The sequence below is a fragment of the Terriglobales bacterium genome (assembly GCA_035651655.1).
In the GTDB taxonomy this organism is placed as follows: domain Bacteria; phylum Acidobacteriota; class Terriglobia; order Terriglobales; family Acidobacteriaceae; genus DASRFG01.
On the sequence record DASRFG010000033.1, the window covers coordinates 1 to 90184 of the forward strand.

88 protein-coding genes and 1 tRNA gene are annotated in these 90184 nt (G+C 57.4%); 47 read left to right on the forward strand and 42 right to left on the reverse strand.

The window, feature by feature from the left end; translation table 11 throughout:
• From hutH to VFA76_16020, 9 genes are all read right to left on the reverse strand, one after another.
• A partial coding sequence (gene hutH / locus VFA76_15980) for a histidine ammonia-lyase (GenBank protein ID HZR33345.1) occupies positions 1-1589 on the reverse strand: 1589 nt, incomplete at its 3' end.
• Positions 1590-1622: 33 nt separating this feature from the next.
• Positions 1623-2051, reverse strand: a complete 429-nt coding sequence (locus VFA76_15985; GenBank protein ID HZR33346.1) for a thioesterase family protein — start codon at positions 2049-2051, stop codon at positions 1623-1625.
• A complete protein-coding gene (locus tag VFA76_15990; protein ID HZR33347.1) occupies positions 2048-2830 on the reverse strand; it encodes an enoyl-CoA hydratase-related protein in 783 nt (260 codons plus the stop codon). The genes VFA76_15985 and VFA76_15990 overlap by 4 nt, the downstream gene beginning before the upstream one ends.
• 14 nt (positions 2831-2844) lie before the next feature.
• Positions 2845-3705: a hydroxymethylglutaryl-CoA lyase gene (locus VFA76_15995; protein HZR33348.1), complete on the reverse strand. Its 861-nt coding sequence runs from the start codon at positions 3703-3705 to the stop codon at positions 2845-2847.
• A gap of 44 nt (positions 3706-3749) precedes the next feature.
• Positions 3750-5453: an acyl-CoA carboxylase subunit beta gene (locus VFA76_16000; protein ID HZR33349.1), complete on the reverse strand. Its 1704-nt coding sequence runs from the start codon at positions 5451-5453 to the stop codon at positions 3750-3752.
• Positions 5454-5511: 58 nt separating this feature from the next.
• A complete protein-coding gene (locus tag VFA76_16005) occupies positions 5512-6180 on the reverse strand; it encodes an enoyl-CoA hydratase/isomerase family protein (GenBank protein HZR33350.1) in 669 nt (222 codons plus the stop codon).
• Positions 6181-6217: 37 nt separating this feature from the next.
• Complete coding sequence (locus VFA76_16010) at positions 6218-6946, reverse strand: hypothetical protein (GenBank protein HZR33351.1); 729 nt, start codon at positions 6944-6946, stop codon at positions 6218-6220.
• On the reverse strand, positions 6947-7369 hold the full coding sequence (locus tag VFA76_16015; GenBank protein ID HZR33352.1) for a cobalamin B12-binding domain-containing protein: 423 nt from the start codon (positions 7367-7369) through the stop codon (positions 6947-6949).
• An 88-nt stretch (positions 7370-7457) separates the two neighbouring features.
• The gene (locus VFA76_16020; GenBank protein HZR33353.1) at positions 7458-8072 is read right to left on the reverse strand and encodes a DNA-3-methyladenine glycosylase; all 615 of its coding nucleotides are present in this window, start codon (positions 8070-8072) and stop codon (positions 7458-7460) included.
• A 134-nt stretch (positions 8073-8206) separates the two neighbouring features.
• On the opposite strand from VFA76_16020, the gene VFA76_16025 reads away from it, so the two are divergent.
• Complete coding sequence (locus VFA76_16025; protein HZR33354.1) at positions 8207-8452, forward strand: hypothetical protein; 246 nt, start codon at positions 8207-8209, stop codon at positions 8450-8452.
• Here VFA76_16025 and VFA76_16030 read toward each other — a convergent pair.
• The 3 genes from VFA76_16030 to VFA76_16040 form a co-directional block, all read right to left on the reverse strand.
• A complete protein-coding gene (locus VFA76_16030) occupies positions 8445-10244 on the reverse strand; it encodes a methylmalonyl-CoA mutase family protein (protein HZR33355.1) in 1800 nt (599 codons plus the stop codon). The two genes, VFA76_16025 and VFA76_16030, sit on opposite strands and share 8 nt — an antisense overlap.
• A gap of 56 nt (positions 10245-10300) precedes the next feature.
• Positions 10301-11164: a glycosyltransferase family 2 protein gene (locus tag VFA76_16035; GenBank protein HZR33356.1), complete on the reverse strand. Its 864-nt coding sequence runs from the start codon at positions 11162-11164 to the stop codon at positions 10301-10303.
• 123 nt (positions 11165-11287) lie between these two features.
• Positions 11288-13333: a TolC family protein gene (locus VFA76_16040; protein ID HZR33357.1), complete on the reverse strand. Its 2046-nt coding sequence runs from the start codon at positions 13331-13333 to the stop codon at positions 11288-11290.
• Between the two features lie 264 nt (positions 13334-13597).
• On the opposite strand from VFA76_16040, the gene truA reads away from it, so the two are divergent.
• From truA to VFA76_16080, 8 genes are all read left to right on the forward strand, one after another.
• Positions 13598-14347, forward strand: a complete 750-nt coding sequence (gene truA, locus VFA76_16045; GenBank protein HZR33358.1) for a tRNA pseudouridine(38-40) synthase TruA — start codon at positions 13598-13600, stop codon at positions 14345-14347.
• 51 nt (positions 14348-14398) lie between these two features.
• Positions 14399-15970, forward strand: coding sequence for an aldehyde dehydrogenase family protein (locus tag VFA76_16050; protein ID HZR33359.1), 1572 nt, complete (start codon positions 14399-14401; stop codon positions 15968-15970).
• Positions 15971-16084: 114 nt separating this feature from the next.
• Positions 16085-16363, forward strand: a complete 279-nt coding sequence (locus tag VFA76_16055) for a hypothetical protein (GenBank protein HZR33360.1) — start codon at positions 16085-16087, stop codon at positions 16361-16363.
• Between the two features lie 20 nt (positions 16364-16383).
• On the forward strand, positions 16384-17634 hold the full coding sequence (locus tag VFA76_16060) for a LeuA family protein (protein ID HZR33361.1): 1251 nt from the start codon (positions 16384-16386) through the stop codon (positions 17632-17634).
• 49 nt (positions 17635-17683) lie between these two features.
• The gene (locus VFA76_16065) at positions 17684-18958 is read left to right on the forward strand and encodes a M20/M25/M40 family metallo-hydrolase (GenBank protein HZR33362.1); all 1275 of its coding nucleotides are present in this window, start codon (positions 17684-17686) and stop codon (positions 18956-18958) included.
• Positions 18955-20694 carry an amidohydrolase gene (locus VFA76_16070; GenBank protein ID HZR33363.1) on the forward strand — a complete coding sequence of 580 codons (1740 nt, stop codon included), beginning with the start codon at positions 18955-18957 and terminating at the stop codon, positions 20692-20694. Before VFA76_16065 ends, VFA76_16070 begins: the two co-directional genes overlap by 4 nt.
• 192 nt (positions 20695-20886) lie before the next feature.
• Entirely contained in the window at positions 20887-22542 is a 1656-nt protein-coding gene (locus VFA76_16075; protein ID HZR33364.1) for a Do family serine endopeptidase, read from the forward strand.
• A gap of 137 nt (positions 22543-22679) precedes the next feature.
• Positions 22680-23183, forward strand: coding sequence for a peptidoglycan-binding domain-containing protein (locus VFA76_16080; GenBank protein HZR33365.1), 504 nt, complete (start codon positions 22680-22682; stop codon positions 23181-23183).
• A 24-nt stretch (positions 23184-23207) separates the two neighbouring features.
• Here VFA76_16080 and VFA76_16085 read toward each other — a convergent pair whose 3' ends face one another.
• A complete protein-coding gene (locus VFA76_16085; protein ID HZR33366.1) occupies positions 23208-23645 on the reverse strand; it encodes a hypothetical protein in 438 nt (145 codons plus the stop codon).
• A gap of 31 nt (positions 23646-23676) precedes the next feature.
• Positions 23677-24402 carry a PilZ domain-containing protein gene (locus tag VFA76_16090; GenBank protein ID HZR33367.1) on the reverse strand — a complete coding sequence of 242 codons (726 nt, stop codon included), beginning with the start codon at positions 24400-24402 and terminating at the stop codon, positions 23677-23679.
• Between the two features lie 501 nt (positions 24403-24903).
• On the opposite strand from VFA76_16090, the gene VFA76_16095 reads away from it, so the two are divergent.
• Positions 24904-25566 (forward strand): response regulator transcription factor, encoded by a 663-nt coding sequence (locus tag VFA76_16095; GenBank protein ID HZR33368.1) that lies wholly within the window; start codon positions 24904-24906, stop codon positions 25564-25566.
• Positions 25567-25748: 182 nt separating this feature from the next.
• On the forward strand, positions 25749-26603 hold the full coding sequence (locus VFA76_16100; protein ID HZR33369.1) for a GGDEF domain-containing protein: 855 nt from the start codon (positions 25749-25751) through the stop codon (positions 26601-26603).
• Between the two features lie 28 nt (positions 26604-26631).
• Here VFA76_16100 and ald read toward each other — a convergent pair whose 3' ends face one another.
• Both ald and VFA76_16110 read right to left on the reverse strand, forming a co-directional pair.
• A complete protein-coding gene (gene ald, locus VFA76_16105) occupies positions 26632-27744 on the reverse strand; it encodes an alanine dehydrogenase (GenBank protein ID HZR33370.1) in 1113 nt (370 codons plus the stop codon).
• Between the two features lie 24 nt (positions 27745-27768).
• Positions 27769-29307 carry an aldehyde dehydrogenase family protein gene (locus VFA76_16110; protein HZR33371.1) on the reverse strand — a complete coding sequence of 513 codons (1539 nt, stop codon included), beginning with the start codon at positions 29305-29307 and terminating at the stop codon, positions 27769-27771.
• Between the two features lie 262 nt (positions 29308-29569).
• On the opposite strand from VFA76_16110, the gene VFA76_16115 reads away from it, so the two are divergent.
• The 7 genes from VFA76_16115 (at position 29570) to VFA76_16145 (ending at position 40132) form a co-directional block, all read left to right on the forward strand.
• Positions 29570-30838, forward strand: a complete 1269-nt coding sequence (locus VFA76_16115) for a hypothetical protein (GenBank protein ID HZR33372.1) — start codon at positions 29570-29572, stop codon at positions 30836-30838.
• Between the two features lie 168 nt (positions 30839-31006).
• Complete coding sequence (locus tag VFA76_16120) at positions 31007-32077, forward strand: rod shape-determining protein (protein ID HZR33373.1); 1071 nt, start codon at positions 31007-31009, stop codon at positions 32075-32077.
• Positions 32078-32183: 106 nt separating this feature from the next.
• On the forward strand, positions 32184-33482 hold the full coding sequence (mreC, locus tag VFA76_16125; GenBank protein ID HZR33374.1) for a rod shape-determining protein MreC: 1299 nt from the start codon (positions 32184-32186) through the stop codon (positions 33480-33482).
• Positions 33483-33484: 2 nt separating this feature from the next.
• A complete protein-coding gene (mreD, locus tag VFA76_16130; GenBank protein HZR33375.1) occupies positions 33485-34003 on the forward strand; it encodes a rod shape-determining protein MreD in 519 nt (172 codons plus the stop codon).
• Between the two features lie 18 nt (positions 34004-34021).
• Positions 34022-36013, forward strand: a complete 1992-nt coding sequence (gene mrdA / locus VFA76_16135; GenBank protein ID HZR33376.1) for a penicillin-binding protein 2 — start codon at positions 34022-34024, stop codon at positions 36011-36013.
• A complete protein-coding gene (gene rodA / locus VFA76_16140; GenBank protein HZR33377.1) occupies positions 36014-37096 on the forward strand; it encodes a rod shape-determining protein RodA in 1083 nt (360 codons plus the stop codon).
• Positions 37097-37495: 399 nt separating this feature from the next.
• Positions 37496-40132 (forward strand): Rne/Rng family ribonuclease, encoded by a 2637-nt coding sequence (locus tag VFA76_16145; GenBank protein ID HZR33378.1) that lies wholly within the window; start codon positions 37496-37498, stop codon positions 40130-40132.
• 319 nt (positions 40133-40451) lie between these two features.
• On the opposite strand, the gene VFA76_16150 is transcribed toward VFA76_16145, so the two are convergent.
• The gene (locus VFA76_16150; GenBank protein HZR33379.1) at positions 40452-41036 is read right to left on the reverse strand and encodes a GNAT family N-acetyltransferase; all 585 of its coding nucleotides are present in this window, start codon (positions 41034-41036) and stop codon (positions 40452-40454) included.
• 423 nt (positions 41037-41459) lie between these two features.
• On the opposite strand from VFA76_16150, the gene VFA76_16155 reads away from it, so the two are divergent.
• From VFA76_16155 to tsaE, 15 genes are all read left to right on the forward strand, one after another.
• Positions 41460-41693, forward strand: a complete 234-nt coding sequence (locus tag VFA76_16155; protein ID HZR33380.1) for a helix-turn-helix domain-containing protein — start codon at positions 41460-41462, stop codon at positions 41691-41693.
• A gap of 9 nt (positions 41694-41702) precedes the next feature.
• On the forward strand, positions 41703-42758 hold the full coding sequence (pilM, locus tag VFA76_16160; GenBank protein HZR33381.1) for a type IV pilus assembly protein PilM: 1056 nt from the start codon (positions 41703-41705) through the stop codon (positions 42756-42758).
• The gene (locus tag VFA76_16165) at positions 42755-43330 is read left to right on the forward strand and encodes a PilN domain-containing protein (protein ID HZR33382.1); all 576 of its coding nucleotides are present in this window, start codon (positions 42755-42757) and stop codon (positions 43328-43330) included. Before pilM ends, VFA76_16165 begins: the two co-directional genes overlap by 4 nt.
• Before the next feature lie 15 nt (positions 43331-43345).
• On the forward strand, positions 43346-44002 hold the full coding sequence (gene pilO, locus VFA76_16170) for a type 4a pilus biogenesis protein PilO (GenBank protein HZR33383.1): 657 nt from the start codon (positions 43346-43348) through the stop codon (positions 44000-44002).
• Between the two features lie 8 nt (positions 44003-44010).
• Positions 44011-44646, forward strand: coding sequence for a hypothetical protein (locus tag VFA76_16175; protein ID HZR33384.1), 636 nt, complete (start codon positions 44011-44013; stop codon positions 44644-44646).
• A 112-nt stretch (positions 44647-44758) separates the two neighbouring features.
• On the forward strand, positions 44759-47434 hold the full coding sequence (pilQ, locus tag VFA76_16180; protein ID HZR33385.1) for a type IV pilus secretin PilQ: 2676 nt from the start codon (positions 44759-44761) through the stop codon (positions 47432-47434).
• Between the two features lie 119 nt (positions 47435-47553).
• Positions 47554-48642, forward strand: a complete 1089-nt coding sequence (locus tag VFA76_16185; GenBank protein ID HZR33386.1) for a Xaa-Pro peptidase family protein — start codon at positions 47554-47556, stop codon at positions 48640-48642.
• Positions 48643-48777: 135 nt separating this feature from the next.
• Positions 48778-49254 carry an acetyl-CoA carboxylase biotin carboxyl carrier protein gene (gene accB / locus VFA76_16190; protein ID HZR33387.1) on the forward strand — a complete coding sequence of 159 codons (477 nt, stop codon included), beginning with the start codon at positions 48778-48780 and terminating at the stop codon, positions 49252-49254.
• Between the two features lie 60 nt (positions 49255-49314).
• A complete protein-coding gene (accC, locus tag VFA76_16195; protein HZR33388.1) occupies positions 49315-50673 on the forward strand; it encodes an acetyl-CoA carboxylase biotin carboxylase subunit in 1359 nt (452 codons plus the stop codon).
• Positions 50670-51281, forward strand: coding sequence for a thiamine phosphate synthase (gene thiE / locus VFA76_16200; protein ID HZR33389.1), 612 nt, complete (start codon positions 50670-50672; stop codon positions 51279-51281). The genes accC and thiE overlap by 4 nt, the downstream gene beginning before the upstream one ends.
• Before the next feature lie 192 nt (positions 51282-51473).
• Positions 51474-52958, forward strand: coding sequence for an amino acid permease (locus VFA76_16205; GenBank protein ID HZR33390.1), 1485 nt, complete (start codon positions 51474-51476; stop codon positions 52956-52958).
• Between the two features lie 22 nt (positions 52959-52980).
• Entirely contained in the window at positions 52981-54603 is a 1623-nt protein-coding gene (locus tag VFA76_16210) for an amino acid permease (protein HZR33391.1), read from the forward strand.
• 111 nt (positions 54604-54714) lie between these two features.
• Positions 54715-55719, forward strand: a complete 1005-nt coding sequence (locus VFA76_16215) for a potassium channel protein (GenBank protein ID HZR33392.1) — start codon at positions 54715-54717, stop codon at positions 55717-55719.
• The gene (locus VFA76_16220; GenBank protein ID HZR33393.1) at positions 55716-57305 is read left to right on the forward strand and encodes an NAD(P)H-hydrate dehydratase; all 1590 of its coding nucleotides are present in this window, start codon (positions 55716-55718) and stop codon (positions 57303-57305) included. Before VFA76_16215 ends, VFA76_16220 begins: the two co-directional genes overlap by 4 nt.
• Positions 57306-57320: 15 nt before the next feature.
• Positions 57321-57764, forward strand: a complete 444-nt coding sequence (tsaE, locus tag VFA76_16225; protein HZR33394.1) for a tRNA (adenosine(37)-N6)-threonylcarbamoyltransferase complex ATPase subunit type 1 TsaE — start codon at positions 57321-57323, stop codon at positions 57762-57764.
• 41 nt (positions 57765-57805) lie between these two features.
• On the opposite strand, the gene VFA76_16230 is transcribed toward tsaE, so the two are convergent.
• From VFA76_16230 to VFA76_16250, 5 genes are all read right to left on the reverse strand, one after another.
• A complete protein-coding gene (locus VFA76_16230) occupies positions 57806-58186 on the reverse strand; it encodes a hypothetical protein (protein HZR33395.1) in 381 nt (126 codons plus the stop codon).
• Between the two features lie 45 nt (positions 58187-58231).
• Entirely contained in the window at positions 58232-59011 is a 780-nt protein-coding gene (locus tag VFA76_16235) for a hypothetical protein (protein HZR33396.1), read from the reverse strand.
• A gap of 15 nt (positions 59012-59026) precedes the next feature.
• Positions 59027-59353: a hypothetical protein gene (locus VFA76_16240; protein ID HZR33397.1), complete on the reverse strand. Its 327-nt coding sequence runs from the start codon at positions 59351-59353 to the stop codon at positions 59027-59029.
• Positions 59350-60396: a hypothetical protein gene (locus tag VFA76_16245; protein HZR33398.1), complete on the reverse strand. Its 1047-nt coding sequence runs from the start codon at positions 60394-60396 to the stop codon at positions 59350-59352. The genes VFA76_16240 and VFA76_16245 overlap by 4 nt, the downstream gene beginning before the upstream one ends.
• A gap of 137 nt (positions 60397-60533) precedes the next feature.
• Positions 60534-61517 (reverse strand): hypothetical protein, encoded by a 984-nt coding sequence (locus VFA76_16250; GenBank protein HZR33399.1) that lies wholly within the window; start codon positions 61515-61517, stop codon positions 60534-60536.
• Positions 61518-61945: 428 nt separating this feature from the next.
• Between VFA76_16250 and VFA76_16255 the strand changes: the two genes are divergently transcribed.
• From VFA76_16255 to VFA76_16270, 4 genes are all read left to right on the forward strand, one after another.
• A complete protein-coding gene (locus VFA76_16255; protein ID HZR33400.1) occupies positions 61946-62185 on the forward strand; it encodes a helix-turn-helix transcriptional regulator in 240 nt (79 codons plus the stop codon).
• On the forward strand, positions 62164-62451 hold the full coding sequence (locus tag VFA76_16260) for a LuxR C-terminal-related transcriptional regulator (GenBank protein HZR33401.1): 288 nt from the start codon (positions 62164-62166) through the stop codon (positions 62449-62451). The genes VFA76_16255 and VFA76_16260 overlap by 22 nt, the downstream gene beginning before the upstream one ends.
• Positions 62452-62860: 409 nt before the next feature.
• Positions 62861-63301 carry a response regulator gene (locus VFA76_16265; GenBank protein HZR33402.1) on the forward strand — a complete coding sequence of 147 codons (441 nt, stop codon included), beginning with the start codon at positions 62861-62863 and terminating at the stop codon, positions 63299-63301.
• 314 nt (positions 63302-63615) lie between these two features.
• The gene (locus VFA76_16270; GenBank protein HZR33403.1) at positions 63616-64038 is read left to right on the forward strand and encodes a hypothetical protein; all 423 of its coding nucleotides are present in this window, start codon (positions 63616-63618) and stop codon (positions 64036-64038) included.
• A gap of 18 nt (positions 64039-64056) precedes the next feature.
• Here VFA76_16270 and VFA76_16275 read toward each other — a convergent pair whose 3' ends face one another.
• Together VFA76_16275 and VFA76_16280 are read right to left on the reverse strand one after the other, a co-directional pair.
• Positions 64057-65430, reverse strand: a complete 1374-nt coding sequence (locus tag VFA76_16275) for a glycosyltransferase family 39 protein (protein HZR33404.1) — start codon at positions 65428-65430, stop codon at positions 64057-64059.
• A gap of 107 nt (positions 65431-65537) precedes the next feature.
• Positions 65538-66068, reverse strand: a complete 531-nt coding sequence (locus tag VFA76_16280) for a type II secretion system protein (GenBank protein HZR33405.1) — start codon at positions 66066-66068, stop codon at positions 65538-65540.
• Positions 66069-66173: 105 nt separating this feature from the next.
• On the opposite strand from VFA76_16280, the gene VFA76_16285 reads away from it, so the two are divergent.
• Together VFA76_16285 and VFA76_16290 are read left to right on the forward strand one after the other, a co-directional pair.
• A complete protein-coding gene (locus VFA76_16285; GenBank protein ID HZR33406.1) occupies positions 66174-66617 on the forward strand; it encodes a hypothetical protein in 444 nt (147 codons plus the stop codon).
• 134 nt (positions 66618-66751) lie between these two features.
• On the forward strand, positions 66752-67396 hold the full coding sequence (locus VFA76_16290) for a hypothetical protein (GenBank protein ID HZR33407.1): 645 nt from the start codon (positions 66752-66754) through the stop codon (positions 67394-67396).
• Positions 67397-67399: 3 nt separating this feature from the next.
• Here the strand turns inward: VFA76_16290 and VFA76_16295 are convergent, their stop codons facing one another.
• Positions 67400-67741 (reverse strand): 4a-hydroxytetrahydrobiopterin dehydratase, encoded by a 342-nt coding sequence (locus tag VFA76_16295; GenBank protein HZR33408.1) that lies wholly within the window; start codon positions 67739-67741, stop codon positions 67400-67402.
• Between the two features lie 184 nt (positions 67742-67925).
• Here VFA76_16295 and VFA76_16300 point away from each other — a divergent pair, with 184 nt between their 5' ends.
• Entirely contained in the window at positions 67926-69248 is a 1323-nt protein-coding gene (locus VFA76_16300) for a cation:proton antiporter (protein HZR33409.1), read from the forward strand.
• Positions 69249-69269: 21 nt separating this feature from the next.
• Here the strand turns inward: VFA76_16300 and VFA76_16305 are convergent, their stop codons facing one another.
• On the reverse strand, positions 69270-69572 hold the full coding sequence (locus VFA76_16305; GenBank protein HZR33410.1) for a hypothetical protein: 303 nt from the start codon (positions 69570-69572) through the stop codon (positions 69270-69272).
• 634 nt (positions 69573-70206) lie between these two features.
• On the opposite strand from VFA76_16305, the gene VFA76_16310 reads away from it, so the two are divergent.
• A complete protein-coding gene (locus VFA76_16310; GenBank protein HZR33411.1) occupies positions 70207-70476 on the forward strand; it encodes a hypothetical protein in 270 nt (89 codons plus the stop codon).
• A 6-nt stretch (positions 70477-70482) separates the two neighbouring features.
• Here the strand turns inward: VFA76_16310 and VFA76_16315 are convergent, their stop codons facing one another.
• Both VFA76_16315 and purU read right to left on the reverse strand, forming a co-directional pair.
• Positions 70483-71598 (reverse strand): aromatic ring-hydroxylating dioxygenase subunit alpha, encoded by a 1116-nt coding sequence (locus VFA76_16315; GenBank protein ID HZR33412.1) that lies wholly within the window; start codon positions 71596-71598, stop codon positions 70483-70485.
• A gap of 106 nt (positions 71599-71704) precedes the next feature.
• Positions 71705-72577 (reverse strand): formyltetrahydrofolate deformylase, encoded by an 873-nt coding sequence (gene purU, locus VFA76_16320; protein ID HZR33413.1) that lies wholly within the window; start codon positions 72575-72577, stop codon positions 71705-71707.
• A gap of 285 nt (positions 72578-72862) precedes the next feature.
• On the opposite strand from purU, the gene VFA76_16325 reads away from it, so the two are divergent.
• Positions 72863-73891, forward strand: coding sequence for an alpha/beta fold hydrolase (locus VFA76_16325; protein ID HZR33414.1), 1029 nt, complete (start codon positions 72863-72865; stop codon positions 73889-73891).
• Between the two features lie 32 nt (positions 73892-73923).
• The gene (locus VFA76_16330; protein ID HZR33415.1) at positions 73924-74511 is read left to right on the forward strand and encodes a hypothetical protein; all 588 of its coding nucleotides are present in this window, start codon (positions 73924-73926) and stop codon (positions 74509-74511) included.
• Here the strand turns inward: VFA76_16330 and VFA76_16335 are convergent.
• Both VFA76_16335 and VFA76_16340 read right to left on the reverse strand, forming a co-directional pair.
• Positions 74508-74708: a hypothetical protein gene (locus VFA76_16335; GenBank protein HZR33416.1), complete on the reverse strand. Its 201-nt coding sequence runs from the start codon at positions 74706-74708 to the stop codon at positions 74508-74510. The genes VFA76_16330 and VFA76_16335 overlap by 4 nt on opposite strands.
• Positions 74709-74872: 164 nt before the next feature.
• A complete protein-coding gene (locus VFA76_16340; GenBank protein ID HZR33417.1) occupies positions 74873-75964 on the reverse strand; it encodes a M14 family metallopeptidase in 1092 nt (363 codons plus the stop codon).
• Positions 75965-76421: 457 nt separating this feature from the next.
• Here VFA76_16340 and VFA76_16345 point away from each other — a divergent pair, with 457 nt between their 5' ends.
• Both VFA76_16345 and VFA76_16350 read left to right on the forward strand, forming a co-directional pair.
• Entirely contained in the window at positions 76422-77891 is a 1470-nt protein-coding gene (locus VFA76_16345; GenBank protein ID HZR33418.1) for a hypothetical protein, read from the forward strand.
• Between the two features lie 385 nt (positions 77892-78276).
• A tRNA-Arg gene (locus VFA76_16350) sits at positions 78277-78353 on the forward strand.
• Between the two features lie 53 nt (positions 78354-78406).
• Here VFA76_16350 and VFA76_16355 read toward each other — a convergent pair.
• The 7 genes from VFA76_16355 to VFA76_16385 form a co-directional block, all read right to left on the reverse strand.
• Positions 78407-78952 carry a hypothetical protein gene (locus VFA76_16355; protein HZR33419.1) on the reverse strand — a complete coding sequence of 182 codons (546 nt, stop codon included), beginning with the start codon at positions 78950-78952 and terminating at the stop codon, positions 78407-78409.
• Positions 78953-79021: 69 nt separating this feature from the next.
• Entirely contained in the window at positions 79022-79228 is a 207-nt protein-coding gene (locus VFA76_16360) for a hypothetical protein (GenBank protein HZR33420.1), read from the reverse strand.
• A gap of 77 nt (positions 79229-79305) precedes the next feature.
• The gene (locus tag VFA76_16365; GenBank protein ID HZR33421.1) at positions 79306-79473 is read right to left on the reverse strand and encodes a hypothetical protein; all 168 of its coding nucleotides are present in this window, start codon (positions 79471-79473) and stop codon (positions 79306-79308) included.
• Between the two features lie 427 nt (positions 79474-79900).
• Positions 79901-80284, reverse strand: a complete 384-nt coding sequence (locus tag VFA76_16370; protein HZR33422.1) for a response regulator — start codon at positions 80282-80284, stop codon at positions 79901-79903.
• Positions 80285-80386: 102 nt separating this feature from the next.
• Positions 80387-80749, reverse strand: a complete 363-nt coding sequence (locus VFA76_16375) for a hypothetical protein (protein HZR33423.1) — start codon at positions 80747-80749, stop codon at positions 80387-80389.
• Between the two features lie 195 nt (positions 80750-80944).
• Entirely contained in the window at positions 80945-82369 is a 1425-nt protein-coding gene (locus VFA76_16380) for an ATP-binding protein (GenBank protein ID HZR33424.1), read from the reverse strand.
• A 53-nt stretch (positions 82370-82422) separates the two neighbouring features.
• Positions 82423-83604 (reverse strand): acyl-CoA dehydrogenase, encoded by a 1182-nt coding sequence (locus VFA76_16385; protein ID HZR33425.1) that lies wholly within the window; start codon positions 83602-83604, stop codon positions 82423-82425.
• 236 nt (positions 83605-83840) lie between these two features.
• On the opposite strand from VFA76_16385, the gene VFA76_16390 reads away from it, so the two are divergent.
• On the forward strand, positions 83841-84818 hold the full coding sequence (locus VFA76_16390; GenBank protein ID HZR33426.1) for a hypothetical protein: 978 nt from the start codon (positions 83841-83843) through the stop codon (positions 84816-84818).
• 115 nt (positions 84819-84933) lie between these two features.
• The gene (locus VFA76_16395; GenBank protein HZR33427.1) at positions 84934-85662 is read left to right on the forward strand and encodes an MIP/aquaporin family protein; all 729 of its coding nucleotides are present in this window, start codon (positions 84934-84936) and stop codon (positions 85660-85662) included.
• Between the two features lie 12 nt (positions 85663-85674).
• Here VFA76_16395 and VFA76_16400 read toward each other — a convergent pair whose 3' ends face one another.
• From VFA76_16400 to VFA76_16420, 5 genes are all read right to left on the reverse strand, one after another.
• The gene (locus VFA76_16400) at positions 85675-86583 is read right to left on the reverse strand and encodes a tetratricopeptide repeat protein (GenBank protein HZR33428.1); all 909 of its coding nucleotides are present in this window, start codon (positions 86581-86583) and stop codon (positions 85675-85677) included.
• Positions 86584-87100: 517 nt separating this feature from the next.
• Positions 87101-87784, reverse strand: a complete 684-nt coding sequence (locus VFA76_16405) for an HAD family phosphatase (GenBank protein HZR33429.1) — start codon at positions 87782-87784, stop codon at positions 87101-87103.
• A 70-nt stretch (positions 87785-87854) separates the two neighbouring features.
• On the reverse strand, positions 87855-88334 hold the full coding sequence (locus tag VFA76_16410) for a response regulator (protein ID HZR33430.1): 480 nt from the start codon (positions 88332-88334) through the stop codon (positions 87855-87857).
• Positions 88335-88728: 394 nt separating this feature from the next.
• A complete protein-coding gene (locus VFA76_16415) occupies positions 88729-88863 on the reverse strand; it encodes a hypothetical protein (protein HZR33431.1) in 135 nt (44 codons plus the stop codon).
• Positions 88864-89057: 194 nt separating this feature from the next.
• Positions 89058-89498, reverse strand: coding sequence for a hypothetical protein (locus tag VFA76_16420; GenBank protein HZR33432.1), 441 nt, complete (start codon positions 89496-89498; stop codon positions 89058-89060).
• Positions 89499-90184 lie beyond the last annotated feature (686 nt).

Consider the following 90184-nt stretch of genomic DNA (forward strand, 5'->3'; position numbering starts at 1 on the left):
CGCAACGCTTCGGCCACTTTTCCGCTGGCGATCAGCTTGGAGAGACGTTCGAAATCGCCTGACATCGCGCGGTCTTTGTCCACGCTGGGGCAGACGGAGCGGATGGCGGTGTGAGCGGCCAGTCCGCGCTTGCTGGTCTTGAGCGGCGCCAGAAAATCGAGCGCCTGCGCGGCGGCCATGGCCTCGATGGCGAGCACGTGGCGCGTGTTGGCGACGATCTGCTTGAGCTTGATGGCGGCGGTCATGCCCATGGAGACGTAGTCCTCTTTGTTGCCGGAGGTGGTGATGGAATCCACCGAGGCGGGATGGGCCAGCACCTTGTTCTCGCTGGCCAGCGCCGCGGCCGTGACCTGCGCCATCATGAAGCCGGAGTTGAGGCCGGCGCCGGCGGCGAGAAACGGCGGCAGTCCTTCATTGAGCGCGGGATTGACCATGCGCTCCAGGCGGCGCTCGGAAATTCCCGCCAGCGAGGCCAGCGCTATGCCGAGGAAGTCGAGCGCGAAGGCCACTGGTTCGCCGTGAAAATTTCCGCCGGAGAGAATTTCGCTGTGGCTGTCGGATTTGGCGCCTGCATCTTCATGGCGAAGCCCTTCGTTTCGAGGCCCCGGTTTCCGCACAAACACCAACGGGTTGTCCACCGCGGAGTTGACCTCGGTTTCAATCACGCGACGGCAATGGGCCAGTGAGTCGCGCACCGCGCCGTGGACCTGCGGAATGCAGCGCAGAGAATAGGCGTCCTGCACCCGGGCACAATCGCGGTGCGACTCGCGAATGCCGCTGCCTTCGAGCATGCGCCGCAGGTTCTCCGCGGTGCGCACCTGGCCGGGATGCGGGCGGACGGTATGAATGCGGGCATCGAAGGCGACGTCGGTGCCGCGCAGCGCGTCGAGGGTGAGGGCGCCGATCACGTCGGCGGAATCCACCAGAGTCTCCGCCGCGAGCAGCGCCAGGGCGCCGACCGAGAGCATGCCCTGGGTGCCGTTGATGAGCGAGACGGCCTCTTTGGCTTCGAGCACAATGGGCTTAATGCCGGCTTCTTTGAGTGCGTCGCGCGCGGGGATGCGGCCGCCGTGGTAGCCGCCATCTTCGGCCGCGATCATGACTTCGCCTTCGCCGATAAGCGCGATGGCAAGATGCGCGAGGGGAGCGAGATCGCCGCTGGCGCCGACGCTGCCGCGCGCCGGGACCACGGGGTGGACGCGGCGGTTCAGCATTTCGCAGAAGGTATCAATGAGCACGGCGCGCACGCCGGAGAAACCCTTGGCCAGCGAGTTGGCGCGCAGCAGCATCATGGCGCGGACTTCAGGGGCGGAGAGCGGCTCGCCCACCCCGGCGCAATGCGAGCGAATCAGGTTGACCTGCATTTCGCGGATCTGGTCCGGCGGGATGCGCACGTCGGCGAGCTTGCCGACGCCAGTGGTGATGGCGTAGGCGACCTGGTTGCCGGCAACGATAGCGTCAACCACGCCGCGGGCGCGGTCCACGGCTTCGCGGGCGTCGGGCGCGAGCAGGACAGGGCGGTGCTCGTGGACGACTTCGTCCACGTCGGCGAGGGTGAGGTCGTTACCGTTGATGTGAAGAGCTTTCATAAGGGGCAGTTGTCAGGGGTCAGTGCCCAGTACTCAGCCGTGTACTGCTTTTTTCATCGCCTCTCGAAATACATCTGTGTACTTTTGTGGCAGCTCGCGTTTTTTCATTTGCGCGTCAGTCACAATGTGCGTGGTTTCACCTTCCGCCAGTATGGTGTTGTCACTTGGCCGCAGCACTTCGTATCCAAAATGGATCAGCGACTCGCGGACGTTTTTCAAGTGCGTGCGCACAACGATTTCATCATCGTAGCGCGCCGGCGACTTGTAACGGCAGCGCGCATCTACCACGGCGATGAAGCAGCCGTCTTCGGTTTCCATGTCGCGATAAGTGAAGCCCATGGAGCGCAACAGGTCAACCCGGCCAATTTCAAACCAGATGAAGTAATTGGAATGATAGACCACGCCCATCTGGTCGGTCTCGGCGTAGCGCACGCGCAAACGGGATTCGGAGTGATGGCTCATTTGCCGGTCCAGCGCGGCTTGCGCTTCTCGAGAAATGCGGTGACGCCCTCGCGGAAGTCGGCGGTTGTCCGAATGCGGGCATTGTCTTCCACCGCGGCCGCGATCTGCGAGTCCAGCGATTCAGATATAAAACTGTTCACCAGCTTCTTGGTAGCGCGCACGGATGACGGACTGTTCTCGAGCAATTGGTCGGCGAGTTCGCGAGCGCGGGCCATCAGCCGCTCCGGCTCGACTACCTCGTTGACCAGTCCGTAGCGATGGGCTTCAGCGGCGTCGAAGAGGCGCCCGGTCATCAGCAGGTCGCGCGCGATCTTGTGTCCGACCTGCCAGACCAGAATGGAAGAGACGATCGCGGGGACGAAGCCGATGCGTACTTCGGTGTAGCCGAACTTGGCTTCCGGGATGGCGAGCGTGAAGTCGCACATGGTAGCGATGCCCGTGCCGCCGGCGATGGCGGCGCCGTTCACCGCGGCGATGGTGGACTTGGGAAATTCGTAAATGCGGCGGAAGATGCGCGCCATCTTGGCTGAATCCTGAACGTTCTGATCGTGGGTCTTGCCCAGCAGCGACTTTAATTCTTCGAGGTCGAGGCCGGCGCAGAAGGCTTTGCCCGCTCCGGTGACCATCAGCACCTGCGCGGGTGAGCGCTCGACGTCGTCGAGCGCCGACATGAATTCATCAAGCAGTTCGAAGCTGAGAGCGTTCCGCTTCTCGGGACGGTTCAGCGTGACGGTGGCGATGGGGCCGTCGTGCGCGAGTTGGAGGTTCCGGAAAGACATTGGGAATTCGCCGACTACGAATACTTGGCCGCGATTTCTGCCGAGATCTTCAGCAGCGGATCCAGTGACCTGACGATTGGCGGAGGAACTTTACGCTGCTTCAATGCTTCGAGCACGCGCTCGGTGGGAATATTTCCCACCAGCTCGTCCTGTGCGAAAGGACAACCGCCAAGACCCCCGAGCGCGGAATCGAAGCGTCGGCAACCGGCATCATACGCGGCCAGAATTTTGTCCGTCGCCTGCTCGGGCCGGCTGTGCAGGTGAACGCCAACTTCCAGGTAATCGTATTTCGCCAGCACCGCCCCGACCAGCTCGCGGATTTGTTCGGGCGTCGCCACGCCCACGGTATCAGCCAGGGAAATCATTTTTATGTCGGAGGATTCAAGAAGCGCGACTGCCTCGACCACCTCGCCGATGTTCCAGTCATCGCCATAGGGATTGCCGAATGCCATGGAAATATAAACTACCGTGTTGAGCCCGGCTTCGTCAGCTTTCTTCTCGATCTTCTCTAACTCGTCAATGGCGTCTTCCAGAGTCTGATTTTGATTCTTCTGCAGGAATGTAGGCGAGACGGAATAGGGGAAGCCGACAGTGCGGACCGCGTTGGTCGCGATAGCGCGTTCCACGCCTTTTTCATTGACTACGATGGCAATGATTTCAACGTCGTCCGGCGGATCGAGCTCCTCGAGCACTTTTTCCGAATCTGCCATCTGCGGCACGGCTTTTGGCGAGACAAACGAGACAGCATCAATGTGCTTGAATCCGGCGCTCACAAGCGCGTTCAGATAGGCGGCCTTAGTCTCGGTGGGGACCTGTTTCTTCAGGCCCTGCCAGGCGTCGCGCGGGCACTCGATGATCTTGACGGACTCAGCCACTGTTCACCACAGAGACACGGAGGCACGAAGAGATTGGCGAACACTCATGTTTGTAAAACTCCCACTTTGAACTCTGGCACGTCGGGATTGAGCGATGCTGCTTCCAGGGCTTCAATCAACGCCGCACGCGTATCAAGCGGGTCAATGATCTTGTCGATCCAGAGCCGCGCCGCGCCATAGCGCGGATCAGTCTGTTCGTCGTAAGTTTGTTTTACGGAGGCGTAAAGCTCGCCTTTCTCTTCGTCGCTGAGTTTTTTGCCGCCACGCTCGAGTTGCTTGATTTTGATCTCAACCAGCGTGCCCGCGGCGGAATCGCCACTCATCACAGCGTAGCGGGCGGTCGGCCAGGCGAAGACAAATCGCGGATCGTATGCCTTACCGCACATGGCGTAATGTCCGGCGCCGAACGAGCCGCCGATGATCACGGTAATTTTTGGCACTACGGAGTTTGAGACCGCATTCACCATTTTTGCCCCGGCCTTGATGATGCCGCTCCACTCGGCGTCGCGGCCGACCATGAATCCGTTGACGTCGTGCAGAAAGATCAGGGGCACCAGGTTCTGATTGCAGTCCATGATGAAGCGGGCGGCTTTTTCGGCGGACTCGGTGTAAATCACGCCGCCGAATTCCATGCGCTTGTGCCCGGCCTCGTCTATCTGTTGGACGTGCGTTTTCTGATTGGCAACGATGCCGACCGCAAAGCCGCCAATGCGGGCGAAGCCGCAGATCACGGTCTGGCCATACTCAGCTTTGTATTCGTCAAAGCGGCTGCCATCCACGACGCGGGCGATGATTTCTTTCATATCGTAAGGGCGAGCCGGATTGGCTTCGTAGATGCCGTACAGCTCCTCAGCGGCAAAGCGCGGCGCCTCCGGCTTCTTGCGGTCGTAGGGCGATTGGCGACGGTAGCCCATTTTTTCGACGAGAGAGCGGATGCGCGCCAGGCAAGCTTCGTCGTTCAATTCGCGATAGTCAACCGTGCCACTGATTGCGGCATGCATTTTGGCCCCGCCGAGTTCTTCAGCCGAGACCTTCTGGCCGATTGCGGCCTGCACCAGCGCCGGGCCTGCCAGAAAAAGGCCGCTGCCTTCAGTCATGAGCACGTGGTCGCACATCACCGGGAGGTAGCCGCCGCCGGCCACGCACATGCCCATGATGGCGGCGATCTGCGGGATGCCTTTAGCGGACATCACGGCATTGTTGCGGAAGACGCGGCCAAAGTCGTCGGTGTCTGGGAAAACGTCTTCTTGAAGCGGCAGAAACACGCCGGCGGAGTCAACCAGGTAAATGGTGGGGATGCGATTATCAATGGCGATGTTTTGGGCGCGAATCACCTTCTTCGCGGTCATGGGAAAGAAAGCCCCGGCCTTCACCGTGGCATCGTTCACGATCAGCATAAAAAGGCGATCGTGAATGCGGCCCAGACCGGTAACCACGCCCGCGGCGGGCGCGCCCCCCCATTCTTCGTACATGCCCCAGGCAGCATAAGGTCCCAGTTCGAATAGCTCGGTGCCCGGATCAAGCAGCCGCGCGATGCGCTCACGCGCGGTCAACCGGCCTTTACTGTGCTGGTTGTCAATAGACTTTTTGCCGCCGCCCTCACGGATGTTCTCTTCTTGGTTGCGCATGCGGGTGACCAGTTCCGCCATGGCGCGCATGTTGGTTTCAAAGCGCTTTGAGGTAGGGTCCACGGTGGACAAGAGGGTATTCGAGGGCGCATCCGAAGTGGGCTTGGTACGGTCTGCCATGAGGCCAGTTGGGGAAACTATTTACGGTATAACAGCGGAGCGGAAGGGCGCAAACGCTTCACCACAGAGACACAGAGGCACGGAGGAATTCAAAATTAGAGTGCCGGGACTTGAGCAGCCGGATAGCTTTATCCAGCGGATCTTCGGCGATGGTGTTCACCAAACCCATCCTGAGTGCCTGACGAGCGTCCAGCTTTTCGGCGGTGACGAAAATCTGCAGGGCTCGTGCCTTGCTGATCAAGCGGGGCAATCGCTGGGTGCCACCCCACCCGGTGATCAGTCCTAGAGCAGCTCCACGATGTCCGAAAATCGCGTTGCGCGCTGCCACCCGGTAGCGACAAGCGAGCGCGAGGTCCAACCCACCGCCCATGCAGTAACCCTCGACGACAGCGCAGACCGGAGCCGGGAAGGTCTCGACCAGATTCATCAGCTCCTGTCCATCGCGGGAAAATTCCAGCGCCTGAGGCGCGGTGAGGGCGGAAATCTCGACGAGGTCAGCGCCCGCAGAAAAGAATTTTTCGTTGCCGGTGATGATCAGCGGCTTGGGCGCTTCGCGGGCCAAGTCCCGGATCGCCTCGGTCAACGCAAGCAGGCAGGCATGGGTAAGGCGATTGGTCCCATCCTCGGAGCACAGACGCAGTACATGCACACCGTCAAGAATCTGTAATTGGTGATGGGTAATTTGCAATGGAAAATCGTGTTGAACGGAATAATCGCCTGAAGTCAATTACAGATTAGAAGTTGACCAAATTACATAGGGCAGCTCATTCGGCGGTACTTATCCAGCGCTCCACGTTGCGCCCGTCTTCCGTCAGCTCGAAGTTGCCAACGCGCACTCCCTCGCCAATGATGCGTTGCGTTGCAGGGTCGCGCACGACGCGAGCGATCCACTGCCGGCCAACTTCGTACTTATTGGGCGTGAACCATTGTTGCGGCAGCACTTCCACCAACCCGGCGGCCGCATATAGAACATAAATGGCAATGGCGGGGTCGTCCTTGGTGCGAGCAGGAGTGGTGTTGATCAGCAGCAGCTCGTCTATCCCGCGAAACTCGGCCGGGACCTCGATCTTGTGAGTGCCTTCCGGCAGCGAGGAACTCAATTCCAATTCAGCGAGGGGTTCTGTAGCAGAGTACACACGTTCAGTGGAAGGCTTGAACCAGCCCACCACGTCAGTGAAGGAAAACGCCTTGAGCTGGTCGGGATCGAAGCACAAGAGGCGAAGCGCGCCCGGCTCGGGACACCAGACGCCGAGCAGATTTGATCCAATAGGGAAGGCGCGACTGTAGGTGTTCAGCGCCAGGCGTGGCTTGTCGCGTTCCTGCGGCAGCGCCAAGGTGACCAGATACGCAAGCTCGCCGTCGTTGCCGTGATAGGACCATAAGAATTTCTGGCCCGAGGCGCCAACAATTGTAGGAAAGGTATTCCAGTACCAGGGACTGGGGCCGATGGCACTTTCGATCAGCCCGCGTTGACGGGTGGGGTTCTCGGCCATTTATCTGGCTGCCGGCAAGCTGCGAGGTTTTACGTTTTTGCGGATGAATTCGACGATCTCGTCCATTGGGGTGCCGGGCTGGAAAATTCCGGCCACCCCCGCCTGCTTGAGCGCGGTCACGTCCTGATCAGGGATGATGCCGCCCACCAGGACGAGCACGTCATCCATTTTGTTCTGCTGCAGGAGTCTCATGACGTGAGGCACGATGGCGTTGTGGGCGCCAGAAAGAATGGAGAGGCCGATGACGTCAACATCTTCTTGAAGCGCCGCGTTGACGACCATATCGGGTGTCTGGCGCAGGCCCGTGTAGATGACTTCCATGCCGGCATCGCGCAGTGCTCGGGCGATAACTTTGGCGCCGCGGTCATGACCATCAAGGCCGGGTTTGGCCACCAGGACACGGATTTTGCGCTCCTCGGGCATTGAGCTTCATTTAACCACAAAGGACACGAAGGGTCACAGAGGGTGGTATTCAAGCTTTGATTTGCCTCGATTCCCGAGGAAACGCTCCTTAGGCCTTCACGTCCAGGCTGCGCCACAGATACCAGCACGCCACCGAACAGTAGGGCTGCCACGGTTTCGCGATTTTCATGAGCTGCTTGTGATTGGGCAGCTTGCGTTTGCGGTAGAACTTTTTTATGGCAGCGCGAATACCGTAATCAAGGGTGGGCATGATGTTGGGCCGGCGCAACGCAAAGATCAGGAACATATGCGCCGACCAGACACCGATGCCTTTGACGCGGGTGAGGTGCTCAATGACATCTTCGTCTGACATTTCGGGTAGGCGAGCAAAGTCTATTTCTCCGGCTGCGGTCCGCTGGGCGAGGTCGCGAATATAGCTCAGCTTCTGGCGGGAGAGGCCGCACGCCCGCATCTGTTTTTCGCTCAGAGCCAGGATGGATTCCGGGGTGAGCGGCGAATCGTCGGCGGAACTGTTCAGGCAGGCACAGCGCAGGCGACCGAAAATTGTGGCCGCAGCCTTACCGTTCAACTGTTGAAAGGCGATAGACCGAACCAAGGTCTCAAAGACGGGCTCGCGGTATTGCATGCGAAGCGGCCCGACACGCTCGATGATACCGGCCAAGACGGGGTCGGCAGATTTCAGATGGTCAACCGCTTGCTGCACGGGAGTTGGATTCTTCACCAAGGTGAAAAGACACAGAGAATATCAGACGCGTTTCGGGAAAGAAGGTACCTTGGTGTGGGATGAAACATCATGCTCAAGGTCTCAGCCGCCATACCATCGTTGTGGAGGAGACCATGGCGACACGAAAACCGAAGGAAAGTGCGACCGTGCTGGAGTTGAGAAACATCAGCGAGCAACTGGCTCTCATAGCTACTCAATTACATCTTCTGCTGATTTACAAAGTGGACCCCGGGGCAGCCGAACTCGCAGGCGAGGGCGCTGAAAGCAGGGGACGTTTGTCTGCGGACCACGCGTTTGTTACCCGGCAGCGGGAGCGCTTCTCAGGAACAAGATTGGCGGCCACGAAGCGGCTTACGTGATGCTCATTTCCGTGTACGTTCCGTAAACCTGGCGCAGCGCCTCGCAGATTTCGCCCACCGTGGCATAGGCGCGAACTGCCTCCACAATGTAAGGCATGGTATTGGCATTGGAGATTTTATCGTTGCTGCCGATCTTGGGCTCCTGGGCGGCTGCGCGCTTCAGGGCTTCGAGGCGGCGCTCTACTTCCTCATTGGACCGGCGCTGGCGCAGGTTTTTCAGCTTGGCCGACTGCTGCCGCGCAACCGTCTCGTCAATGTAGAGAATCTTCGGAGATTCCTCTTCAATCACAAAGTCGTTTACGCCGACAATGACTTTCTCTTTGGCCTCAACCGCGCGTTGGTATTGATACGAGGCTTCGGCAATCTCTTTCTGCGGATAACCGCGCTCGATGGCCTTGACCATGCCACCCATAGCATCCAGCTTGTCGAAGTAGTCGAAAGCACCTTTTTCCATATCGAGCGTGAGCCGCTCGAGGAAATAGGATCCGCCCAGCGGATCTACCGTCTGCGGCACACCGGACTCGTAGGCAATGATCTGTTGGGTGCGTAAAGCAATACGCGCCGCGGCTTCTGTGGGCAGGGCGAGGGCTTCGTCGTAAGAATCGGTATGCAGTGATTGAGTGCCGCCGAGCACCGCTGCTAACGCTTGGAGCGCCACGCGCGCGATGTTGTTCATGGGCTGCTGCGCCGGGAGCGAAACGCCAGCCGTTTGGGTGTGAAAGCGCATCAGCCAGGTGCGCTGCTTTTTGGCGTGAAAGCGGTCCTTCATCACCTGATACCAGATCTTGCGGGCCGCGCGGTACTTGGCAATCTCTTCAAAGAAATCGTTATGGGCGTTGAAGAAGAAGCTCAGGCGCTGGCCAAAATCGTCAACGTCAAGCCCGCGGCGGAGCGCCCACTCCACGTACTCCACGCCGTCGTAGAGGGTGAAGGCCAATTCCTGCAACGCCGTCGAGCCGGCCTCGCGGATGTGGTATCCGCTGATCGAAATGGTGTTGAACTTGGGAGTGAATCGGGAACCGAACTCGAAGGTGTCCACCACCAGCCGCATGGAGGGCGCGGGCGGATAAATGTATTCTTTCTGCGCGATGTATTCCTTAAGGATGTCGTTCTGGAGGGTGCCGGAGATTTTCTTCCAGTCGGCGCCCTGCTTCTCCGCCACCACCAGGTACATCGCCCACAACACCGAAGCCGGAGAGTTGATGGTCATGGAGACCGTGGTCTTCTCCAGATCAATGCCGTTGAAGAGGATCTCCATGTCCTCGAGTGAGTCAATGGCGACGCCACATTTGCCCACTTCCCCTTCACTGGCGGGGTGATCGGAGTCGTAGCCCATCAGCGTGGGCAGGTCGAAGGCCACCGAGAGTCCGCTTCCGCCGTGTTCGAGCAGGTACTTGTAGCGCTGGTTAGTCTCCTCCGGAGAAGCGAAGCCGGAGAACTGGCGCATGGTCCAAAGCTTCCCGCGGTAGCCGCTGGCGTGAATGCCACGGGTGAACGGCGGCTGTCCGGGATGATTCAGGTGCGTGTCGTAATCCCAATCCTCCGGCAAGTCGGCAGGCGTGTACAGGCGACGCACCGGCACACCGGAGATGGTGGTGAAGCGGGCGTTTCCGTGCTCATCAAGGTTGACGCCGCTGGGTGCGCCGATTGGCTTTTCCGGCGCTTTCTCTAAAGCGGGAGCGAGGACTTCTTCCGCCCACTTTTTCTCGCCGGGAGAGGGATGTCGACCCTCGAACACATCCTGAATTGGGCTTTCGGCTACGGTCTTCGGAGTCTTGTTTTTGCCTGCCATTTTCACCACGTGAGAACTATCAATAATAGAGATGCACCGCAGCGGTTACAAGGCACTCAAGTCTGCTGCTTTCGTGTCAATTCCCAGGCTTTGGCGTACTTCCAGGAGACGTAAACCGAATGATAAAGGTGCAAGAGCAGGCCTTCGCGGCCATCCATAAAGCCGAGCCGGATGAAATAGTTGTAAATGAACCTGGCGGCCGGCCGCAGGACAATGTTGAAGACGCTGAAGCTCCGCGGGGCGGAGGTTTGAGTGGCCATCTCCGCGCCGAGGGATGAGTAATGGTTCATGTGGTCAATGTAGTCGGAGAGAGTGGGATAGGAGTGGTGGATGAGGGAGTGCTTGAGTTTGCCGGCCGGCCCGTTGAGCTTGACATCTTCGTGGACCAGGCGGTCCTCGAAGCGGGCAGCGCCGCGGCGGAACAGGCGTAGCTTTGGATCGGGCCAAAAACCTCCGTATTTAATCCAGCGGCCGAGAAAAAAGTTCTTGCGTGGAATCCAGTAGCCAGCCGGTTCCTTTTCCAGGTTGCGTAATTTTTCCGGAGCCGACCGATTCGCCTCCACCGATGTGAGGCACCAGTTATCGGAAGGTTTTATAGGAACACTTTCGCGAATTGGGGACTGCTGTGCAATCTCACCGATGAGCTCTGGTTCGAGCGTTTCGTCTGCGTCCAGGGAGAGAATCCAGTCGCCGCTAGCTCTGTCGAGTGCTGAATTTTTTTGGGTTGCGTAGCCTTTCCAGGATTCGACAAAGGTTTTTGCGCCGAAGCTGCGGGCGATCTCAAGCGTACCGTCGGTCGAGCCGGAATCAACCACGATGATCTCCCCACCGACCTCGCGGACAAGGCCCGCAACGCTTTGCAGCGTGCGGCCGATGTTGGCTTCTTCGTTGTAAGTGATGATGACGACCGAAAGCGTCACGGAGTGAATTTAACCACAGAGGACACGGAGGGCACAGAGGAAAGCGATGGTTTGAAGGTGGGCGCGGATTGAAGCCGCGCCCTTTCAAGATGCTGCCGATAGCTATCGCGGTAAAGCCGAGGATCAGTTCTGCGGCTGGTTTTGCGGTACCGGCTGTGACGGTGCTGGAGTTGGGCTTGGATTCTGCGGGTTCTGTTCGGTCCGCGGACCCACTCCCGGCACGTGCGGCATGCTGACAACCTTGCCGCTCTCCGCCTGGGCCAAGTCTATGTTGTTGTGCGTCAGGGTCAAACCGGTCACTCGATCCAGTTCGACGCGGGACTTCTCGTAGGAGGAAAGCGCGGCCACGGTGTTGGATTGCGCTTGTGCCAGGTCGCGCTGTGCAGTCAAAACCAGAGTGGTCGTGGAAGCGCCGAGAGCGTACTTTTTCTGTTCGGCTTCCAGCGACTGCTGGGCAAACCTCTGAGCTTCACGGGCTGCTTCCACCTGGGCCCGGTTCTGCTGCACCGCAAATTGCGCGTTGCGCACTTGGATGATGATCTGGTTCTGGAGTTCTTGCAGCAGCAATTGCGCCTGCCGATATTCGAACTCTGAGCGCACTTGTGTGGCTTGCGCGGTGCGGTTGCGGATGGGGATATTGACGTTGAATCCGATGGCATAGTCTGGGTTGTTGTAGCCGAAAAGGGTGGAATAAGAGTGGCCCAACCCGGTCGGCGGCTGTACCTGGCTTGCGGGCGTGCAGAAGCTGCTTTTGTTGGGTCCAGCTGGTGCGCAGATGGTGAGCGGGTTGGTCTCGCCCGCTATAGCACTGGCTCCGTACCAGCCGACCAAGTCCAGGCTGGGCAGCAGTTCGTTTCGGGTAGCTTTCTTTGTAATGTCACGGTTCACCAAATCAATGCGCGACTGGGCCATTTCGGGGCGGTGCGAGAGCGCATCATTGATAAGATCCTGGACGGGAACCACCGGCTCGGCGGAAGGAACCGCCATGGTATCTGTCGGGATCACGTGGGCGCCTGCCAGCACGGGATCAGAAAGGTTCCGCGTGATGGCGTTCTTCATGAGCAGTTCCTGCAGTTGGAGATTGGTTTGGGCGACAATCAAGGTCTGATTGGCTGCGGCAACGCCGCTGCTGGCGCGCACGATCTCGATAGGAGCAAGGGTGCCGATCTCTACCTGCTTCTGATTGTCTGCAAGCGTTTTCTTGGCCAATGCCAGTGAGCTTTCCTGCACGTTTACATTTTCGTAGGCGCTGACCAGGTCCCAGTAGATGTTCTGAATTTGTGACACAGTATTGATCGCCTGGTTACGGAAAGCGACGTCAGAGATTTCGCGATTATTTTTAGCAATGGTAATAAAGCGCTTGTTGGCGGCGAGGCTGAGGCCTTGCAGCAGATGCTGAGTGAGGGCGAGGCGGAAGCCATTGTTAAGAATTGGGTTGAGACCGTTAAACAAGCTATTTGTGGTCTGGCGTTGATTGTTGAACCCGAGGTTGATGGCAGTCCCGGAGGCGAAGGCTTGCTGGTAAGCGAAATTCGCGGTCGCGGTGTTCGTCAGCAGGTTCCTGGCTCCGGCAAACGGGCTGGAGGTGGGCTGTGCAAGGTGTTCAATACTCAGTCCGGAAGTGAAGACCGGGTCATAATTGCCAATGGGCGGGCCCGCGCCGATGGTTGATTGAACCAGTCCCGAAGCGCCGGTACCAGCTCCACCAGTCGCAGCCGTAGTTCCGCCCGCGCCCGTCCCGCTGGCTCCCGTAGTGCTACTGCCCACGCCGCCTGCGCCGATGCTGCCGACGCCCCCTCCCGGTGTACCTTGCACCAAGCCGGTGTTCACGCCTAAGGTCGACTGGCCAGCCTTGGCGCGCCAAATATCCGTATCTGCAATGGGCAAGTTGTAGCGTGCGATGGCTATGTCGAGATTGTTCTCGAGCGCCAGAGCGATGGCATCATTCAGCGAGAGGGTCAAGGTGCCATCGTGCATCAGTTGGTCAATGCGAGTGGTGTTGCCGAAATTAGGGGGTGGCACCTTGCGAGGCGTGTACGGCGCCCACAGCAAAGGCAGATGGCTCTGCGGCTTCAAGTAATCTTGTTGCGCCCAGAATGCAGGCGGCATAACCAGGGCGGCAGATAACAAAATCAGGCACTTGGCGATACTCAGACGGCTAAAACGCATGCGATTATCTCCATCAATTAGTGCTTAACATCTGTGAATGCACGACACGGAACAGACTCTAAAACGCGGCAAATGTCATCACCGTATACGTGAGCGGGAGCGGATCGGTTTCATATTTCCGGCGTCCAGCCGCACCCAACCGGCTTCGACCTGCGGCGTGAAGTCCAACAGTATAGTCAAACAGACGCTGCTATCCGGTTTGGCAACAAACATTTGTAAGTGTCTTCGATTGCCACAGCGGGGGTTTAGATTCGCTGAATTCCAATGCGCAACCTGAAAATTACGCTGGCTTATGACGGCTTCGACTTCCACGGCTGGCAGGTGCAACCCGGACTCCCGACCATACAGGGCTTGCTGCAAGCAGCGCTTGAACGCATCACCGGCGAAAAGGTGTTGCCGCAAGGTTCTGGGCGCACTGATGCCGGTGTGCACGCGCTTGCACAAGTGGCTAGTTGCGCCATTGAATCGCCTATTCCCGCCGACAATCTGGTGGTCGCGCTTAACGATAGTTTGCCCCCAGCGATACGCGTGCTGCGGGTGGAAGAGGCTGCGCCGGATTTTCATGCCCGGGGTGCAGCACGTGCCAAGACGTACCGCTACCGTATGCATAGGGCAGCCATTTGCCCGCCATTTAGCGCCCGCTACGTTTACCACTATCCCTACCCCTTGGACGAAGCTGCCATGAGCGCCGCCGCCCACCAAGTCGTTGGCGAGCACGATTTCACCTCTTTTGCGGCCGTCGATCCGGAGCGTGGAGGGGATGAGACAACGTCGAATGTGCGCACTATTTTTACGTCCTCCTGGGAACGCCAAGGCGACGAGTTGGTTTACACCGTACGTGGCAATGGATTCCTGCACCACATGGTGCGCAATCTGGTCGGCACGTTTTTGCTAATAGGAAAGGGGACGCTGGGCGAGTCAGACCTGGGGCGCATCTTATCTGCGTGTGACCGGTCGGCTGCCGGGCCCACTGCCCCGGCGCACGGGCTGTATCTGGTGAACGTGGAATATTAATCGCGAGATCAGCCCCCGCGAATAGACTGGAAATTCTCGACCGTGAGCGGCATGGCGACAGAAGCCAAAATCACGACTGCGCGAATAGTCTCCGTGAATCCTGCGACCGGAGAAGTGTTGCGGGAGTTCGCCTGCTGGGGCGAAGCTGAAGTGGTGTCTGCGGCCGCGCGTGCCCGAGCAGCGCAACCGGCGTGGGACGCGCTGGGCGTCCGGCGACGGGCGGACATCCTGCGGCGATTCCAGCGACTGCTGCATGACCGGAAATCAGATGTTGCGCGATTGATTACCCGCGAGGCTGGTAAACCTTACGTCGAAGCGCTGCTAACGGAAGTTCTGGTGGCGCTCGACGCTGCCCGCTTTTGCGCTGACAATGCATACTCGGTCATGCGCGACCAGGCGGTCCCGCATGCCAACCTGGTCATGAAGGCGAAACGCGGACGCATCCTGCGCGAGCCCTGGGGCGTGGTGGGCATCATCTCGCCGTGGAATTATCCATTCTCTATCCCCGCGACTGAAAGTCTGGCAGCGCTGGTGTGCGGTAATGCAGTAGTGCTGAAGCCGTCAGAGCTAACCTCACTGGCTGCACTCGAACTGCAATCGCTGCTGCACGCGGCGGGCGTCCCGGGGGATGTTTTTCAGGTGGTGGTCGGCGACGGTGCTACGGGAGCGGCGTTGCTCGGCAGCGATATAGATAAGCTGATCTTTACTGGCAGCGTGGCCAGTGGAAAGCGAGTGGCGGAGGCTGCGGCAGCGCGGCTGTTACCAGTGGTGCTCGAGTTAGGCGGCAAAGACCCCATGCTGGTGCTCGACGATGCCGACATGCAAGTCGCGTCCAGCGCGGCGGTTTGGGGCGCGTTTGTGAATGCCGGCCAGGCGTGCCTTTCGGTGGAGCGCTGCTATGTGCATCGCAGCCTGTATGAACGCTTTTTGAACGCCTGCGTAGAAAAAACCAAGCAGCTCTGGGTGGGCAACGGCCTGGATCCGGAGACTGATGTGGGCCCGATGATTCACCAACGCCAGCTGCAGATTGTCGAGGCACATGTGGAAGATGCGAGGTCGCGGGGCGCACGCGTGCTGGCGGGAGGTATGCGGCTACCTCAGACCGGGCCGAACTTTTATGCGCCCACTGTGATCGCCGACGTCAATCACCAAATGGCAGTGATGCGGGAAGAAACTTTTGGTCCGGTGCTGCCGGTAATGCCGTTCCATTCCGACGAGGAAGCTGTCAGCCTGGCAAATGACTCGGAATTTGGTCTCGCGGCCAGCATCTGGACGCGCGACCGCGCTCGCGGTGAACGTCTAGCCAAGCGAATTCACACCGGGACAGTAATGGTGAACGATGTGCTCTCCTGTTTTGGTATCAGCGAGTCGCCGCACGGGGGGATGAAGGCAAGCGGACTTGGGCACACACATGGAAGACTGGGAATGGAAGAGATGGTGCGGACAAAGTATGTGGATTCGGACATGCTGCCGAGATTGCGTAAAGTATGGTGGTACGGCTACGGGCCGAAGTTTAATCGGCAGATGGAAGGCTTTTTGGACTTTCTGTTCGCACGCGGAGCTCGCCGAATCGCGGGCGGCATGCGCTCAGCAGGAGCCTACCTGCGCAAGCGATGGCTGTGAGAGTTCGGTTAGAATGGGCGCGAGCGGCGCTTGCCGCAACTTAACCCGAGGTCCAGGCCCTTGGCGACACAGGCGCAGTCGGCGCAGGCACCACAGCAACTTCCTCATCATAAAGTGAAAATCAAGAAACCGGGTCAGCGCGCCTGCAACGAAAAAGATGCGAAGGGAAAGCTCTGCGGTGGCCATTTAAAGCGCTGGTACTACGTGGACGACATCATGGAGCGGGAGCACGACGGCGACGTGGAGAAGGCGTTTGGGCGTGACGCGGAGATTTATCGCTGCGAGCACTGCAAAACCTTGTATCTGCCGAGCCCCGTGGACCCACAGGGCACGAATGTTGCCGGGCAAGGGCAAATCTCCACTCCCGGTCTGACTTTGCCGCCAAAGGCATAGCACCGCATCGAAATGATTTAGTGAAGGCCTCCGAGCTTATCTACGATTGGAACCAGGCCGACGGCGCGGCGCAGCGACCAGTTGGGCCGGTGTTGCTCAATGATGAATCGCTGCGCGATGGGCTGCAGTCGCCCTCGGTGCGCGATCCTGCCATTCCCGAAAAAATCCGCATTATGCATTTAATGGAAACCCTGGGCATCAACTCCCTCGACCTCGGCCTGCCCGGTGCCGGCGCGCGTGCTTGCGAGCATGTGGAAGCCCTGGCGAAGGAGATCGTGCAATCGCGCTTAAAGATCAAGGCCAACTGTGCCGCGCGCACTCACCAAAACGATATTCGTCCGATTGCGGAGATCTCGCAAAAAGTGGGACTGCCGATTGAGGCGGCAACGTTTATTGGTTCCAGTCCCATTCGGCGTTACACCGAGGATTGGACGGAGGACTTCCTGCTCCGCACAACCGAGGAGGCGGTGAAGTACGCCGTCTCGCTCGGGCTGGCGGTCATGTATGTCACCGAGGACACCACCCGCTGCGATCCGAAAATGGTGAAGCGGCTCTATGTAACCGCAATCAACTGCGGCGCGCGCGCCATCGTGATCTGCGATACCTGCGGCCATGCGACGCCCGCGGGAGTGAGCGCGCTGGTGAAGTTCGTCATTGAGGAAGTAGTCAAACCCTCAGGAGAAAAGATCCGAGTGGACTGGCATGGCCATTGCGATCGCGGCCTGGGGGTGGCTAACTCGCTGGCCGCCTTCATGGCCGGCGCAAATTGTGTGCACGCCACCGCGGTTGGCATTGGGGAGCGAGTGGGCAACACCCAGATGGACCAGATGCTGGTCAATCTTAAGCTGATGGGGGTGCCGCCGTGGGACCGTCAGGATCTGACACGGCTGAAGGAATATTGCTACGCGGTTTCGGAAGCGACCGGAGCGCCAATTCCCGCGAATTATCCGGTGCTGGGCGAAGATGCCTTCCGCACCGCAACGGGTGTGCACGCCGCGGCGGTGATCAAGGCTTACAAGAAGCACGATACCGAGCTCGCGAATGCCATCTACTCCGGTGTTCCGGCGCACTACTTTGGAATGGAGCAGCTGATTGATATCGGCCCGATGAGCGGAAAGTCGAATATTCTTTTCTGGTTGGAGAAGCATGAGATTCCAGCGAGGGATGAATTAGTGGAACGTATCTATCAACGGGCGAAGGCCTCCGACCGCCTGCTCACAGAGTCAGAAATCATGGAGTGTTGCGGAAATACCAAGGCAAGCAAACCCTAGTCCGGCTCCCCCGACCTGCTTTTCCTTCCCCGCAACCCGGCGTTGTAAGATGGCAGCTTCGCCCATGGCTGCGACCTCACGCATGGAAACCACGGAGACGGCGCCATCCATCCAGGAGATTGCCCGTCTGGCAGCGCAGAGCCGTGTACAGTCGGCGTTCACCTGGTTTGCCGCGAACGAGCCGCGCATTGCTGCCTGGCAAATGCAGTTGGCGGCGATTCCTGGCCCACCGTTTGGGGAATCGCAGCGGGCGGCCTGGGTGGCCGAGCGCTTTCGCGAACTGGGACTGGCTGAGGTCCATACCGATGAAGTCGGGAATGTGATCGGTACTCGCCGCGGCACTGACCCGACGGCAAAATTCATTGCCGTCAGCGCCCACATAGACACGGTTTTTCCCGCAGGCACATCCGTCCAGCCGAGGCGCGAGGGCAATCGGCTATTTGGTCCCGGAATCTCCGACAATGGCGCAGGGGTATCGGCTCTGCTGGCAATCAGCGCCGCGCTGCAATCGGCCAAAATCAAACATGATGCGCCGGTGGTGTTTATTGGGAATGTAGGCGAAGAGGGCGAGGGTGATCTGCGCGGTATGCGGCACATTTTTTCCGATCCGCACTGGTCGGAGGAGATTGCCGCCACCTTGGTGCTCGACGGCGCAGGGACTGACACCATTGTTGCGGAAGCTCTCGGCAGTCGCCGGTTCGAGATCGTGGTGCGCGGGCCGGGAGGACATTCCTGGAGCGACTTCGGGATTCCCAATCCTATTATCCTGCTGGCGCGCGCGATTGAGAGGTTCAGCCAGGTGCGTGTTTCCGCAGTGCCGAAAACCACGTTTAACATCGGCGTGATTCGCGGCGGAACATCGGTGAATTCGATTCCGGAATCTGCCAGCATGCGGGTGGACATTCGCTCCACGTCAAGCACTGAGATTGATCGTCTTGAGGCCGCGCTGCGCGCCGCTCTCGATCAGGCGTTAGGGGCGGAGCGGCAGACCAGGCCGGGAAATTCCACGCCTAAGACGTCACCGATTACCTATGAGGCGGTGGTGATCGGCAGCCGCCCGGCTGGCGAACTGGATGGCAACGCCCGCATTCTGCGTGTCATCCGCGCCGTGGATTCGCACCTGCAGAATTCGTCGCAGGTGCAGCGCGCATCTACCGACGCGAATATTCCGCTTTCATTGGGACGAGAGGCAGCAGCCATTGGAGGCGGCGGCGCCGGGGGTGGAGCTCACACCCTGCAAGAGTGGTTCGATTGCAGCGGCCGTGAGCTGGCCCTGCAACGAATTCTGCTCTCATTGCTGGCTCTGGCGGGAGCAAATAGATGAAGCGTCTTGCGATCTGGAGTGTCGTCGCTTTACTGTCGGCGAGCGCCGCGCAGGCGCAAACCAGCGCCGGTTCGCCGGACACGATCTATATTCACGGGAACATCTACACCGGGGCAACGTTGGCTCCGGCCGCAGGCGGCGCTTCGCCGGGGTTAAAGGCCGCCATACTGCCACGCACGCAGGCACTCGCAGTCCGCGGTGATCGTTTGGTCGCAGTCGGCACCGACGCTGAAATCAGCAAGCTCAAGGGCAAACACACTCAGGTGATTGACCTGGGCGGGCACTTCGTAATGCCCGGCTTCAACGACGCGCATACCCATCTCGCCTCCGGCGGATTTGTGAAGCTCAACGTGGACCTTACCGGCGCAAACTCGCTGGACGAGATGAAATCCAGAATCGCAGCTCGCGCCAAGGCCGCAGCCCCCGGAGAATGGATTCAGGGCGGTGGTTGGGACCACACGTTGTGGCCGGGACAGAAGTTACCCACGCGGCAGGACGTAGATGTTGTCACGGGAGATCATCCGGCGCTGTTCGAGCGTGTAGACGGACATATATCGCTGGCAAACACGGCCGCGTTGCGGGCTGCAGAAATAACGCGCGAAACGCCCGATCCGCCGGGCGGAAAGATAGATCGCGAGGCTTCGGGAGAGGCGGCTGGCATCCTGCGCGAGAGTAGCGCGGTGAATTTGGTGGCCTCAAAAATTCCCAAGCCTGGTCCTTCGCAGCGGCGGCAAGCGATCCTGCTGGCGCTGCAGGACGCGGCACGCTGGGGGATAACCTCGGCGCAGGATTATTCCGATTGGGAAGATTTCCTGGTGTATGAAGACCTGGAGCGGGAAGGGCAACTGACGCTACGGATCTCCGAGTGGCCGCCATTTCCTACCGCTTTGAACGTGCTGGAACAGCATCGCGCCCATCACCCGGAATCCGACACGATGCTGCATACCGGCATGCTCAAGGGTTTTATGGATGGCTCCCTCGGGTCGCGCACTGCGACGCTGATTAAACCGTACAGTGATGACCCACAAAACACCGGGCTTGCGCAATACACGCAAACCCAGCTCAATTCGTTGATAGATGATCGGGCGGCCGCCGGGTTCCAGGTGGGGTTCCATGCCATCGGCGACCGTGGTATCGAGATGGCCTTGCAGGCTTTTGCGGAAGCGGAACGCTATCTTCGCGAGCACCAAACGGGAATGCCCAATCCGCGACGCGAAGATCATCGCTGGCGGATCGAACATGCGCAGGTCGTAGCGACGGACCAATTCACGCGTTTCCGCCAACTGGGAGTGATCGCCTCCATGCAGCCCAACCATCTGCTCACGGATATGAAGTGGGCTGTAGATCGTATTGGCGAAGAGCGGGCGCGGCATTCGTATCCGTGGGCGGAATTTCTGCGCAATGGCGTTTATCTGGCTTTTGGGACTGACTATCCGGTTGAACCGATCGCGCCTTTTCGGGGCCTCTACGCGGCCGTGACCCGCAAAAACGAAGCCGGTACAAAGGAATACTTCCCCGAACAGAAGTTGACTATGGATGAGGCGCTTGCGGCCTATACCAGCGGGGCCGCTTATGCGGAATTTGCCGAAAATGACAAGGGAACGCTGAACCCCGGCAAACTAGCCGATTTTGTAGTTCTTGACCGCGATCTCACTGGCGTTGCTCCCGCCGAGGTACTGACGACGCGCGTACTGCGCACCGTGATCGGGGGCAAGACCGTCTTCGAGGCCAAATAACGCCGGGCCATAGCCAAGGGCCTGAAAACATCAATTTTGCCAGAATTAAGCTCACTTGATTACCCTTTTGATAACGGTTACCAGGTTTTCTGCGTCTAAGAGAGTAGGGTTGATCCCAAATACCGCAATGTATTCCAGTTTCTGCACCCACAGGTATAATCTCGAAGTTTGCACTAATTCCGGAGGAAGTTTATGAATCCCCGCAATTTATGGGCAGGTTGGAAGGCCCATCGTTTCGCCCACGGCTTCACGATTCTGGTGACGCTGGCGATCGGTATCTTGATAGGAACGGTTGTTTCATACGGCGTCAGAGGACAGGAAAAGAGCAAGTCATCGTCGGCCAGCGCCACTCCCTTGACAGTGCCGTCGCCGCGGCAGATGTCCAACACCTTCTCACAGATTGCGAAGACCATGGAGCCGAGCGTGGTCAACATTAATACTGAGTCCACGGTAAAGAATGTGCGTCGCCGGCGAGGACCTGGAGGTGGTGGGGGCAACCAAGCTCCTTTTGAGGACTTTTTCGACCGGTTCTTCGGAGGACCGGGTGGTGGCCAGGGTGCTCCAGGCGGGCGAGGTGGGCAGCAAGGCGACCAGGGACAAGGAGATGACCAGGGTCCTGATATTTTCGGCGGACCAGACGGGGGCGGTATTCGCGAGCGCTCGTTGGGGTCAGGCGTCATCGTTGATCCTAAGGGTTACATCGTCACCAACCGCCACGTGGTGGAGAAAGCCGACCGGATTCGCGTCAAGTTGATGGACGATCCTCCGGGCGTGACCCACGATGCGAAAGTGATTGGAACCGACCAGGAGACTGATCTGGCAGTGATCAAGATTGATCTTGAGCGCTCCTTGCCGGCCTCGAAACTGGGTAATTCCGACAGCATGGTTCCCGGCGATTGGGTCCTGGCGATCGGTAGCCCGTTTGGTCTGCAGGAGACGGTGACTGCAGGTATCGTCTCAGCGGTAGGACGGAACATCGTGCCCGGCCGTAGTTTTCAATCTTTCATTCAAACCGATGCTGCCATTAATCCTGGCAACTCTGGCGGGCCACTCGTTGACTTAAATGGCGATGTTATCGGTATCAACACCGCGATCCTCACGGAAACCAACGCCTACGCGGGTGTCGGGTTCGCGTTGCCTTCCAATACCGTAATTCAGGTATATAACGCCTTGATCGGTCCCGATCACCGGGTGGTGCGAGGCTCGATTGGGGTGCAGTTTAATGCCCAGGCCATCCCCGCCATTGCACGGGTTTATGGAGTCAACAATGGAGTCACGGTTTCGGACGTAGTGGCCAACGGACCGGCCGCCAAAGCGGGTATTCAAGTGGGCGACACCATCACTACGGTGAACGGCAAGCCGGTGAAAAACGGTGATGAGTTGGTGGCAGAAATCGCCAGCCTCAAGCCTGGCACCAAGGCCAATCTAGGACTTGTTCGCAACGGCAAGAAGCAAGACGTTAGTATCGTAATCGCCGATCGTCAGAAGCTCTTTGCATCCCGCTTGGGTGACGAAAGCGAAGAAGGCGGCGGCGACACTGAGCCCACATCGAGCAAAGTAGGCATTGCGGTGCGCAACCTGACGGCGGACATGGCGCAGCGGCTTAACTTACCCGCTGACAAAGGTGTCGTGGTGAGCGACGTGAAACCAAATTCATTCGCTGACGATATCGGGCTCAGCCGCGGTGATGTGATTTTGGAAATTAACAAACAGCCGGTAAACAACGAAGAGAGCTTCAACCGCATCATCTCTGGATTGAAGAGCAAGCAGGACGTGGTCTTCTTGGTGAGGCCACGGGGCGTCGGTTCACAGGGGGGTACCATCTTCATGGGCGGTACACTTCCGTAACCTATTACCGGAACTAATGGGGGCTGGCGCGCAGGCCGTATTCAGGCCAACATAGTTAACGGCCAGCCCCCGTAAGGTCTGGCAATTCCGGGACTGTATGCTCTGGAGCGGTTGAAAACACTCACTTTTGAGGTGTTTTGTTGACTCTTAACCGGTCGGAATTGGTAAAGGCGCTAGGCGTTAGTTGGCTGGTGTTCTTGCTTGCAGCCAGTTCTTCTGCAGGCAGCAACAAATCAGCTAACGGGAGCTCTTCGCCCGCAACCCGAGTAAGTGCCCGCGGGACACACTCCACAGCTGGCCGCAAGGGACGGCATCACAGAACCGCCAACTGGCGCCGGCGCGGCCAACAGAAGATAGACTCCGAGCGCACCCGAGAAATTCAGGCCGCTCTGATCCGGGAGAATTATCTGAAGGGCGATATGACCGGAAAGTGGGACGAGCGCACCAAGGCTGCAATGACCCGCTTCCAGAAGGACCATGGCTGGCAGACCAAAATGTTGCCCGATTCACGGGCCCTCATTCAGCTCGGCCTCGGCCCCAGCACCGATCACTTGCTGAATCCAGAGAGCGCGATGACTACTCGGCCTTCGGCCGGCGGAGGTCCTGAGCGCGGCGCCGCACCTGCATCGCTCCCGCGTTAGTTTGTTAAAAGGTCTGAACTAAAGTTATTTAATGTCCACCGGCACTTGCTTGGTATTCACGCCGCCGTCTTCATTCTGAGCCGTCAGCGTGATGACGGTAGGGCCTTCGGTGAAGGGTCCAACGAAGTGTTTGAAGGTAGTGCCATCCCAGATTAGTCCCACCTTTTCCCCATTGATCATAACTGTAGCTCCGGGCTCACTCCTGCCCTGAATCTCGATAATGCTGCCGTACTCGTGCACCGCCAAGATTTCCAAAACAGGGGTCCGCGGAGCGCCATGCGCAGTCTGTGTGGGCTGACGTTGCGATACCCCGGCGATGATCCTGTTGTGGGAGAACGAGCGGTGCAGCACCAGCGCCAGTATTACAAGCAGTACGAGGCCAAAAGCCAAGCTGCGGTGCGCCACCAAAGAAAGTTTTCCGGCGCGCGTTCCCCCAGGATTTACGGACAGCAGTTTTGGCAAACGTAACCGCCAGGCGCTCACAGCAGGCATTTCAAGATTTTGGAGCAGCAGGCTGGGTTTGCGCAATATCGAATTGGGTATAGAAGCGGTCGTGTAGCCAAGCCGTCAACCGGCTCTCGACTTCAGGATTGGTGCATTGGAAGGAGATGCCTACCTTACTCAGCGTATCCGCCCACACTACCGTCCCACGGGCACTTACGGAAAGAGCGGCATCAGGGACAGAAAACACCAATCCCAGGACTTCACCTTGGCTGAGCGGTGAAGGGACGCTGAGCGCCATACCATTCTGGCTGAGATTGATCGTTTTGCAGGAGAGTTCCTCACCCGAGTCCCTCCGGGCGCGAACCGGGATTTCAATCGCATGCCGGAAATATCGTCTGCGTTCGCGGAGCATCAGCCCGTAGGCGGCATGCAATGTCTTCTTAATGTCGGGTACGACAAAGGGACGTTCAAAGGCGAAATTCGCGCCCTGATCAAACGCCTGTTGGCGGGCAGCCGAGTTGCTGGCCACCGCCACCACCACTGCATTTTTGTTGGATCGGCTCTCCCGCAGGCTTTTTATGACAGGTATGTTGCCGGGCATGTGGTCACAGTCCAAAAACACGGCTTCGAACTTGGCCATTAAGACATCGTGGGCTGCCGTGCTCTCGTCGGGGCAATATTGCACCATAATGCGCATCTCCTGGAGCAACGGGGAGAAAACATTCACCATGCCAGGATCAGACGTCACCAACAGTGCTTTTATGTCCGTACCCACACTACCTCCAGATTGGTTCTAGTCGTACGACCACGATTTACGGGGCACCAGTTTCGGCACAGAACTGCCTTCAGCAGTTTGCTCGCGAGCCGCAGACTCGGCCAAGGTTACGAAAGGGGCTCTTTCGAGCACGCGCTCAAATCCCGTTTGGGTAGCAGGCAGTCTCACTCCTCAGAGCGAATCATTAATTAGCGGTCATAAATTATGGGATTGCTTGCCAGCGAGAATGCGCCGCTTGCGGGCATCTGTAAATCGGGGTTGCGACTGACAGCAGCGATGAAGCAAAGGGCTGAGTACACCTGACAAATCAAGCACTACGTAGGGTTAGCTCCTTACAAATTGGCGCATTCCAAGAACCGGTAGACGAGCGGCCAACCAGTTGGATGGCGTTGGGGCGTCCATCCGGCTCATCCGTTAGCACATTAAAATTCCGTCTTTTGTAACAACATGGGCTTTGCTGCTTAACCTCCTCACTTTGTGCCCTAAACTGTTGGCGCTCGCATGAAGAGAATCCGTGTCCTTTTGTTCTCAAAGTACGCCATGGTGCGGTCCGGAATGCAGCGCCTGTTTTCTTCCGTGCAGGACATTGAAGTGGTTGCGGAGGTTGACAACCTGCGCAAAGCCGAGCTGGCGCTACCCAAAAGCAAGCCCGACGTAATCTTGCTGGAAACCATTGAGCCGCCTCGTTCCGCGCTAGCCATGGTTGCGGAAATGATAAGAATCTCCCGCAAGCTCCCGGTAGTAGTTGTGACGGTGCATGATGATGGTCGAGTGGCGCGAGCCATGCTGCAGGCCGGAGTGATGGGATTTGTGATCAAACAGTCGAGCGATGCCGAATTACTCCTGGCATTGCGTTACGCTGCACGCCGGCAAAAGTTTTTGGATCCGAGTCTGGTCGATGCAGTCACTCTGGAGGTAAGCAATTCCTCGGCAAACGATGGCAGAAGAGAAGGACTGAGCAAACGCGAATTTGAAGTCTTACAAGGATTGGTTCGAGGATTCACTAACCCGCAAATCGCGCGCGACCTCGATCTAAGCGTGAAAACGATCGAAACTTACCGCTCTCGCATTTATCAAAAACTCGAGTTGCACAATCGCGCCGATTTGATGCGCTACGCGGTCTCCACCGGCCTGATTTCTGTGAACGATCCGCTGGCTTCCTGACCTTTTTCGCAGAAACCCCGACTTACGTGGTCTGCACCCCCATGGGTGCCACCCGTTGCACACCCCGCACGAATGTACAGGAAAATACCTGTTATTTACTCTGGTGCCAAGCTTGAGCGGCCTATTGTCGCAAAGCTGTAACTAGGCTTTACTTGCAATCTGATCTCCGCTGGAGCGTGTAGATGGAAACAGAGGTTGTCGAGCAGCCTGAAGAGCAACAGGTCAGGCGTGAGCCGGAGCAAATTGAACAAGAAATCCGCGCGCTTGACTGGCGTGATCTGCAGCTGTGGCTGATCGCTGCGATTGTCCTTTTAGTCGTGGCCGCTGGTTTTCTCGCGCTGCTCATGCCGCAGTTCCTATGGCACGTGAGTGCTGTATTGGCACGGCAGGACAGTTTCCCGCAGCTGCTGTTTGGCCTGATGGCACTGCTGGTTTTGCTCAACGCCTATCTTTTTCAGCAGCGCTTGCTGTTATTACGGGCGCGCCGTCAACTGATCCACCAATTGCAAATCGCGGAGCGAACGGCACGGACTGATGCCTTGACGGGAGTTTTCAACCGGCGCTTCATGGAAGAAGCGTTGACCAGAGAAATGGCACGTGCCGAGAGAAATCACAGCATACTTTCTGTAATGCTGGCCGACATAGATGGCTTCAAGGGTTTTAATACGCGCTTTGGCCACCTGGTCGGGGACCGCATCCTGGTTGAAGCCGCTTTGCTTCTCCAGAAAAACTTTCGCAACGCTGATCTTGTGACCCGCTATGGCGGTGATGAGTTTTTGGTGATCATGCCGGAGACCGATCTGGTGCAGGCAGGAGTGGCGATTGAGCGTCTCAATCAATTGGTGGAGAGGTGGAACGGTAAACAACAACGCGATTACACTTTGAGTCTTAGCTGCGGTGTCTCCAGCTACACCGGCCAATTGACCATGGAAGAACTCCTCACCTCGGCGGACGCCGATCTGTACGTCCAAAAAGCCAACCGCGAGGGCGGCGCCAGCACGCCCAAAACTGGGCAGCTGCGTACACCCAGGCTATAACCAGCAGACGGTTGAATTGTCAGTGTCGTTAGATCAGCTCCGCGACGTTCTTGGCGGGGCGCCCCTGCGATTGGGCCACTGCGGCGTAGGTCACATGGCCGCGGAAGGTATTGACGCCCTCACAAATGGCTTTGTCGGCCTTGACTGCCTTGCTGACCCCCATCTGTGCCAGCTTCATCACGTATGGAAAGGTCGCATTGGTGAGCGCCAGAGTTGAGGTATGGGGAACAGCCGCTGGCATATTAGTCACGCAATAATGCACGACGCCGTCAACTACGTAGGAAGGATCACTGTGCGTGGTGGGGTGCGCGGTCTCGATGCACCCTCCCTGGTCAATGGCAACGTCAACGATCACCGCTCCCGGTTTCATGTTAGTCACCATTTCTTTCCTCACCAGCTTGGGTGCAGCGGCACCCGGGATCAGCACCGCCCCGATCACCAGGTCAGCGTGCTTGGTGGCTTTAGCAATGGCGTAGTAGTTGGAAGCCAGGGTGTAGAGACGGCCGTTGAAAATGTCATCCAGTTCGCGCAGGCGGTTGAGATTGATATCAATCAGGGTCACAATCGCTCCCATGCCGAGCGCAATTTTTGCGGCGTTGGTACCGACAATTCCGCCACCGATGACACATACCTGGGCGGGAGGGACCCCAGGTACGCCGCCCAGCAGAACGCCGCGTCCGCCGCGTTCCTTTTCAAGGTACGATGCGCCCACCTGCACTGACATACGCCCAGCGACTTCCGACATGGGAGTGAGCAACGGCAACGTGCCGTGACCGTCGCGAATGGTTTCATAAGCTATGCCGGTGACGGTGTTCTTCAGCAACTCTTCTGTAAGCTCGGGAAGCGGCGCCAGGTGAAGATAGGTGAAGAGGACAAGGTCTTTGCGCAGGTACTTGAACTCGCTGGCAATGGGTTCCTTTACCTTGACCACCATGTCCGCCTGCTTCCAAACCTGGTCAGCAGAAGCGGCGATCTGGGCGCCGGCTTGTTTATAGTCGGCGTCGGACATGGACGAGAGCTCACCGGCGGCAGTTTCGACCAGCACACTGTGACCAGCGTCCACCAGGGCCTTAACGCCAGATGGCACTATGCCGACCCGCGACTCGTGGTCCTTACGCTCTTTAGGGACGCCGATAATCATATGCGGATGGGCGCACAATAATAATTATTCGGGACGATCAATCTGCGCTCGCTGCAGCTTGTCAGAGTAATCAACGTAAACTGATTTCCACTCGCTATAGAAATCGATGGCGCCAATTCCACCCTCACGATGTCCATTACCTGTGGCCTTGACTCCACCAAAAGGCAAATGGACCTCGGCGCCGATGGTCGGGGCATTCACGTAAGTGATGCCGGCTTCAAGATCGCGCACCGATACGAATGCCTTGTTCACGTCGCGAGTGTAGATGGAGGAGGAGAGGCCGTACTGCACGCTGTTGGCAATTTCGATGGCGTCCTCCATCCCGTCACACGGAATCAAGCTCACGACCGGGCCGAAGATCTCTTCCTGGGCGATGCGCATTTTAGGATCAACATCGCCAAAAACGGTGGGTTCCATAAACCAACCGTGCTGATATTCTCCGGAAGTAAGGCGGTTACCGCCACAGAGCAGCCGCGCCCCTTCATTCTTTCCAATTTCCACGTATTTCAAATCGGTCTTGAGCTGGCCCTCGTTGATCGCCGGACCCATGTCGGTGGTTTCATCCAGGCCATTGCCGATTTTCAGCTTGCGCGCGCGCTCTACCAGGCGATTCGTGAATTCTCCGTAGATTCCCTTCTGCAGGATGATGCGACTGGTGGCAGTGCAACGTTGTCCGGTGGTGCCGAATGCACCCCACAGGCCACCCTCGATCGCCAGATCCAGATTGGCATCGTCGAGCACGATCATCGGATTTTTGCCGCCGAGCTCTAATGAGCAACGCTTAAAAGTTTTGGCTGCAGTTTCGCCGACAATACGGCCGACCTCGGTAGAGCCGGTGAGCGAAACGGCACGCACATCAGGATGCTCGAGCATAGGAGCGCCGATCTTCGATCCGAATCCGGTGATGACATTCACTACCCCCCGGGGCACTCCAGCGTCGCTAAGGGCTCGCACCAGATTGAAGGTGGAGAGTGGGGTATCCTGCGCCGGCTTAATCACGCAAGTGTTACCTGCGACCAGGGCGGGAAAAAGCTTCCATGAGGGGATTGCCATGGGGAAGTTCCAGGGCGTGATCATGGCACAAACTCCCAAGGGTTGGCGCACTGCCATAGCGAACTTATTGGGAAGTTCCGAAGGAGTGGTGGGACCAAACATTCGCCGTCCTTCACCCGCCATGTAGTAACCGGTGTCAATCGCTTCCTGAACGTCACCGCGTGTTTCTTTCAGGATTTTCCCCATCTCGCGGGTCATGTCGCGAGCGCATTCTTCTTTGCGCTCCATGAGGATTTCGGAGGCGCGATAGATGATTTCGGCTCGCCGAGGCGCGGGCACCAGCCGCCACTTCTTGAAGGCGCGATTAGCGGCATCTATGGCTGCATCTACGTCTTCCTTTCCCGACTTTTGGAAGATTGCGACTACATCGCGGGTGTCGGCGGGGTTGCGGTCCTCGAAGAGTTCGCCGGTGCGCGATTCCACCCACTCCCCATCAATGAAGTTCCTGTAAACGCGGGAGCTTGCCGTCACCCCCATGCCGATCGCGCCGCCAATGGTCTCCGTGGCCATCACTCGCCTCCGTGAAGATTACGCAAACTATTCATCCTACAAGCCTGTGGGATGGGTCGCAAGTGTAGGGGACAGAGCGGAAGCACGGGAGCTCTGGTTGGCAGCGTGAGGAGGTTTCGACAGTTCGGGAACTGAGCATTCAGAGGCGTTAGAAGTAGTAGTCCTCCCGTGCGAAACGAAGGTAATTAGCTATTGGGAGTCCTCAGAAGCTTGTGGTACTCTCGCTGAAAATCCAGATTTCATTGGAGTAAGCGGCCGATTCGTGTCTTTGGATCGCAATTCCGGAATCCACATTGCGTGGAAGACGATCACCTATCGTAGTGTGATCGTAGGGATTATTGTCATTCTTCTCTTCACCGGAGCGGTGATCAACCTGCTGTTTCCACAAGCTACCCACGCCGGAATGACAGCGGTGAGCACCTTGCTGGAGAAAGTGGCGGGGAATGCCGGTCAGGGAACTGACAATGGCGGCAGCGTGGCGCAGCAAGCCCACTTCACCAATGTTGATGGGACCGTGCGGGTCAAGAAAACCAACAGCAACACTTGGGTGGCGGCCGACTACAGCCTGCCGCTGGAGAAGGGCGACGTGGTGCAGACCGGTTCCGAGGGGATGGCGCGGGTGGTCTTCAACGACGGCACCAGCTACACCGTTAAACAGGACTCGCTGATCGTTATCGAAGAGAACTCGTCCAACGCACAACAGACCCAGGTCGCTGTGAACGTGACTACAGGAACTGTGGATTTGGCGACCGCGACCTACAGTCAGGGATCCACTTCAAAGGTAATTGTTGCCGGGGCCACTGCGTCACTGGCGCCGGAAAGCTCGGCCATGGTGCACAATGACCCGAGCGCGGACAAGCATGAAATCTTGCTGAAAAAAGGTTCGGGCGATGTCGTCCGCGGCGGTCAGGTGGTTCACCTGGCGGACGACGAACGAGTTACCTTCCGCAGTGCCTCTGGGCAGATGGAAAAGCAGAAGGAGATAGGTCCTCCGACCCTGATCGCGCCCCCGAATATGATGCCCATTTTCTTCTCTGCCGAGCCCAAGCCGGTGGAATTTTCCTGGAGCCCGATAGCCAACAATGCTGGGTACAGGCTGCGAATCTCCAAGAATCCCTTCTTTTCTTCAACTATTTTCGATCACCGGGTGCCGGGCACCGATGTCCAAGTACCAAACCTGGGCGAGGGGGCTTATTACTGGGTAGTGCAGACGGTTGATGCCCAAGGCAAGGAATCCATTGAGAGCGAGAAGAACCGCTTCACCCTGATCCCCAAGGGGAAAGAGGCGATCAGTATGCGCCTGGAGCTGGAACCCTTTGTGCAGCACGGACATGTGATTGAAGTCCGGGGGAAGACCGAGCCCAGCGCCCGGGTGATGGTAAATGGGCGGGAAGTGCCCATGATAGCCAACGACGGCAGTTTCAATTACTTCACTCCGCCGCTTCCCAATGGGGAAAGCGTGATCACGATCACTGCGCAAAATGCCACCGGAGGCGTGAATACCAAGCAGAAGAAGGTGGTCATTCAATAGGCAGGAAAGTGGACGAGAGTCCCGGCACTTTGGTGCAAGGCATGCGAGGGAAACATTCGACTAGAATCAGAGTAGCGCGTTTCCCGGTGCGTCTTCTGAATATGAGCTATCGCCCGTTTGCACGAGATTTCCGCGACGACGGAATACCCGGGTCTGAAAAGAGTAATTATGTCAGCTAACGGATTTTCTAAGAACGGAACATCGACACACGCTCACAGCTTGCGGTCTTTATTCAGCATGTTCTCCAGTGATCTTGCTATAGATTTGGGGACCGCCAACACTCTGGTGTACGCGCGTGGTAAAGGGATCGTGGTGAATGAGCCATCCATCGTCGCCATCAACAAAAACAGCGGTGAAGTGGAAGCGGTCGGCAAAGAAGCCAAAGAAATGTTGGGCCGCACTCCGGGAAACATCGTCGCCATTAAGCCGATGAAAGATGGCGTGATCGCTGACTTCAAAGTCACCGAAAAAATGTTGAACTATTTCATCCAGAAGGCACACAACCGCAAAATGCTGGTGCATCCGCGGATCGTCATCGGGGTGCCTTCGGAGATCACGCAAGTTGAGAAGCGCGCGGTGATGGACTCTGCCTATCGCGCCAAAGCCAGCGAGGTCCACCTGGTGGAGCAGGCCATGGTGGCGGCGATCGGTGCCGGTCTGCCAATTACCGAGCCCAGCGGCAACATGATTGTTGATATTGGCGGCGGGACTACTGACATCGCCGTCATTTCCTTGAGCGGCATCGTTTACTCACGATCGGTGCGTATGGCCGGCAACCAGATGGATGAGGCCATCATGAATTACTTGAAGCGCAAGTACAACCTGCTGATTGGCGAGCGCACCGCCGAGCAGATCAAGATTGAGATTGGCTCTGCGTATCCGCTGGACAAGCCGCTGACCATGGAGATCAAGGGCCGCAACCTGATTGAGGGAGTGCCCAAGACCATCACGGTGGATGATAGCGAAGTCCGCGAAGCGTTGAGCGAGTGCATCTCCACGATCATGAACGCGATTCGCGTGGCCTTGGAGCGTACACCGCCAGAGCTTTCCGCCGACATCAGCGATCGCGGCATTGTGCTCACCGGTGGCGGCGCCTTGCTAAAGAACCTGGATAAACGCATTCGGGAGGAAACCGGTCTGCCGGTTTCCATCGCCGATGATCCTCTGTGCAGCGTGGTGCTGGGCACGGGAAAAATGCTCAGCGATTTCAAGCTGCTGCGGAAGATTTCGATCGAGTAGTTTGGCCGTTGATCGAGGCCATGAACACAAGAGTTTGGGCAGGCAGCTTGGTATAGCTGAAGCCAGTGATGCAAAACAAGACTTTGTACCTGACTGCTGAATTGAAGTGGAAAACCTCCTCACTCGCCACCGAAACGTCACCATACTGGTAGTCGTGCTGTTCGCCGAAGTCATCGGCCTGGCAGTCCAGGTAAAGCGCACCACAGATAGCGACTCTACCCGCCTAATTCGGGTGTGGACCGTCAGCGTTCTGACTCCGTTTGAGAAAGGCTTCGTTGAGGCGCATACCGGAGTGCGTGATTTATGGCGCAACTATTTCTATTTGCGTGGCGTTCGCAACCAGAATCGGGAGCTCCAGGAGGAGATTGCCCGCCTGCGGCTGGAACGAGTGCGCTTGAATGAGGACGCCGCCCAGGCCCGGCGCCTGCAACTTCTGCTGGGATTTAAGGAGCAGTACATCTCGCAGACCATGGCAGCACAGGTCATCGGTTCGAGTGGGAGTGACGTTTCCCGGCTGGTCTACATTGATAAAGGTTCGAGCCAGGGAATTAAACAGGACATGCCGGTGATCACGGCCGCCGGCCTGGTGGGCAGGGTGTTACAAGTCTTTCCATATTCTTCGCAGGTGCTCCTCATCAACGATGCCAGCAGCGGACTGGGAGCGATACTGGAGAAATCGCGCTCCCAGGGAGTACTCAAGGGATCTGCTGCAGGGGAAACCATCCTCGAAAAGGTCACCGGCGACGAGCAGGTAGAAGCCGGTGAAACTGTACTGACCAGCGGCGGCGATCGCATTTTTCCAAAAGGGCTGCGGATTGGAACGGTGAGCAAAGTTTCTCCTGGGCAGGATTTTTTTCTGAATATTCGGGTGAAGCCGGCAGCTGACCTCAGCAGTTTGGAAGAGGTGCTGGTAATCACGAGGGTGGAGGAAAAGGCGCCGGTGAGCGAGCCCGGACGACCGGTAAGAGCCAGCGACATTCTATCGGCGCGTCTGCCTTCCGTCCCACCGAAGGCGACAACTGCGTCGCCCAAAACTTCTAAAGTGGCGCCCTCATTGCCGGTGGGCGCACCGAAAGTACGCAAGGCAGCACTACCCGCGGACGCCGTTTCGGGAGTCCCCGCGCTGGTAAATAATTTACCTAAAGAGCCAGTGGGCTTGGTTCCACCGCGGGTGACGATTCCAAAGGATGCAACTGCCGATCGCACTTATATAGCCCCGGACACCACCGTCGTACTGGGCCGAGAAAAGCAGCCGGCCCATACTGCGAAAACGCTGCCAGACAGTGGCGCTTCGCCGGTTTCCTCATCGCCTGTAAAACCGGCGTCGAAGAACAAGCCGACTGCGGACACAACAAAGCCAAAATCGCCTTTAACCCAACCACCAGATCAGGACAAACCACAATAGCAGTGGCCATCGCATACACATCGCGCGAGCAGATCGAGGTCTACCGGTTCGGCATGCCGGTTGCGGTTGTGGTGCCGCTGCTGGCCCTGTTTCTGCAGGCATTTATTCCGTTGCGTCTTCATTTCTTTTCTATTTTTGATCTTCCGCTGCTGGTAACAATCTTTTTCGCCGTGGCACGCCGTAGCCAGGTAAGCGGGCTGCTCAATGGCGGAGTGATAGGGCTGTTGCAAGACAGCCTCACCCATCAACCCATCGGACTGTTTGGAATCGCCAAGACGGTCGTGGGGTATGGAGCGTCGTCGTTGGGAGTCAAACTGGATGTTGAGAACTCGGGCTCCCGCTTTCTAGTTACTTTTGGCTTTTATCTTGTGCATCAGCTCGTGTACTTCGCAGTGGGACGGGGTATGGTGGGCCTTACGCTGAATTGGCGATGGGGGCACATGCTGGCGGCAGCTTTCGCGAATGCCGTTCTGGCTATTCCTCTCTTCAGTTTGCTGGACCGCTTCAAGCAGCGTTCATGACCGGCAGGTAGTCACGAAATGATTTTCCGCGACGAAAAAGTCCCGCAGCTTCGCCTGAACGTCATCCAGTACCTAATTCTGGTTATTTTTTTAGTGCTGGCATACGGCTTGTGGCGGTTGCAGGTGGGAGGCAGCGATTATTATGACGCCCTCGCCGAGCGAAATCGCGTGCGCACCATTCCAATTCTCGCCCCTCGGGGCAAGATTCTGGACCGTGAAGGGCGCGTCATCGTAGATAACTATCCTTCGTTTTCAGCCCTATTGCTCCGAGACCAGGTCAAGGGACTCAATCAGGACGTAGAAAAAATTGCTCAAGGTTTGCACATGTCTGCGGCAGATGTGCGCGAGCGCGTGCGCAAATTTGCCACCATGCCGCAGTACCAGCCCATCATCCTCAAGGACGACATTACTCCCGATGAGCTGGCGTTCATTGAAGCCCACCGTCTGGAGCTGCCCGAGCTTGAAACCATCGTGGCGCATCGCCGACTGTATCCGCGCAACGGTTTCATGGCCCACCTGGTTGGCTACGTGGGTGAAGTTAGCGAAGACATGCTCAACCGCCCTGAATTCGAGCTCTACAGTCCTGGCGACGTAGTTGGCAAGTCCGGGGTGGAGCTTTATTACAACGACCTGCTGATGGGCAAGAACGGCTCTCGCCGGGTGATGGTCAACAGCCATGGCAAGGAAGTTGGCCGGCTTGATGAGACCATTGCCACTCCTGGCCAGCCCCTCAAGCTCACGATTGACGTCGACATGCAGATTGCGGCTGAGCAGGCACTGGAAGACAGGAACGGCGCCATCGTCGCCATGGATCCCAAGACTGGCGAAATTCTGGCGATGGTCAGCCGACCAACCTTTGATCCCAACGATTTCGCGGTGCGTATCTCGCGCGAGCAGTGGACCAAGCTGGTGACCGATGAGTCCCACCCCTTGCTCAACAAGGCCATTCAAGCGCAGCTGGCGCCGGGTTCGGTGTTCAAGATCATCATGTCGGTTGCCGGGTTGCAGGAGGGAATTGCCCAGGACATGCATGTGATCTGCAATGGCGGGGCGGTGTTTTACGGGCGTTACTTCAAATGCTGGGTCACGGAGGAGCATCGCGTACACGGTTTGGTAGACATAACCAAGGGGATCTACCAGTCGTGTGATGTCTTTTTTTATACGTTAGCGGAACGCTTGGGCATTGGGCGGATTGCCAAATGGGCAACGAGTCTAGGACTCGGTCAACGGACCGGGATAGACCTGCCCCAGGAAGCTTCAGGGGTGATGCCATCAGAAGAATGGAAGGCGCGTAACTTTAAACAGAAATGGTACGCGGGAGAAACCATCTCGGTGGGTATCGGCCAGGGAGCGGTTGCGGTAACTCCTATGCAACTGGCGCGCGCCATTGGGGCGATCACCAGCGATGGAGTTTTGCGGCGTCCCCATGTGGTCTTTCCGGAACAACTCCCTCCCAGCTACCGCCAGATCATGAACTATAACCGGGAAACGCAAATACCCCTTGATCCCAAGAACTGGCAGATCATCACCGATGCCATGGCGAGTGTGACCGATCCGGTGGGCACCGCTCCGAGCGCGCATCTTCAGGGGATAGATTTCGCCGGCAAGACGGGGAGCGCGCAGACGATCAGCAACGCCGCGCGGAAGATCCTGAAAGGCAGTAAGTACAACGACAATTCTTGGTTCGTGGGTGTAACACCGCGACGCAATCCTGAAATCGTAGTTGCCGTACTCTTCGAGGGCGGCGAGCACGGCAAACTGGCGGCACGTATCGCCGCGCAAGTAGTGAAAGCGTACGTCGAAAAGCAACGCAAGATTCCAGTGAAGGTTGCACAGACAAACCACAGCAATGCCGTAGAAATGGCCGGGCTGTGGAACGAGCCAGAGTCGGGGCAAGGCGACCGCTTCCAAGCAGCTCGATTCCATATAAATGTGAGCAAAGGCAATACGCCGCGAAAACAGCGACTGCTGACAGAGCGGTTACCGATAGCTGAGAGTACGAAGAACTGAATGGCGCGTTACGTCTCATTTCGCGATTTCGATTGGGTGCTCTTTACCTTTGTCCTACTTATCTGTGGGCTGGGGATTATGGAGATCTTCAGCGCAACCAATCACACCAGGTTTTCCGGGGTGCACGTCAAGCAGATTTACTGGATCGCTGCCGGGATCGTGGTGATGTTCCTGGTGAGCGCGGTCAATTACCAGATGTTGTTGGAGAACGCCCACTGGATGTACCTGGTGGGTGTGGCATCGCTGATTGGGGTTCTGGCCTTTGGCCAGAAATACCTGGGCGCGCGGCGTTGGATCAAGATGCCAGGGGGGCAGCACTTCCAGCCTTCGGAGTGGGTGAAGCTGATCCTGATTCTGGCCGTGGCGCGATATTTTGCGGAGCTGCGGAAGGACGAACTCTCCTTGCTCGACCTCATCAAGGGCGGGCTGATGGTAGGTTTTCCCATGCTGATGGTACTGGCGCAGCCCGATCTGGGCACCGCCTTGACCTACATTCCCATTGCCCTTATGGGCATTTACCTGGGCGGACTACGCACCCGGCATGGCGTCGCCATTGTTCTTGCCGGCGCACTGCTTATGCCAGTGGCCTGGCACGTACTCAAGCCTTATCAACGTCAACGTTTAACCAGCTTCATGCAGCCGGAGGCCGACCGTCAGGGCTCCGGATATCAAGTGATTCAATCCAAAATCGCGGTGGGGGCGGGCGGAATCTGGGGCAGCAAAGGCCTGCAAACCCGGCTCATGTTCCTTCCCGTTCCCCAAACCGACTTCATCTTCGCCGCCTTCTCTGAGCAGCATGGATTCGTGGGCGCGATGGGGGTCCTGCTGTTATACTTTATAGTGTTGATGCGATTGATCCAGAACGCGCAAACGGCGCCCGACCGTGCCGGCACGTTCGTGGTCATGGGGGTGGTGGCGGTACTCGCCTTCCACGTCCTCGTCAACGTGGGCATGGTGGTCGGCTTTATGCCGGTCACCGGTATACCCTTGCCGCTGATGAGTTACGGCGGTTCTTCGGTGTTGTTTACGTTTCTGGCGCTAGGCATAGTCATGAACATTCGTATGCGCCGCTTCGTGAATTAGATAGACCCGCTGAGCAAGGGAGGCCACGTTCGCCGGTGGCCAGGAATTTACCAGGATTTGACGATAACGATCGCCCCCGCGTGAAGGGGGCATATGCCGGCCAACAATGAGACGAGGCCAGGCAGGATTGGTTGCAAGTAGTGGGCGGGTAACGGCCCCTCCGGCGTTTTGAGATTAAGTTCAGAGACTCTCGCCGAAGAGAGCGGTCACAAACCCAGTGCTTGTCAGACACTATAGGTGCCAAGATTTCTAAGCTTGAACAAAGGATTTCGTCTACGGTTTTTGCCTCCAAGGCCCGTAGTCCTCTGTCCGTAGCAGCCTATACCTCCAGTCCTTCCTATCCTTCGCTATCGCGCCGCTAAAGCGCGTCCTCATGAGTGAGGCGGGTGTGGAGTCAGCATGACAAAAGAATTGTTTGTGTCTTCAACGCCACATGAAACCAAAGTGGCGTTAGTTGAGGACGACCAGTTAGCAGAAGTTTATTTTGAACGTGAGAACGAATACACCCTCGCGGGTTCTATTTACAAAGGGCGTGTAACCCGCGTCCTTCCTGGAATGCAGTCCGCATTTGTAGACATCGGACTGGAGCGCGATGCCTTCCTGTATGTTTCCGATTTTCTGGAGTTGCAGGATGAGGAAGGAGAAGTCCAGGAGATTACGGTGGGCCGCCAGCCCCAAGAAGCGTCCTCATCTGAGGCGCCTAAGGTAAATGGGGGCAACGAACCTGAGGCCGGAGTGGACCAGCCGGGCGAGGCCTCTGCACAGGCGCCCACCGAGGGGAACTCTGACGAGAAGAACGCAGCCGCCGAAAAGACCAGGAGTCCGGAAGACGAAAATGGCGAACGAGGGGGATGGCGCAATCGTCGCCGTCGCCGCGGACGTCGCGGACGGGGAATGCCTGAGTCCAAGTTCAGTCACTGGAATGAACCCAGGCCGGCGCCCGCCGCTGAAACAACTACGCGCGAGCCGGTATACCAGCCGATCATTCTGCCGGGTGAGTCAATTTCCAAATACCAGCGGCTTGGGCAAACAGCGCAGGAGCGACCGGCGGTAGAGGTTTCAGGCGAACCGTCGCGCGCAGAAGTCAGCGAGCTGACAGCAGCGTCACCTTCCGGAGATCGCGACACTTCCGATGAAATGCAGCCCGCCTCATCGGGTGAGCGCGAATCCCATGGCCGGACGTTCATTGCGGTTGACGAGCAGGCCGGAATAGACGATTCGGAAGAGCCTCGCGTCCATGAATTGCGCGACCAAGAATCGCGCGGCGAACTGACTGCGGCCCAGCGCAAAGCGTCATATGAGCAAGTGGAAGAACAGGGCGCGGAGCATGCCGACCGTGTCTACCAGTCTTCTGCAGGGACTGTGGAAGAGGAGGAGATCGAAGACGAGGAGAGTGAAGAGGCTTCCCTGGCTGAAGAACTTGACGATGTTCACTTTGAGGAACTGGAAGAAGAAACGCACGAAGCCAGTGAGCGACGTGATGGAAATGCGACTGAGCCTGAGGCCGGCAATGGCGTTGAACTCGGCGAGGCAGTGAAAGAAACCGACACCGAGCGCGCAGTTTTCGCCAATGAATTCGAGCCGGCGGAAAACGGTGACGCTAGCCCGGCGGAAGGCACCGAGGAAGAAGAAGAGGTGGATGAGGCGGAACTGCTGGCGGACGCTGCCCATGAGCAGGCTGAAGCCGGGGCTACGGAGCTGGAAGCCCAGGCTGAGGTGCGCGGTCCTGCGGCGACTGCCGGATATCAACAGCGTACTGCACGTCCGGAGTGGGAGCGGCGCGGAGGACGGCGTTTTCCGCGGAAGTTCCGTCGGCGTGAGCAGCAAAGACCGCATCCTGCCATTGCTGACTTGCTCAAAGAGGGCCAGGAGATCCTGGTGCAGATTGCCAAGGAACCGATTGGCAAGAAAGGCGCGCGCATTACCAGCCACATCGCGCTGCCCGGCCGTTTTTTGGTGTACATGCCAACCGTCAGCCACACTGGGGTCTCACGCAAGATTGCGTCGGAGGAAGAGCGCCAGCGGTTAAAGCGCATCGTGCTGAGCGAGCGCGAAAACGGCGTGGGTGGTTTCATCGTTCGCACCGCTGCGGCCAACACTTCGGAAGACGAGCTGCGGGCAGACATCCGCTTCCTGAAGAGCCTGTGGCACGAGATCAAGCATCGGGCGGAAAACAGCAAACCGCCGGCGTTGATTTACCACGATCTCAATTTGGTGGAGCGCATCCTGCGCGACCAAGTGACCCAGGACTTCGGACAGATATGGGTGGACAACGAGCAAGAATACGAGCGCGTACTGCGCTTCGTGAGCCGCTTCCAGCCGGCACTGACCAAACGCGTAAAGTTGTACACCAAGCCGACCCCGCTGTTTGAGCAGTTCAATCTACAGGAAGAGATCAACAAGGCGCTCAAGTCCAAGGTGTGGTTGAAGAGTGGCGGCTACATCGTGATCAATCAGACCGAGGCGTTGGTGGCGATTGACATCAATACCGGCAAATACGTCGGTAAGACGGCGCGCCTGGAAGACACCATCGTCAAGACCAACGTGGATGCCATCAAGGAAATCGTGCGGCAAATCCGGTTGCGCGATTTGGGCGGCATCATCGTCATTGACTTTATTGATATGGACGAGCGCCGGAACCGCCAAAAAGTGATGCAGGCGCTCGAAGAAGCGCTGCGGGCCGATCGTGCTCCATCGAAGGTGCTGCAGTTCAACGATTTCGGCTTGGTTGCGATCACTCGTAAACGGGTGAAGCAATCGCTGGAGCGCACTCTTGGCAGCTCTTGCCCTTATTGCACCGGCACCGGCTTCGTAAAATCTGTGGGCACCATCTGCAATGAGATTTACACCGAAATGCGCAAGATCGCCAAGGAATTGGAAGGGCAGGATGTGATGCTGCGCGTGAATCCTGAAGTCGGAAAGGCTCTCAAGGCCAACAACGGGCGCTTGCTACAAGAGATGGAAGAGCTCACGCGGCGCACCATCATCGTCAAGACTGATCCCGCGCTACACCAGGAGCAGTTCGACATCAACTGAATTGGGTCCAGGATCCGATGCAGGAATAGGCCGCAGCAGCTGGCCACGATAACAATGCCGATGGCGGATGGCTAGCAGCCCGACCACGCCCAGGCTTGCTCCCAGAAGTCGCGCCGCTGAGTACGAGCGACGATTTCCTCCAGAGAATTGCGGTGGTGTTCAGGAGCAGATACCAGTCAGTTTGCGTCTTAAGGTCGCCAAAAATCACGCCAACCTGTCCGCTCCATCGCCGATAATGGATTGTCACTGATGCGCCGTCTTGTCTAAGGGGCGGAGACTGCGAGCCGCGGAGGCCTCCGTTTACCACAGAATCCCGCCGCTAGACTGCTTTTGCCATGCGCACAATGGGCAGGGAGCCGCCGCCGGCAAGCGGAACCTGCAGATGCTCTAAAGCCGTGTAGCCTTTGGCTAAGTAAAAGGGCACGCCGGTCAGGGTAGCGCCCATTTCGAAGCGAGTGAAGCCAGCGGACCGCGCTGCCGTCTCGCACGCCTCCAGGATTAATCCGCCGATACCGCGGCGCGCCCACGCGGGATGGATGAAGAAGGCCCGAATCTTAGCGGCATCTTTTCGTGGATCCAGTAGTTCATCCTGCCGTCCTGTCCAGTGGTCGCCCCCATAGAGAGTTTTGCGCTTGCTCCAGCCACCGCAGCCCACAATCAGCGATCCCGATCGTGCACTTTTGGCTTGGTGTCGAAGAGGATCGGATTCGGTTTCGACCAGCAGATAAGTCCCGTCGGCGATCAGTTGGCTGTCCACACCGTAAACCGATTTGAGCGCACTCTCAATTTGAGCAGGTGAATAGTCCTGCGCCTGCAATCCTCGGACTGAGGTCTCAATCAACGACTCTAGAACGGGAATGTCACGGACCGCGGCTTGTCGTAGACGAAAATTCGGCGCACTCATTTCAATTACGTATCTTCACTGCGTATCTAACCGCGAGTTCGCGCAACCGAGTTACTCCCAGTTGGGCCTGTGCCGAGCGCACACCCGTGTCGTAGCACCAAGGTAATGGTATTTTGCGGAGCGCGCGAACCCTATGCATCAACACCCCTAGGTATTGTATTTCCAAGTAGATAAGCTACACAATATAGACAATTTGCCGAAGAGAGCTTACGCAATACCTGAAGAAACCGGTATGAAACGCGGACAAACCCAAACGGTAACCTTGACACCCGTTGCGTTAGGGTTGATATACAGTCAGCAGCACACAAACACATCTCCCCCGAAAGAAGAGTTTTGCCGAAGGGTTTTCTCCCCCTGCGGTTCAGGTTCCGGACATTTGTCCGGAGCAGGAGGGGCACCTCTGTGAATGAGGGTCATACGAGTATGGTCGAGTCCCCCGAAGTAATGAACATTCGCCAGGCCTCACAGTATCTGGGGGTCAGTGCGGACACGCTTTACAAGTATGTGTACGAGGAGAGAATCCCGGCATTCAAACTCGGCAACCGCTGGAAATTTAAAAAGACCATTCTGGATTCGTGGATGGAGCGGAAGAGCACGCAGGGAGAAGGCAAAGGCCGTAAGAAATCAAAAGCTGCCCGAGCGGCAGCCGGTTCATAAAGGGGCGCCATGTTTGGAATTGGCAAGCAGTCCATAGTTGGCTTGGATGTGGGTTCGAGCAGCATCAAGGCGGTGGAGCTGAAGCGCAGCCGCACCGGCATCGAGGCCACTCACATTGGGCTCGAGCCATTGCCCTCAGACATTGTGGTGGATTCCATGATTGTGGACAGCGGCACCGTCTCCAGCGCAATCGCCAAACTTTTCAGTGAGAACGAAATTAAGTCGCGGGCGGTGGCCACCTCGGTGAGCGGACACTCGGTGATTGTGAAGAAGCTCTCGCTGCCCACCATGAGCGACGCGGAACTGGCCGAGACCATTCAGAAAGAAGCGGCGCAGCAGATTCCGTTCGATATCGCCGACGTCAGCATTGATTACCAGGTGCTCTCCGAAGATCCGTCGAATCCGCAGATGGATGTGCTCCTGGTGGCGGTGAAGAAAGACAAGATCCTCAACTACACCAACGTCCTCTCCATGGCGGGCAAGGCCCCAGCAATCGTGGATATAGATGCCTTCGCGCTGCAGAACTGTTACGAGTACAACTACGAGCCGGCGCCGGGCTCGACCGTCGCTTTGCTCAATCTGGGCGCCAGCGTGATGAACATCAATATCGTGAAGGGCAATGTTCCCCTGTTCACGCGCGACGTCAGCGTGGGTGGCCATCAGTACACGGATTCTTTGCAGAAAGAATTGGACCTCAGTTTTGAGGATGCGGAATCGCTAAAGCTGGGCCGTAAAGTGGGCACGGTCAGCGAAGACGCCAAGTTGCCCATCCTGCAACAGGTCACCGAAATTATTGTTCTGGAAATTCAAAAGACCTTTGATTTCTTCCGCGCCACCGCTCCTGGTGAACACATTGAGAAGATATTCCTGGCTGGCGGCTCCTCCAAAGTGCCGGCGCTGCTCGAGTCCCTGCGCCAGGAGTTTTCGTTGCCGGTCGAAATCCTGAACCCTTTTCAAAAGATCTCTGCTCCGGTGGAGGGGATGGGGGCGGAATTGATCTCGCAGAACGCTGGTCAGCTTGCCGTGGCCGTGGGATTGGCCCTGAGGAGTTTTGAAGACTTATGATCCGAATAAACCTGCTGGCTGTTTCGAAAGCAAAAAACAAGCGAGCTGCCATCGCCGTATCGATTCCCGGCGAAGGCATGAACGTGACCGTGAAGATCCTGGTGGTGGTGCTGGTCACGGCGTCGCTGAACATGGGCTATTGGTACCAGCTCACTCGCGAGAAGACCCGCATCGCCGACCAGATGGGTCAGGCCGACCGGAAAAACCGTGAACTGGCGGCGGTGAAGTCCCGGTACTTAGAGCGGGAAAAGCAGATGCAGGCTTACAAACGCCGGGTGGACGTGATTGATCAGCTGCGCAGCGCGCAGTTCGGCCCGGTGAACTTGATGGCGTCGTTGGGCGACACGGTGAATCGCACCGAGGCGGTATGGCTCAGCACCATGAGGGACAATGGCACCAACATAGACATCGAGGGGATGGCGCTCAGCCAGGACGCGGTTGCCAACCTCATCTCCAACTTGCAACGCTCGGGATTTTTTAAGTCAGTAGAAATCAAAGAGAGCTACCAGGACGACCATGCGAAGGAGCTGCAATCGTTCTTCTTCACTCTGGTATGCGAGAAGAAGAGCTAAGAGGCGCATAAGAAAATGGCGAACCTAAGCGATTTACCGGAAAAAAATCAGTGGGCGGCGATCATTGGCGTCGCGCTGTTCCTTACGTTGATGAGCTATTTTGCCGTGCTGCGAGGCATGCGCACCGCAAACCAAACGGATGAGGACGCGTTAAAGGCCAAGGTGGCGGAAAACACCGAGCTGGAGCGCTATCGTCCGAAGCTGGTGCAGATTGAGCAGCAGATCGAAAATCTGAAGCAGCAGCTCGCTATCCAGCAGCGCATCGTGCCTGACGAAAAGCAAGCCGACCAGTTCATCCACATGCTGCAAGGAGAGGCAGCCAAGTCGGGAATCGAGATCCGGCGCTACACCGCCCGGCCCACCAACACGCGCGAGTTTTACACCGAGCTGCCGTTCGAAGTGGAGTTGGACGGACCCTATTTCTCGGTGCTGAATTTCTACACTCGCGTGGCCCATCTGGAGCGCATTATCGATGTCAATAATTTAGTCATGGCGGGAGTCGCCAAGCCGGGCGACGCCAAGGCCAAGCATACGTATCAGTACAACCCGGGCGAAAGCGTGGTGGTGACTTGTCTGGCGACGACGTTCTTCAGTCATGACCAGCAGCCGCAGCAGCAGCCCGGCAAAACAGCAACCCTGCGGCCAGTTTCGGCCGCCGTGCCCGGGAGATAAGGGACCCTATGAAGGCGAACACATTGATTGCCGTAGTGCTGGTCTGCGGGGGCGCTCTTTGGGCGCAGTCACCGCAGGTGGTCAGCAACACGCGGCAGAAATTGCAGTCCGCGCAAAAAACCTGGAACTCGCAGCAGGACGTGGTGGATTCTCCCGCTTCCGGCAATTCTCCTCTGCCCGTGGCCAGCAAAGAAACCTCGAATGGTACTGCTTCGAACAAAGCGGAGACGCGCTCTTCGGGCAGCGAAGAGACCCAATTGCCGGAAGATTCGGCAGGCTCGCAGCGAGGTGAGGACCGCCTTACTGCGGCTGCCCGGCGCAACGCCACCAAGCGCGATCCCTTTATCAGTCCGATCGTGAGCCGCTTGAATGGTCCAGGAGCCGGGTGCTCGGGTGGAAAGCGTTGCCTGGCGGTGGATTCGGTCAGCCTGCGAGGCATTGTTAAGTCGGAGAACGGAATGATCGCCGTGGTGGTCAACGCCGCCAATAAAGCGTACTTCTTGCGCGAAAACGATCCCGTATTCAACGGCTATGTGGTGAGGATTACCGGGGATTCGGTGGTGTTCAAAGAAACTGTGCAGGACGCGCTGGGACGTCCTTTCACCCATGATGTGGTGAAAAAGCTTTTTGTCCCGGCGGTTTGATGGTCACCCAGAAGATGGGGCTAGAACGAAATTTTAAGTCGCAACACGGGGCGCACCGACTCGGCGCCTAAATGGCGGCAAGAAGATGGCGCCCGTGCTGAGGGAGAACATAATGAGGCGAACGAAAGTGCTGGGAATCATTTCTGCCCTGCTGCTGATTTCAGTGGCGGCTACTGCCCAGGCGCAACCTGCCGACCGTGGTGCGATCTCGGTCGCGGCTGGTTGGCCGGTGATTGAAAGCCTGGACGTGGTGCGCAGTCACGATGGGATTAGCGTCGAGATCAAGGCTTCGGGCGACCTCTCTCCCACTGCGACGACGGTGGAAAATCCCGATCGCCTGGTGGTGGACTTACCCAACACGGTGGTCTCGAAGTTTCGCAACATCTCCGTAGACGCCAACGGGGTACGCTCCATAAGGCTGGCGCAGAATAGCACTCATCCGCCACTGGCACGAGTTGTCATTGATCTGGAGCAGGCGCAGCAGTACCAACTTATTCGGAACGGACACCACCTGTCGGTAAGAGTGCGCAAGCCGACCACTGCCGTGGCCGGCATCGCAACCCAAGCTCTAAGCGCCCGGCCAGTTGCTCAAAAGACAGTTGCCCCTGCTTCCTTGTCGAGGTCTGCGCTGGCGACATCTTCACCCGTGACTGCAGCCGTGGCACGGGACTACGTCATCGTCGAACCGAATTACCGGTCGACGGTCGCAGCCAGAAATATTCTTTCCACGCGAGAGCGAAATTTGAAGGCCGCTGCCGTAGTAGCCGCCAATCGCCCAGCAAATCTGGTATTGCCTCCGGCGAGCTCGGCATTACAGTCTACGGATCAGAATGGCGCCACGCCGGCAGCCAGCCCTGCCGCAGATTCCAGTGGCCCCGCGGCCGGTACTTCTGCCAGCCAGACGAGCCCAGCCGTGCAGGACGTTCCTTCGGATCCGAGTAGCACACCGAGCCCGGTTGCACCGCCGGCAGACGCGAATGGTTCAACCACTCCGCCCGCCGCCACGACAGAGCCCACGACCGCAGTTCAGTCTGTCCCAGCGACAGATCAGACGGGAGCAGCAAATCAACCCGCGCCGGCAGTGCAGGAAACCAGCCCGATGACCCAGGCCGGGGCGGCGCCCTCGGCGCCTCCGGGAACATCGACTGCGACTCCGGCGCCAGCGTCCGAGAGCTCGGCTTCGAGTGCATCCAGTGAGTCCACACCACCGGCGACGGCGGCGACTCCAGCTGCAGCGCCCGCTGCTGCGGCACCCGCACCGGCAGCCGCTTCGACCGCGGCTGCTCCTGTACAGCAGACCACCGCGCCGGCAGCACCTTCTGCCCCTGCGCCAGCTCCCGCGACGCCTGCGCCTGCCCCCGCGACGCCGGCGCCAGCCGCAAGCTCTGCGCCCGGCAGTTCTTCAGCCAGCGCCTCGAACACAGTGGCCATAAAGCCTGCGGTGAATATGGCTTTGGAGCAACGTCAGTCCGCCCTGGATAGCGGCCCAAACAAGCCGCGTTATACGGGCGAGCCAATTTCGGTGAACTTAAAGGATGTTGATCTGAAGGACTTCTTCCGCCTGATTCATGAGATCAGCGGCCTCAACATCGTGCTTGATCCCAATGTGAAAGGGTCGCTCACGATTGTGCTCGATGACGTGCCTTGGGACCAGGCCCTCGACATCGTGCTGAAGAACAACGGGCTGGATCGCCAGCTCGAAGGCAACATCCTGCGCATCGCCACTGTTGAGACGCTGCGCAAGGAAGCTGACGCGCGGCGAGCTCAGCTCGAAGCGGAGGCCCTTGCGGTTGACAAGGTCACAGTGACTCGCTTCCTTAGTTACGCCCATTCCAAAGATGTCGTCGCTACTCTCAAAAAACTACTGAGCTCGCGAGGCGATCTCATCTCGGATGACCGCACCAATGCGCTGATCATCTCGGACATCCCGGCTGTGATTCCTAATCTGGATCGCCTGATCGTGCAGCTCGATCGCAAGACGCAGGAAGTCGAAATTGAGGCCCGTGTCGTGGCCGCAACTCGCAGCTTCGCGCGTGACATTGGGACTCAGCTAGGATTTGGCTTCGGCAACAGCACTACTACCATCGGCGGCACCGGGGCGGTGGGTTCGTCACCGACCCAGATTGGCTATTTGGCGCCACCGCCGTACGTCACCATTCCCGGCGTCAAGGCTCCCACGCCAGGGACGCCGCAGACGACCTTCGCCAGTATTCCGTTGTTCTCGAATCTGGCGGCGGGAGCGCCGTCCAGCGGTTTTGGCATCACGAGTCTGACCGGTAACTATCGCCTGGATGCAGCCCTGACCATGGCAGAGTCTCGCGGCCTTCTCAAGATCCTGTCGCGCCCGCGAGTCGTCACCCAAAACAACATTCAGGCAATCGTTCGCCAAGGCGTGCGAATCCCGGTCGTGACCCAGGCCCAGTTAGGAGGGCCTCCCACGGTAAGCTATGTGGATGCATTCCTGCGGCTGACCGTGACTCCGCAAATTACGGCTGAGAACACGATCTTTCTGAACGTGGATGTGGAGAACACGACCCCTGATTTCAGTACGCAAGTGCAGGGGAACCCAACGCTACTCACCCAGCAGGCGACTACGCAGGTGTTGGTCACCGATGGCGGGACTGTAGTCATTGGCGGTGTGATCCAAACTAACAACTCAGCGAACGTGAACCAAATACCATTGCTGGGAAACATTCCCGTGCTTGGCAATTTGTTTAAGCGTCGCTCGGTCCAAACCAAGACGCAGGAATTGATCTTCTTCATCACTCCGAAGATCATTCAGACCTAAGCGGGACGAATTCCGGGGCTCTGCTGTGCGGCATGACGCACGTCAGGGCCCCGAAGTGTTATCTTCACCGGTAATCGAATCGTGGACTGTTACCCTTTGTCCACCGTCCGTCTTTGCCAATGGATTACCGCGGCCGCCAGCAACGCCTGCTTGAAACTTTGGCTTCGCAAAAGCTGGACATCTTTCTAGTCACCCATCTTCCAAATGTCCGATATCTATGCGGATTCACTGGTAGCAATGCTGTACTGGCCATCGGCTCAGCCGGCGCGGTCTTCTTTACGGATGGCCGCTACATTGAGCAAGCACACGCTGAGGTAGTGGGCGCGCGGGTAGTCATCACCAAGAAGTCAGTTTTGGGTGCTGCTGGACAATGGCTTTTCGAACGCGCAAAACGCGTAACCCGGCTGGCGGTCGCAATTGAAAGCGAATACCTGACTGTGGCCTCGCACAACGTTTTGAAGAATCTAGTGCCGAAAAAGGTCCGACTGAAACCCACCACGGGGGTGGTTGCGCGACAAAGAATGGTAAAGGACGCGGAGGAGATTGCGAAAATTCGGGACGCGGTGCTCCTGGCCGCCAGTATCTTCGATGAAATCGTAAAGGAGATTCGTCCGGGAGTGACTGAGACGCAGGTGGCGGCGAAGCTGGAATATGCAGCTCGTTGCGCTGGAGCGGAACAGATGTCATTCCCGACCATCATTGCCGCCGGACCGCGCTCCGCGCTGCCGCACGCGCGGGCGACGGCACAAGCGCTGCCGGGACGCGGATTCGTGGTCATGGATTTCGGTGTTATACTCGAAGGTTATTGTTCGGACATGACGCGCACTGTGCACGTGGGTCGTCCGAATGAAGAGGCCCGCCAGGTATACGAGGCAGTTCGGGAAGCACAACAGGCGGGCAGCGAAGCAGTCCAGCCCGGGGCAGCGGTTGGCGAGGTTGACCGGGCAGCGCGCAGCGTCCTACGGCGCGCAGGTTTGGCGAAGTATTTCACGCACTCAACGGGGCATGGCGTGGGGTTAGAAATCCATGAGCCGCCTCGTGTTGCCGCTGGCCAGCAGGAGCATCTAGTTCCCGGGATGGTAATCACCATAGAGCCGGGAGTTTACGTTGCAGGGAGCGGGGGTGTGCGGATCGAAGACATGGTCGTGGTCACTCAGCGTGGCTGCGAAGTGTTAACTCCGACCACGAAGAAGATGATCGAGGTTTAAAACGTAGCTGCAGCAGGTTGGCCAGCACCAAAAAATCCAGGTTACCGGGACAAGCGGTGGCAGACGGTCACCGGGAATCAAATTTTGTTCGTTGAGTTTAGGTCGAAGGAGGAACGCCGGTTCCTCTAACCAACGATGAATCAAAAAGAGCTGAAGGAACTCATCGAGTTCTTAATTGAGAAGGACATTGCCGAGTTCGAACTGGAACGCGGCGATGTCAAGGTACGCGTGAAACGGGGCGTCATTGCCGCTGCCAGCGCGCCGGAAACACGGTACGCCGCTGTGCCACAAGCGCCAGCGGCGGCGCCGGCCGAGGTGCATAGTTCGAACGCCGCGGGGGCTGCCGCTGTCCCTACCGCCGACGAGGGCGTGCACAATATTACTTCCCCGATTGTAGGGACGTTTTATGAGTCGCCGTCACCGGGTTCTGCGCCTTTTGTAAAACCCGGAGACAGTGTTGAGCCTGGTATGGTGCTGTGCATCATTGAGGCCATGAAGCTGATGAATGAGATTGAATCGGACGTGGCCGGAGAACTGGTCAAAATTCTCGTGCAAAATGGACAGCCGGTTGAATATGGCCAGCCGCTGTTCGCCATCCGTACGCGCAGATGAGCTGCCGGAGATTCGAATTCCAGGGTGCGGCCAAGAGCGCGTTCCGTCCGTCGTCTTAGCATGTTCAAGAAGATCCTGATAGCCAATCGCGGCGAGATTGCCCTGCGCGTCATCTGCGCTTGTAAAGAACTGGGCATTCGAACTGTTGCCGTTTATAGCCAGGCGGACCGCCACTCCCTCCCGGTTCGTTTCGCGGACGAAGCCATCTGCATTGGTCCTCCGCAACTAAGTCAGAGTTATCTCAATATTCCGGCGGTGATCAGCGCGGCAGAAATCGCCAATGTGGACGCCATCCATCCTGGGTATGGTTTGCTGGCGGAGAACGCGAACTTTGCCGAAGTGTGCGAGACCTGCGGCATCAAGTTCATCGGACCGCCACCCGAGGTCACGCGCCTGATGGGCGAAAAAGAAAAAGCTCGTGCCGCCATGAAAGATTCCGGGGTGCCAATTTTGCCGGGATCTGAAGGCATTATCGGTTCTGAGGGCGAAGCTTCGGAGTGGGCGCGCTCGGTGGGCTTCCCGGTGATCGTGAAAGCGTCGGCGGGGGGAGGCGGGCGCGGCATGAGGATCATTCGCAATGATGAGGAACTGCCCGGCCTGTTCCGCGCGGCCCAGGCAGAAGCCGCGGCCGCTTTCGGCAACGGTGATCTTTACATCGAGAAGTTCCTGGAGCGGCCACGCCATATCGAATTCCAGGTATTGGCCGATTCTTACGGCAAAGTCATTAGTCTTGGGGAACGTGAGTGCAGCATCCAACGGCGCCACCAGAAGCTGCTCGAGGAATCGCCCTCGACTCGGGTCACTCCCGAGTTGCGCGAAAAGATTGGCAAGATCCTGACCACGACGCTTTCAAAGATCGGATACGTAAATGCCGGCACCGTCGAATTCTTGATGGATGAAGATGGCAAGCTGTACTTCATAGAGATGAACACCCGCATCCAGGTAGAACATCCGGTCACGGAGATGGTGACCGATGTGGACCTGGTGAAGAGTCAGATTTTGCTGGCGGTGGGCGAGCGCATGGATGACGTGCTGCACGGTAAGGTGCTGAGCCGCGGCCACGCCATCGAATGCCGCATCAATGCCGAGCACCCCGAGAAATTCACCCCATCAGCCGGAAAGATCAGCGCCTTTCACCCGCCGGGTGGTACCGGGGTGCGAGTGGACACCGCGGCTTACGCCGAAGGCGTTATTCCTCCTTATTATGATTCGTTAATTGCCAAGCTCATCGTCCGCGGGAAAGACCGGAATGAAGCCATCTCACGCATGTCGCGCGCTCTGGAGATGTTTATCGTAGAGGGTGTTTACACCACGATTCCCCTGCACCGACGCATTCTCGCGGATGCGGATTTTCGGGCCGGCCGTATTGATACGAATTATCTGCAGCGATTTCTTAATCCTGAGAAGCGGCAAGAATGATTGAGCTTTCCCGTCTTTACGCAATTTTGGATGCGTCCTGCTTTCCTGATCCTTCAGCTTTAATGACTTTTGCGGACACTCTGCGCGCCGCGGGGGTTGAGCTTTTCCAATATCGCAACAAAAGCGGCAACTCGCGCCAAATGCTCAGCCACGCGCGCGAGTTGAGGCGGACGCTACCCAGAGCCACGCTGATCATGAACGACCGTGCTGACCTCTGCCTGGCTGCCGGTTTCAAAGGCGTCCATCTCGGCCAGAACGACCTCCCCGTGGAGCAGGGCCGGACCGTGGTTGGCAACGACCTCTGGATTGGAGTTTCAACCCATAACCCTGAGCAGGTCAGCCTGGCCGACGCCACTTCAGCGGACTACCTGGCCATAGGACCGGTGTTCGCGACCAAGTCCAAAGCCAATCCCGATCCCGTGATCGGCGTTGCCGGCATCCGTGCTGCCCGCGCCCTCACTCGTAAACCGCTGGTAGCGATCGGCGGCATCACGCGCGCGAATTGCCGCGCAGCGCTCGAAGCCGGCGCGAATTCCGTCGCAGTCATCTCCGATCTGTTAGAGTCCCCGCGCCAGGCGGCAGCAGAATTTCTGCGGGAATTGCGGTAAGGTGAATTGAGACCCCGGCGTCAGCTAGTCGGGCAGCGAAAATTTATTTTGGTTTTGAGCTAAGTAATTGATAATGTGCTGGATGATGATGGAAATCAACGCTTGAGTACCGACACCAAGACTCCCACCCCTGCCGTCGCGCGCTACTCCCCCAGCAGCCAGGACACTGAACTCGTCAAAGGACTCGGCCCCATTAGCGCTACCACGCTGGTGATGGGCTCGATGATCGGCTCTGGCATCTTTATTGTTTCAGCGGAGATCGCCCGTGAGGTCAGTTCACCAGCGCTGTTGATTCTGGCGTGGGCAGTCACTGGATTTCTGACCATAGTAGGGGCACTTTGCTACGGGGAGCTGGCGGCGATGATGCCGCAAGCCGGCGGGCAATATGTTTTTCTGCGTGAATCCCTGGGGCCACTGTGGGGATTTCTTTACGGCTGGACACTCTTCCTGGTAATCCAGACGGGCACCATTGCGGCGCTGGGCGTGGCTTTCGGCAAGTTTCTCGGGTTCTTCTTTCCCTCGGTTTCCTCAGCCAACTGGATCCTGCACATCGCCAAGGTACCCCCAATTCCGCTTGGCCCCATGGTGCTGGGAAATATGGACGTTGGCCTGAGCACTCAGAACCTGGCCGCGATCCTTATGGTGATCTTGCTCTCTATTATTAATGTGTTCGGCCTGAAGACCGGGGCCCTCATTCAGAATATTTTTACTTTTTCTAAAGTCTCCGCGCTCTTCGGAATTGTGCTCCTTGGGGCGCTCATAGGTCGCAACCCACAAGCCATTGCCGCCAACTTCTCCAACTTCTGGATGAACGCCGGCTTACACGCCCGACATGCGGTGCAGGTGGGGGTGGATGGTCCGATCGCAATCGTCGGCACTCTGACCATTCTGGCCATCGCCCAAACAGGATCGTTGTTCTCTGCCGACGCCTGGAACAACGTCACATTCACGGCGGCTGAGGTAAAGAACCCAAGCCGAAACCTGCCGCTTTCACTGGCGCTTGGTACCGGGGTTGTGATCGTGCTCTACATTGCGGCCAATTTTATTTACCTGATGGTACTGCCTCTCGTCGGGGACCCTCACGGGACGACGGTGGTCGCCCGCGGTATTCAGTACGCTACGGAAGATCGGGTGGGTACCGCGGTGATGCAGCAGATGTTCGGCAATACCGGCGGCGCGCTGATGGCGGTGGCGATCCTGCTCTCCACGTTCGGCTGTGCCAATGGCCTGATTCTCGCGGGCGCGCGGGTTTACTATGCGATGGCCAAGGACAAGCTCTTTTTCCGCAGCGTCTCCCGGCTGAATCCTCGCTACAAGACTCCCGCGGTATCGCTGCTGGTACAGGCAATCTGGACCTGCGTTCTTTGTTTGTCGGGAAGCTACAGCCAACTGCTTGACTACATCGTTTTCGCAGTGCTGATCTTCTACATTCTGACCATCGGCTCGCTCTTTGTTCTGCGCTGGAAACAACCTGATGCGGCGCGACCCTACCGAGCCATTGGGTACCCGGTCCTGCCCGCTATTTACATAGTTTTCGCGGTCTTTATAGATATCGTACTATTGCGGTATAAGCCCCAGTTCACTTGGCCAGGTTTGATCATCGTACTTATAGGGATTCCCGTGTACTTCCTGTGGTCACGGCGCTCGGGTGAAATGGCCACAGGTCCATCGGCTTAACTGCCAAGGAGAAACCAATAGCGTGGCAAATCTGCTGGCACGAAAACCGCTCCAGTTGCTGATTGAAGAATCGCGAGAAGCGGGCGAGCACACTCTTAGACGAACTCTGGGCCCGGTTCAATTGACCGCACTAGGTGTAGGGGCGGTTATTGGAGCCGGCATCTTTGTACTCTCCGGGCTAGGCGCGCACTACGCTGGGCCGGGGCTAATGTTGTCGTTCGTACTCTCCGGACTGGGATGCGCCTTCGCCGGTCTCTGCTATGCAGAGTTCGCGGCCATGATCCCCCTGGCCGGGAGCGCCTATACCTACGCGTATGCCACTCTCGGCGAACTGTTCGCCTGGATTATTGGATGGGACCTGACTCTTGAATACGCTATGGGGGCGAGCACGGTTTCGTCAGGTTGGTCCAATCATTTCATCGAGCTGCTGGATATTTTCCACCTCAAAATGCCGCTCTGGCTGGCCTATGACCACTGGACGGCTCTCCGCACCGCCGAGAACGTGGTCGCCCGCCAAATGGCGCAAGCTTCGGATCCGACGCTGGTACCAGGGACCTCAGCGTTTTTGGCTAAAGTGGGGACGATCATCTCGTCGCAGTCTCCGGAGCTGGTGCAGCGGGCGCATGACATGCTGGCGGCTCCAAGGATTTTTGGGCACGAATTCGGTTTCAATTTGCCGGCGTTTGTGATCGCCCTGGTCATCACAACTATTCTGGCTATCGGTATCAAGGAAAGCGCCCGTTTCAACTCGGTGATTGTCGCGATCAAAGTTTCGGTGGTGCTCTTCGTGATCGCTTGGGGGTTTAAGTATGTGGACCCCTCGAATTGGGGTCACAGCTGGAAATCATTCGCTCCCTACGGTTTCTCTGGGATCGGGGCCGGGGCGGCTTATATCTTCTTCGCCTATATCGGATTTGACGCGGTTTCTACAACCGCGCAAGAAGCCAAAAATCCGCAGCGCGATTTGCCGATTGGGATTATCACGTCTCTGTTGGTATGCACAGGGCTATACATCCTGGTGGCATCAGTGCTCACCGGCATGGTGCCGTGGCAAGAGGTCAATATCGAGGCCCCGATTGCACGTGCATTTCTTGATCGCGGGCTCACCACTGCTTCTCACATCATTACGCTGGGGGCGCTCGCCGGCTTGACCAGCGTGATGCTGGTCATGTTGCTGGGACAAACCCGCGTGCTCTACGCAATGGCCAATGACGGGCTGCTGCCGAAGGGCTTCTTTGCCGCAATCCACCCCAAATTTCGCACCCCATGGAAAAACACGATTCTGGTCGGTTTACTGGCGGCAATCGTGGGCAGCGTCACGCCCATTGATGACATAGGAAAGATGGTCAATATCGGAACCTTGCTGGCCTTTGTGATCGTTTGCATTGCGATACTGCTTTTGCGTCGGACGAATCCGGACCAGCCTCGGCCATTCCGAACTCCGTGGGTGCCTGTGGTGCCGATTTTGGGCATCATCAGCAATGGCTACATGATGTACAAGCTGGGATGGGTCAACTGGGCACGGCTGATCGTTTGGTTGGTCATTGGCCTGGTGGTTTATTTCACCTACAGCCGGCATCACAGCAGGGTACAAGCTTTGGCGAACTCGTCTGAGCCCAAACGTGCGCCAACCATGGCAGACTGAGTTCGGTTACTCTTTGGGTTTCGGCCTTCCGCAGATACGCGGAGGGCCGTTTTGTTTTATAGTCCTTTCGCGGATAGAGCCGCCGCAAGGCTGCCCGTCGAAGCCGCTTCCATGAAGGCCTTTCACAATCTCAAACTGGTTGGCATCGCCCTGGTGATGGTGACGCTTCTGGGCATGACCGGTTTCCACTTTATCGAGGGCTGGCCGTGGTTCGACGGGTTGTACATGACTGTTACCACGCTCACGACCATTGGGTATCAGGAAGTCCATCCGCTTTCACACGCCGGTCGCATTTTCAATGTCGTACTGATTTTGATGGGTGTCTCGCTGGTGTTTTTGGCGATCGGGGCGCTCACCCAGGCTTTGCTAGAATTCGAGCTGCTGAGTTTCTTTGGCAAGCGCAGAATGGAACGTGAGATCAGCCGCCTTTCCGACCATTACATCATTTGCGGCGCCGGACGTGTGGGCCGCAGCGCTTCGCGCGAGCTGGCACGCAAGCCAGCCCCCTTTGTGATCATCGAGCAGAACGAACCCAAGGCCCAGCGCTACGTCGGGGAATGGCCAACCATCATTGGTGATGCCACCCAGGAAGCCACGTTACGACAGGCGCGCATTGAGCACGCCCGCGGACTGGTGGCGGCGACCACCACGGACGCAACCAACATTTATATTGTGCTTACCGCGCGTGGTATGAATCCGCGGCTGAAGATAATCGCACGTGCCAGCGAAGAAGATGCCGAGAAACACTTGTTGACTGCGGGCGCTGACTCGGTGGTCTCACCCTACACGTTTGTCGGCCACCGGATTGCGCAGTCGTTTCTGCGGCCGAACGTTCTTGATTTCCTCGACATTGCCACGGCGCGACACGGCAAGATGGGGCTGGAGATCGAAGAAATCTTTGTTGACCAGCGCTCGCCTTTTGCCGGTAAGAGCATTGAGGAATCCAAAATTCGCCAGGAACTGGGCGTGATCGTGCTTGCCATCAAACACGCAGGCCAGGACCTGCACTTCAATCCTGCACCGGATGATCGCATCGAACCCGGCGACTATCTGGTGGCCATGGGGCAGCCCGCGGGCCTGCGCAAGCTTGAAGCGACGTCCCAGATGCACCCATGAAAATCGTTACCGCGGCCGAGATGCGCGAAATCGACCGCATCACCACCGAGCGATTCGGAATAGCATCCCTCACTCTAATGGAAAATGCAGGGACGGCGGTGGCGGACTTTGTCCTTTCCGACTACCCCGAGCGGAACCGCATCGGCCTGGTTTGCGGCAAAGGCAACAATGGTGGCGATGGCTACGTTGCGGCTCGCAAGCTGCATGAGGCGGGCAGGGAAGTGCAGGTGCTGTTGCTGGCCGATCCCGGCGAGTTGCGCGGCGATGCCGCCGTTATGTTTAAGAAGCTGCCGGTATCGTCGATCCTGGCGCGTTCGAGTGAGGAACTCACGAGCGCCAAGGCGCGAGCCGTGTTTGAATGCGATTTGCTGATCGACGCGATCCTCGGCACCGGTTTCAGACCTCCAGTGCAAGGGCTCTACGCGGAGGCGATCAGACGATTTTCGGAGGTTCACGCGCCGATTGTCGCAGTTGATATCCCCTCCGGCGCCGATGCTGATGCCATGGATTCGGGATCGGAGTCCGGCCACCCGGTGGTTCCGGCGTGTGGCACCGTGACCTTCACCGCGCCCAAGCTGGTGCATGTCTTCAGTTCGCTGGTGCAGGGCGTGGTGGTTATCGCTCCGATCGGGTCACCCGATGAGGCCATCCAATCCTCGCTGAATTTGGAAATGATCACGCCGCGCGACCTTGCGGCCGCCCTTAAGCCGCGTCCCAGGGACGCTCATAAAGGGATGTTCGGGCACGTACTCGTAATCGGAGGATCATTAGGCAAGTCGGGCGCGGCTGCTATGGCCGGAATGGCGGCGTTACGCGCGGGCGCTGGGCTGGCGACGGTCGCAACTCCTCGGTCGGTGTTGCCGATGGTTGCAGGCTTTGCGCCGGAGTTGATGACCGAACCGCTGGAAGAAACGGAAGAGGGAACGATCTCATTGCGCGCGTTGGGGCGACTGGAAAGCATTGTCGAAGGCAAGACTTTGCTGGCGATTGGGCCGGGGATATCGCGCAATCCGGAAACTGCAGAAACGGTGCGCATGCTGGTACGAGATACTGACGTGCCTGTGGTACTAGACGCCGATGGCCTGAACGCGTTCGAAGGTAGCTCACAACTTCTCGATGGCAGCAGACACACGCTGGTGCTCACCCCACATCCAGGTGAAATGGCTCGTTTGACGCAAGTGAAGACTGGAGACATTCAAAAGGACCGCTTGGGCATTGCTCGGAAATTTGCTGCTGAGCACAGACTGTTGCTGGTGTTGAAAGGGCATCGCACGCTGATTGCGGAGCCCAATGGCCAGGTCTGGGTGAACGTTACCGGGAATCCCGGCATGGCGACGGGCGGCATGGGAGACATTCTCACCGGCCTGTTAGCCGGCATGCTCGCGCAAGAGAGAAGCGGAAAGGGAGACAGAAGTAGGACGACGGTCCTGGCGGGAGTTTACCTTCACGGCTTGGCCGGTGACGTGGCTTGCGACGATACTGGCGAAAATTCGTTGGTTGCGACCGATCTGCTTGGCGCTCTGCCGGAAGCCTTCCGCCGCACTCGCGAGGCCGCCAAGAGCAGGACCGTTCGCTTCCAGGCCTGACCCGATTCGACAAATATGCCGCAGGAGACAACTTCAATCCGCGAGATCGTTACCCATTCGGCCGAGGAGACGATTGCGTTTGGACACACGCTCGCAAAAATACTCTCTCCGCCGAAGCTGGTGCTGCTGCGGGGCGATTTGGGTGCGGGCAAGACCACTCTGGTGAAAGGCGTCGCGCAGGCCTTCGCGGCGGCCAGGGAAGACGACGTGACCAGTCCGACGTTTACGCTGGTGCACGAGTATCGCGGCCCGAAAGTGGATCTCTATCACATTGACCTTTATCGGGTTGATACGCCTCGCGAGCTGGAGACCCTGGGCCTGGATGATCTGCGGGGAGAAAACGCTGTGTTGCTGATCGAGTGGGGAGAAAAGTTTTCGCGCTTCAGGCGTGAGCGCGATGTAGAGATCGCGATTGAAAGGTTGGGAGAGTCGGAGAGGAAGATCGTGGTCACCAGCTAGCGGGCGCTCCGGCGACGCTGGAGGGAAAGTTGTTGCGCTATTTATTTCCCGTGCTCTGCCTCGATGGTATCAATCACGATCGCACGCGACCCACTGCGCTCGAACACCTCGCCTTTCGCGATCACCCTTTGGCCGGCAAACGGCACTAGTCGCTTGTTCTGTCCGGTTGCTGGAGTGGTATTGGCGATGGGCCAATAAATCGTTCCATCATCCGTCAGGAGCACCAACGGGGAGCCCGCCCGGGCGCAGGCGCGAGCACACGATTTGCTGATCGGCTTGTCCAGGTTCTTGGTGAAGGCGCACGCTGAGTCCAGAACGTAGCCTTTCACGGTTGCCGTTTCCGATTTCGCGCTGGCAGCCACAGCCAGCGACAACAATAGCAGCAGAGAAAGAATGCTTGCGACGCGAGCATTGCGATTCATGGTTTCCACCTGGACTGGAAGGTACCACGTCCACAGGGCCCGAATCTACTCTGCGGCAATGTCAACCAGGTGGATGGTGTTGGTAGTGGAATCGAGCGAGCCGCTGACGTGAACTTTCTTTCCCGCAAACGTTTCCGCTTTGACCTGGTCGTCGAGACGGTAAACCGTTTTCTTTGACATAAGCACAAAGGAGCCGCCCATGTGGCGCACGCAGTAGCGGGCGCACGAGGGAGCGTCGGGCCCCATCTGTTTGGCTTTGATCATTTCCTGATGAGAGCGGGTTAGCGAGTGAACATTCAGGGCGCATTGGGTGTCGGCGATTTCGCCGGCAAATGCCTGAACCGGGCCGAGGACGAGATGGGCGGACACACCATCCGTGCCAACGACCGGCTCGGAGCCAGCGGCCAGAACAGTGAACTTCATATGCATGCCTTCGTGGTCCTGGCTACAGATGACGGTACACACCACTTCGTAATCGCCGGGTTCCATCGGAGCACGTGCGGCAATTTCCTGTGTACCGGGCGTTAGAAGGAAGTCCCATCCGGGAACCCGGCTGCGATCTTTGGAGCGGAGCAGCGTGAAACCGTGAATGGAACCATCGCGATTCATGGTAGAGGCCTTGCGCGCCGTTATGCGCAGCAGAAGGTCCTCGCCGGGAAAAGCGGTGATCGCTGGCTTTGAGACGCCCGGCATGCGATAGCGGCTGTCGTAATCGGCAACGATCTCAATAATGCGAAGATCAGCGCGTATCGGACGGGTGCAGAGGCACGCCAGAGCCACGGCCGCGGCGGTCATCAGGCGACGGTATTTTCGTTGCGCACCCATGTTGGTTCCGGCAGTTCATTGCGTCATATAGCGCAGGATGAGGTGCATGTCGTCTTCGGTGAGGGTGGCGCGTACTCGCATGTGACGGACGATGGTGGCCATCATGCGTGGCGGAAACTTGTGCGGTGGCATGTGGCACCGTCCGCAGTTGGTGCCGAAACGTTGTTCGCCTTGAATGCGCAACTCGTCTTCCGCGACAATCTTGCGCGAGCGCCGGGGGTGAACCGCTCTCTGGACGTTGGAGCTCTTGGGGCTGGCGGTGGCGCGCCGTGACTGAGGCAGCGCCGCAGGAGTTTCGGCCAGAATCACCGCGAAAATGAGAAGCGCTGCGCTGAGCTTCATTGGGCGCTCCCGATGGGCAAGGCGAAGCGATAGGCGATGCCGACTGTCCAGATGTTGGCATTGCCCGCGGAGCTGAATTGGCGTCCGAAGCTAGTGGTGGCTTTCAGGCCATCTTTGAAGAAGTAGTTGGCGCCGATTTCGGCTTGCTTGGCATTTACAGGCGGTAGCCCGTATTCGGCGGCGTCGGCCAAATTCTCGCCAGTAAAGAACTGTTGCAGGCGGCCCACCAACTGCACGCGGTGGAGCTTGCCATTCCACTGCGGCAGATCGGAAAGACGATAGGCGCTCTCCAGCCAGTAACCGCTGCCGTTATTGGAGCGCGCATATTCGGCCCGTGTGTCCAAGGGCATGTCGCGCGGCTGCCACTCAAAGTGGAACCCAAAGGCGTTGGTGCGGCCTTCCTGCAGAAGGTGCTGCAAAGAGAAGCCAACTTCTACTCGCGGACGCGGCAGGAAGATTCCAAAACGGCCGCCGAACAGGCGGTCGGACTCAAACTTGTTTACCGTGCTGAGGGTGGAGAAATATGTCGCGTAATTGATATTCAAACCGGGAAGCGCCTCGAATCCGCCGCGCAACATGGCGCCATCGCTCGACCCGGTGGCGAGCGGAAAGATGATCGGCGTGGTCTGCAGGTCGCGAATCCAGATGGGATAGAGGCGCTCGTTGTAAATCCCGAACGGGGTCAGGAAGCGGCCGAGGCTGACGGTGACGTAGCGGTTCGCCAAGTAGTCCAGCTGCAGGTAATCAATTTCTTTTTCAACCTTGCCGCCGAAGGAGCCGTTGGTGCTTTGGTACTCGCCTTTGAATTCGGCGCGCGACTCCACCAGCCAGCGCTCGCCGATGGGCGCCAGCACGACGGGCGCGAACATCGGGTTCAGGACCGTGTGTCCGCCGGTAACCGTGTCAACGAAGCCGAGAGAGCCGGAAAATACCGGCACGGGCTTGACGTAGTCGTCGGCAAGAGCGCTCTGCGCCATCATGTGGCACGACAGCGCGCAGGCGAGCGCGACCGCAAGGCAGCACACGTATGAAATAGTCCTCACGCCGCCATATTAGTAAGTTGTGAGTAACCCGCAAAGTAACCGGAGTAATGATGTGTTGAGGAAAATGCCTGGGGTCGGGAGTCTCCCAGGTCTCGAAAACCGCGAGACCTGGGGCGCCCGGCCTCGGTAAGGCGCGGTTACCAGGCGGAGACCGTGAACTGATCCACGTAGGCCTGGTAGGCGTGCGCGGAGACGTCTCCGTTCATCTGGAAGTGCGCACCGATGCTGTAAGAGCTGCCCTTGCTGACCGGGGCAAAAGACTTGTTGATGGTGTACTTCACTCCGTTCAAGGTCAGCGACTGGAAGACGGCTCTGCCGCTGATGATCGCAGCCTGCACGGTCAGGCGGTCCCAGCTGCCGGTAGCCGGACGGCGGCAAGGGATGCTGGTGGGAGACCAGTGCCCGGCGGGAACGTCGAACACGCTGAAGATGCCCTTGCTATACGAGCACTGTACGGAGAACTTGTACCACCTGGTCCCGATGTGATGGTTGGCCGAGAACTCCACCCCCTGTGAGTAGGCGGGGTTGCTGAGGCGGTAATGCGCGTCCATCTGTAAATGGGTCGCGGTCGTGCTTGAGCCCAGGGAAATCGGCCACAGACAATTATTGAATTGCCCCTGCGGCCCCAGGAAAAACATTCCCGAGATTCCATCTAGGGATGGGGTTGAGACCAGCTTCGGCTTGGTGCTGCAGATGGGATGCCCCTGGTCGGGGTAGGTATACCACCCGGACCTCTCCTCAATTTTCCTAAATACCAATGCGCCGCTGGGAACGGTGTCCGGCGGCGGGGAGCCGTTGGAGACGTTTACATATTTGGAGGAGGCGATCACTGTGCCATTGGCCTGCCAGGCTTTCACGGTAAGGAGATGAGTGCCCTCTGCCATGGTGAAGTGGGTGTCAAGCGGGGTGGCGTTCGCCTGGGCGAATCCCACGTGGTCAATGTAAACCTTGATGCCGACGATGGGAGAAGAGTGCTGGAAGTCTGCCACCACATGGACGGGTGAGCTGGTGGTGCTGGAGCTGGGAGAGACGATGGTGACTGAACCGGCCAAAAGCAGAGCGGGTGCAATGAGAAATAGTAAGAAAGCAACGGCGGCAAACAACATTCTTGATGGCGGCATGAAGTCCCTCATTTTTTGAAGTGAGGTGAAGGTAGGTGGGCATCTACTCTGGATCAATCAGGGGAAGACCGTATTTAAAATTTAGGTAAGTAGGTCAAGGCCAGTCGGTTTTCTGTAGGCCCTAAGGAGCCTGCGAGCCAGGAGAGTTGCCCGTCCTCCGCCTGAAATGGGAATCGGTATCCCAAACAGAACCCACGTTCTCAAGCAGGCTGTTTCGATACGGGAACATTAGAATCTTCTAGTCTGGGCACGATTGTTCCGCAATGCCATTCGGTGCTTGCAAGTCATAGCAACGAACGGCCCCCCGGCATCAGCCGACACCCGCGCACGTTTGGACGATGAGTTGCAATTGGATATGCGGGAATGCAGATCACGAGGCGGATTCAAGCTATCGGCAGATGGAACGATGATTACTGAGGGGCAGATCAATGATTACTCTCACGGAGTTCACGGTCACACGGCGGGACGAACAGATTCTGCAGCTCTTGCTGGAAGGCTGCAGCAACAAGGAAATCGCCGACGAATTGAAAATAAGTCCGCGCACTGTCAAGCAACATTTGCGGTCGTTGTTCCAGCGGGCGGGGATCACCGGCGGCCGCAAGCGAGTGAAGCTGGCGACGGCGCTTTTATGGAAGGAGCAACTGCAATGCAATCACGCAATCGGTTAACCCCGCGGGAGGTGGAGGTGGCCTCGCTGGTATGGGAGGGCATGACCAACCGCGAGATCGGCCATTCGGTGGGCACCACGGAACAGGTCATCAAGAATTATCTGCGGGTGATTTTTGACAAGCTGGGGGTGTGGAGCCGGCTGGAGTTGGCGCTTTACATCGCCAACCACGGTGGTGGGACGTGGAAGGAAACTATGGACGAGGCAGTGCCTGAAGCCAAGACGCGGGAGACGATACCTGCCAAGCAGGCTGCCGCAGGACGGTAACCGGGCGAGAGGTAAAGCGGCGCCCACAGGCACTTCTACCCGCCGGTTAAGGGTTGAGGCAGACCGAGCAGGAATGAGGCGGCCCATCGCCAAGCCCCGAGGGCATTGGTTTTGGGCTGGTTATTCACAGGTCGAAGTGTGATGGGCAAATCGTATGCGAGCGATATTGGACGCTGAATATCGGCTTGGCGGCAGCGCTGAAGGAGATCGGCATGCGAATATGCACCATTTTCCGGCAGGCGGCTGTGGGTGGCGCGCATATGGCTCAAGCTGAAGGGCCTTAAAACGCACATAAAGTGCTTGACGATGGTACGGTGAGCAGGGTAAAGGACACACCAATTCGTGCACCGTATTTGCTGCAATCGCCACCTCGGGAAACTGGCAGCACCCAAGGTTTGAAGGAGACTCAATGCCAACCCACGGAAGTGAATCGCCGGCAGCAGGGACTGTTTTAGTGGTTGACGACGATCACGCCATGCTCCGTTACTTACGCACCCTCCTGGAAATGCACGGCTACGACGTGGAAACAGCCACCAGCGGAAGGGAAGCCTTGGGGCGAGTGCAGTCGGGATTGTCGCCGGACGTCGTCCTGCTGGACATCAACATGCCGGGAATGGACGGGCTGGAGACCTTGCAGGAGCTACTCGACTACGAGCCGGATTTGAAGGTCATTATGTGCTCTTGCGTGACCGATCCGCGTAAGACCATGGCCGCATTCTTGATTGGGGCGCAAGACTTCATCCCCAAGCCCTTTTGCCATCCCGATCTCCTGGCCGCGCTGGAGCGCTCCCTGCAATCCTTGGGTGCGACGACGGCAGTGCGCTGGGAAGCCGTGCGGGACATCTGCTAAAGCTTGTTTGGCCTTCCTTGTGACTACGCCCTGAATCTAGGTCTGTTCGCGCTAAAAATCCTCAATCCAAGGGTAAGCCGCGGTTAGAAAGGTTACTGTGGTCACCGGAATCCCCGTGGGATGACGGGTCAGAGGAGAGGGCGCTTCTCAGCCTTGCCGATACTGCGCAAAAGCTTGCAACCGCGTAGCACCTTGTGGTTGCAGACCGCTGAATTCAGAACACTTCGCGACGCTCGTCCCGGCAGCAGAATTGCAAACTGCGAAGCTGCCCATGCGCGCATTCTGGCATGGACACACGATCTCCCGAGGTACGAATGGCCTACAAAGAAACCTTCTGGATGGCATGCGACACTATTGACCACACCCGCGCCGAGTACGGGCCGTTTACCAGCCGCCTGGAAGCGGAAGTGGAAGCCCGCAAGCTGGGCTTTTGTTACCTGCTCCGCTACGAGCATGAGATCGGCGAGAACAACGAAATCGAAGATGTGCGGGTCATCTTCGTGGAGTTACCGGAATCGCCCCAGCCGATCGTTCCCCGGCATGTCTCCAAGCTGTACACCCGTTGTGCCACCTGCGGCGAGTCCTCAAGCCATGGCAAGAGCTGGCAAGCCGAGGTGTGGGCGGACATTCATGAGTTCGAACATAATCGTCACCTGGTCCGTCTTTTTGAGCACAGCCGCCAAGAGGGGTTAAAGGAAATCCTGGATTGGCGAGAGAAGCCAGAATCGGCCGCATGACGTTTGGGTTTTTCCCGACTATCTTTGCGGAACTTTCGCGGTTAGTGATTCTCCACGTGGCGCGGATTTAGCGGTTGCATTTGTCGCCTGAAAACCTGGTAGCCGCTTTCGCGGGAGCCGGGTCGGCTGGTATGCAGCCACCACTAGCAGATAAACGCTCAGCAAGAGCATTTCCGGTGTGATGGGATGCTGGTACCGTGGATGCGAGTGGGTGATGTAATAGACCAAGGGATAAATCAGAAACAGTCCTGCAAACAAAGGCGCGGCGTAGTGGCGCTCGCGAAACGCCACCCCCAATCCCCAAAAAGACAGCAATGCAAAACCGAAGAAAAGGGCATGTCGGGACCCCATGCCGAAGCGCTTGGCCATTCGGCCTTGTTCGGGGATATCAAACCAAAAAAATCCCACCCGCTTAAGAGTGAGCACGGCAAACCGGCCTGGATTGGCCGCGATCCATTGCCGGGCGATAGTTCCTTTTTCCGCGACATAAGCTAGTTCGCCGATCTGGCTAAAACGCGCCATCTCGTAGGTGTTCCATACCGGATGGTCCCAAAACATGCACAGGCCTTCTGACCCTTCGTGGTTGCCCATGTAGAGCTCTTCGCCAAAATCGCTGCGCGGAAAAACGAATTTGTCGAAAACGACGTAGTTTCGCACTACCCAAGGTGAGACCACGGCAACAAAAACCAGTCCAGCGAAGGCCAATCGAGAAAGAGGACGAGTACGGCGCAGGCGCCACCACAACCACAACGCCGAAACTGCCAGAAAGGACAGTGCGGCCGCATTGGTGAGAGCAATGAAGCCCCACAAGAATCCCCACCAGATCCAGGTGCGAAGTTGTGGGTTGCGTTCCAGGCGCAAAGTAATCAGGAAGGCCAAGCTCAGCAGCAGCGTCGCCAAACTGGTTTCCCAGATCCACGAGCTCCAGGCGACGAAATAGGGAATCAGGGCCCACGCCCAGGCCGAATAAAGGCCCACTGTCCGACCGAAGAGTTCTTTGCCAATCAGGTAAATGGTGAGGCCGGTGAGCGCTGCAAAGACGCAATTGATGGTCAGAATCGCGACCGCGGAGGAGTGGCTGTAGGCGCCGAAAATCTTGAATACGGCAGCGAGCAGCAGAGGATAGACCGGCCCCAGCCACGCAGTTGGCCCGGACCATCCGGGGAATGGCGAGCTGAACCCGTGGCCGGACGCGACAGAACTGGCAATTCTTCCGACCTCATAGCCAAACAGCATGTGGTTAAAAGCGGTGGGAAGGTCGTCGAGGTGGTGCTGGAAAATGTAAAACAGCCGATATCCAAATGCGGCCATCACGACCACCCACGGAGTCCGGAGATATTCGAGCAGGCGAGTGGGTATTCCAGGGGGCATAGTGCGGGGTGCGGTTCCCACTTTAAAAGGAGATCTCTCCTGATTGGCCACTGGATTCATAATATGGCTTTACCGCAAAGAGCAGCCCACGAGGTTCTGGATCGCGTGTCGCTTGCGGTAACTCAATTCTATGGCATCACCGGCAATGCTCGGCAATTCGACCAACTAATTGAACTAACGGAGGTGGCTTGTTGGGGTTGAGTGTAACGAATGCGGCGGTCCTCAACGGCACAATAATTATGGTTCCCGGTTTTGGCTGGGATGGCTGCGGTTGCGGCGACAACATAACGCTTGCGCGGCAGGGTAACGGGATTATTGCCGGGCGACAGATTGTAAAAATAGCCGTCTTTGGAAGCAGCAGTGGCTGCCGGTAAGGCGCAGTCAATCAAACAAGCGTGTTGAGGAGTGGGTGCGCACGGTTTTTTTGCACAGCTAGGCGGGGCCAGATCGGAGAGAGACGCAGCGTATCCCAGATGTGGATAAGCACTCTTATACGATTCCTGTGCCATGGTGATAACATCCACGTTGCCGACTGCCGAAGCCTCATTGGCAGCGACTTTGGAATTGAGCACTCTGGGGATGATGACGGCCGCGAGCAACATAGCCAGCACCAGGACAATCACGACTTCGGGTAACGACGCACCTTTTTGTTTTAACATTCCATCCTCAGAGCAGAGCTCGCGTTTCCGCATTGCGCAGCCACGAATTTATTATTTTAATGGAATAGCTGTGCGGACACCCCCATTCAGGAGAGAAAATCAACCGTGCTGATCGTGTCCCTTGCGCTGGCTTTCGCACCGTTGTTGGGCATTGCGTATATCTTCTCCCAAGGTTTGGACCTCACCGTAGACAATCTGTTTTACACGATCATCCTGCTGACCATCTCGGGCGTCTTCGGGCTCAACGTGATGCTTGAACTCCGCAGAGGCCGAGCGGCGGCCGGGCAGCCGGGAGCTCGCTTTGGAGTAGGTTCCCCGGGGGTTCGCACCGAACGCGGACTGGTGGAAGCCGTACAATTTTTCGAAAGTCACGTGGGGCAGGCAGATAAGTCTATTGTCAGCTTGAGGCCGAATGGCTCACGATCAATCCGCATCATCGCGTTTGAGGGCGATCTGCGGAACCAAATGCCGACCGGGCACAAAGTAGAAGTCACCTACAACTCCGATGGAGGCGGCACGAACCAGGTAGTGTCAGTCAATTACAAATAGGCCATGATATTTTGCTTTAGGTCCCTGGCCTTCAGCGCCCATTTTGGAATCAGTCCGTACAGTCTTGGCCCTGCATCCGCCTTGTCACTGACCAGGGACAGGCTTCGAACTTAGAGTGATCTGTGGGAGATCTCATGCGCGTCGGCATTCCCTGTGGCGTATTAATCTTAGTTCTTAGTTGCTCAGCCTGGAGCAGCGATACTAAAGCCGCAATTTTGTATCCCAGTGGTTCTACGTGGGTGAATGGATCGGCAGTTGTCAGGTCCTCAGCTCTTTTTCCCGGCGACCGAGTGCGGACGGAGGCAAACGGAATCGCGAATATTACGCTGCCCGGGTCCGCGGTGCTGGTGCTCTCCAATTCGGAGGTTCAATTTTCCGGATCTCTATTGGAGATGACCAGAGGCAGCCTGGTGATCTCCACTACCAACGGACTGTCCGCGGGGCTGGGGGAGTTGAAGATTTCGCCCGCCGAAACAAATGCAAAGTTTGAAGTGACCGAGAGTGGAGAGAATGTGCTGATCGTTGCCCGCGAGGGCAACCTAACCATTAAGGATGGTGTAACCAGCACCGACCTGCCTGCAGGCAAAAACGTTACGATGGCGGATCCTCGGGTGCAAACTCGCAAGCGGCGCAGGGGTGCGCCGCTGTTCTCCCGAAACCGAGGTATCCTGTTGGGAGCTGCGGGGGGCAGCGGCGCCGCGATCGCTCTCTTCCTGCGAAATGGCAGCAGCAATTGTTCCGTAAGCCCGAGTAGTCCCGGCCAAGGCGGGTGCCAGTAATCGCTATTTCAGCTGGTCGATTTTCGCCGCCAGGATAAAGTCGCTCTCCGTGAGGCCATCAATTTTGTGGGTCCAGGTGGTGATGCCGGCTTGTCCCCACTTCAACAGGATATCGGGGTGATGTCCCTGTTGTTCGGCCAGGTTCCCGACCTTATTGACAAAGTCCAGCGCGCTCTTGAAATCCGGAAATTCGAAGTTGCGGGTGAGGTGATGCTCGTTCACTACTTTCCAGCCGGGCACCTGTTTTTGGAGCGTCTCCAGTTCCGCGCCTTTTAGCGGCGGAATGCCTCCCCGGCAAGGGACGCAGGTTTTGTTGGCTAGGTCCGAAATAGCGGCATTGGCCATAATCAATCTCCCACAATAATGTACTGCATAGTGGGCTGCGGTTGTGGGCAGCTTCGATGACGGTGGCTGCCACCGGCGCGAGCTAAGAGGCAACTCTAATCACCCCGTCCGGGCATCAGCTGAGCAGTGGAATTCATCCCAACTACCTGCGCCTTCTGCCTATGGGCGCTGGGGACCGGGGTTCATGTCTGAGGCTCAAGTCGGATCTTTTCTAGTAGTGCTCTTTGTTCTCTTAGCTTTAGCGCATCTGATGGGCTACCTCTTCGAGAGGCTGCGCCAGCCTCGCGTAGTCGGTGAAATCGTGGCCGGAATTCTTGTGGGCCCATCTTTACTGGGACATCTGGCGCCCCGAGTCTCAGCAACCATCTTTTCTGAACTTGGACCAGCTACTGCCGCCTCGGGACATAATGCTCAACTGCTCGGAATGGTGTATTGGCTCGGGCTGTTGTTGTTGATGTTCGTTTCCGGCGCAGAAGTACGAAATCTATTCTGCCGGGAAGACCAGCGCCAGATCGGTTGGCTGGCGAGCGTGGGAACCGGCTTGCCTTTTCTTCTGGTGATGCTTGCCAGCCCATGGCTGCCTCTGCAAGCGCTGATGGGACGAGCCAACCAGCACCTGGCGTTGCTCCTGGTGATCAGCATCGCCGTGGCGGTGACGTCCATACCGGTCATCTCACGCATTTTCTTTGATTTGAAGATACTGCACACGCGTTTTGCGCGCCTGGTGCTGGGGGTTGCGGTTATTGAAGACACGGTACTGTGGGCTGCCCTGGCAATTGCAACCGCATTGGCGACCTCGGCCGTTTTGCCACGTCCGGAGATTGTGAAGCATATCGTCTACACCGTGATCTATTTTGGAATTGGCCTTTCGGTTGCACCCGTATTATTTAGGCGGGTCAGTGGCGTGTGGTGGAACTTGCTGGCTGCATCTTCTCCGTTAGGTTACGTAGTATTGGTGCTGTTCACTTATTGCGTGGTAGCGTCGCGGTTGCAAGTGAGCTTGGTGTTCGCGGCGTTTCTGGCGGGTCTGGCAATTCCGAGCGACAGTACATTTTCAGAGGCGCTGGATTCGATAAAACGTTTTTCGTTCGCCGTGTTCGTGCCGGTTTATTTTGCCATCGTCGGGTTCAAATTGGACTTGAGCAAATCGTTTTCGTTGTCGGTCCTTGCAGTCCTGCTGCTTGCGGGGTGTGCAGTCAAGTTGCTCTGCGTGGGCGCAGGCGCGCGCCTGGCGGGGTTTCGCGGCCTCGATATTGTGAATCTAGCGGTGGCGACCAATGCACGTGGCGGGCCGGGTATCGTGCTGGCGAGCGTGGCCTTTGACACAGGAATCGTGAACGCGGTCGGCTACACCAGTTTGGTCCTTCTGGCGGTACTTACCTCACAAGCGGCCGGGACGTGGCTGGAATATGTTTTGCGCAAGGGGTGGCCACTACTCTCAAGCGACACCGAGACTGCAACCCAGCCCGCTATGGCACCAGCTCCCGGAATCCGGTTCCATGACTAGAAATGAACCCAGAGCGTTAGCTTAGACTGCCGATTTCGCTTTCCACACGTAAAAGTTCTTTCCCTCCGCCAGGGTTTCGATTGCCATTCCCTTGGAGGTTGTTGCGCGATGGACAGCCGATCGCAAGTTTGCCAGTCCGATGCCGCCAATCTGGTCAAGCGGAATCTCAAGGGCAGAACCCGGCGGCAGCGTTTCTAGTTCACCAAAAATTCCCTGGATCAAGTCGTAGTGCTTTCCACGTCTGTTCCTGCTAAGACCCGAAACTGCGACGTGGCGATATTTCAGGATAGAAGGGCTAGGTTTATTCTTCGGTTCTTTTGCCATAGGCGTGTATCACCTCTACGAGATCGAATGCGATACCATAGGATACGCTATACGGCAATTATACTCTTTAGTTGCCCCAAGGTTCTCCGGTTTGCACTTTTGCTTTCTTTGCAGTTGCGATATACGAACCCAGTATTTCCACCGTTTTTTACTGGGAGAGGTATGCTCAAAGAAGCGGCAAAAGGAGAGGCCTCAATTCCCAAAGCACCACGGGTGAGGCAAGAGTATGAAGCGCATGTGTCGCTCGAGAATTTCAGGACGACACTCGGCCTGGCTGGAGCTGCTGGCCCACATCAGAGTCATCAATGATCCTAATGAGCTGTTGCAGCTACGCCGAGCCAGAGCTATGGAAAGGAAGCGGGAAAGAGATCGACCCGGGGTCACGTCTGGGAACGAACGCGAGAGAATATCGAACCAAGCGTAAGGACCAGACTCCAGTATAAAAGAGTTTCTTCCAGCGAAAGGCGCGAGACCCGGTTCGTCCTGACAAAGATTAAATCCGACCATGTCGGCAAAAGTCCTTTCATACAGAAAAACAAGAAATACTAAGAAGAGGACAATTCTCTGCGCGGACGAGTCCGATTCTCGGCTATTTCAAGTATTGGCCGCTGCTAACGAGGCCAAATTTCCTGTTATGTTGGCCGATTCGGCGGCCAGTTGCGTTTCCCTTTGTGCAGCATACAGTCCGGACGTGGTTTTGCTTGACGAGAGCTTGTGCTACGTGGACGAATGGTCTATTCCAGAACTGCTGCACCTGGTATGTGCGAAGAGTGTGGTCCTGCTCACGGTAGAAGATCCTGCAAAGTGGCAGCAGCTGCCCCCTTATGTTCGTGCCGTCGCCAAGCGCACTGATCCGGATAACGTAATAGCTGTGCTTCTCAAAGTTCTGGCCGAGCCGGTTTAGGTCGTACTATCGGATGTTCTTCTTTGGATCCCGCTCGCGTTCCAAAATCATTTCATCGAAGGCGTGCAGCAGGCCCTCGCGCTCGGAGTAGGGGCCGGGTTTGTAGGCCCTGGATTTGATCCCCGCCTGTGAAAGCTCGGAGATACCCCAGTCTTCCTTATTGGTCATGTGCCAGAAATTGATGGCATCGGCGGCCTGGAAATCGGGTTTCGCCATCTCATGAGGGTGGAAGTGGAACTCGCAAATGATTTCGGTGCGGTCCACCGCCCGCGGCCATAGGGTGTGAGTCATCATGTAGTCGGGATGCAAGCTGAGCAGCAGGTTGGGATACACAGCGTAGTAGAGCACCTTTTGCCGGTCTTCTTGGCTCAGGCCGGGAAGATAGTCGCGACGCCGCCGGCCGTCCATGCTCATGGTTTCTGCGCCGCCCCGGAAGCCCATGGCGCCGCCGATGTAAGTGGGCTGCGGAGTTTCGTTGTCAGCGCCGAGATAATTGGTGAGCTTGTTCAGCGCATGGTGCAGGATCGGACAGTGCAGGCACTCGTTGTAGTTCTGGATGATCAGCTTCCAGTTGGCCTTAACTTCGTAGAAGTGGCGCGTATGAAAGCGCAATTCCTGCATGCCCCAGGGCGCGAATTTCTGCGGCAGGTCAGCCAATTGTGAGCGCAGTGGTTTGGCATCGGCGTCAAGATTGATGAAGATGTGGCCGTCCCAGAGATCGGCTTGAACTTTGTTCAGCGGATAATCTTCGCGGCAGAAGCCGCCCTCCTCCATGTGGGGCGCTGAAACCAGCGTTCCGTCCAACCCGTAAGTCCAGCCATGATAGCCACACTGGATCCGCGCAGGGAAAGTGCCTTCGGGTATGGTAACGATGCGGGTGCCGCGGTGGCGACAGACATTGAAAAAGGCCCGCACGGCGCCGCTCTGATCGCGGGTGATTATGATGCTCTCGCCGGCAACTTCGCGCAGAAAGTAATCCCCGGGCTTTGGGATCTGGTCCTCGCGACCGGCACACACCCACATCCGACAGAAAAAACGTTCTAATTCGTCGCGAAACATCTCGGGATCGGTGTAATACCGTTGTGGAAGCGTCGTCGCGATGGGTGCCACTTGTGTGCTCATGTCCGCCCTAGCGTGGTTAGCAACCGCCGTAAAGCCTGACGAAATTATGCCATGTCAGTGGCCGCCGCACGAGTCTCAGTTTTAGGCCGAGGTTACGGCGAAGAGTTCATTCAAAAACCGCGGTCTTATTCCCGTACAGCAGAATCCGGTTCTCAACGTGCCAGCGTACGGCCCGTGAAAGAACAACCTTCTCGAGATCGCGGCCTTTCTGCACCAGTCCGTCCAGCGTGTCGCGATGGGTCACGCGAATGATGTCCTGCTCGATGATAGGACCCTCGTCCAAAACTTCGGTTACGTAGTGGCTGGTAGCGCCCACCAACTTTACGCCGCGCTCAAATGAGCGATGGTAGGGTTTGGCCCCGATGAATGCCGGCAAAAAAGAGTGGTGAATATTGATGATACGACTGGGAAATTGCTGGATAAAACCGTTCGACAGAATCTGCATGTAGCGCGCCAGTACTATGAGATCTATGCGGCTCTCGCGTAAGAGCTTGAGCTGTGCCTGTTCCGAGGTCTGCTTGCACTCCGCGGCAATGGGAATGTGATGGAACGGAACCTGATAAAAATCCGCCAGGCGTTTGGCATCAGCATGATTGCTGATGACCAGAGGTATCTCGCAAGACAGCTCCCCAGTTTGGCGCCGGTATAGAAGATCGGCCAGGCAGTGGTCGAGGCGGGAGACGAAAATCGCAACCCGCGGACGATCGCTGGCAAGGGCCACTCGCCAATCCATCTGAAATTTGTCCGCCAGGGGCGAGAAGTGCTGGGAGAATTCGTGCATGTCGAGCTTGAAATCCGCCAAGTCCCACTCGATGCGCATGAGGAACCTATTGCTATCGGGATCGGTATGCTCGTCGGTGTGCAGGATGTTTGCGCCGTGGCGGGAGACGAAGTCCGCGATACCTGCCACCAGCCCCTTGCGGTCGGGGCAGGTGACGAGCAGGACAGCAGTCGTTTTCTTTGCAGATTTCTCGGCCATGAACGCGGAGAGCCGCTAATCAAGATCGGGGAGAGAGCACGATCCCGGCCCGCGCGGGTCGCCGCAACTGCCGCAAGGGCCGGCAGCAACGCCAGAGGACGATCCACTCTTTGCGGATACAGCGAAAACAGAAAGCTGCGGTTCGAGCTTGCGGCTTTGGCATTTGGGACACTCAGCCTTCTCGGATCCATAAACCAGAGCTTCGAACTGCTGGTTGCATTGCTTGCAGATGTACTCAAAAATGGGCATCAGTGTGACTCCAGCTATATTGTAGGGAATCGAGTGGTGTTTCCGTCCAAAAAAATTGTAGTGTTGACGCCGGATACGAATGCCGTGGAAGGCTTCCAACCAGCGGACTTCTGCCCCCGGCGAGGACTGGGAGGGGGTCATCGCCAAACCCTGGCCAACCCGTTTTTTCCGCGATTTCTCAGACTTCCTGGCCACGAGGAGCAGCTGTTTGAGGTGGAGGATGGCGCGCGGGTGTTATGCCACTGCCACTGGCAACGCGACCGGCAGTCCGCGTTGACGATTTTGATTGTGCACGGGCTTGAGGGCTCCAGCGAATCAAGCTATGTGCGCGGAACAACCCACAAGGCGTTTAGCGCGGGGATGAATGTGGTGCGCATGAACGTGCGCAATTGCGGTGGAACCGAACACCTTGCGCCGAGCTTGTATCACTCGGGACTGTCTGCCGATATTGATGCGGTCACACGCGCGCTGATCAGCGAGCACAAGCTTCGGCGCCTGGCGTTGATCGGATTTTCCATGGGCGGCAATCAGGTGCTGAAGTTGGCAGGGGAGTGGGGAACCGAAGGCCCAAGTGAACTCCGCGCGGTGGTGGCAGTTTCGCCGGCGATTGATCTGGGGCCCTCGGCGGACGCCCTGCACCTGCCGGCCAACCGGGTTTATGAGTGGCATTTTCTGTGGTTGCTGAAGCGGCGGCTGCGGCGCAAGGCGCGGCTGTTCGCTGATGCCTACGATCTGGATTGCCTCCGCGGTGTGCGGACGTTGCGGCAGTTCGATAACCAGGTGACGGCGCGATATTGCAATTTTGCCGATGCCGACGATTATTACCGCCGCGCTTCTGCGTTTCCGGTGCTGGACCGCATCGCGGCGCCGACGTTGGTGATCCACGCCAAAGACGACCCGTTTATCCGTATTTTGCCGGAGACGCGGGCCAAGCTGCTGGCGAATCCGAAAATTCATCTGATCGAGACGAAACATGGCGGGCACTGCGGATTCCTAGCTGCGGCGGATGGCTACGATGGCCGCTGGGCGGAGCGCACTGCGGTCGAATTTCTCACGCGGTTCTGACCGGGCGGCGACCTTTCGTTTACGATAGCTGCGTGCAGGCTGACTTCTCGGTGGAGCTGGGCGCAGAGGACCCGACTCTGGCAGTCCCCTGGGTCTCGCCCGATGGTACGCAGCGTTACTACGACCTGAAGCACCACCCCGAGCAATTGGAGAAAGTCACCGAGGCGCAGCAGAGCGTGCCTCTGCATGAGTTTCTAATTTCCATCAACTCCGCCCCCAGTATTTTCGCGACTGCCAAGTGCGATACCTGGGCGACCCAGCAGATGGACGCCGAAGACGAAATTTTCGGAGCTACGTGGAAATGGGCGTCCTATATAGATTTGTTTGCGGCTTCCAAAGAATTGCAGGCTTCGTTCAAAGGACATGAGCGGCTGGCTGCCAAACTTGTGAAGTTGCTCAAGCGGGTGCCGGAAATTCCTGCGGGGGCTGAATTTGTGGTGCGACGCGCCTACTTCCAAACGGATGAGTCAAAAACGAAACATCGCGAGGGTTTCTACTTTACGTTTTATCTTTCGGGGTATGGCGACGACGAGGAAGAAGCCCACAAGCGCTGGATGATCGGGCTGAAGCTGGTGGAGAATGCGCTGCTGCAGTTATCGGCCTCAGAGGCTGCGCGCTAGTCACCCGTTTGTTCGAGCGGCTCATTCCAGGGCGGCGGGGCCGGGATGATCTGTCCGGTGCGCGGGTCGGTCTGGTTCCAATGGCTGCAACGCATGCAGCGCCAGGGCAAGATGTCTGGGGTCATGGAAACGTGCACCACGGAGATGTGCGTGGTGCCGCAGTTGGCACAATCTTCAAATTCCATCCGTGCTCGCATGGCGCACCTCAGTCGTGAAAGAAGCCGGCCCGAATCAGCAAGAAGACATGGAGTAATACTGGAATAGGACACCTGGGTTATTGCGGGGAGAGTAATCCGAATGCCACGCGGGTGTCTGTGACGCCGGTCAGGCCGGATTGTGACCAGAAACCGGTGGCCCCGCCCTACGGCGCTTTGGCGGCCACCGCGCCGATGTTCGCGATGGTATCGCCCTTCTTCATCGAGGGGACGGCGCAAATATAAAGGATGACTCCGGCGGCGGGAGCGCGCGCTTCGTAGATGGTCTTGCCGAAATAATCGGTGACATAGCCGACCTTCATGCCGGCGGCTACATAAGTTCCGCGACGCAGCAGGGGATAAAAAATTCCCGGCTGGTCGCTGGAAATGGTTTCGATCTTCTCGATCCACACCGGATGTTCAACCGGGGTGGCGGTGCCGGGCAGCATCTTCAGATAACGCATCACGCTCAAGGTGCCATCCGCAAGGGCGGCAACGTCTTCGGGCTCGACCGTGCCTGCATAACCGGCTTCGACAGCGATGGAAGGCTTTCCGCGAACCGAAGAGGTGTTATCCAGATAACGGGTGGCGTTCAGATCTTTGGGCCGGTCAGTCCAGATGATGATGTGGTCGAGGCCGAACGCCAGCACCATGTCGCGGGAGATGGCGTCCTGCCTGGCGTTGCCGGTGGGCGCCCAGTAACTGTAGGGGCGGAGGCTCTCATCGAGGTCGCCGCCATGGTAGTCAATCAGGTAGTCGCTGCGGTCAACCACCTGATGAGTGATGAGCCAGGAGGCGCGCTCGGTCTGGGTGCCATCGGCTTTACCGGGATAAAAACGGTTCATGCTCTTGTTGTCCACCGGATTGACGTGCGGAACTTTTTGCTCGAACGAAGCCAGATTGACCAGCGGCAGCAGGATCACGGTTCCAGAAACTTCGGCGGGATCGAGTGTGGCGATCAGCTTTTCGACGGCGATGATAGATGCGTACTCAGTCCCATGTGAGCCGGAGACCAGCGCCAGCACCGGGCCGGGTTTCGCGCCATTGACTACGACGACGGGGATGTTGGCGGCAGCGTCCACGCCAGCGGGCACTTCGAGAAAGCCAGTTGCCTTCTGGCCGGGAGCGGCGGATGCGGTGCCGACGGTGAAGGTCTTCGGTTGCGCTTGGGCGTGGGCTGGTGGCACGGCGCTGCTTGCCAGAGTGGCGAGTGACAGAACGGTAATCAGGCAGACTTCAATGCGGGCGCGTGTGAGCATCGCTTTCTCCGGCAAATAACCGCGCAGTATACATCGGTGAGATGGGGACCTGGTGAAGACGTTACTTCAGCGGCTGAAGCCGCTTTCCTGCAGCGGTGGGGCGGCGTAGCTAAAGCTACGCCCTTTCAAAACAGCGGATTGGTGTGGCCATGTGTGGCGCGGACGAATTACCAAAGCTGAATCGGTCCGGCTTGGCGTAATGCTGGATTTGCAGCAAAAGCCCGTAGCTCAGCGTTTGCAAAATAGAACTTACTGTCGGAGCAAGGTAACTAAAGTACTCATTTCTTGCACTCTTAGATTCGGCCACTTACACGCCACTCCCTTTTGTACCCCTCGCTTGAAATCTGATCTACCACAGTAATCTTCAGTCTCCATCAACTTTAGAGATAGCCTCGAAGGGTAACTCAGTTTTGTGCACTTTTTTCGCCCTTGGGCAAGATGGAAGGTGGTTAAGGAAATGACGGAACGCGTGGAGGCAAATGGACGTGGAATTGCTTTGTTGTTGTGTCTTTTCGCGCTTCTGATCCTGACTGCAATCGCCCTGGGGCTAATTTATATGGGTGACACGGAAACCAGGATTAACAGCAACTTCCGCTCTTCCCAGCAGGCGTACTTCGAAGCCAGAGCGGGCTTGGAAGAGGTTCGTGATCGGATGCGTGGTAGCGCTCCGTCGCCGCTTGCACTGCCGGCGCAGATGCCAGCCCCAGGTGGCGGCGTCCTTTACTTACTCAATCCATCTGGCGGGGGCGACGTAGTGCAGCCCTGGAATGCTGCCAATGCATATTTTGATACTGAATTGTGCCATGAGAACTACACCGGCCTCGGTCTGGTTAACCCGGGGCAGGGCATAGCATGCGGCTCCGTACCGGCGGGCGCTGGTTGGTACACGACTGGGAACAGTACTGCGCCCTATGCCAACACGATTGCGGCAATGCAATACAAATGGGTCCGAGTCACGCTGAAAGGGAACGGGTCGTCTGAACCATACTATGTGAATAACAGCAGCGCGCTGGCAACACTGGGAACCCAGATTTGCTGGACCGGCGAGAGCGAAGTTTTGCTCGCCGGAGGTGCGGCGCACTGTGCCGCGATGAACCCGAATTACGCTCCGGTATACATGCTCACCTCTTTGGCAGTCACGCCAACGGGTGGCAGGAGGATGCTGAAGATGGAGGTAGCAAGGGTAACCGTACCCCCTTTGCCATCGCCGTTTACCTTCGATGGCCCTGGCGCCAGCTACAGCGCTCCTAACTCTAATAATTTTGTTGTCGATGGCTCCGACCAGCGCGGTTGTGGTGGCGCAGCTGCTCCCGCACTTCCCGGAGTAGGCGCGTGGGACGACAGTTCACAGACCACAATTACAGCTGCTATTCCACGGCCAGATCACTACACCGGCAGCGGCTCTTCTTCACCAAACGTGCAGAACGTGAACACAACGTTAGACCCTGCTTGGAAAACCGTCGATGGCCTTAATAAAGTCGTCTCGCTGGTAACTTCTGCTGCGAACCAGGTGTATACGGGGGACCAATCTGGAATACCTCTGGGTAGCGATCCTAGTCCTCTGGTGACGGTGGTCAAGGGCGACCTTACCATGTCAGGAGCAACCACAGGCGCCGGTATCTTGCTCGTCACTGGAACTCTGACCTTGAGTGGCAATTTCAGCTATGATGGCGTGATCTTGGTGATAGGTGCTGGCGTCTTGAATGCTAACGGTGGCGGTAATGGCGCCATTAACGGGGGCATTCTGGTCGCGCGAACCTTGGACGCTGCGGGCAATCCGCTTGCCGCCAAGGCTGCTCCCGGCGCCCCAACAATCGATTGGAGCGGCGGCGGCGGCAATGGCGTCCGTTACGACAGTTGCTATACGAATCTGACGGCGAACCGCTTCTCATTCAAAGCCTTAGCTTTGAATGAAGCGGCTTACTGAACTGCTTTGGGCTTTGCAGGAGCACGAAAAGTGGCGCAGGCGACGCCCTCTAAGCCGAGCTCTGACGTTTCAGTTCCAGCGTGGTCTCGCAACGAATCTTTACCAGCTTGGCATTCCAGAAACCCCGATCCAGTGAATCATGCGCCATTCGGATGTAAGCATTACTGGTGGGGCCTACGTCAAGCGAGTAGATTCGCTAGTCAATGGCGCAATCGATCAAATTGAATACCGCGATTGAAAAGCTTGGAAGCAAGAGGTTGCAAGAGCGTTTCTGAGCAGTGTCTATGCTGGTTTCAGCAATATTCGCAAGATTTCAGAAGTAAAATTAAGAAGTAGTGAGAGCAGGGCGAGTGAGAATATTTGCGAATGCTAGAATTTAAAGAACGGGCCCGTAGCTCAACTGGAAAGAGCATCGGATTTCTAATCCGAGGGTTGGGTGTTCGAGTCACCCCGGGCCTACCATTCATGCGGGTGCAGTCGGCGCTGAATCTCTTTCTTGCGCTCCGACACATCATCTACTCTCGCCCTTTCTTTGCCGCGCGCCCGCGCTCTACGGCCATGTAGGTCACGGTGTCCCAGGCGTTGTGGATCCCGATCAGTAGCAGCAGGAGCGCAGTGCCAGCGACTGCGAACAAAGACGGCGTAGGATGCCGGTGCAGCAGGGCAGCTGACGCTAATAATGCCGCGTATCCGAGCAATGGAAGCATGATGTACCAGGCCCAGTCTTCCTTGTCCGGGTGATAGCCAGTCTGCCGGCGCGCATGCCGGACGACGCTAATGGCGTACGCGAGTCCTATAGCTCCGCAGGCGCCAAGCCCATAGCCGGCGCTGGAAAGAGTGTGCCAGGGCGCGCTCATGATCGCCGAGATGAGCAGCGAGGCGCAAAAATGCACCACGGTCGGCGAGCCGAAGGCGCGAATCTCCAGCATGCTGGTTGCCGCTTCCATGTCCGCGACCAGCGCGATCACCACGAATTGCAGTCCGGTCAGGGCCCCGGCGGAGGAGCCGACGATGACGTAGAAACTTTCCCACTGCGAGAGCGGCGAGACTGCGGCCTCCATGATCGCGCAATCCTCCTCTTGAGGGCAGAAACTTTATCATGAGCGTAGGGGAATGGAAGGCGAGCTGAGTTAAGAACCTGATGGTGAGCGGAGAGCGATGGCGTATTGCTTGATGGCTGCAACCTCGGCAAGAATGGCCGCTCCTAAACGCATGGCGTCTTGCTTGGCGGGGCCGATGATGTGCGAAGCCAGGGTGACAAGATCGTTGGCGTGGGTTTCCACAAGGTCCAGATGCATTTGCAGGCCTTCGAACTTATCTGATTGCAGTCGGGCCATAGGCTTCCTCAGGGGACCGCGATATGGGGCAGGGGGATGAGTGTCTGTGCGTCGCATTCTCGCGGTCCGCATAAGTTTTATTTTTCATGTCTTAGTTTCTGCTTTATCACGACGGCGGTGCCATCTTCGCGTGCGTGCTTGGCGGCGCAGTGCTTCTTGAACTCGCGTTGCAGCGCGCGCATGGCATGCTCGGCATCTTTAAACTTTCCATCCAGCTTCAGGTCAGCGGCGCAAAGGGAGCACATCCCAACTGCCCCAGAGCTTTGTAACAGTTTGAAGATCAGCAGGGGCTTGGCCACGGCAACAAGATGACACACTTTTAACGCTGACGCTAGGGGCTTAACGTTGGCGTTATGTGGCTAGTAACTAGGGATTTGGACCGAGTTTCGGCTCGTCAGAAATAGGGCTTGCGGCGGACAAGAGTGTCCGCCCTACACCGCCTGCCAAATCGTATAGCGGGGAGGGAGGGACGAAATGCATTGTGCTCGCCTGCACCGACGGAGGGCGCCTATCCCCCAGTAGATAAGGGAAGTGCCCGAAGCCACGTAGGGGCAGCCGCCCATTGCGCTATAGAGCTTTCCCCGGATTTCCACACTGCCAGTTCTGGGCTTCTCTAATCTCTGTGGATTTTTGTGTGGATAAGGAGCCAGCCTTCTCAGCAGGGGAAAACGCTTAGCTGGAAAAGCGGGTCACCAGCTGCCGAACGACCTCCACGAAGTGCTTCACCGGTTCACCCTTACTTATAAAAGCGTCAATGTGCTGCAAGGTGTCCGGGTCAGTGCCTGAATGGAGGAGGATGGGTACGGTTGGCCTGAGCGCCTTAAGCTGGCGCGCCAATTGAGAACCGCTGGCCCCGCGCAGCATGTGGTCTGCAATAACCAGACTAATGGGTGCCTCACGGAAGGTCGCCAGCGCCTCTTCAGTCGTGGTTGCCTGTAAGACTTGGTAGCCTTCCAGCGATAAAATCTGCTGCAGCATGAGGAGTTGGGCGGGGTCGTCCTCAACGCATAGGACTACGGACCTGCTGGCATGGATCGACGGTATGGCTGGATGCAACAAGCGGCACCGTCAACGATGGTGACTCCGAGTGGCTGATCTTGTCAAGTGATGGAGGCCCAGAGGTAACCTGACCTAAGGGCCCGCGAAAAATCAGGACCGTTAAAGGATGATCAAGGTACGGCGCACGTCGCTTGGTTGCTCGTCCTTGTCTGTGTCCGGTGCGACCTGGGGCTGGACTTTTTGCGGCTTCTTGCCGCCCTTTTGGACTTGCGGATCCGCAGCGGGAGCGCCCGGCTTAGCGGCCTGCTCCTGGTGGCCGATTTGGGCTTTCAGGGAATTGAGCTGCTGACTGTCGTGAAAGAGCTCGCGAATGAGCCAGCCTTGGGAGTTGATGGTGTTGCCCTGCTCGACGATGACCATGGTCATAAGACCGTAGGCGACCACGAAAAGCACGGTCAATAAAGGAAGAAGCGCGCGCTTAGGTTTCCGGGCAACAATTAGTTGGTCTATTTGGTCGGCCAAAGCAGCCCCCATCCGCCAATCATTCTGACGACCGCAATTAAGCACCTTGCTGGCCAGTGTTGCATTCTTGTTAAACACCTTGGAATCAATGCCCTGGGAATTTCAAAAGCAATGCTGCGTCACCCCCGGTGCAATCCCGTGCATATAAAAGGAACCCGGAGATGCACAAATCCACGAATCAGAATAGGGGCCCAGTTACGCGGCCTTGGCAGGCTGCTTTTCAAACGCGGGCAATTGTACAGTGAAAGTGGTTCCGCTGCCGATTTCGCTGGTAAAGCTGATATCTCCGCCGCTGGCCAGTAGGATTTTCTGGGCAGTCGAGAGCCCGAGTCCGGTACCAGTCTGCTTGGTCGTGAAGTAGGGAAGAAATATCTTCTTCTGCTGCTCCGGTAAGATCCCTTCGCCCGTGTCCTGTACCGACGCAATTACCATCCCGGAGCGCTCCTCGCAACGGGCCGTAAGACGGCCGCCACGGGGCATGGCCTGGATGGCATTGACAATCAGATTGGTGAAGACGCGACGCAGGTCGGCGGCATTGGCGCGGACTGGCGGCACCGGCTTGAACTCGGTTGTCACGGTCAGCCCATTGACACCCCGCCACATCGGGCGGGTGAGGTCGAGCGCATCCTGGAGCATCTGGCGAACGTCCACCTGGGCACTTTCGCCGCTGGCTCCGCGAACGTACTCGCGTACCCGCTTGATGATTTCTGCGCCTCGCCGGGCGGCATTTTCAATCATGCCCACGTAGAAGCGCTGATCATCGCTTTGGTTAGGCTGTGACTGCAGCAGCGCGGCGGCCTGGGTGATGGTGTTCAGCACGTTGTTGAAGTCATGGGCGATACCAGAGGCCATCTGTCCGATGGCGGTGTGCCGCTCGGCATCGGCCACTTGCCGCTGTAACTGGGTAATCTCGGTTACATCGCGAACCACCAGGAGCGCGCCTATGGTCGCGCCTTCAGCATCGCGCATTGGATTGGCGGAAACCAGCGCGTTCATAGGGGAACCGTCCGCCCGGCTGGAAAATACTCGCGCTTCATTCTGTACAGACTCCCCCGCCAGCGCCCGGGTGACCGCTAGGTCGGAGAGAGCCATGGGTTGCTCATCCTGCTGTAGACCCATGTGCTTGGCCAGAAAACTTAGGTGGGCGCCGTGAATTTCCGCGCGGGTGCATGCGCAAATTTGCTCGGCGGCCCGGTTCACGTCAACCAGCCGGGAATTGCTATCGAAAATGAAGACCGCCTCCGGCATGCTCTCCAACAGCGTATTGAGCTCCAGCAACTGCTCCCGGACGACCCGTTTCTGCCGGCGATGCGCCTCCATCAAGTAGATCAATACAATCGCAACTATGGGAAACATCCCCAACTTGGTGAGGTTGTGCAGGTGCTCGCTGACGGGCGGGTGATTACGTACGAAAAGCGAGGCGCCAATGCACAGCGCCACCGAGAGCAAAGCGGGTCCCGCCCCGGCGTAGGCTTCCACCGCCGCCACCCCGGCGAGGAAGAGCATGGGGATATATCCCACCAATGGCTCAATGCCCCGCACTACAAAGATGGCCAGCACGCTCGCCACTGCGGCGAACACGTAGCCAAGGACGGGACGATCTTTCAGCAGCTCTCGCATAGGGGGACTACTCAGGTTAGATGCGTCTAGCAGGCATTAGCGACGCCAGCTCCCTATTTACCGCCTAACAGCAGCTTGGCTATAGTCTGGAGCTGCATGTTGGAGGTCCCTTCGTAGATCTTGCCGATCTTGGCGTCGCGAAAATACTTTTCAACAGGATAGTCCTTGGTGAAGCCGTAGCCGCCGTAGATCTCGACGGCGAGGGAGGTCACCCGCTCAGCGACTTGCGAGCAGAAGAGCTTGGCCATCGCGGCTTCTTTGACGAAGTTCATGCCGACATCTTTCATGCGAGCGGCGTTGTAGACCATCAGGCGTGAGGCCTCGATTTCGGTGGCCATTTGCGCCAGTTGGAACTGAATGCCCTGATATTCGGCAATAGGCTTGCCGAACTGCTTGCGTTCTTGTGCGTACTTGGCGGCGTATTCCCAAGCGCCGCGTGCCAGGCCGCACATCTGTGCGCCAATTCCGATGCGGCCCTCGTTCAGCGTTTCGATGGCGATCTTGTAGCCCTTCCCAGCTTCGCCCAGCAGGTTGTGGCGGGGAACACGACAATCCTCGAGGATGAGCTCGCAGGTGCTGGAGGCACGAATGCCCAGCTTGTCTTCTTTCTTGCCGACCGTGAAACCGGGGAAGTCCTTCTCCACCAAAAACGCGGTGATGCCACGATATCCGGCGCTCGGATCTATGGTGGCGAACAGAACGAAGAGACCGGCTTCCTTGGCATTGGTGATCCACAGCTTGCGGCCATTGAGCACATAGTCGCCGCCGCGTTGCTCGGCCCGGGTTTGCAAGGCAAACGCGTCGGAGCCGGAGGCCGCTTCACTTAAGGCATAGGCGCCAACCATCTCGCTGGCCATACGCGGTAGATAACGCTTCTTCTGCTCTTCAGATCCCCAGCGCAGCAAGGCGTTATTCACCAGCGTGTTCTGCACATCTACCACGACTCCCGCGGAAGCATCCACGCGGGAGAATTCTTCGACGGCTAGAATGGCTTCGAAGAAAGTGCCGGCTCCGCCGCCGTATGGTTCGGGGATTTCAATGCCCATGAGCCCCAGTTGGAAGAATTGGCGGACCAGGTCTTTATCGAAGACGCCCTTTTCGTCCATTTCCCGCACCAGCGGACGGATCTTCTCCTCCGCAAATTGGCGGACGTTGTCCCGAAATAGGACTTCATCCTCACTCAGGGCAACTAAGGGAGGCGCAACATCGGGTCTTTGTAACGTGCTCTCAGGCATACGGATTCCTTGGATGCAGGTTCAGAACCCTGAATTCTAGCACTCGCTGCAGAAGCAGTTTTGAGGAGCGCTAGAGTCCCTCGGAGTGGGTGCCGATAGCGTCCCCAGGGTGTCCTGTCATGAAGCTGCGACTTGTCACAATAGGCTTGTTGATTGCAATCGTAGGTTGCGGATCGAAATCCGCGAATTCACCTCTGTTAAGCTCTCTGCCTCGTTCATACAATGGGACAGCTTCAGTGGGTGATTTTCTCATCATAACGCTGGATCCGGCGGCCCTGACGCTGACCTATAAGAACCTTTCGAATGGGGATGGCGCGACAATTCCCTATACCGTCAATCCGGACGGCACCTACAAGCTCGATGATCCTACTGGGAACCTGTTGGCGGCCTATGAAGTGCCGGACTTCGCCCTGCTGGTACAGGCTGCCAAAACCGGGCCCAAGCACAATGCACTTGCTTTGGTGACCGCAGTCAACAGCAGCAAAATATCCCTGAGCACCTGGGCGAGCCACAAGTTCAACTATATGCAATTTCGTACCGCCTCAGGAGGACTGGAGGTCGGCTCCGTCAATGTCGATAATCAGGGCAACATAAGCGTCAGTTCCTACTGGCCCTACGGCGCGCTCGGTCCAGACCCGCCTTTTCACCAGGGAACCTTTCCAGCCAGCGGCATCCAATCCGATCCTTCAGGAACGTTCCTGATCTCGAGCGACAACGGAAGCCAAGACTATATTTTCGGAACTCCGAGCGGAGTCTTCGCTGTGGACACTCCCAATGGCGCCATTCTTGGTCTGAAGAAGGACGTCAGCAAGGATTTCGACCCTGCGTGGGCGGGAACTTATGAAGCCATCTACTATCAGAAAAAAGATGCCAACACGGGGATGAATAATGTGGAAACCGGCACTGCCAGTCTGGGAAATGCAACCATGATCGTGGGCACGAAGGGGAATATTACGGTGAACGACCCTCAGGGGAAAACTCTGCTGCAGGCTACACTGACTCCGATTGCCGATAGTTCATATTTATACGGTCCCGGCAAACTCCAAGATCCATGCCATGGACTGTTCACGTTCAGAGTTTTAACGGCGGACTCTCAACAGGAGGTTTTTGTCACCTTCATGGAACGCTCTATCCTCTTCTCCTCCTTTCATGCGACCCTGCCCTGGGATTCGGGGAACTCGTATGACTACCTCTACGGGGTGGGAATCAAATAGCCACCCCATGCGATAGGCCAAACAGAAATAGACAAAAAATTCTCCGTCCCATTTAGGATGTTGCGGCGCCGGTACCGGCTTTTCCAGAAGGCGCTTCGCGAAAGGGACGGCCACGATGACTTCACCGCTATTTGGCGAGTTCATGGGCACCATGATTCTGATTCTGCTTGGTAATGGTGTGGTAGCGAATGTGTTGCTGAAACGGACGAAGGCCGAGGGCGCGGGTTGGATGGTAATCACTGGCGGGTGGGCATTTGCGGTGATGGCGGGGGTTTTCACCGCGGTGGCCTGTGGCAGCCGGGACGCCTACCTCAATCCTGCGATCACGCTGAGCGCGGCCATCATTTCCGGAGGTTTCGCGAAAGTCCTGCCTTATGCCGCGGCCGAATTGCTTGGAGCTTTTGCGGACGCCACTTTGGTATGGGTGTACTACTTGCCGCATTGGCGAGAAACACCGGAACCGGGATTGAAACTTGCCTGCTTTTGCACCGCCCCTGCCATTCGCGATCCGGTCTCGAACGTGGTTAGCGAGATCATCGGGACGTTTGTGCTGGTCTTTGTGGTAGCAGCGATTTTTTCCAAGGCTGTCACTTCGATCTCGCCGGTGGGAAGTCTGGGGCCTTACCTGGTAGGGAGCCTGGTGTGGGGGATCGGGCTTTCCCTGGGCGGAACCACAGGTTATGCAATCAACCCCGCCCGCGATCTCGGCCCCCGCATCGCGCACGCATTGTGGCCTATTGCCAGGAAGGGAAGCTCCGAGTGGAACTACGCTGCCATACCAGTGATCGGTCCACTGTTGGGTGGGGTACTAGCAGGAATATTGATTCGTTACTTGAAATTTTAGGGCGAGAGGCAGCTACTTCGCAGGTTTTCGGCGGTAGACAAGCTTCAGGCCGTCGCTCTGAAGAATGCGCTGGATCTGGTTGCGAGCGTGGATTGACCACGGGCCCGAACTATCGAGGCGCACGTACGACCGCCAGTGCTTGAGCGCCTTGCGCGGTTCTTTCATCTTTTCGTAGGCGAGCGCTAGATTGTAATGGGCGTCGGCGTATGTGGGCGCGAGCATCAGCGCTGTGCGATAAGTCTCAATGGCTTCCGGCACGCGGCCGGTTTCATCCAGAACATTGCCCAGGTCAAAGTGCGCCAAAGCGTAGCGCGGATCCACCTGGATGGCGGCGCGATAGTGCAGCTCGGCCTTGATGTAATCCTGGCGGTTGTAATAGACAGTGCCTAGATTAATGTGGGCGGCGGCGTGTTCCGGTTCCATGCGCAACACTTCTTCGTAAGCTACGATGGCTTCGGTTTGGGTGGAAGCTTCTTCCTCAAGAGCGATGCCGCGGGCGAAAAGTTCAGCGACATCGCGCGCCGTGGGCATGCTCCGGACATTGGTGGAGACCAGGTTATTTTCCGGCGCGAAGTCCATTACAAACTGGCCGGCGATGGGCTCCACGGTCTTGCCATCATGACGAAATACCACGCGCGCGCCGGAGGAATATGTTCCTGCTTCCAGTAATGGGTTTTCCATCCCGGCCACCTGTTTTTGCATAGCCTGGAGGGATTCCCGAATGACTGCAGGGCGTACCTTGCGGGCGCATAGGTCGCGCACTTTTTTGATTTGCAGGAGATCAAAAAAGGAGTAGTTTTCGGCGACAGTGACAAGGCCAGCTCTTTCCCAACCCAATAACTGGCGCGCCGTGAGGCGAAGGATGCGCAGCAGGTCCGCTCGATGGTATCGGTGCACGGCTATATTTGTAATACTACGCATATTATGTGAAGACGCGCGGTTAATTAGCAATAGGAAACTTATCTTAATTGTGGATATTGGGAACCTGGTTGTACAAGAGTGGGATTTTGCGCCGCCGCTGCATCAGGCTGCTAGAGCGCGTTTCCGGATTGAACGGAAGTAAGGCGCACCGCTAGGTAGAACGACCGACCGCCAATTTTTACGGGCCGTGTTTTCCACACTCGGAGGGCCAAGATGGAAAAAACTGTGATGTGCTCGCTGTGTAGCACGACCGTCACTATCTCGGGCCCCGACTTGAACAGCCAAATGCCGGAAGTAAAGATCGAGGTGCCATGTCCGGTCTGCCAAACCATGAACGGGCTCACCTGGCCGCTGGGGTGGCCCCATTCAGTCAAACTCGGCAAATAGCGCGACGCCGTCGACGCGGCGCCCAACCTCCCGGCCCGAGAACACGCACCCGTGTAGGGGGCTTTCCTGTCATATAAGCACCGGATTGCAATTGCAGAAAACTGGACTACTCTCTGCGCACGGAAAGGACTCAACCTTTACCACCCGCGCCGCTCTCCGGCTGAGCTCGAGCGGCGCGGTTTTTTGTGGGCGCATCATGGCGCAGTAGCCCCAGATTCACCAAGTCGCGACGTAGGGCCGCAGCATCGGTGAATCGGATGCCATACATTCCGAGCGCACGCGCGGCCTTTACGTTGGATTCGACGTCGTCAATGTACACGGCGGATTTCGCATCAATCGCGAATCGCTCAAGTAACAGTTGGAAGATTCTCGGGTCGGGCTTCACCAGCTTCACTTCACCGGAAAGCATAATTCCCCGAAACCACTGCAACCAGTCAAAGCGTTTCACCGCCCAGGGGTAGGTTTCAGCCGACCAGTTGCTCAGCGCATATAGTGGAACACCTTCAGAGCGCAGTTCAGCCAGGAGGGAAACGCTCCCGGGGATGGTCCCGGCCAGCATCTCGTCGAAGCGATCGAACCAGGCGTCTATCAATGCAGATTTCTCGGGATGGAGCGCCTTCAGGGAACCACAAGCCTCAGCAAAGGACCGGCCGGCATCTTGCTGGAGATTCCAGGCCGGGGTGCAGACGGTTGCCAGGAAATGTTCCATGGCGCCTTCGTTGCCGTTGAAGAGCTTGCGATATAAGTATCGAGGGTTCCAATCAACCAGCACGCCGCCAAGGTCGAACACCACCACGGATGGTTCAGACTTCATGATCTGAATTTATCAATTTGGCAGAGCTTTATACATGTCTGAGGTAGGCGGCTCATCCAGCGGACAACTGCTAAGCCCTGCGATGCGCAGCCCGGCGTCTTCCGCAGTTCTCGAGGAATTGTTCGGATTGTCGAAGGACTTCTTCGCAGATGTGCGTTAGATTTGCGCTGCGAGGCCGGCGTTTGGCGTTTGTGCTGGTGACGCGTTCCAAGGCGTCAAGGAGAGCCTCGATCGGGTCACCCTTAGTGATCTGGGCGTAACTCATGCGAACGAGCGACGAGGGTAACTCTCCCACAAAGCCGGACAACACGATGATGGGCAGCTCAGGATGATCCCGTCGGAGCCTTTCGGCAACTTCGTCGCCACGCATGCCCGGCATTTTGTAGTCCAGAATGACGGCATCAATGGTTTCACGGCGGGCTATCTCAAGACCAGCGGGGCCATCTTGGGCGGTGAAGACGGCGTAACCCTTGTACTCAAGGAACTGCTTGCGTACAGACAGACCTGCAGAATTATCGTCAACACAGAGAATTACAGGCTGGCGGGACACGACGGGGACTCCCTTAAACTCACGTTATTCCTCAAAACCATGTCAGTCAAGACGGACCTGAAAAATTCCGCTTGACCCGTTCTGGGTCAACACTTTTGACCGCCGTGGCATCAATATTGCCGACGTATGAACGGAGGTCTGGGTGCCTTTTACGCCGCAAGAACTAAGAGAAATCAAGGAGCGCTCCAGGAAGCTGGTATTGAAGGCGCAGGAGATCCGTTACCGGCTCGAAAGGGCCCATCTCACCGCCCGTGATTTGGCGTGTGCGCTGCGACAAAAAAAAACTAAGGTCCGCCCGCGACCAGAAACTGCGCTTTGAGCCGGCTGTACGCGTCTGAGCAAAATCGAGCAACCTCATTAGGCTGGCGAAGTATCCAGCATGGTTGTTCGAAGCCTACCCGGGATCGAGGTCGGTGTTGCGCACCAGGAAAATGTGGCCGTTAGTCGAGCACATGAAAGGTGTAAATCCGCCCACATTCCGCAGAATGCCTTCGAAGTTGACGCTAATCGCGACAGGTTTGTCGAACAAAGGCTGAATTTCCGAGCGGAAGCAGATGGGGCACGCTTGGGGGAGGACCATGAGTTTAACGCTGGAGTTAGCCGCAAAGCTTAGTACAGCTGTCCGGGAAATTCAAGCGGATTGAATGTGGTTGCTATTGCAGGGACACATGGCAGGCCGCTAACTCAACTCCGTCGCAGTGATCAGGCGGCTTCTCGACTGCGCTAAACCGACTCCGCTTTACTGGACACCGCCACGTCAGCCAGTACCTCTCGAAGTACGCTGTCGATAGTCTCGACAGCTTGTTTGACTGGTTCGGTTGCCTGTGGCGCGGCCAGGTAGGTCGTACATTCAATTGTTTGCAAAGCATTCCGAATCCGATCGTTCATTCGGGCAATGGTCTGAAATCGGCGAAGCATTTCACGCCGCCGCTCACGTATCAAGACCTGCCAGCGGAAGCTGAACACAAATGTCAAAATAGTTGCGAAGGAGGTTCCTACAATACGTAAAGGCCCGCCTCGATGTAGCCAGCCATCATAGATAAACCATTGGATTGAAATAGATGCCGCCAGTACGAACATGCAAGCTAACAACGAGAACAGAGCAATCCTGGTGGTTGACAAAATTGGAGAAACTGACATTGTTCCGTCTTCGGGCGAACGCATACGAGTCCTATGGATGAGAGAGACTATACTCGTTCTGGTCTGACACCAGGTAAGCATTTGAGCGCAGTTGATGGGAGTTCGGATGCGGGTCTCTGTGGATGACGCGGCGTTTCCGTGCACTGGGTCAACCACCAGTTGACGCCACTCCCTTGAGCCATTGAAGCATGTCTTACCCTGCTACATATCGCGAGCGCACTAGGTGTCCCGAGTGCCACTCCAAGGTAAAGCTGGAGGCTGTTAATTTTCTCCCAAAGTTTCAATGCCCGAATTGTGGAAAGGATATTCGAGTTTCTCAAACCTATCAGCGCACTATGCTCCCAACAATATGGATAGCGGGCTTGATTATCCCCTATGTCGGGGGAATGAGTTTGTGGATTGCCTTACTTTGTTGGATACCCATTGTCTGGGTAATGGGGTTTCTTTGGACGTATGCCGGGAAATACGTGTTTTCCCCCAAACTTGAACGATATGTTCCCAAACAAACCTCCATACTGGGCCTTGGTTCCAACTAAGGGCTTGCCGAAATATTAACTGAAAACTATAGAACGGTACGTTCCACCCCAGTCTTCAGTGCTTGTTCTTGGGTCGAATTAGGCGGACATTCTCCGGCGTTGTATTAATGCTTGGGAAGTCTCGATGATTTACTTGAAGAGCGCACTTGGTTGGAGTGGCGTCGCGTGTCCAAG

What these genes read in the sequence shown, in the direction of transcription:
- VFA76_16065 (HZR33362.1), top strand. Translation starts at nt 17,684, where the DNA reads ATGGCAGCTTCGCCCATGGCTGCGACCTCACGCATGGAAACCACGGAG.
- truA (HZR33358.1), top strand. Translation starts at nt 13,598, where the DNA reads ATGCGCAACCTGAAAATTACGCTGGCTTATGACGGCTTCGACTTCCAC.
- VFA76_16175 (HZR33384.1), top strand. Translation starts at nt 44,011, where the DNA reads ATGAAGGCGAACACATTGATTGCCGTAGTGCTGGTCTGCGGGGGCGCT.
- VFA76_16365 (HZR33421.1), bottom strand. Translation starts at nt 79,473, where the DNA reads ATGTGCTCCCTTTGCGCCGCTGACCTGAAGCTGGATGGAAAGTTTAAA.
- VFA76_16150 (HZR33379.1), bottom strand. Translation starts at nt 41,036, where the DNA reads ATGAGTGCGCCGAATTTTCGTCTACGACAAGCCGCGGTCCGTGACATT.
- thiE (HZR33389.1), top strand. Translation starts at nt 50,670, where the DNA reads ATGATTGAGCTTTCCCGTCTTTACGCAATTTTGGATGCGTCCTGCTTT.
- pilM (HZR33381.1), top strand. Translation starts at nt 41,703, where the DNA reads ATGTTTGGAATTGGCAAGCAGTCCATAGTTGGCTTGGATGTGGGTTCG.
- VFA76_16250 (HZR33399.1), bottom strand. Translation starts at nt 61,517, where the DNA reads ATGCCGCCATCAAGAATGTTGTTTGCCGCCGTTGCTTTCTTACTATTT.
- VFA76_16110 (HZR33371.1), bottom strand. Translation starts at nt 29,307, where the DNA reads ATGGCCACGGAGACCATTGGCGGCGCGATCGGCATGGGGGTGACGGCA.
- VFA76_16295 (HZR33408.1), bottom strand. Translation starts at nt 67,741, where the DNA reads ATGGCCAATGCCGCTATTTCGGACCTAGCCAACAAAACCTGCGTCCCT.
- VFA76_16220 (HZR33393.1), top strand. Translation starts at nt 55,716, where the DNA reads ATGAAAATCGTTACCGCGGCCGAGATGCGCGAAATCGACCGCATCACC.
- VFA76_16420 (HZR33432.1), bottom strand. Translation starts at nt 89,498, where the DNA reads ATGCGTTCGCCCGAAGACGGAACAATGTCAGTTTCTCCAATTTTGTCA.
- tsaE (HZR33394.1), top strand. Translation starts at nt 57,321, where the DNA reads ATGCCGCAGGAGACAACTTCAATCCGCGAGATCGTTACCCATTCGGCC.
- VFA76_16280 (HZR33405.1), bottom strand. Translation starts at nt 66,068, where the DNA reads ATGTTAAAACAAAAAGGTGCGTCGTTACCCGAAGTCGTGATTGTCCTG.
- VFA76_16215 (HZR33392.1), top strand. Translation starts at nt 54,715, where the DNA reads ATGAAGGCCTTTCACAATCTCAAACTGGTTGGCATCGCCCTGGTGATG.
- purU (HZR33413.1), bottom strand. Translation starts at nt 72,577, where the DNA reads ATGGCCGAGAAATCTGCAAAGAAAACGACTGCTGTCCTGCTCGTCACC.
- VFA76_16010 (HZR33351.1), bottom strand. Translation starts at nt 6,946, where the DNA reads ATGGCCGAGAACCCCACCCGTCAACGCGGGCTGATCGAAAGTGCCATC.
- VFA76_16360 (HZR33420.1), bottom strand. Translation starts at nt 79,228, where the DNA reads ATGGCCCGACTGCAATCAGATAAGTTCGAAGGCCTGCAAATGCATCTG.
- VFA76_16310 (HZR33411.1), top strand. Translation starts at nt 70,207, where the DNA reads ATGTTGGCCGATTCGGCGGCCAGTTGCGTTTCCCTTTGTGCAGCATAC.
- VFA76_16030 (HZR33355.1), bottom strand. Translation starts at nt 10,244, where the DNA reads ATGGCAGGCAAAAACAAGACTCCGAAGACCGTAGCCGAAAGCCCAATT.
- VFA76_15990 (HZR33347.1), bottom strand. Translation starts at nt 2,830, where the DNA reads ATGTCTTTCCGGAACCTCCAACTCGCGCACGACGGCCCCATCGCCACC.
- VFA76_16355 (HZR33419.1), bottom strand. Translation starts at nt 78,952, where the DNA reads ATGGAGGCCGCAGTCTCGCCGCTCTCGCAGTGGGAAAGTTTCTACGTC.
- mrdA (HZR33376.1), top strand. Translation starts at nt 34,022, where the DNA reads ATGATTTTCCGCGACGAAAAAGTCCCGCAGCTTCGCCTGAACGTCATC.
- VFA76_16270 (HZR33403.1), top strand. Translation starts at nt 63,616, where the DNA reads ATGGCCTACAAAGAAACCTTCTGGATGGCATGCGACACTATTGACCAC.
- VFA76_16345 (HZR33418.1), top strand. Translation starts at nt 76,422, where the DNA reads ATGACGGAACGCGTGGAGGCAAATGGACGTGGAATTGCTTTGTTGTTG.
- accC (HZR33388.1), top strand. Translation starts at nt 49,315, where the DNA reads ATGTTCAAGAAGATCCTGATAGCCAATCGCGGCGAGATTGCCCTGCGC.
- VFA76_16070 (HZR33363.1), top strand. Translation starts at nt 18,955, where the DNA reads ATGAAGCGTCTTGCGATCTGGAGTGTCGTCGCTTTACTGTCGGCGAGC.
- VFA76_16025 (HZR33354.1), top strand. Translation starts at nt 8,207, where the DNA reads ATGGCGACACGAAAACCGAAGGAAAGTGCGACCGTGCTGGAGTTGAGA.
- pilQ (HZR33385.1), top strand. Translation starts at nt 44,759, where the DNA reads ATGAGGCGAACGAAAGTGCTGGGAATCATTTCTGCCCTGCTGCTGATT.
- VFA76_15985 (HZR33346.1), bottom strand. Translation starts at nt 2,051, where the DNA reads ATGAGCCATCACTCCGAATCCCGTTTGCGCGTGCGCTACGCCGAGACC.
- accB (HZR33387.1), top strand. Translation starts at nt 48,778, where the DNA reads ATGAATCAAAAAGAGCTGAAGGAACTCATCGAGTTCTTAATTGAGAAG.
- VFA76_16395 (HZR33427.1), top strand. Translation starts at nt 84,934, where the DNA reads ATGACTTCACCGCTATTTGGCGAGTTCATGGGCACCATGATTCTGATT.
- VFA76_16000 (HZR33349.1), bottom strand. Translation starts at nt 5,453, where the DNA reads ATGGCAGACCGTACCAAGCCCACTTCGGATGCGCCCTCGAATACCCTC.
- VFA76_16260 (HZR33401.1), top strand. Translation starts at nt 62,164, where the DNA reads ATGCAATCACGCAATCGGTTAACCCCGCGGGAGGTGGAGGTGGCCTCG.
- VFA76_16300 (HZR33409.1), top strand. Translation starts at nt 67,926, where the DNA reads ATGTCTGAGGCTCAAGTCGGATCTTTTCTAGTAGTGCTCTTTGTTCTC.
- VFA76_16075 (HZR33364.1), top strand. Translation starts at nt 20,887, where the DNA reads ATGAATCCCCGCAATTTATGGGCAGGTTGGAAGGCCCATCGTTTCGCC.
- ald (HZR33370.1), bottom strand. Translation starts at nt 27,744, where the DNA reads ATGATTATCGGCGTCCCTAAAGAGCGTAAGGACCACGAGTCGCGGGTC.
- VFA76_16315 (HZR33412.1), bottom strand. Translation starts at nt 71,598, where the DNA reads ATGAGCACACAAGTGGCACCCATCGCGACGACGCTTCCACAACGGTAT.
- VFA76_16265 (HZR33402.1), top strand. Translation starts at nt 62,861, where the DNA reads ATGCCAACCCACGGAAGTGAATCGCCGGCAGCAGGGACTGTTTTAGTG.
- VFA76_16050 (HZR33359.1), top strand. Translation starts at nt 14,399, where the DNA reads ATGGCGACAGAAGCCAAAATCACGACTGCGCGAATAGTCTCCGTGAAT.
- VFA76_16155 (HZR33380.1), top strand. Translation starts at nt 41,460, where the DNA reads ATGGTCGAGTCCCCCGAAGTAATGAACATTCGCCAGGCCTCACAGTAT.
- VFA76_16230 (HZR33395.1), bottom strand. Translation starts at nt 58,186, where the DNA reads ATGAATCGCAATGCTCGCGTCGCAAGCATTCTTTCTCTGCTGCTATTG.
- VFA76_16015 (HZR33352.1), bottom strand. Translation starts at nt 7,369, where the DNA reads ATGCCCGAGGAGCGCAAAATCCGTGTCCTGGTGGCCAAACCCGGCCTT.
- VFA76_16400 (HZR33428.1), bottom strand. Translation starts at nt 86,583, where the DNA reads ATGCGTAGTATTACAAATATAGCCGTGCACCGATACCATCGAGCGGAC.
- VFA76_16040 (HZR33357.1), bottom strand. Translation starts at nt 13,333, where the DNA reads ATGCGTTTTAGCCGTCTGAGTATCGCCAAGTGCCTGATTTTGTTATCT.
- VFA76_16240 (HZR33397.1), bottom strand. Translation starts at nt 59,353, where the DNA reads ATGAAGCTCAGCGCAGCGCTTCTCATTTTCGCGGTGATTCTGGCCGAA.
- VFA76_16335 (HZR33416.1), bottom strand. Translation starts at nt 74,708, where the DNA reads ATGCGAGCACGGATGGAATTTGAAGATTGTGCCAACTGCGGCACCACG.
- VFA76_16290 (HZR33407.1), top strand. Translation starts at nt 66,752, where the DNA reads ATGCGCGTCGGCATTCCCTGTGGCGTATTAATCTTAGTTCTTAGTTGC.
- VFA76_16120 (HZR33373.1), top strand. Translation starts at nt 31,007, where the DNA reads ATGTCAGCTAACGGATTTTCTAAGAACGGAACATCGACACACGCTCAC.
- rodA (HZR33377.1), top strand. Translation starts at nt 36,014, where the DNA reads ATGGCGCGTTACGTCTCATTTCGCGATTTCGATTGGGTGCTCTTTACC.
- VFA76_16255 (HZR33400.1), top strand. Translation starts at nt 61,946, where the DNA reads ATGATTACTCTCACGGAGTTCACGGTCACACGGCGGGACGAACAGATT.
- VFA76_16305 (HZR33410.1), bottom strand. Translation starts at nt 69,572, where the DNA reads ATGGCAAAAGAACCGAAGAATAAACCTAGCCCTTCTATCCTGAAATAT.
- pilO (HZR33383.1), top strand. Translation starts at nt 43,346, where the DNA reads ATGGCGAACCTAAGCGATTTACCGGAAAAAAATCAGTGGGCGGCGATC.
- VFA76_16405 (HZR33429.1), bottom strand. Translation starts at nt 87,784, where the DNA reads ATGAAGTCTGAACCATCCGTGGTGGTGTTCGACCTTGGCGGCGTGCTG.
- VFA76_16165 (HZR33382.1), top strand. Translation starts at nt 42,755, where the DNA reads ATGATCCGAATAAACCTGCTGGCTGTTTCGAAAGCAAAAAACAAGCGA.
- VFA76_16235 (HZR33396.1), bottom strand. Translation starts at nt 59,011, where the DNA reads ATGGGTGCGCAACGAAAATACCGTCGCCTGATGACCGCCGCGGCCGTG.
- VFA76_16385 (HZR33425.1), bottom strand. Translation starts at nt 83,604, where the DNA reads ATGCCTGAGAGCACGTTACAAAGACCCGATGTTGCGCCTCCCTTAGTT.
- VFA76_16095 (HZR33368.1), top strand. Translation starts at nt 24,904, where the DNA reads ATGAAGAGAATCCGTGTCCTTTTGTTCTCAAAGTACGCCATGGTGCGG.
- VFA76_16380 (HZR33424.1), bottom strand. Translation starts at nt 82,369, where the DNA reads ATGCGAGAGCTGCTGAAAGATCGTCCCGTCCTTGGCTACGTGTTCGCC.
- VFA76_16340 (HZR33417.1), bottom strand. Translation starts at nt 75,964, where the DNA reads ATGCTCACACGCGCCCGCATTGAAGTCTGCCTGATTACCGTTCTGTCA.
- VFA76_16145 (HZR33378.1), top strand. Translation starts at nt 37,496, where the DNA reads ATGACAAAAGAATTGTTTGTGTCTTCAACGCCACATGAAACCAAAGTG.
- VFA76_16100 (HZR33369.1), top strand. Translation starts at nt 25,749, where the DNA reads ATGGAAACAGAGGTTGTCGAGCAGCCTGAAGAGCAACAGGTCAGGCGT.
- VFA76_16185 (HZR33386.1), top strand. Translation starts at nt 47,554, where the DNA reads ATGGATTACCGCGGCCGCCAGCAACGCCTGCTTGAAACTTTGGCTTCG.